We start from the raw sequence: 113,080 nt of genomic DNA, 5'->3' as shown, positions 1-113,080 counted from the left end.
GACCCTGAAGGAGCTGGATCTGCTGTGAGCGTCCACGAGACCCAACCCTCGGCACCGGCCGAGGCCCGACCCGCTCAGCGCCGGGTCGACGTCGGCCAGTTCGGCCTGGCCGCGTTCATGGTCGTCGTCGGGATCTACACGATCGTCGACGCCGCCGGCCTCGACGTCGGCTTCGCCGATCCCGTCGGCCCCCGCGTCTTCCCGTACGTCATCGGCACCGGCCTCGTCCTGGTCGGCGTGCTGCTGGCGGTCGCCACCGCCCGCGGCTCGCAGCCGGAGCCCGAGGAGGGCGAGGACGTCGACCTGAGCTCGTCGGCCGACTGGCTGACGGTCCTCAAGCTGGTCGCGGTGCTGCTGTTCACGGTCGCGACCGTGAACCTGCTCGGCTGGGCCATCTCCGGCGCGGTGCTGTTCGCCGGCGCCGCCTGGTCCCTCGGCAGCCGCACGCTGGTGCGCGACGTGATCGTCGGGCTCGTCCTGGCGATCGGCAGCTGGTACGCCTTCTACGTCGGTCTGGGCATCCCGCTCACCCCTGGCGTACTCGACGGGATCCTGTGAGGACTGACTGATGGAGAACTTCGAACTGCTCATGGGTGGACTCGAGTCCGCCCTGACCCCGATGAACCTGCTCTACGCCGCCATCGGCGTGCTGCTGGGCACCTTCGTTGGCGTGCTCCCCGGCATCGGGCCGGCGATGGCCATCGCGCTGCTGCTGCCCGTGACGTACCGGCTCGAGCCGACCAGCGCGTTCATCATGTTCGCCGGCCTCTACTACGGCGGCATGTACGGCGGCTCCACCACCTCGATCCTGCTGAACACACCGGGGGAGTCCGCCTCGGTGATGACGGCGCTGGAGGGCAACCGGATGGCCAGGGCGGGGCGTGGCGCGCAGGCGCTGGCGACCGCCGCGGTCGGCTCGTTCGTCGCCGGCACCATCGGCACCATCCTGGTGGCGTTCTTCTCGCCGGCCCTGGCCGACGTGGCCGTCGAGCTGGGGGCGCCGTCGTACTTCGCCCTGATGGTCCTGGCCCTGGTCATGACCACGACGGTGCTCGGCACCTCGGCCCTGCGTGGGTTCGCCGCGCTGTTCCTCGGCCTGACCATCGGCCTGGTCGGCCTCGACCTCAACACCGGTCAGCCGCGGCTGACGTTCGGCGTGACCCAGCTCGTCGACCGGCTCGACATCGTGGTCGTCGCGGTCGGCATCTTCGCCCTCGGCGAGGCCCTGTGGGTGGCCGCCCACCTGCGCCGGAAGCCGGCGCACGTGATCCCCGTCGGCCGTCCGTGGCTGTCGCGCGACGACTGGGGCCGCTCGTGGAAGCCGTGGCTGCGCGGCACCGCCTTCGGATTCCCGTTCGGGGCGCTCCCGGCCGGTGGCGCCGAGATCCCGACGTTCCTCTCCTACCTGACCGAGCGGAAGCTCTCCAAGCACAACGAGTTCGGCAAGGGCGCCATCGAGGGTGTCGCCGGTCCGGAGGCGGCCAACAACGCCTCGGCCGCCGGCATGTTCGTGCCGATGCTCGCGCTCGGGCTGCCGGTCACGGCCACCGCCGCGGTGATGCTCTCGGCGCTCCAGGGCTACGGCATCACCCCGGGTCCGCAGCTGATGACCGACCACGCCGACCTGGTGTGGACGCTGCTGGCCAGCCTGCTGATCGGCAACACCCTGCTGCTGGTGCTCAACCTGCCGCTGGCACCGCTGTGGGCCCGGCTGCTGCGGATCCCGCGTCCGCAGCTCTACGCGGGCATCCTGTTCTTCGCCTGCCTGGGTGCGTACGCCACCAACCTGGACCCGTTCGACATCGGGCTGCTGGTCGCGTTCGGTCTGCTCGGGCTGATGATGCGCCGCTTCGGCCTGCCGGTGCTGCCGCTCATCCTGGGCGTCATCCTCGGGCCGCTGATGGAGACCAAGCTGCGTGAGGCGCTGACGATCTCGGGTGGTGACTACGGTGGGTTGCTGAACGAGCCGCTGGCGGTGGTCGTCTACGTTCTGATCGCGTTGTTCATCCTGGGCCGGCCGTTCATCGCCCGGGTCCGGGCACGGGCCGACGAGTCGGCCACCGTCGAGGACGAGAAGGAGCTGGTGAACCGATGAGTGAGACTCCCGCAGGTGGCTGGGTGGTCGTGGCGTGGGCGCCCGACGTCTACGGTGCGGTCGCGCTGGACTGGGCATTGGCCGACGCCGAGCGCCGCGACCGTGGCGTCGTGGTCGTCAACGCCTCCCGGGGCGACGCCCTGGTCGACAACCGCTACGCCTTCGACGAGCAGCTCGCGGAGCTCGAGCGCCGGCTGTCCGAGTCCGGCCGACCGCACGAGATCCGGCAGTCCATCGACCCGGACGTCGGCGGTGCCGTCCTCGACGCCGCCGAGCAGCTCGACGCCCGGCTGATCGTGGTCGGGCTGCGGCGGCGTACACCGGTGGGCAAGCTGCTGATGGGCAGCGTCGCCCAGCGGATCCTGCTGGGCGCTTCCTGCCCGGTCCTGTCTGTGAAGCCGGGCTCCGTCCCGGACTGATCGACACCGCCGATCGACACGGGTCCGGCGCGAGGGTTCGGTGTCCGGGGCGTGTGCCCGTCATACTTCACGGTGATGAGCACTGCCACCGAACCCTCCGCCGAGACCGCCCCGACCGACCAGCAGGCCGACCAGAAGGTCGTCTCGGTCGCCATGGTCACCCTCGGGTGCACCCGCAACGAGGTGGACTCCGAGGAGCTCGCCGGACGGCTCACCGCCGGAGGGTTCCGGCTGGTCGCCGACCCGGACGAGGCCGACACGGTGGTCGTGAACACCTGCGGTTTCGTCGAGCAGGCGAAGAAGGACTCGGTCGACACGCTGCTCGAGGCCGCCGACCTCAAGGAGACGGGCAAGGCCCAGGCGGTCGTCGCGGTCGGCTGCATGGCCGAGCGCTACGGCAAGGACCTGGCCGCCGAGCTGCCCGAGGCCGACGCGGTGCTCGGGTTCGACGACTACCCCGACATCGCCGCCAAGCTCCGCTCCATCCTCAGCGGCGAGACCCACCACCCGCACACGCCCCAGGACCGGCGCCTGCTGCTCCCGATCTCCCCGGTCGAGCGCGACGCCTCCGCCATCTCGGTCCCCGGCATGGCGGCCGTCGACCAGGTGCCGGGTTTCGCGGGACGTACGCGGCTCGACGACGCCCCGTGGGCGCCGCTGAAGCTCGCCTCGGGCTGTGACCGCCGCTGCACCTTCTGCGCGATCCCGCAGTTCCGCGGCTCGTTCGTCTCCCGTCGCCCCTCCGACGTGCTCCACGAGGCCCAGTGGCTGGCCCAGCAGGGCGTCAAGGAGCTCTTCCTGGTCTCGGAGAACTCCACGTCCTACGGCAAGGACCTCGGCGACATCCGGCTGCTCGAGACGCTGCTGCCGGAGCTGGCCGGCATCGACGGCATCGAGCGCGTACGCGTCTCCTACCTGCAGCCCGCCGAGACCCGGCCCGACCTGCTCAAGGTCATCGCCACCACACCCGGTGTGACGCCCTACTTCGACCTGAGCTTCCAGCACGCCTCCAACGCCGTCCTGCGGCGGATGAAGCGGTTCGGCGACCCGGAGAGCTTCCTGGGCCTGCTCGAGCAGATCCGCGGCTACGCGCCCGGGGCCGGGGTGCGGTCCAACGTCATCGTCGGCTTCCCCGGCGAGACCGAGGAGGACCTCGAGATCCTCACCGACTTCCTGGTCGCCGCCCGCATGGACGTCACCGGCGTCTTCGGCTACTCCGACGAGGAGGGCACCGAGGCCGCCGGCTTCGACCCCTCGCTCAAGCTGGACGAGGACGAGATCCGCGCCCGCGTCGAGCACGTCAACGAGCTCGTCGAGGAGCTCACCGCCCAGCGGGCCGAGGAACGGATCGGGGAGCAGGTCGTCGTGCTCGTCGAGGAGACCTCGGACGGCGAGATCTGGGGCCGGGCCGCCCACCAGGGCCCCGAGGTCGACGGGATGACCTCGCTCGAGGGCGATGTCGACGGCGTACGTCCGGGTGATCTGGTGACCGCGACCGTCATCGCCTCCGAAGGCGTTGACCTGGTCGCTTCGGTGAACGGTTAGGGTGCAGCCCGTGAACGAGCAGCAGCCCCAGAACGCTGAGCCCGTCGTCACGACGAGCAACTGGAACATCCCCAACGCGCTGACCACGCTGCGGATCCTCGCCGTCCCGTTCTTCGCGTGGGCGCTGCTCGCCGACGGTGGCGACAACCCGACGCTGCGCTGGATCGCGTTCGTGATCTTCGCGCTGGCGATGATCACCGACAAGATCGACGGTGACCTGGCCCGCAAGCACAACCTGATCACCGACTTCGGCAAGATCGCCGACCCGATCGCCGACAAGGCGGTCACCGGGATGGCCTTCATCGGTCTCTCGATCGTCGGCGACATCTGGTGGTGGGTCACCGTCATCGTGCTGCTGCGCGAGTGGAGCGTCACGCTGCTGCGGCTCTCGGTGCTGAAGAAGATCGTGATCGCGGCCGACCAGCTCGGCAAGATCAAGACCACCGTCCAGGCGGTCGCGCTCGGCGGGCTGCTGCTGCCGCTGCCGCACGGATCGGCCCACGGCGGCGCCTTCGGCGACGCCCTGGTGTGGGAGCTGCTCTTCTACGCCTTCCAGATCTGTCTCGCGGTCGCGGTGGCGCTGACGATGTGGTCCGGTTTCCAGTTCTTCCAGGGCGTGTGGAAGCAGCGCGCGTCCCTCCGGTCCTCGTAGATCTCCAATTTCGGGTAGTTGTAACTCCGTTACCGGACGTTCATCGAAGATCCCCGCGAAGAAGGCGTACGCGGCGTTATTGTCGCGTTCCGGTCGGTGCTGAATCGGGCAGACCGCCCATCGCCTTCTACCTTCCACACGCGGGGAGTCATCCATGTTCTCAGCACGTCAGGTGCTCGGTTCGGTGGTCGGCCTGACGGCCGCCGTCGCCGGCATCGGCGCGGTCGCCATCCCGACCGCGCGCGCCACCACCACGGCCGAGGCCGTCGCGATCGCCGACATCCAGGGCACCGGCACCACCAGCCCGCTCGCCGGCCAGACCGTCACCACCAGCGGCATCGTCACCGCCGCCTACCCCTCGGGCGGGTTCTTCGGGTTCTACCTCCAGACCCCGGGCACGGGCGGCACGCTCGACCTCGGGTCCCACGACGCCTCCGACGCGGTCTTCGTCTACCAGCCCCGCTCGGCCGGTGCGGTCACCGTCAAGCCGGGCGACGCGGTGACGGTGACCGGTGAGGTGACCGAGTACGCCGGACTGACCGAGGTCTCGGTGCCCACCGCCGCCGGCATCGTCACCGACGGCACCGGCACCATCGAGCCGGTGGTCTCGCAGTGGCCGGCGACCGACGCGCAGAAGGAGTCGCTGGAGGGGATGCTCTTCGCGCCCCAGGGCGACATCACCGTGAGCAACACCTACGGCGTCGAGAACTTCGGCGAGCTCGGCCTCGCCCAGGGCGACCGCCCGCTGATCCAGCCGACCGAGGTGGCGCGTCCCGGCTCCGCCGAGGCCGCGGCCGTCGCCGCTGACAACGCCGCGCGCGGGATCGTGCTCGACGACGGCTCCTCGACCACGCTGCGCCCGCCGACCAGCCGCACCATCCCCTACGTCTCCAACACCTCGCCCGTCGTCGTCGGCGCCTCCGTCGACTTCCGCGGCCCGGTGATCCTCTCCCAGGGCGGCTCGCCCTCGGCGCCCACCTACCGCCTCCAGCCCACCCAGGTCGCCACCGCCGACCCGGCGTCGTGGCCGGCGGACTTCGGTGACGTACGCAGCGACGCCCCCGACGAGCGCAAGATCGGCCGCCGTGCCGACGTGAAGATCGCCTCCTTCAACGTGCTCAACTACTTCACCACGCTCGGCGATGCCGACGACGACAACGTTGGCGACGGCGGCTGCACCGCCTACAAGGACCGCGCCGGCGACGGCAACAGCGTCAGCGGCGGCTGCGACCAGCGCGGCGCCTGGGACCCGGCCGACTTCGGCCGCCAGCAGTCCAAGATCGTCGCCGCGATCAACGCGCTCGACGCCGACGTCGTCGGTCTGATGGAGATCGAGAACTCCGCGCGCCTCGGCGAGACCCCCGACGAGGCGACCAACTCGCTGGTCGCCGCGCTCAACGCGGCCGCCGGTCGCAAGGTCTGGACGGCCAACCCGTCCTCGGCCGAGCTGCCCGACGCCTCCGGCGCCGACGTGATCACCAACGCGATCATCTACAAGCGCTCGGCCGTACGCCGCATCGGTGAGGCCCGCGCGCTGGGCGACCAGAGCGGCGACGACCAGGCCTTCGGCAACGCGCGTGAGCCGATCGGTCAGATCTTCAAGCCCGCCGACGGCGGTGCGCCGTTCCTCTTCGTGGTCAACCACTTCAAGTCGAAGGGCTCGGCCGGCCCGTGGCCGGGCGACGCCGACACCGGCGACGGCCAGGGTGCCTCCAACGAGTCGCGGGTCCGCCAGGCCACCGCGCTGGTCTCGTGGGTCTCCTCGGTCCGATCCGAGACGGGGGTCACCGACGTCGCGCTCGCCGGTGACTTCAACTCCTACACCCAGGAGGACCCGATGCAGGTCCTCTACGAGGCCGGCTTCGCCGACTCCGAGACGCTCAGCGGCAACGAGGAGTACAGCTACTCCTTCTCGGGCCTGTCCGGCTCGCTCGACCACGTGCTGCTCAACCGGCACGCTCAGCGCCGCTTCACCGGCTCCGACATCTGGTCGATCAACTCAGGGGAGTCGCTGCTGCTGGAGTACAGCCGCTACAACTACACCGGCATCGACCTGCACACCGACTCGCCGTACCGCTCCTCCGACCACGACCCGGTCGTCGTCGGGCTGACGCGCAACGCCGGCTAGACGCTCACCGCTCGCGCGGCCCGGTCACCGTTGTGGTGACCGGGCCGCTACGTTTGCCCTATGGCAGCTGTCGATGACCTTCATGCCGCACTGCGGGACGCCGGCGCGACCCTGGCGACCGCCGAGTCGCTGACCGCCGGACGCCTGGCCGCGATGCTCACCGACCCGCCCGGGGCGTCGAAGACGTTCCGCGGGGGCTTCGTGACGTACGCGACGGAGCTGAAGCACCTCCTGCTGGGCGTCCCTGTCTCGGTGATCGAGACTGTCGGGGTGGTCTCCGCGGAGTGCGCGGCGGCGATGGCCGCGGGGGCGCGGGAGCGGTCGGGGTCGACGTACGGGCTCGCGACCACGGGTGTGGCGGGCCCCGAGGAGCAGGAGGGAAAGCCCGTGGGCACGGTCTTTCTGGGCGTTTCCGGTCCGCACGGCGAAACAACGGCGCAACTCGGGCTGTCGGGCTCGCGTGCGGAGATCCAGCGTGATACGTGTTTGTTCGCTGTTGATGAACTACTCGGACTACTTCGGCGGGAACATCGAAGGGTCAGGTAGCGTTGGGGCAGGACGTCACCCAGATGTCGGTGACTTGTGAACTGTAGGAGGCTGACCGCAATGGTGCTCTTCCGTCGACTTCTCGGCGAGGTGCTTCGTGCCCAGCGGCTCGAGCGCGGGATGACCCTGCGCGAGGTCTCCGCGGAGGCGCGAGTCAGCCTCGGCTACATCTCCGAGGTCGAGCGTGGCCAGAAGGAAGCCTCTTCCGAGCTCCTCGCCTCGCTCTGCAGCGCTCTCGACGTGGCTCTCTCCGATGTGCTCCGCGACGTCTCCGACGCGGTCGCCCTCGAAGAGGCCACCATTCTGCGGATGCCCGTTCGCGCCGCTGCCGACGCTGCCGCCGCCTGATCGTTCCCGATCGGGGAGATTTTTCCTTCGGCGTGTCTCAAAGCCGGCGCGCCCATCTCCTTGCTGACGTGGGCCCACCACGGGCCCGCGCATTCATGGGGAGATGGTGCGATGCGCATGGCAGTCGAGAACGAGCTTCCGGACCTGACGGTCCCGGGCCCGCGGGGCGAGGGCGACCCGGTTTCTCCCGACCTGCTCGAGGCTGAGCTCTTCGGGCTGGAGGAGACCCTGAACATCCTTCGCGAGGAGTTCACCTCCGTCGCTCCCGGTGAGCGTGCGCACGTCGCCCGCCACATGCGCGACACCCGGGTCCGGATCGCACAGATCCGGTTGCGCCTCCTGCACGGTCGCTAGGGCTGGCACCTCGCGCAGTAGTAGGCCGGGCGCTCCTTGCCGGGCGGGCCGACCTTGGCCACGGTCACGGTGCCGCCGCAGCGGCGACAGGCCCGGCGGCCGTAGACCCACATCTGGCGGGAGCGGGACCAGTCGGCCTGCATCAGGTCACGGGTGCGCTGGAGGATCCGGGGGAGCCGGTCGCCGGCCTCCGCGACCGTACGCAGCGGGTTGATCCCGGCGATGAAGCACGTCTCCGCGGCGTAGATCGTGCCGATCCCGGCGAGGTTGGTCTGGTCGCGCAGCGCCTCGAAGAGCGGCCGCTCCGGCTGGTCGCGGAGGCGCTGTAGGGCTGTGTCGGGGTCCCAGTCGTCGGCGAGGATGTCCGGGCCGAGATGGGCGACCAGCTGCTCCTCCTGGTCACGGGGGACCAGCTCGACGATGCCGAGCAGGAAGCCGACCGCCTCGGTGCGTTCGGTGCGGAGCACGACGCGCGCCTGGAAGCCGGGCTTGGGCCAGCGCCGGCCTGCCTCGAGGATCCGCCAGGACCCCTCCATCTTCAGGTGCGTGTGGAGCGTCCACTCGCCGGTGCGGTGGTCGATCCGGGTCAGCAGGTGCTTGCCGCGGGTCGCCGTGCCGAGGACGGTGCCGCCGGAGAGGTCGGCCGTGGCCAGCTGCGGGACCCGGAAGTCCGTACGCGTCAGCACCTGCCCCGCCAGCCCCTTGTCGAGGGAACGGGCGGTGCGGAGCACGGCGTCGCCTTCCGGCACGTCCTCACCTGCTCTGCGAGGTCAGGCGCAGGCCGCGCGGGGTGGCGATGAAGCCGGCGTACTGCAGCGCCTGGCGCAGGGGCGTCTCGCCGGAGCCGAGGAGCGGGGCACCGTCGGCCTTCTCGACGGTGAGGCGTCCCAGCGCGCCACGGCGGACGGCGTCGGCGAGGGCCTCGGCGGCGGGCTCGAGGAGGTTGGGGTCCTCGGACCAGGTCAGCAGCGTGCGGCCGCCGCGCTCGACGTACAGCGCCAGCTCGCCGTCGACCAGGACCACGATCGCGCCGGCCTTGCGGCCCGGTCGATGACCCTCCTCCGAGACCGGCCAGGGGAGCGCCGCGCCGTAGGGGTTGGCGGGGTCGGTCGCGGCGAGCGCGACGGCGACCGGCTTGTCGCTCGGCTCGACCCGGGAGAAGGTACGCAGCCGATCGACCGAGCCCGCGGTGCCGAACTGGGCGGCACCCAGGCCCTCGACGAAGTAGCCCCGCCGGGCCCGTCCGGACTCCTCGAAGGCGCTGAGCACCTTGTAGACCGCGGCGAAACCGCCGGGCGTGCGCTCGGACTGGACCGCACCGCGGGTGACCACGCCGTGACGGTCCAGCAGCCGCTCGGCCGCGGCATGGGCGCGCTTGGTCGGGTCGGGATCCGGCTCGGGCAGGATCGTCCAGCGTCCGGCGGTCTCCGGAAGGCTCGCTCGGGCCGGCATCCGCGCCCCGCCGGTGTAGCGGCCGCCGCGGGCCCGCGGCGGTGGGCGCCGGGAGCGGTGCGAGGGCGTGCCGGAACGTGTCAGCGCCCGCAGCGGCAGCAGGGTGTCGTTGCTGACCCGGCCCGACCAGACCAGTTCCCACAGCGCCGCGCTCAGGTCGGCGTCGCTCGGCGTCTTCTCGTCGCCGGCCGCCACGGTCCGGGCGAGCTGGTGGAAGAACCAGGCGCCGCCGGGCTCGAGGGCTTCGAGGAGCCGCTCGGCCAGCGGGCCCGGTGGCATCTCGGTCGGTGGCGGCAGGGTCAGCTCGGCGGTGTCGGCCGGGTGCAGCGAGACCCAGCCGTCGGTGCCGGGAAGGGTGCCGTGACCGGCCCAGAGCACCTCGCCGCCCGCGGTCAGCTCGTCGAGGACGGCGGGCTCGTAGTCGACCACCCGGGCGGGCAGGATCAGGGTCTCCAGCGCGCTGGCCGGGACCGGGCAGCCGGCGAGCTGGTCGACGACGCTCAACACGCCGTCGACCCCGCGCAGCGCACCCTTGCGTACGGACGTCTTCTGCCACGCCGGCAGGAACCTGCCCAGCGCCGCCGGCTCGACAGGCTCGACCTCCTTGCGCAGCCGGGCCAGCGAGCGCCGCCGCAGCATCCGCAGCACCTCGGCATCACACCACTCGAGGCCGCTGCCGCCCGGCCGGAACTCCCCGTCGAGCACCCGCCCGCGCGCCGAGAGCCGCGCCAGGGTGTGTCGCACGACCGCCTCGCCCAGCCCCAGCCTGGCTGCCACGTCGGCCGCGGTGAACGGCCCGTGCGACCGTGCGTAGCGCGAGACCAGGTCGCCGACGGGGTCCTCCACAGGCTCGGTGAACGCGGACGGTACGCCCGGAGGGACCGCCACCCCCAGCCCGTCCCTGAGCCTGGCCACGTCCTCGACCACCGCCCACCGGGCCTCCCCGGCCACCCGCACCTCGACCACCCGCCGAGCGGTGGCGAGATCCGCCAGCACGTCAGAGACCTCACTGCCCTCGCTGGTCGAGCCGGATTCGTGAGGAACGAGCGAATCCGCGTCGAGACCAACACGGTCCATGTCGGCGCTCGAATCGACTGTGCTGGTCTCGACACGCTCGCTGGCGCTCGCGGCTCGACCAGCGGAGTGTTCCGTGCGGGCGGTGATCTCCTCGAGGGTCAGTGGACCGATGGTGCGGATCAGGTCGGTGATGCCTTCGGCGCCCCGGGCCTGCCGCCCGGGAGCGAGGCGCTGGAGCTCGGACTCGACCTCGGCCAAGACCTCGGGGTCGAGGAGCTCGCGGAGCTCGGCACGGCCGAGGAGCTCGGCGAGAAGGCCCTGGTCGAGGGTGAGCGCGGCGGCGCGGCGCTCGGCGAGGGGGGAGTCGCCCTCGTAGAGGAACTGGGCGACGTAGCCGAACAGGAGCGACTGGGCGTAGGGCGACGGGGTGGGGGTGGCGACGTCGACGATGGAGATCTCGCGACGCTCGATCCGCTGGAGGAGGCCGACGAGAGAGGGCAGGTCGTAGACGTCGCGGAGGCACTCGCGGACGGCTTCGAGGATGATCGGGAAGCTCGGGTACTGCGAGGCGACCTCGAGCAGCGCGGCGGAGCGCTGGCGCTGCTGCCACAGGGGTGAGCGGCGGCCGGGGTCGCGGCGGGGGAGGAGCAGTGCTCGAGCCGCGCACTCGCGGAACCGGCTGGCGAAGAGCGCCGACCCGCCGACCTCGGTGGTGACCAGGTCCTCGATCTCGTCGGGCTCGAAGACGATGATCTCGCCGGTCGGTGCCTCGGCGTCGGTGTCGGGCAGCCGGATCACGATGCCGTCGTCGCTGTCGATCGCCTGCCCGTCGACCCCGTAGCGCTCCCGGATGCGGGCGTTGATCGCCAGCGCCCACGGAGCGTGGACAGGGCGGCCGTAAGGCGAGTGGACGACCAGCCGCCAGTCGCCCAGCTCGTCGCGGAACCGCTCCACGACGATGTTGCTGTCGGAGGGGAGGACGTTGGTCGCCTCGGCCTGCTCGTGCAGGTAGGTGACCAGGTTGGCGGCCGCGTAGGCGTCGAGGCCGTCCTCCTGCGCCCGGGCCTCTGCCTTCGCCCGCGGGAGCGCGCCGAGCTCACGGGTGTAGGCGCCGACCGCCTCGCCGAGCTCGGCGGGCCGGCCCAGCGAGTCGCCCTTCCAGAACGGGAGCCGTCCCGGGATCCCGGGCGCCGGGGTCACCAGCACCCGGTCGTGGGTGATGTCCTCGATCCGCCACGACGTCGCGCCCAGCGCGAAGACGTCACCGACCCGCGACTCGTAGACCATCTCCTCGTCGAGCTCGCCGACCCGGCGCCCGGCACCCTCGCCCGCGATGAACACGCCGAAGAGACCGCGGTCGGGGATGGTGCCGCCGCTGGTGACGGCCAGTCGCTGCGCTCCCGGACGGCCGGTCACGGTCCCGGCGACGCGGTCCCACACGATGCGCGGTCGCAGCTCGGCGAACTCCTCGCTCGGGTAGCGCCCGGCGAGCAGGTCGAGGGTCGCGTCGTAGGCGGAGCGGGGGAGGGTGGCGTACGACGCCGTCCTCCGGACCAGCGCGAACAGCTCCTCGACGTCCCAGGTGTCCAGGGCGGTGGCGGCGACGATCTGCTGGGCGAGCACGTCGAGCGGGTTGGCCGGCAGGCTCATCGACTCGATCAGACCCTGCCGCATCCGTTGCACGCTGACCGCGGTCTGCGCGAGGTCGCCGCGATGCTTCGGGAACAAGACCCCGCGGGAAACCTCCCCGACCTGGTGGCCGGCTCGCCCGACGCGCTGGAGCGCGGAGGCGACGCTCGGCGGCGACTCGATCTGGACGACGAGGTCGACCGCGCCCATGTCGATGCCGAGCTCGAGACTGGAGGTGGCCACCACCGCGGGCAGCCGTCCGGACTTGAGGTCGTCCTCGATCAGCGCCCGCTGCTCCTTGGACACGCTGCCGTGATGGGCCTTGGCGATCACCGGGGCCGCACCGTGGGACTGCCCCGACTGCGCCATCACCTGGGCAGGAGGCGGTCCGGTCTGGAAGACCCGGTCGGAGGCGATCTCGTTGAGCCGCGCGGTCAGCCGCTCCGCGATCCGGCGGGAGTTGGCGAAGACGATGGTCGAGCGATGGGCGGTGACCAGGTCGGCGACGTGCTCCTCGACGTGCGGCCAGATCGAGGAGGCCCGCTGCGGGTCGTCGTCCTCGTCGTCGCTGTAGGGGCTCGGCGCCGTCATGTCCTCGACCGGCACGACGACGCTGAGGTCCCACCGCTTCTCGGCCGGGGGCGCGACGATGTCGACGGGCTGGGCGCCACCGAGGTAGCGCGCGACCTCCTCCAGCGGCCGAACGGTCGCGGAGAGCCCGATCCGCTGCGCCGGCCTCTCCAGCAGAGCGTCGAGGCGCTCCAGGGTCAGCGCCAGGTGGGAGCCGCGCTTGGTCGCCGCGACCGCGTGGACCTCGTCGACGATCACCGTCTCGACGCTCCGCAGCGTCTCGCGGGCCTGGCTGGTCAGCATCAGGAACAGCGACTCGGGGGTGGTGATCAGGATGTCCGGGGGAGTGGTCGTCAGGCGCCGCCGGTCGGCCGCGGTCGTGTCGCCGGAGCGCACCCCGACGCGCACCTCGGGCGCCTCGACGCCCAGCCGCTCGGCGGTCTGCCGGATCCCGACCAGCGGGCTGCGCAGGTTGCGCTCGACATCCACGCCGAGCGCCTTGAGCGGCGAGATGTAGAGGACCCGGCAGCGCTCCTTCTTCTCCGGCACCGGCTCGGTCAGCAGCTTGTCGATCGACCACAGGAAGGCGCTCAGCGTCTTGCCCGACCCGGTGGGCGCCACCACCAGCGCGTTGCGTCCCGCCCCGATCGCCTCCCAGGCGCCGGCCTGCGCCGCGGTCGGCGCCGCGAAGGCAGCCGCGAACCACGTGCGGGTCGGGTCGCTGAACCGCGCCAACGCCGATGACGTGTCGCTCATGAGGACAAACCTAGTCGCGACCACCGACACTCAGCGGCCACACTGACCTCATGCACCTCATCAACCTCTTCGGCCCGCCGGCGGTCGGCAAGATGAGCGTGGGCAGGGAGATCGCGGCACGTACGCCGTACCGGCTCTTCCACAACCACGCCACGATCGAGCCCTTGCTGGAGGTCTTCGACTGGGAGATGCCGTCATTCGGGGTGCTCAAGTCGGAGTTTCGGCGACGGGTGATCGAGGAGGCGGTGGCCTCCGAGCTCCCGGGCCTGATCTTCACCTTCGTCTGGGCGCTCGACCTGCCCGAGGACACCCGGGCGGTCGAGACGCTGGTCGCCCCGGTGGCCGCGGCGGGTGGAAGGATCGACTTCGTCGAGCTGTACGCCGATCTGCCGACCCGCCTGGGCCGGGAGGGGACCCCGGAGCGGCTGGCCGCGAAGCCGTCCAAGCGCGACACCGAGTGGGCCAGAGCCAACGTGGTGGACTGGAACGAGCGCCACGAGCTCTCCACCGGCCCGGAGGTGTCCTTCCCGTTGGACCTCCCGCACACCGTGGTCGACAACACGCGCCTCTCCGCGGCCGAGACCGCCGAGGAGATCATCACCCGCCTCGGACTGCCCACCCGTCCCTGAGCTGCGCCCGGGGTCCGAAAACCATGGCGCGCCCGGCGCCCAGGTGTGGTCCAATCCCGCTGTGGATCTTGCGCTCGATCTGACGGACCGGTCGGTGAGGTCCGCATCGCTCTACCAGGCGCTGCGCGACGCGCTCGGCGACGGCAGGCTGAAGGCGGGGGACCGGCTCCCGCCGAGCCGGGCGCTGGCCAAGGACCTCGGCATCTCCCGCAACACGGTCGCCACGGTCTACGAGCGCCTTGTCGCCGAGGGGTTCCTGGAGTCGCGCGTGGGCGCGGGGACGTACGTCGCGGCCGCCGCCGGGACTCGCAGAGCCAGCGCCCCGGGATCCCTGATGCCGCGCCCGGGCTGGCGGTGGGCGCCGCGGCCGACGAGCGCGGAGGCGGTGGTCCCGGCGTACGACCTGCGGGTGGGGATCCCGGACGCCGAGCTCTTCCCGTTCGACACCTGGCGGCGGATCCTGGCGGCGGAGTCGCGGCTGCGCGGCCACAACCCGGGCACCTACGCCTCGCCGGCCGGGCTGCCGAGGCTGCGCGAGGCGCTGGCGCACACGGTGGCCTACCACCGCGGGGTGCGGGCCGACCCGGGGCAGATCGTGGTCACCAGCGGCACCCAGCAGGCGCTCGACCTCATCGCCCGCGTCCTGCTCGAGCCGGGCGACATCGTCGCCGTCGAGGACCCGGGCTACCCCTCCGCGCGCGACCTGTTCGCCTCCCACGGCGCCCGCGTGGTGCCGGTCCCGGTGGACGAGGAGGGGCTGGTCGTCGAGCAGCTCCCGGAGCAGGCACGGCTGGTCTATACGACCCCGAGCCATCAGTTCCCGCTCGGCGTACGCCTCTCCCTCCCACGCCGCCGAGCGCTCCTCGACTTCGCCAACACCCACGGCGCCGGCATCGTCGAGGACGACTACGACAGCGAGTTCCGGTTCACCGAGCGGCCCCTGGAGCCGCTGCACGCCCTCGACGACCAGGGCCGGGTGATCTACGTCGGCACCTTCTCCAAGTCGCTGCTGCCCAGTCTGCGCACCGGCTACCTGGTCGCCCCGGGCTCCCTCGTCGACAGCCTCCTGGCCGCCAAGCAGCTCGGCGACGGCTTCGGCCCCGTCCAGCCCCAGGCCGCCCTGGCCCGCTTCCTGGAGGAGGGCCTGCTCGCCCGTCACGTACGCAAGGCGTCCAAGGCGTACGCCGAGCGCCGCTCGATCCTCTTGCAGCATCTCGACACCTGGCCGGTCGAGGTGTTCCCCTCGGCCGCCGGCCTACACCTCTCCGCTCAGGCAGATCTCCCCGCCGACCTGGCCGAACGTGCCGCCGCCGAGGGGCTTGCCCTGGACACGATCGCCGCCCACCGCCTGCTGCCCGGCCCCGACGGGCTCTTCCTGGGCTACGGAGCCGTTCGGACCGACAGCCTCCCACGCGGGCTCGAGCTGCTGGCCACGCTGGCGGGCTGGGCGTGAGCGCACCAGCGACCAGGCCAGGCCGGCGCCCGCGCAGAGCAGCGGACCGAGCAGGTGGGCCCCGGTGAGCGCCAGCAGCACCAGCGCCGCGACCAGCGAGCAGACCGCGGCCCACCACGACCGCGTGCCGCGCGGCAGCAGCCGCAGCGCGGCGGCGGCCCCCACGACGTAGAGCAGCGAGAAGGTCCCCGAGGCCATCAGCAGGCCTATGTCCGTGGAGACCCGGGCGAGCCAGATCGCGGCGAGGGAACCGAGCGCGACCGCACAGATCGCGAGCAGCGAGCGGCGGGGGATGACCACGGCTGGGTCGGCGAGGAACCGGGGCAGCGAACCCTCGCGCGCCAACGAGGCCCCGAGGCGCGAGCCTCCGGCGAAGTAGGCGTTGATCGCGCCGATGGTCAACAGGACCGCGACGACCGCGGTCACCGGCCGGGCGCCCTCCCCGAAGCCGAGCACGAGCAGGTCCGACAGCGGTGCCGAGCTCGACGAGGACCCGATCGCCGCGACGGTCACGAACGCGATGCCGAGGTAGAGCACCGTCACCACCCCGAGCGCCAGGTACGTCGCCCGGCGGATGTCGCGCGCCGGGTCGCGGTACTCCGCCGAGAGCGAGGAGAGGATCTCCCAGCCTGCGAACGCCCACACCAGCATCGCCGCCGCGGTGCCGACCGAGCCCCACCCGTGCGGCGCGAACGGCGCCAGCCGCCCGAGCTCCGCGTGCGGCAGCGCCACCAGGACCGCCACCGCGAGCAGCACCGCGATCGCCCCGGCGATCGCCAGCTGCACGCCGCCGGACACCTTGATCCCGAACCAGTTCATGACCGTGACCAGCACGATGATCGCCGCCGTCGCGGCCAGCGACATGCTCTGGCCGCCGCCGAAGGCGTCGGCGACGTACGCCCCACCGAACCCGGCCGCGACCGGGGCCCCGATGCCGATCGTCAGGTAGAACGTCCAGCCCACCATCGTCGCCACGTGCTGGTTGAAGGCCAGCCGGGCGTACGTCGCCACCCCGCCGCCGTCCGGATGCCGCGCCCCCAGCGCGGCGAAGGTCGTCGCCAGCGGCACCGAGAGCACGATCAGGGCCAGCCAGGCCACGAGCGAGGCCGGTCCGGCCTCGCTCGCCGCGAGGGCGGGCAGGGAGATGACACCGGTGCCGAGCACCGCACCGAGGGTGAGAGCCGCGCCCTGGGGCACGGAGAGTCCGTCGTTGTTCACGCCTCCGACGCTAGTGAGCTCGGAGCCCTCCGCGCCCGGCCAATCGACCGCTCGTCTCCTGGGCCAATCCACCCCTACCGGACGTTGCGTCGCACCCGCTCCTCGTAGGCCGCCCGCGCCGCCGGGTCGACGCCGGCGAGCAGCTGCGAGGCGTTGGTGGTCCGGTCCACGAAGTCCTGGAACCGGCGCGGCATCGCCTGGGTGATCTTGGTCAGCGTCTGGGTCCAGTTGGGCACCCAGACCTCGGGCCGCGGCTCGCGGATGACCGACTCGATCGCCTCCGCGACGTCCTCGGCGGTGACCGGCTTCATCCCCTTCGCCGGCGGCACCCCGTCGGCCAGCTCGGTCTGCACCACCGTCGGCAGGATGAGGGACACGTCGACCCCCGCGGGTGCCAGCTCGAGACGCAGCGCCTCGGAGAAGCCGACCACGGCGAACTTCGAGGCCGAGTAGGTCGCCGCGTCCGGCACCGGCACCCGGCCGACGGCCGAGGCGACGTTGACGATGTGGCCCTGGCCGCGGTCGACCATGGCCGGAGCGACGGCCTTGATCCCGTTGATCGGGCCGTGCACGTTGACGTCGAAGATCGCCCGGGTGAGCGCGTCCTCCTCCTTGAGGACCGACCCGAGCGGCATGATCCCGGCGTTGTTGACCAGCACGTCCCAGGGCCCCAGCTCCGCGACCGTGTCGAGGAAGCTGCGCCAGGACGCGGGGTCGGTGACGTCGAGACGCGCGGCCATCACGCGCGGCCCGAACTCGCCGACCACGTCGGCGAGCAGGTCGGGGTCCAGGTCGCCCACGGCGACTTTCGCCCCGGCGCGCGCGAGCCGCTCGACGGTGGCGCGGCCGATGCCACGGGCGCCTCCGGTGACGATGACGGCGGATCCCTCGATCTGGCGTGTCATGACTCTCCTTCGCTGGTGCGGACCATGCTGCGTACGGCTTTCCTGTCGGTCTTGCCGACGCTGGTGACGGGCACGGCGTCGAGGATCCTGACCTCGCGGGGGTACTTGTGGGCGGCGAGCCGTGTCTTCGCGAACGCGATCAGCTCCTCCGGCGTGGTGCGCGCGCCGGGATGCAGCGCGACGACGGCGACCACCTCCTCGCCCCGCTGGGCGTCGGGGCGGCCGACGACCGCGGCGGCGGTGACCGCCTCGTGGGCGAGGAGGGCGTCCTCGACGTCGCGCGGGAAGACGTTGAACCCGCCGCGGATGATCAGGTCCTTGATCCGGTCGTCGACGTAGAGGTAGCCGTCGGCGTCGAAGTGGCCGATGTCGCCGGTGTGCAGCCAGCCGTCGACGACGGTGGCCGCGGTCTGCTCGGGATCGTTCCAGTAGCCCCGCATCACCCCGGGGCCGCGCACCCAGATCTCGCCCTCCTCGCCGGTCGCGACCGGTTCACCGGACGGCCCGGCGATGATCACCTCGGCGTGCGAGAGCGGCTTGCCGACGCTGCCGGGCCGCGACTCCTCCAGCGTCGAGGCGGCGATCACCGCGCTCGACTCGGTGCAGCCGTAGCCCTCCAGGATGGTCACGCCGAAGGCCTCCTCGGCCTTCTCGCGCAGCGCCGGCAGCAACGGCGCTCCGCCGCTGCCGAAGGAGCGCAGCGCGCTCAGGTCGTAGTCCTGATACGGCTGGTCGAGCAGCATCTGCAGCATCGACGGCACCACCGTGCTCGACTCCACCCGGTGCTCCTGGGCGAGCTCGAGCCACCCCTTGGCATCGAACCACCGCTGCAGCACCGAGCTCTGCGGGCGAGAGGAGTGCATGCCGCTGATGACCACGATCAGGCCGTACGCATGGGAGAGCGGCAGCGGCAGCAGCCACCGGGTCGTGCCCTGGCTCTCCCCGACCCGGTGGAGCGCGTGCCCGGACTCCCACAAGCCGCGGTGGCTGAGCATCACGCCCTTGGCCCGGCCGGTCGTGCCGCCGGTGTAGAGCAGCGCCGCGAGATCGTCGTCGCCACGAGGCGCGATGTCGATCGGGTCGGCGCTCTCCAGACTCTCGTACGCCACCACCCCCGCCCCCTCCTCGACGCCTCCGGCGACGATGACGGTGAGCTCGAGGCCCTCGGAGGCCGCCTGGATCAGCGGCAGCAGCTCGGGCGTGACGATGGCGGCCCTGGCGCCGGAGTCCTCCAGGATGTGGCGCAGCTCGGGCGGCGTCTGCAGGAAGATCACCGGCGTTACCACCGCGCCGGCGCGCCACAGGGCGCGGTAGCTGACGAAGACCTCCGGGGTGTTCATGGTGAGCACGACGACCCGGTCGCCGGGCTCGATCCCGAGCTCCCGCAGGCCGCCGGCGACCCGGGCGGACCGCTCGGCGATCTCTCTGGACGAGTGCCAGGTGCCCTCGAAGAAGACCATCGGATGGTCGCCGTGGCGGGCGTAGGACTCCTCGGCGAGCACCGCCAGGTTGTGCTTCCCCGGCGCGGTCGGCCCGCTCATCGTGCCCCCAGCTTCCTCAGGGCCTTGAGCTGTCCGTTGCCGAGCTGCACGAACTTCTCGACCGTCTGCCCCTTGAACGGCCCGATCGGGCCCATCCGCGAGACGGCGAGGGTCTGGGCGTCGGTGAACTTCCGGATCCCGTCCGCGCCGTGGCGGCGACCGAGCCCGCTCGAGCCCATGCCGCCCATCCCGGCCTCGATGCTGCCGGCCGCCAGGGCCGCGCCGTCGTTGATGTTGACCGCACCCGCACGGATCCGGCGGGCGATCATGTCGGCCTCGCGTACGTTCTTGCTGAACACGCTCGCGGAGAGCCCGGCCTCGCCCTGGTTGGCGATCCGGACCGCCTCCTCGTCGCTGTCGGCGCGGTAGAGCGCCACCACCGGGCCGAAGGTCTCGCCCAGGCAGAGATCCATCTCGGACGTGACCCCCTCCAGGACCGTCGGGGCGAAGGCGAACGGGCCCACCTCGGCGAGCGGCTCACCGCCGGCGAGCACCGTCGCGCCCTTGGCGACCGCGTCGGCGACGTGGGCGGTGACCTTGTCGAGCTGGGCCTGCGAGGCCAGCGAGCCGACGTCGGCCGAGTAGTCGAAGGTCTGCCCGACCACCTGGCCCTCCGTCTCGGCGACCAGCGCCTGGCGGAACGTGTCGTAGACGTCCGTGTGCACGACCACCCGCTCGATGTGGACGCACATCTGGCCGGTGTTGGCGAAGGCGGCCATCACCGTGCCGCGGGCGGCCTGGGCGAGGTCGGCGTCGCGGCGGACGATGAGCGGGTTCTTCCCGCCGAGCTCGAGAGAGGCGCCGATCAGCCGGCCGGCCGCGCGCTGGGCCACGATCCGCCCGGTGGCCGTCGAGCCCGTGAAGGCGATGTAGTCGACGTTGTCGATGACCGCCTCGCCGGTGGCGGCGCCCGGTCCGGTGACGACCTGCCAGACGTGCTCGGGCAGCCCCGCCTCGGCCATCAGCGCCCGCGCCCACAGCAGCGTCAAGGGCGCCTGCGGGTCGGCCTTGCTGATCACGGCAGACCCGGCGAGCAGGGCCGGGATCGCGTCGCCCACCCCGAGATAGAGCGGGTAGTTCCACGGCGAGATGATCCCGACGACCTGCTTCGCCACCCGCACCTCCTTCACCGAGGTGACGCCGGGGATGGCGCCGCGGACGCGCTTGTCGGCGAGGTAGGCGGGGGCACGCCTGGCGTAGTGGCGGGCGATGTTGCCGACCTGCAGGACCTCCTGCCAGGCGTGGAAGCGGGCCTTGCCCATCTCCCACTGGATCAGGTCGAGCACCTCGTCCTGGCGCTCGACCAGCAGGTCGTGGAACCGCAGCATGACCTCGGCACGGTCCCGGAGATCGAGCGTGGCCCAGTCGGGCTGGGCCGCCCGGGCGGCGGCCGCCGCCTCGGCGACGTCCGCGGCCGTCACCGACGGCACCGGGGCGGTCGGCAGGGCGTCGTACGGTGCGATCGCGGTCAGTGTGCCCTCGCCGCCCGAGACCGGAGCCGACACCCACCGGGTCCAGGAGGCGAGCCGTGACTCGTCGATCCAGCCGGGACGTACGCTCGCGGCCTCCGTTGTCTTCGTCGTCATCGGTCTCCTCAGATCCGGGTCAGGTGGATGGGGTTGCCGTCCTTCGGGAACGGCAGCGAGCTGTTGTCGAGGGGTGCGCGGTAGCCGGGGGAGACGCTCCACCGGTAGTCGCGCAGGAGCCGGTGCAGGATCGACTTGACCTCGAGGCCGGCGAAGTAGAGGCCGATGCACTTGTGCACGCCGCCGCCGAACGGCTCCCATGCCATCCGGTGGCTCTTGTCCTCGCGCCGGTGCGGCGCGAACCGCTCGGGGTCGAAGACGGTCGGGTTGGTCCAGTAGTCCTCCATCATGTGGCTGAACTGGACCCCGACCATCACCGCGGTGTCGGCGGGGATGCGGACGCCGAGGAGCCGGGTCTCCTTGACCGTACGCCGGATCAGCGCCGGCACCGGGGCCCGCAGCCGCAGCGCCTCCTTCATCACCAGGTCCAGGCTGGTGAGGCTCTCGATCTCGGCCATCGTGGGGGCAGGGCCGAGGGCGAGGGACTCCTCGCGGCAGCGCTGCTGCCACTGCGGATGCTGGCCCAGGTACTGCAGCATCGTCGAGGTGGTGATGGTCGAGGTGTCGTGGGCGGCCATCATCAGGAAGATCATGTGGTTGACGACGTCCTCGTCGCTGAACCGCTCGCCGTCGTCGGTCTCGATGTGGCACAGGACCGAGAAGATGTCGTCGGTCTGCTGCGCTCGCTTGGCCGGGAGGTAGTGGCGCAGGAAGCCCTCCAGCACCTTCCGCCCGCGGAACGCCCGGCCCCAGCGAGTGAACGGCACATCGGCACGTACGACGCCCGCAGCCGCCTGCACGCAGGCGATGAACGCCCGGTTGACCCGGTCCATCTCGGCGCGGCTGGTCTCGGCCGCGCCGCCCATGAAGATGTCCGCGGCGATGTCGAGGGTGAGCTGCTTGAGCCGCGGATAGGACTGGAACGCCGGGGCGTTGGCCCAGCCGCGGATGCCCTGCGCGATCGCCGGGTGCATCGCGGTCGTGTACGTCGCGAGCCGATCCCGGGTGAAGGCCTCCTGCATGATCCGGCGATGGACGTGGTGCTCCTCGAAGTCGAGCAGCATCAGGCCCCGGTCGAAGAAGGGGCCGACGATCTGCCCCCAGGCCGGCCCGTTGGCGTACGCCTTGTCCTTGTTGCGCAGCACCGCCTCGCAGGCGTCCGGGCCGAGCACGACCACGCCGGTCTCACCGGCCCGGAAGAACGGCGAGACCGGCCCGTACGTCTCCCACTGGTGCCGGTAGAAGCCGACCGGGTCGCGGGAGTAGTCCAGCAGCCGGCCCACCCAGGGGAGTCCGCGGTCGCCGGGGGCGAGTCGTGGGACCTCGCGGATCGTCTCGGCGGCTGTCATGGTGTCTGATCCATCGTGTCCGACCTCCCGATCCGAGTCTCAGTCGAGGGTAGTCAAGTAGAACGTGTTCCCGCAGCATTCCGTGGGTATGGAATTTATTCGGTGCGTTGTTGAGGTGTCTGTGGAGAGCTACGAGTCAGTGGTGATCGGTGCCGGCCAGGCCGGGTTGTCGGCGTCCTACCACCTCAGCCGGCTGGGCGTACGCCACGTGGTGCTCGACGCCGAGCGGCGCCCCGGCGGCGCCTGGCAGCACCGCTGGGACTCGCTGACCATGCACGACGTGCACGGCGTGGCCGACCTGCCGGACGGGCGGGCGCCGGGCGATTCCGGCGAGCGGGCCAACGTCGCGGTGCCGAGCTGGTTCGGGCTCTACGAGTCCCTGCACGACCTACCGGTGGAGCGTCCCGTCTCGGTGACGTCGGTGACCTCCGTCGGAGATCTGCTCGCGGTGCACTCGGCCGACGGGCGGACCTGGTTCACCAAGACCCTCGTCAACGCGACCGGCACCTGGACCCGGCCGTTCGTCCCGCACTACCCGGGCGCCTCGACGTTCCTGGGGGAGCAGGTGCACACCCACGACTATCCGGGTGCTGCTCACTTCGCCGGGAAGCGCGTCGCGGTGGTCGGCGGGGGAGCTTCGGCGGTGCAGTTCCTCGGCGAGCTCGCGCCGCTCACCCCGGTGCTCTGGATCACCCGCCGCGAGCCGGTCTGGCGCACGGACTTCGACGCCGATCGCGGGCGCGAGGCGGTGACACTGGTCGCCGAGCGGGTCGAGGCCGGCCTGCCGCCGGCCAGCGTCGTCAGCGTCACCGGCCTCTCGCTGCGTCCGCAGGAGCAGGAGGCCGCGCGCCTCGGGGTCTACGAGCGCCGGCTGCCGATGTTCTCCCGGATCGAGCCGTCCGGGCTGCGGTGGGAGTCGGGCGCGTTCGAGCCGGTCGACGCGATCTTGTGGGCCACCGGGTTCCGGCCGGCGATCACCCACCTCGCGCCGCTCCACCTGCGCAGCTCCCACGGTGGGATCCCGCTGCTGCGCGAGTCGGCCGACGTCCAGACCGCGGTCACCGCTGCGTACGACCCGCGTGTCCAGCTCGTCGGCTACGGGCCCTCGGCGAGCACCATCGGTGCCAGCCGCGCCGGGCGGGCTGCCGCGCGGGCCGTTCGCCGGCAGCTGGCCGACCCTCAGGTGGCGGCGGAGTCTCAGAAGGCGCCGAGGTCGGCCGAGAGCCAGTTCTCCGGCGAGAGCCGCACGGTCACCTCGGGCGGGAAGTTCGCCGCCTCCGCCAGGTAGGGCCCGACCGCCTCCGGCGGCAGATACCGTCGCGCCATCGCCTCCGACTCGCCCTCGGCGGCATCGGCGATCCGCACCGGACCCTCGACCGACACGTAGCGCACCGTCGGGTCCAGGCGCTCCACCATCAGCGTGCAGCGTCCCGCGGCCTTGATCAGCCGGGTCTTCAGCGAGTCCTTCCCGGTTACGAACCACACCTCGCCGCCGGGGGTGTAGTCGTACCAGATCGGCACCGTCAGGGGACCCTGACCGTTCTCTCGGCTCACCGAGAGGGCTGCGATGAGGGGCTGGGTCAGGAGCTCTTGGCGGTCTGCGAGTGGGATTCCCATGGTGTCGACCGTACGCCGGGGTCGGCACGAGTGGCCCGGCGTGTTGGCCGCCCGGGCAGACTGAGGGCATGCGACGGATCGGTGTGCTGGGCGGGATGAGCTGGGAGTCGACGGCGGAGTACTACCGCCTCCTCAACGAGATCACCGCGAAGCGGCTCGGTGGGCTGCACTCGGCCGACCTGCTCGTACGCTCGGTGGACTTCGCGGAGATCGAGGAGATGCAGGTCTCCGGCGAGTGGGAGCGGGCCGGGGCCCGGCTGGCCGAGGAGGCTGCCACGTTGAGCGGGGCCGGGGCGGAGGTGATCGTGCTGGCCACCAACACGATGCACAAGGTGGCCGGGGCGCTGGAGGAGACGTACGGGGATCGTTTCCTGCACCTGGGTGACACGACCGCGGCGGCGGTGCGCGCGGCCGGGGTCGGGCGCGTGGGACTGCTCGGCACCGGGTTCACGATGTCGCAGCCGTTCTACGCCGACCGGCTGCGTGGCCACGGCCTCGACGTCATCGTCCCCACCGAGCCGGACCAGGAGACCGTGCACCGGATCATCTACGAGGAGCTGTGCCTGGGGACGTTCCTGGACAGCTCGCGTCAGGCGTACCTCGAGGTCGTGGACCGGCTGGTCGCCGCGGGCTGCGAGGGCGTCATCCTCGGCTGCACCGAGATCGAGCTGCTGCTGCCGATGGAGACGTACGCAGGTGTGCCGCTGTTCCCGACGACCCGGCTGCACTGCGAGGCCGCGGTCGAGGCGGCCCTCAGCCTCTAGCGGCCCACTCCTCGGCCAGGATCGCGTAGGAGAGGCCGTCGAGCCAACCCCGGGTGCGGTGCAGGGAGTCCTTGACGGTGTGCGACTCGCGGCGCATCCCGAGGCGCTCCATGAGCCGCCAGGAGGCCACGTTGTCGGCGAAGCACTCGGCGATGACGCGACGCAGCCCGAGAGCGCCGAAGCAGACGTCCATCACCGCACGTACGGCCTCGGTCGCGTAGCCGTTGCCCTGGTGGGCGGGGTCGATCGTCCAGCCGAGCTCGGCCTGGGTGCCGTCGGCCTGGTTGCGCACCTCGGTCTGCGACCACGGGTCGGTGACCCGCAGCATGAGGTCGCCGACGATGACGCCGTCGCGCTCGATCACCAGGGCGGGCCCGAGGACGTCGGGTCGCTCGAAGATCCGACGGTAGGCGTCGATGTCCGCGAACGCACTCGTCACCCACTCGGAGACCTCGGGGAGGCCGCGGAAGGCCCAGGTCGGCTCGATGTCGGCGGGCGTCATCCGCCGGATCACGAGCCGTTCGGTACGCAGCGGCCACTCGGCCTTCACCAGCGGGTCAGGGCGGGTGTCGATCATGCGTCCACCTTCGCACCAACACTCTCCGGGATGCCACCCAGTTCTTCGGGAAGGCCGCCCTGGGTGAGCTCGGTGCGCACCACCAGGGACGTGACCGCGCGGGTGAGGCAGACGTAGAGGCGGCGCAGGCCGGTCTCGCGGTCGGGCTCGCCGGCCACGATCGCCGTCGGGTCGGAGACGACGACGTGGTCGAACTCGAGACCCTTCGCCAGCGAGGCGGGGACCAGGTCGAGATGGGCGTCGAACTCGGTCTCCGCGTCGGCCGCGCTGACCTCACCGAGGGCGATCTCGGCGAAGGCGAGCCCGGCCTCGGTCAGCTCGGCGCGCACCGCCGCCAGCGCGGCGTCGGGCACGATCAGTCCCACCGACCCGGCCCGGTCGAGCACGTCCGCCAGCGCCTCCACGACGGTCGCGGAGGTGAAGGTGAGGTCGCCGCGGGTGCGGCGCACCGCGACCGGCGGCTCCAGGTCGGGAGCGATGTGGGGGAGGAGGCGGGCGGCGTAGGCGATCACGTCGGCCGGCACCCGGAACCCGCGGGTGAGCTGCTCGACATGGCCCTCGGGCTTGCCGAGATGGGCCAGGGCATCGGCCCAGGACGACGAGGCCCACGGCGTGGTCGCCTGGGCGAGGTCGCCCAGGATCGTGAGCGAACCCGTCGTCGAGCGGCGGCCGAGGGCGCGCAGCATCATCGCGGAGAAATCCTGGGCCTCGTCGGCGACGATGTGGGCGACGGACGGCGTACGGTCGAGCAGGTCGGCGATCTCGTCGAGGAGCACCAGGTCGGCCAGCGACCAGCGGGCTGCGCCGGCCGAGCGGGGCGGCTTCTCCCACCGCAGCAGCGCCTGCTCTTCCTCCGAGAGCACCCCGTCGGCGATCTCCGCCAGCCATTCCGCGTCGGTGAGCAGCCGGAACAGCACCCGGGCCGGCTTGAGGTCCGGCCACAGCGCGGCCGCGTAGTCCTTGACCGGCTTCGTCCGCGCCACCGCGTCGTGCACCCGGTCGTCGGGGGAGTCGCCGGACCGCTCCATCTGCACCAGCACCCGGTGGGCCAGGGCCCGCGGGAGCAGAGCCCGGCCGGCTGCGTACCGGAGATCGTTGGCGCGCAGCCCCTCCACGGCCTCGCGCGCCTCCGAGGCCGGCACCCGCCAGCGTCGCGAACCGCGCGGGACCACCAGCGCCTCCTCGGGCTCGCCGATGTGGGACCAGACCGCCCGGCGGAGCACCTCGGCCATGCGTACGTCACCCTTCAGCGTCGCCACCGGAGCGGTGTCCTCCGCCCGGACGGTGCCGTGGCTCTGCCCGTTCTCGGCGACCAGCTCGGCGATCGTCGCCTGCTTGGCCTCGATCTCGCCGAGCGCGGGGAGCACGTCGCGGATGTAGCGCAGGAACGAGGCGTTGGGGCCGACGATCAGGACCCCGCGCCGGGTGAGCTGGTCGCGGTGCGCGTAGAGGAGGTACGCCGCCCGGTGCAGCCCCACGGCCGTCTTCCCGGTGCCCGGCGCACCCTGGACGACGATCGTCTGCGACAGGTCGGCCCGGACCAGGACGTCCTGCTCGGGCTGGATGGTGGCGACGATGTCGCGCATCGGCCCCACACGGGGCCGCTCGATCTCGGCCTCGAGGATCGCCGAGTGCTCCTGTGCGGGCCCGGCGTCGGTCAGCGACTCGTCCTCGAAGGCGGTCAGCTCGCCGTGGGAGAACCCGTAGCGGCGCCTGCGCGCCAGCCCCATCGGCTCGGTCCGTGAGGCCCGGTAGAACGGGACGCTGACCGGGGCGCGCCAGTCGACCACCATCGGGTCGCCGGCGCTGTCGGTGATGTGGCGGCGGCCGACGTGGAACGACTCGGCTCCCGCGGCGGCGGTCCGGTCGATCCGGCCGAAGAAGAGCGGCACCTCCGGGTCGTCCGCGAGCTGCTCGAGGCGGTGCGCGAGCGTCGCGTCGAGGATCTCGGCGCTGACCCAGTTGCCGGCGTCGGAGGAGTCCAGCGACTCGACCCTCCGGCGCATCCGGGCCAGGTCCTGACGGGAGGCGTCCAGATGGGCTCGTTCCGCGTCGAGCTCGCCGAGGTCGTCGTGGTTGGTTTTCTCGTCGAGTGTCCCGTCTATGGGCATGGCTGGTTCATCGCTTCTCCGTGGCGGCCGGGTGATCGATCGGGCGTGGGGTCAAAGGCTCCAAGATAGGCGAGCCCGGAGTGGCTGCCCAACAGGTTTATCGAGGCGCGCGTTGGGCACCGGGAGGCACAATAAAAGCGTGAGCCTGTTCGATCGATTTCGGCGCCGCGGGACGCGGATGAGCCGTCCCACCGGCGAGAGCTACACCGGATCCACCCGGGTACGCGCCTCGAACTCCACCGACCAGAAGCATCTCGAGCAGTTCATCGAGACCCGGCGAGGTGTCGAGGGGTTCGTCGAGCCGCGCACGGTCGTCAGCGAGGTGACCCTGCTGCTGGTCGCCCACGACGGCGAGTGGACCCGGCGGCGGGTGCCGTCGGCGCAGTGGGCGCACAAGTTCGCCAACAAGCACAAGGTTCCGTCCTACGACGCGGCCGTGGTCGGCGTACCGCAGCGGATGCGCGACTACAACCGGCGCCGGAAGCAGCAGGGCGGGTAGGCGCCGGCCGGAACTCGCTCGAAACTGTCGGTGCGCGCATCTAGTCTTTGCCGACGTGGGTGAAGACCTGATGATCTCGGCGCGTGGCCTGCGCAAGTCGTTCGGCGACTTCGAGGCGGTGCGCGGCATCGACGTCTCGGTGCGGCCCGGGGTGGCCTTCGGCTTCCTGGGTCCCAACGGTGCCGGCAAGTCCTCGACGATGCGGATGATCTGCTGCGTCTCGCCGCCGACCGGGGGAGAGCTGCGGGTCTTCGGGATGGACCCGGCCAGGGAGGGGCCGAAGATCAAGGCACGGCTCGGGGTGTGCCCGCAGGAGGACACCCTCGACGTCGAGCTCAACGTCTACGACAACCTCTACGTCTACGGCCGCTACTTCGGCCTGCCGCGAGCCGAGGTCAAGGGCCGGATCGAGGAGCTGCTCGACTTCGTCCAGCTCACCGAGAAGGCCAAGGCGAAGGTCGACGACCTCTCCGGCGGGATGAAGCGGCGGCTGACCATCGCCCGGAGCCTGATCAACCGGCCCGAGATCCTGGTGCTCGACGAGCCGACCACCGGCCTGGACCCGCAGGCGCGCCACGTCATCTGGGACCGGCTCTTCCGGCTCAAGCAGGCGGGCGTGACCCTGCTGCTGACCACCCACTACATGGACGAGGCCGAGCAGCTGTGCGATGAGCTCGTGGTGATGGACCAGGGCCGGATCGTGGCCCACGGCACGCCGCTGGGGCTGATCCAGGAGCACTCCACCCGCGAGGTCGCCGAGCTGCGCTTCGGCGTCGGCGAGCACGAGGCGCTGGCCGCCAAGGTCGAGGACCTGGCCGAGCGGGTCGAGGTGCTGCCCGACCGGCTGCTGCTCTACAGCGACGACGGCGAGGCGGTCATCGAGGCCGTCCACAGCCGCGACCTGGCCCCGGTGGCGACGCTGGTGCGGCGCTCCTCGCTCGAGGACGTCTTCCTGCACCTGACCGGCCGGACGCTGGTGGACTGATGACCGACTACGCCGACACGGGCCCGGCCACCGCGCCGACCGCGCCCTCGGGGCTGGTCGCCGGTGCGCTGCGGATGGGCGACTACTGGCTCACGGTCCTGGCGCGCACCTGGAAGGGCGGGGTGATCACCACCTTCGTGACCCCTTTCTTCTACGTGCTGGCGCTGGGCGTGCTGCTGGGCGGGTTCGTCGACGCCGACCCGGCCACGCTCGAGGGCGCGTCGACCTACCTGGCGTTCGTGGCTCCCGGCATGGTGGCCGCCCACGCGATGACGATCGCCTTCGCCGACCTCACCTATCCGGTGATGGGCATGCTCAAGTGGCAGCGGATCTACTACTCGATGATCGCCTCGCCGCTGGCGCCGTCCCACATCGTCCTGGCCCAGCTCGGCTGGGTGGTGCTGCGGGCGCTGTTCGCCTGCGGGGTGTTCCTGCTGGTCCTGGCTGCCTTCGGGGTGTTCGAGACGGTGTCGGGCGTGCTGGCGGCCTGGCTGGTGCAGGGGCTGGTGGCGCTGGCCTTCGCCACCCCCGTGATGCTGTTCTCGCTCTCGATCAAGGGCGAGGAGTCCTTCGCGCTGATCTTCCGGCTGGGGATGATCCCGCTGACGCTGTTCAGCGGCACGTTCTTCCCGATCGGCAACCTGGGTCCCGTGCTCGAGAAGATCGCGATGGCCTCACCGCTGTGGCACGGCGTCGACCTGACCCGGATGCTCACGGTCGGTGAGCTCGACTGGAGCATGGTCGCGATCCACGTCGCCTATCTCGGCATCCTGGCGGTGGTGTGCTGGTGGCTCGCGATCCGCAGGCTAGGCGAGAGGCTGGTCTCCTGAGATGGCGATCCTCAACGCTGCGGTGAGCACCGCCGTCGCCCGTCCGCTGCGGGGCGGCGAGGCCGCCCGGCTGCTGCTGTGGCGCAACATCCTCGTCTACCGGCGGGCCTGGCTGGTGTTCGTCACCGGCTTCCTGGAGCCGGTCTTCTACCTGTTCTCGATCGGCATCGGCGTCGGTGCGATCGTCACCGGGTTCACCTATGCCGGCGAGCCGATCGAGTATCGAGACTTCGTCGCGCCCGGGATGATCGCGGCCTCGGCGATGAACGGGTCGCTGCTGGACGCGACCTTCAACTTCTTCTTCAAGCTGAAGTACAACAAGCTCTACGACCAGATGCTGGCCACCCCGCTGCGCACGGTCGACATCGCGGTCGGCGAGATCCTCTGGAACCAGCTGCGCAGCGGCATCTACGTCGCGGCGTTCCTGGTGATCATGCTCGCGATGGACCTCGTGCACTCTTGGTGGGCGATCCTGGTCGTGCCGGCGGCGCTGCTGATCGGGTCGGCCTTCGGGGCCGTGGGCATGGCCCTGACGACCTACATGACCTCCTGGCAGGACTTCGAGAAGGTCACCCTCGCGATGATGCCGATGTTCCTGTTCAGCGCGACCTTCTTCCCGGTCACGGCCTACCCGGACTGGCTGCGCTGGGTCGTGGAGGTGACGCCGCTCTACCGCGGCGTCGTGCTCTGCCGCGAGCTGACCCTCGGGGTGCCCTCGTGGGGCTCGCTGGTCTCGGTGGTCTACCTGCTGGCCTTCGGCGCGATCGGGCTCGCCGTCGTGCGGCGCAGGCTCGACTCCCTACTCCTCACCTGAGCGGCAGCAACTCGCGTCTCACAGGCAGGATCTCTCTCGTGCCGACCGTGGCCGGCCGTCAAGATGGATCCATGACCTATGACGCGATCACGCCCGACACCAAGGACTGGACCTGGGTCCTCGACCGGCCCTGCCCGGAGTGCGGATTCGTCGCCGGTGCGGTGACCGCGGACCAGCTGCCCGAGATCGTCCGGGACAACGCGACCTACTGGGAGATCTACCTCACCGCCGACAACGCGCGCGACCGGCCGCGGCCGGGAGTGTGGTCGGCGCTGGAGTACGGCGCACACGTACGCGACGTCCACCGCGTCTTCGGGGAGCGGCTGCGGCTGATGCTGGCCGAGGACGAGCCCCGCTTCGCCAACTGGGACCAGGACGTGACCGCCCGCGAGGACGATTACGCGAGCCAGGACCCGGCGCTCGTGGCCGAGGAGCTGATGGACGCCGCGGACGCGGTGGCCACGATTTACGAGAAGGTCCCGCCGGATGCCTGGGGCCGCCGCGGCATCAGGTCCAACGGCGACGTGTTCAGCGTCGAGTCGCTGGGCCGCTACCACCTCCACGACGTCGTCCACCACCTGTGGGACGTACGCTCGGCCGCCAAGCAGGCGACCGTCGCCGCCTACGACGCCAGCGTCGCGACGTACGTCGAGGCCACCTCGTTCTCCGAGGAGAACCGTTCGATCCTCGACCGGTTCCTGGCCGAGCTCGAGCCCGGCGACCACGTGCTCGAGATCGGCACCGGCCCGGGGCACGACGCGAAGGCCCTGGAGGCCGGGGGAGTGCGGGTGCGGCGCACCGACATCAGCGAGGGGTTCGTGGCGCACCTGCGCAAGCAGGGGTACGCCGCGGCCTGCCTGGACCCGCTGACCGACGACCTGCGCGACCCGGTCCACCCCGACGTCCCCTACGCCGCGGTCTGGGCCTCGGCGACGCTGCTGCACGTGGCCCGCGACGACTTCGCGACGGTGCTGGGCCGGCTCGCCGAGGTCACCCGGCCCGGCGGAGCGCTGCACGTGTCGATGAAGCAGGGCGACGGCGAGGAGTGGACCAACCGCGGCGACGTCGAGGCGCCGCGGCTCTTCGTCTACTGGCGCGAGCCCGCGCTGCGGGCGGCGTTGGACGAGGCCGGCTGGGAGGTGCTCGAGGTCGGGCACGCCGATGGCCGGCTCGGCGACGTCTGGCTCGATGTGCTCGCCCGGCGGCGCGCCTGAGCACGGCTGAGTAGCATTCGGGGCGATGAGACACACGGAGTTCTGGTCGCGGATGGACGACGCGCTCGGCGAGGGCTACTCGCGAGCGTGGGCACGCCAGTTCGTGATGGGTGAGCTGGGCGGCCGCACCGCCCAGGAGGCACTCGACGACGGGGTCCCGCCGAAGGAGGTCTGGGCCGCCGTCTGGAAGGCCCTGGAGCTGCCGGCGCGTGAGCGGTGACCCTGGTCGTACCGGCCTCGGTGGCCGCGGTCCAGAAGCGCACCATCCTCACCCTGGTCGCCACCCAGGCGGTCGGCGCGATGGGAATCACCATCGGCATCGCGACCGCGTCCCTGCTGGCGCGCGACCTCTCCGGCTCGGAGTCGATGGCGGGCCTCTCGCAGACGACCCAGGTGCTCGGCGCGGCGGTGGCTGCGTACGTCCTGGGGCGGGTGATGGACGCTCGCGGACGCCGCTTCGGGCTGTTGGCGGGCTACCTGCTCGGGGCGACCGGCGGACTGCTGGCGGTCCTGGCCGGCGTGGTCGGCTCGATGACGCTGCTGCTGGTCGGCGCGCTCCTCCTCGGCGCGACCACCGCGGCGAACAACGGAGCGCGCTACGCGGCCACCGACCTGGCACCTGCGACGAGCCGGGCCCGGGCGCTCTCGGTCGTGGTCTGGGCGACCACGTTCGGAGCGGTGATCGGCCCCAACCTGACCGGTGTCGCCGAGGTCTTCTCCGACGCCGTCGGGATCCCGGTGCTCACCGGGCCGTTCGCGGTCGGGTCGATCGGGATGCTGGCGGCCGCGCTCGTGGTCGGGGTCTTCCTGCGCCCTGACCCGCTGCTCGTCGCCCGCGAGGCCGCACCGGTCGCCGAGTCCTCACCGGTCGCCGATCCTGTCGAGACCACCAGCTGGCGCCGGGCGCTGGCCGTGATCCGGGAGCGCCCCGCGCTCGCGGCTGCGGTGGCCGGACAGGCCGCGGCGCACGCCACGATGGTGGCGGTGATGGTGATGACCCCGCTCCACATGGAGCACGGCGGCGCCGGGCTCGAGATCATCGGGCTGGTGATCAGCGGGCACGTCCTGGGCATGTTCGCCTTCGCTCCGGTCGCCGGCTGGCTCGCCGACCGCGTCGGCCGGGCCGACGTGATGGCGCTCGGCGGCGGGGTGCTCCTGGTGGCCCTGGTCCTGTGCGCCGTGGCGCCGCAGGGGAGCTCGGGGCGGATCTTCGTGGGGCTCTTCCTGCTCGGTCTCGGCTGGTCGCTGGCCACGATCGCGGCCGCCACCTCCGTCGCCGACCACACTCCGCTCGAGGTCCGCGCCGACGTCCAGGGCAGCGCCGACCTGATCATGGGCGTCGCGGCGGCGGCCGCCGGGGCGGTCTCGGGCGTCGTCGTGGACGTGGCCGGATATCCGGCACTGGCGCTCGGCACGATCCTGCTGGTCGGGGTGCTGTTCGGGGCTGCGTACGTGGCTCGTCGGTCGGCCTGACCCGCGAGGGGCAGGGCCTGCCGCATGGGCAGGCCCCGCCCGCTGTCAGGACCTCAGCCGAGGATCTTCTCCATCGTGTCGATCTCGGTCGACTGGTTCTCGATGATGGTGCCGGCCAGGTCGACGGCAGGCTTGAACCGACCCTCGCCCTGCTCGGTCTCGGACATCTCGACCGCACCCTCGTGGTGCTCGATCATCATCTCGAGCCACATGTCCTGGAACTCGGCGTCGGAGGCGTTCTCCAGGGAGTCCATGTCCTCGGCCGACATCATCCCGGGCATGTCGGTGTCCATGCCCTCCATCGAGTCGGACATGCTGCTGTCCTCGTCGCCGTGGCCCTCGTGGCCTCCGTTGACGTGGTCGCGCATCGTCGAGGGCACCTCCTCGCCCCACTCCTGGAGCCAGGAGGACATGGTCTCGATCTCGGGGCTCTGGGCGGCCCGGATCGCGTCGGCCAGCTCCTGGACCTCGGGGTCGAGCGTGCGGTCCATGGTGAGGTCGACCATCGCCATCGCCTGGGCGTGATGCTGGATCATGTCGGTCGCGAAGGCGACGTCGGCCTTGTTGTGCTCGGTCTCCGAGAGCTCCTGCGGAGCCTTGGCCTCCTCGCTGCCGCCGCAGCCGGACAGGGTCAGGAGCACGGCCAGGCCGGCCGCGGCCCAGGTCGCGCGGATGAGGGGACGTTGCGTACGCATCTGTTGTTTTCTCCTTGTCATGTGCTGTTTGCGGGGCTCGCCGACCCACCTGCGGACCTCGGGATTCGCCGGGTCGCGGGTGGATCAGTGCCGCTCAGCACCTGATGACGGAGAACGCCCATTCCGGCGGCGGCCCGGTCGCCGCACGGGTGACGAAGGGCGCGGGCCCGGTCGCGCGGGACCGTCCGCGCGCCGGGGAGAACCACCAGGCAGGCGTACGCCGCCACAGCCCGCTCAGGAGCAGCACCCCGGCAGCGAGCAGGAACGCCGCGCACAGCACCATCGACGTGTGCTCCTCGCCGCCCGGCTGTCCGGCGTGGCCGGCGGCTCCGTGGTCGGCGTGCTCGAGGGCGTGCGTGTGCTCCACGTGGGCGGCGGGCAGGCGCAGCGCGGCATGCTCACCGTCGGTGCGGGTGCCGTGCAGACTCAGCGCATGCATGCCCAGCAGGCCGGCAACCGTGACCAGGACCGCCGCCAGCAGACCGGCGCGTACGGCCGGCCGGGTCGCCCGCTGTCGTCGTGCTGCCGTCCACACACCGCACACCCTAAGGACTCGTGTGCGGTTGGACAAAGCGGGCGTGCGGGCGGATATCGCTTGCGGGTACATACCCCCATGGGGTATGAATTGCTCCGTAGGCAGACGAACGATCGAGCAAGGGAGCGACATGAAGTCGCATGACGAGCACGTGCACGCCGGACATGAGCACTCGATGCACGAGGGCCACGAAGGTCATGAGGGTCACGGAGACCACTCCGGGCACTCGGCCCCTGACCATTCCGGGCACGGCGCCCACGGCGCCCATGGCGGGAGCGGCATCAACGCGATGGCCGCCAGCGCGACGCTGCACTGCCTCACCGGGTGCGCGATCGGCGAGATCGCCGGTCTGATGATCGGCACCGCGATCGGGCTCAGCACGGGCTGGACGATCGTCCTGGCCGTCGGCCTCGCGTTCCTCTTCGGCTACGCCCTCTCGACCCTCCCGCTGCTCAAGTCGGGCCTGGCCCTCGGCACGGCGCTCAGCGTCGTGCTCGCGGCCGACACGCTCTCGATCGCGACCATGGAGCTGGTCGACAACCTGGTCATGGCGCTCATCCCGGGGGCCATGGAGGCCGGACTGGTCAACGTCGTGTTCTGGGTCGGGATGATGATCGCGCTCACGGTCGCCTTCGTGGCCGCGTTCCCGGTCAACCGTTACCTGCTGCAGCGGGGGAAGGGGCATGCGCTGACCCACGAGTACCACGGGGCGGCCCCGGTCCGGCAGGGCTTCCGCCGCTACATCCCGGCGTTCTCGAGCGGCGCCCTCGCGGCGGCCATCTTCGCCTTCATGCTCGGCGGCCTCTCGGTCTCCATCGCCGACGAGCTCGGCGCCGACCCGGCCCCCGCCGAGCAGATGGAGATGCAGGGCCACTGAGGGTCCGGCGACCCCGACACGCCCGAACAGGTGTTCACATCGAACGCTTGTTCGGGCTAGTGTGGGTGGTAGGTGGAGCGTGGTTCGTGCTTTGCGAGGGGTCGTGAAACACCGTGCCGGAGGGTCCCGTTCAGAAACTGTCGGTGGTCCCGTCTAGCGTCTGCCTTGATGACGACGAAGACACGTGGACAAGCGGCAGGCAGGGGCAAGAAATCTGCTCCTCAGGAAGGAAAGAACATGGCGGCAGGTGATCGCGAGAAGGCATTGGATGCCGCTCTCGCCAACATCGAAAGGCAGTTCGGCAAGGGCTCGGTCATGCGACTGGGCGACGAGACCCGGGCGCCCCTCGAGGTGATCCCGACCGGCTCGATCGCGCTCGACGTGGCGCTGGGCCTGGGTGGTCTGCCTCGCGGCCGGGTCGTGGAGATCTACGGTCCGGAGTCGTCGGGTAAGACGACGGTGGCCCTCCACTCGGTCGCAAGCGCCCAGCGCGCCGGCGGCATCGTGGCCTTCATCGACGCCGAGCACGCCCTCGACCCGGAATACGCGAAGAACCTCGGCGTCGACACCGACGCCCTGCTGGTCTCCCAGCCCGACTCGGGTGAGCAGGCCCTGGAGATCGCCGACATGCTGATCCGCTCGGGCGCGCTCGACCTGATCGTCATCGACTCCGTCGCGGCGCTGGTGCCGCGGGCCGAGATCGAGGGCGAGATGGGCGACAGCCACGTCGGTCTGCAGGCGCGACTGATGAGCCAGGCGCTGCGGAAGATGACCTCGGCCCTGAACAACTCCGGCACGACGGCGATCTTCATCAACCAGCTGCGCGAGAAGATCGGCGTGATGTTCGGCTCGCCCGAGACCACGACCGGTGGTCGCGCGCTGAAGTTCTACTCCTCGGTGCGACTCGACGTGCGCCGGATCGAGACGCTCAAGGACGGCACCGACATGGTCGGCAACCGCACCCGCGTCAAGGTCGTGAAGAACAAGGTGGCTCCGCCGTTCAAGCAGGCCGAGTTCGACATCATGTACGGGAAGGGCATCTCCCGCGAGGGCGGCCTGATCGACGTCGGTGTCGAGGCGGGCCTGGTCCGCAAGGCCGGCGCTTGGTACACCTACGAGGGTGACCAGCTCGGCCAGGGCAAGGAGAACTCCCGCAACTTCCTCAAGGACAACCCCGACCTGGCCAACGAGCTGGAGAAGCGGATCCTGGAGAAGCTCGGTGTCGTTCCGACCGTCGAGGCAGAGGCCGCGCCCGCGGCCGAGCCTGCCGGTGTCGAGGACTTCTAGGTCCCTTTGATCCGTGGCTTCGTCCAAGCGTGACCGCTCGTCCACCCAGGATCCCTGGGTGGACGAGCGACCCGCGCCCGACTGGCTGGGGGACGTCTCCCTCGGTGTCGAGGCCTGGGCAGGCAAGGTCGACCCCACTCCGTCGGACGACCCGTCGGGCGCTGGATCGAGCCTGTCGAGATCACCAACACGGTCCCGCCGACGCCAGAGCCGCCCTGCGGACCCCGCGGACCCCGCGGACCCCAAGAACGATCCCGAGCCCGACCACGAGGCGATCGCCCGCAAGATCCTCCTCGACGCCCTGACGGGCCAGGCGCGCAGCCGCAAGGAGCTCGCCGACAAGCTCGAGAAGAAGGAGGTCCCGGCCGCCCTCGCGACACGGCTGCTGGACCGCTTCGAAGAGGTCGGCCTGATCGACGACGAGGCCTTCGCCAAGGCCTGGATCGCCAGCCGACAGCCCGGAAAGGGTCTGGCGCGCCGAGCCCTCGCCCAGGAGCTCCGCCGCAAGGGGATCGACGACGATGTCGCCCGTGAGGCGCTCGACGAGATCGACCCGGACGACGAGCGTGAGGCCGGCCGGCGGATGGTCCGGCGCAAGCTGCGCTCGCTCGAGCGCTTCGACGACCAGACCAAGACCCGCCGCCTGGTCGGGATGCTCGCCCGCAAGGGATACGGCGCCGGTGTGGCCTACGGCATCGTCCGCGAGGAGCTCGCCCTTGCCGATGAAGATGACCCTGGTGGTCTCGTGTCAGAATCCGATCTGTGAGTGAGCAGCAAGAGCGCGAGATCCTGACCTACGAACTCTTCGGCACCGCGGTGCGCGAGATCGCCCAGAAGGTCGTCGACAGCGGCTACGAGCCCGACATCGTGCTCTCCATCGCCCGCGGTGGCCTGGCCCTCGGGATGGGCCTGGGCTACGCCCTCGACGTGAAGAACCTGTCCGCCGTCAACGTGGAGTTCTACACCGGCGTCAACGAGCGTCTCGACGTCCCGATCATGCTGCCGCCCACTCCGGCCGCGGTCGACCTGACCGGCATGAAGGTGCTCATCGCCGACGACGTCGCCGACACCGGCAAGACCCTGGAGATCGTGCACGACTTCTGCGAGGGCCATGTCGCCGAGGCCCGCACCGCGGTGATCTTCGAGAAGCCGTGGACGGTGATCAACGCCGACTACGTCTACAAGAAGACCGACCGCTGGATCGACTTCCCGTGGTCCTCCCAGCCGCCGCTCGTCGACCGTCGTGGCGGCAAGGCCCACTGACCCCTCGGCGTTAGCCTGAGGTCATGTTCACACCGGTCGCCGTCCACACCGGGACACAGCGTCTCGGTGGCGTGACGCGCCCGGGGGAGAGCTGGGCATCGGCGGCGACGAGGATCGCCGGGCGGCCTGCGTACGCGGTGGACCTCTCGGGCGAGGTGAAGGAGTTCTCCTCCGACCCGATGCCGGTGGTGGCGCTGCGGCCGATGACCCGCGGCGACCTCCCGCACCTGGTCCGCTGGCTCAACGCGGAGCACGTGCACCGCTGGTACTCCGTCGACGGTGAGCCCACGCCCGAGTGGGTGGCCGAGAACTACGGGCCCGACATCGACGGCAAGACACCGGTGACCTTCTGGGTGATCGAGGTCAACGGTCGCTCGGTCGGCTTCTGCCAGGACTACCGGATCAGCGACGAGCCCGACTACGCCCTGCTCACGCCCGACCCGGACGCGATCGGCTTCGACTACGCGATCGGGGAGCCGGCCTTCGTCGGCCGTGGCATCGGGCCGCGGATGGCCTGGGTCTGGCTCACCTCGATCCCGCGCCGCTATCCCGGAGCGACGGCCTGCTTCGCCGCCCCCGACCACCGCAACGCCGCCTCCTTGCGGATGCTCGACAAGGTGGGCTTCGAGCAGGGCACCTGGTTCGACGAGCCGCAACCCGACGGCTCGACGACCACGATGGTCGGCTGCTCGCTGGATCTTCGGCGCGTACTCGGGTGAGCCGCTCCGCTCGCCCCCGTCGCGGGCCTATCGTCAGGGCATGAGCCTTCTCGACGAGCTGCGGCTGCCGGCCGGACCGGTGGACCTGCGGAAGTACGACACCAACTCCGCGCCCGGCGTCGGCGCCGACAAGGAGACCGGCAAGCAGGTGCTCGCCGAGCTCGGCCCGACGCTGATCGAGCTGCAGACCAAGCTGTTCGCCTCCCGGGAGAGCGACACCCCGAAGCGGGTGCTGCTCGTCCTGCAGGGGATGGACACCTCCGGCAAGGGTGGGGTGCTGAAACACACCGTCGGGCTGGTCGACCCGGTCGGCGTGAAGATCACCAGCTTCAAGGCGCCGACCGAGGAGGAACGGGCCCAGGACTTCCTGTGGCGCATCGAGAAGGCGGTGCCAGGGCCCGGCTACCTCGGTGTCTTCGACCGCTCCCACTACGAGGACGTGCTGATCGGACGTGTCCGCGGTCTCGCCGCCCCGGAGGAGATCGAGCGGCGCTACGCCGCGATCAACGACTTCGAGCAGCGGCTGGCCGACGACGGCACCGTCATCCTCAAGTGCATGCTGCACATCTCGCCGAAGGAGCAGAAGAAGCGGCTGCTGGCGCGGCTCGAGGACCCGACGAAGCACTGGAAGTACAGCCCCGGCGACGTCGACGAGCGCCAGCTGTGGGACAGCTACCAGGAGGCGTACGAGATTGCGCTGGAGCGCACCAACACCGAGTACGCTCCGTGGTACCTCGTGCCGAGCGACAAGAAGTGGTATCGCAACCTGGCCATCGGCGAGCTGCTCCTGGAGACCCTGGACCGGCTCGATCTCGACTGGCCCGCGCCCAGCTTCGACATCGCCGAGGAGAAGAGACGACTGGAAGAGGACACCATCTCGTGACTTTGGAGACGGTGCGGGTGACGCGGTACGTCACCCCGCTCCGGGAGGGCGGCAGCCTGCCCGGGATCGTGGAGGCCGACGACCTCGGCACCTATGTCTGCAAGTTCCGTGGCGCCGGGCAGGGGCTTCGGGTGCTGGTCGCGGAGGTGATCGTCACCGGCCTGTGCCGAGCGCTCGACATCCCGACCCCGGAACAGGTCGTGCTCGACCTCGATCCCGAGATCGCGCGCTACGAGGCCGACGAGGAGGTCCAGGACCTCCTCAACGTGAGCGCCGGCCTCAACCTCGGCATCGACTTCCTGGCGGGTGCGTTCGGCTACGACGCCGCCTACGCGCCCGAGCCGGCGCTGGCGGGGCGGATCCTGTGGATGGATGCGCTGATCGCCAACGTCGACCGCTCCTGGCGCAACCCCAACATGCTGCTCTGGAACGGCGCGCTCTACGTCATCGATCACGGCGCCTCCCTCTACTTCCACCACGTCTGGCCCGGCGGGGGCGGCGACCCGGCGCGCTACGCGGCGCAGCCCTTCGACACCTCGGAGCACATCCTGCGCGCCTTCGGTGCCGAGGCGCTCGCCCAGAACGACGACCTCGCCGCTCGCCTCGACGACGCGGTGCTGGAGAAGGTGCTCGCCGACGTACCCGACGAGTGGCTCGAGCCCGTCCCCGGCTACGACACCCCGGAGTCGCTGCGCGAGCGCTACGTCGCGTTCCTGCGTGCCCGCCTCGACGGCGGGCGGCCCTGGCTGCCCGCGGCCGAGCCCGCCCAGGGGGCGTGATGGACGCCTACCAGTACGTCGTGCTCCGCTGCGTACCCCGGCCCGAGCGTGAGGAGTTCCTCAACGTCGGAGTCGTCCTCTACTGCCCCGAGCAGAAGTTCCTCGCCGCCCGCTGGACGCTCGACGAGCAGCGCCTCGCCACCTTCGCCCCGCGTCTCGACCTCTCCCTGGTCCGGGCGGCTCTGGAGTCGGTCGACCTGATCTGCGCCGGCGCGGCCCACGCCGGCTTCGGCGCGGGCATCCGGGCCACGGCGTACGGAAACCGGGCCCTCTCCGACAACGAGTCGGCCCGCTTCGGCCTCCTCAAGGCCCCGAAGAGCACCGTCCTGCAGCCCGGACCCGTCCACGGCGGCGTGACCACCGACGCCGCCGCCGAGCTCGACCGCATCTTCGCCCACCAGATCGCCTGACCACCGACCCGCTGGTCGAGCCGCCGGAGCCGCTGGGCGGAGGCGTGTCGAGACCAACACAGTTCCTATCGAGCGCCGAGAGGACCGTGTTGGTCTCGACACGCTCGCTGGCGCTCGCGGCTCGACCAGCGGTGGCGGATCAGACGGGGACGAGCTCCACGGCGCCGACGGCGTAGCGGGCCAGGATGGTGCGGGCCACCTCGGGGTGGGCGCCCATCGGGTCGCTGACCGCGACGGCGCCGGCCTCGAGGGCGAGCTCCTTGGCCCGGTCGGGCAGCTGCCCGGGAGCCAGGAAGAGCATGCCGACGGCGATGTGGCGGCGGCCCTCGGCGCGGAAGGCGCGGACGGCCTCGCCGGTCGCGGGCGGAGCGGCCGAGGCGTACGCAGCTACGACCGGCAGCTTGTGGTGGGCACCCCAGATCCGGGCCAGCCGGGCCACGGACTGGTTGGCCAGCGAGTCCGAGGAGCCGGCGGCGGCCAGGACGAGGGCGTCGAGCTCGCGCACCCGGGCGGCCTTCAGCGACTCCCGCAGGCGCTCGTCGAGCACCTGCAGGAAGACGCTCTCGAGACCGAGGATGGCGCTGGTGTGGATCCGCAGGCCGGAGTGGCGGGCGGTGGCCTCGGCGATGACCGAGGGTACGTCGACGCGGGCGTGGAACGCCTCGGTCAGCAGCAGCGGCACGACGACGATCTCGTCGTGGCCGGCCTTGACCAGCTTGTCGATGACGGCCTGGAAACGCGGCCGGGAGTGGTCGAGGAAGGCGGCTTCGATGCGGAGGTCGGGGCGCAGGGCGCGTACCTCGGCCACGAGGGCGTTGATGGTCGCGGCGGACTGCGGATCGCGGCTGCCGTGAGCCAGGGCTACCAGAGCGGGAGCTGCCATTGTCTTCATCCTTCGGGTGTTGCGGGGAACGTCGGAAAGTCTGTGTCTGTTCGCGCCCTTCGGGCGGCGCGGCCGGTCAGGCGTGGATGCCGCACTCGGTCTTGCCGGTGCCGGCCCATCGCCCGCTGCGCGGGTCCTCGCCGGGAGCGACCCGGCGGGTGCACGGCGCGCAGCCGATCGAGGGATACCCGTCATAGACGAGCGGGTTCACGAGCACTCCGTTGTCCTCGATGTATCGCTCGACCTGCTCGTCGGACCATCGCGCCATCGGCGAGACCTTGACCTTCTGGCGCTTGGCGTCCCAGCCGATGACCGGGGCGATGACCCGGTTCTTCGTCTCCGCGCGGCGCAGGCCGGTGGCCCAGGCGTCGTAGGAGGCGAGCGAGTCGGCCAGGGGCTTGACCTTGCGCAGTGCGCAGCACAGGTCGGGGTCGGTCCGGTAGAGGTCCTTGCCGTACTCCGCGTCCTGCTCCGCGACGCTCTGCACAGGGGTGATCGTCAACAGGTTGACCGGCATCGTCGCCGCGACCGCGTCGCGGGTGCCGATCGTCTCGATGAAGTGGTAGCCGGTGTCGAGGAAGACCACGTCGATCCCGGGCACGACCTTGGAGGCGAGGTGTGCGAGGACCGCGTCACCCATCGAGGACGTGATCGCGAACCGCTCGCCGAAGGTGGCGGCGGCCCACTCGATGATCGTCTCGGCCGGGGCGAGCTCGAGCTCGGCTCCCCAGTGGGAGACGATCTCGCGCAGCTCCTCGGGCGTACGTCCCTCGGTGTCGACCGCGCGGTTGGCCCGGGCGGCTGCTGTGCTGACGCTCATGCTTGCGCCTCCTTCGTGACGGTCCGAGAGATCTGTCCCAACGACTTCAGCTGGAAGGCCCGCAGGCAGGCGCGGCACTCCCAGGACCCGTGCGTCGCCTCGTGCGGCCACAGGTCGGTCTCCCCGCAGAACGGGCAGTGGAACGGGGTGCCGGCGCGCTCGCTCATGCGGGCACCTCCGTGAGGGTCTTCTCGCCGCGCAGCAGCACCTCGTCGGCGCGTGCGGTCCAGGCCGAGAACGTCTCGCCCTCGGTCCGGTCGGCCAGGTAGTTGACCACCAGCGCGGAGATGTAGTCGTCGAGCCCGGCCGAGGTGACCTTGTGGGCCCGCAGCTTGCGCCCGAAGTTGGCGGTGAGACCGGTCGCGCCGCCCAGGTGCACCTGGAAGCCCTCGACCTGGTTGCCCTGGTCGTCGAGGACCAGCTGGCCCTTGAGGCCGATGTCGGCGACCTGGGTGCGGGCGCAGGCGTTGGGGCAGCCGTTGACGTTGACGGTGATCGAGGCGTCGAGCTCGGGGAAGCGGGACTCGAGCGAGGCGATCAGGTCACGGGCGCGGTCCTTGGTGTCCACGATCGCGAGCTTGCAGAACTCGATGCCGGTGCAGGCCATCGTGTTCTGCCGCCAGTTGGAGGGCCGGGCAGAGAAGCCGATGGCGTCCAGGTCGGTGACCAGGTCCTCGACGACCTCGGGGTCGACGCCGATGAGCACGATCTTCTGGTACGGCGTGAGCCGGGCGCCCTCGACGGCGAACTTCTCCATGACGCCGGCGAGCTCGACCAGGTGGGTGCCGGAGATGCGGCCGGCGATCGGGGCCAGCCCGACGTACTTCTTGCCGTCCTTCTGGTCGTGGATGCCGACGTGGTCGCGGTGGCCCAGCGGCGACTCGGGGGAGGGGTTGGAGATCAGCTCGCGGTCGAGGTACTCGTTCTCGAGGACCTCGCGGAACTTCTCCTTGCCCCAGTCGGCGACGAGGAACTTCAGCCGCGCCCGCGAGCGCAGCCGGCGGTAGCCGTAGTCGCGGAAGATGCCGGCGACGCCGGCCCACACGTCCGCGACCTCCTCGAGCGGCACCCACACGCCGAGCTTCTCGGCCAGGCGCGGGTTGGTGGACAGACCGCCGCCGACCCAGACGTCGAAGCCGGGCCCGTGCTCGGGGTGGACGGTGCCGACGAAGGCGATGTCGTTGATCTCCGGCGCCACGTCGTGGGAGGGGTGGCCGGTCAGCGCGGTCTTGAACTTGCGCGGGAAGTTCGAGAAGGCGGGGTCGCCCAGGTAGCGCGACTCGATCTCTCGCAGCGCCGAGGTGCCGTCGATGATCTCGTCGGCGGCGACGCCGGCGACCGGCGAGCCGAGGAACGGACGCGGCGAGTCACCGCACGCCTCGGTCGAGTGCAGGCCGACCTCCTCGAGGCGCGACCAGATCTCCGGGACGTTCTCGATCTCGATCCAGTGGTACTGGATGTTCTCGCGGTCGGTGATGTCGGCGGTGTCCCGGGCGAAGTCGACGCCGATCTGACCCAGGGTGCGCACCGCGGCGGAGGACAGCAGCTTGCCGTCGGAGCGGACCCGCATCATGAAGTAGCGGTCGTCGAGCTCCTCTTCCTCGAGGATCGCGGTCTTGCCGCCGTCGATCCCGGGCTTGCGCTGGGTGTAGAGACCGAACCAGCGGAAGCGGCCGCGCATGTCGGCCGGGTCGATCGAGTCGAACCCGCGCTTGGAGTAGGTGTAGAGGATCCGGTCGCGAACGTTGAGCGGGTCGTCGTTCTTCTTCGACTCCTCGTTCTTGTTCAGCGGCTCGGTGTAGCCGAGGGCCCACTGACCCTCGCCCTTCTTGGGCCGGGGGATCTCGGTCCGGGTGGCGCGCTTGGCCTGAAACCGGTTGTCGCTCATGTCAGAGAAACCTTTGCGTCGGTCGTGGACGCACGGCGGAGCAGGGACGTGCTCGCGGCGGGCGCCCGGGATGTCTGTCGGGCGGCGGGCCAGCGGCTCGACGCGGTGGGATGCGGAGCGCTGGGCGTCAGTGGCGCCAACAGATCGAGCTGCGGATGCGGCAATAGTCCACGTGGCGTCGAACCACGAGGTGCGCATGTGTTGCAGCAGTGACCATGTCAAGGAGTCTCAGGGAGCGGACGGGCTCCACGCAATCTGGAATCCCGATATATGAGACATTGGTCCGTTATGTGGGACGTTCCCGCTCGTTCAGGCGGGCGATGTGGCCGAGGTCACCATCTGGTCACGGTCTCTTAACCCCGTTGAGTGGCGTCCCATTCCCGCGAGCGGTGATAGGGGACGTACGCAACCCACCGGGCGACCACGATGCTGCTCTCGTCCGCGCGGCTGACTAGGCTGTGATCCATGAGCGATCTGTCCGCCTTGACGAGTTCTGCCTACAACCAAGCCCTCGAGGTCATCGCCTCCGTGGAGCCCCGCATCGCCGAGGCGACCAAGCAGGAGCTCGCCGACCAGCGAGCCAGCCTCAAGCTGATCGCGAGCGAGAACTACGCGAGCCCCGCCACGCTGATGACGATGGGCACCTGGTTCTCCGACAAGTACGCCGAGGGCACCGTCGGCCACCGCTTCTACGCGGGTTGCCAGAACGTCGACACCGTCGAGCAGATCGCCGCCGAGCACGCCAAGGAGCTCTTCGGTGCCGAGTACGCCTACGTGCAGCCGCACTCCGGCATCGACGCCAACCTGACGGCCTACTGGGCCATCCTCGCCCACCGGGTCGAGGGCCCGTGGCTGGAGAAGATGGCCGTCAAGAACATGAACGAGCTCTCCGAGGCCGACTGGGAGACGCTGCGTGCCGAGCTCGGCAACCAGCGCCTGCTGGGCATGTCGCTGGACGCCGGCGGCCACCTCACCCACGGCTTCCGCCCCAACATCTCCGGCAAGATGTTCCACCAGAACCAGTACGGCACCGACCCGGAGACCGGGCTGCTCGACTACGACTCGCTGCGCGCCAAGGCGAAGGAGTTCCAGCCACTGATCATCGTGGCCGGCTACTCCGCCTACCCGCGCCGGGTGAACTTCGCCAAGATGCGCGAGATCGCCGACGAGGTCGGCGCCACCCTGATGGTCGACATGGCCCACTTCGCCGGCCTCGTCGCCGGCAAGGTGTTCCAGGGCGAGGAGAACCCGGTTCCCTACGCCCACGTCGTCACGAGCACCTCCCACAAGTCGCTGCGCGGCCCGCGCGGCGGCTTCATCCTGGCCACCGAGGAGTACGCCCCGAGCGTCGACCGCGGCTGCCCGATGGTCCTCGGCGGCCCGCTGAGCCACGTCATGGCCGCGAAGGCCGTGGCCTTCGCCGAGGCGAAGCAGGAGAGCTTCCAGACCTACGCCCAGCAGGTCGCCGACAACGCCAAGTCGCTCGCCGAGGGCTTCCTCAAGCGTGGCGCCAAGCTCGTCACCGGCGGCACCGACAACCACCTCGTCCTGCTGGACGTGACCAGCTTCGGCCTCACCGGCCGTCAGGCCGAGTCGGCGCTGCTCGACTCCGGCGTGGTCACCAACCGCAACTCGGTCCCGGCCGACCCGAACGGCGCCTGGTACACCTCTGGCATCCGCCTCGGCACCCCGGCCCTGACCACCCGCGGCTTCGGCGCCGACGAGTTCGACCGTGTCGCCGAGCTCATCGTCGACGTGCTCTCCAAGACGACCCCCGGCACCACCAAGGCCGGTGGTCCGTCCAAGGCGTCCTACGCCATCGAGGACGGCGTCGCCGACAACACGAAGGCCGCCGCGGCGGAGCTGCTCGCGAAGTTCCCGCTGTACCCCGGTCTCGACCTGGCGTGACCTCATGAGCGAGCGTCAGCGAGCGACAACAGGCCTCAGGCCGCCGCGTCCGTATTACTGCGCTAGCGCTGAGGAGGTGGCCGCATGAGCGCCCCGAGAAGGCCGAGCTCGCTGCCCGGCGCCGGGACCCCTGCGAAGGTGGTCCCGACCGCGGAGGTGCGTGTCGTGGTCGAGGATGAGTGGTCGGCGCTCAAGCAGGTGCGCCTGGCGGCTCTGCAGGACACTCCTGAGGCCTACTGGGACTCCTACGAGGAGGTTGCCACCTGGCCCGACGAGCGCTGGCGGTTGTGGGCGGCGTCCGGCGCCGCCGTGATCGCCTGGGTCGGCGACAAGCCGTCCGGGCTCGCGGCCGGGATCATCCAGGACGACGAGCACCACATGATCTCGATGTGGCTGGCTCCCGATGCCCGTGGCCACGGCCTCGCCGAGGCGCTCGTCCACGGTGTCGCCGACTGGGCCCGCCGCGACGGTGCCACCGTCCTGACGCTGTGGGTCGTCGACGGCAACGAGTCCGGCCGTCGCCTCTACGAGCGGATCGGCTTCGAGCTCACCGGCGACGTCCAGCCCTTCCCCGAGGGCGACCCGCGCACCGAGTCGAAGATGGCGCTGCGCCTCACCTGACCCCGACGCCTCCGGGGAGATCGTAGGGTTGGCCTGTGAGTCATGAGGTCGATGTGAGTGCCCTGGCGATCAACGTCGCCATCCCCGAGGAGCTTCAGTGGACCGACACCCGCCGAGAGGTGACCTTCCTGCTCACCACCCTCAACGTCCGCCTGCTGCCTGACGGCCGGCTCGCCGCCAAGGCGTACGGACGCCCGGTCGACGGCGGCCGAGGCGCGTACACCTCGTTCCCGGTGCCCGACCGCCCCGAGCTCGCCGGGCTCATCGGCGAGGCGGCGAAGGTCGCCGCGGAGCGGTGGCAGGCGGCGTACGCTCCGGGAGCATGACGCCCGCCGAGGCTCGAGGCGCATCACAAGATCGAGGCGTACCTCGACCGCGCGGCCGGCGAAGCCGTCCGCGAGGCGATCCGGCTCGCCTGGGAGTTCCAGTGCTACTCGGGCTTGCGCCAGAGCGACACGTGACTGGTGGACTCGCTGGTGAACTCGGAGCCGTCCCAGCCGGCGTATCTGGCCACCGGGGTCATCCCGGCCAGCCTGGCCATCAGGTCGAGCTCGGAGGGCCAGACGAAGCGGAAGTTGTGCTGTCCATAGCGGAAGCGACCGTCGGCCTCGCGGGTGTAGTGATGTGAGATCGCCTGCTGGGTGACCAGGTCGTAGGTGTCGAACCCCAGGTGACCGGACGAGACGTCGAACGGGATCGCCGGGCTCCCCGGGGGAAGCCGCCGCAGCCCCGGCACCCCGACCTCGACCAGGAAGCGGCCGCCGGGAGCCAGGTGCCGAGCGGCGTTGGCGAAGCAGGCGACCTGCTCGTCCTGCGTACGCAGGTTCCCGATCGTGTTGAAGACCAGATAGACCAACGAGTACGTCCCGACCCCTGGCGCCTCGGCGGTGGCCATGTCGCCGACCACGACCGGGATCTCCTCCGCGGTGACCTTGCGCCGCAGGACGTCGACCATCGGCTGGGAGAGCTCGATGCCGGTGACCGGCACCCCCAGCTCCCGCAGAGGTACGCCGATCCGCCCCGTCCCGATGGCGAGCTCGAGCGCCGGGCCGCCGTCGGCGACCTCGGCGAGGAAGCGGGCGACGGGCCCGGTCACCTCGGGCGAGTTGACCCAGTCGTCGGGGTCGTCGTAGCGCTCGGCCGTCTCACGGTCCCACAGATCGCTGCTCGTCATGGGCGTCGACTCTGCCCGGCGATGGAGGCCGAACGCTAACCATTTTGCGCCGCCCGCCGCCTGCCGATCGAGGGTCCCGGGCGTGGGAGCCTGGCCGCGACCGGGGCAGAGGCGGGATAGTGAGCCAGATCACCCCCGCCGTCTCGAGGAGCCTGAACATGGCTGGAACAACCGCCGGTCCCGCACCGTCACCGAAGAAGGACCGCACCCACTATCTCTACATCGCGGTGATCGCCGCGGTGGTGCTCGGCATCTTGGTCGGGTTGATCGCCCCGTCGTTCGCGGTGGAGCTGAAGCCGATCGGCACCGCGTTCGTGAATCTGATCAAGATGATGATCCAGCCGATCATCTTCTGCACGCTGGTGATCGGCGTCGGCTCGGTCGCCAGCGCCGCGAAGGTCGGCAGGGTCGGCGGTCTCGCGCTGCTCTACTTCATCGTGATGTCCACGGTCGCCCTGGCGATCGGCGTGGTCGTCGGCAACATCATCGACCCGGGCAGCGGCCTCCAGCTCGACCCGGAGTCCTCCAAGGCCGGCCAGGACGCGGCCGCGGAGGGTCACGCCAGCACGACCGACTTCCTGCTCGGCATCATCCCGACGAGTCTGTTCTCGGCTCTGACCTCCGGCGAGGTGCTGCAGACGCTGCTCGTCGCGCTGCTCATCGGGTTCGCGCTGCAGCGGATGGGCGAGTCGGGCAAGCCGATCCTGAACGTCGTCGTGTGGGCCCAGAAGCTGATCTTCCGCGTGCTGGCGATGATCATGTGGGTGGCCCCGATCGGTGCCTTCGGTGCCATCGCCGGTGTCGTGGGCGAGACCGGTGTCGATGCGCTGAAGAGCCTCGCGGTGATCATGATCGCCTTCTACATCACCTGTGCGCTGTTCGTGTTCGTCGTGCTCGGTGCGCTGCTGAAGCTGGCCACGGGCGTCAACCTGTTCAAGCTCCTGCGCTACCTGGCGCGTGAGTTCCTGCTGATCCTCTCGACCTCCTCGAGCGAGTCGGCGCTGCCGCGCCTGATCGCGAAGATGGAGCACGCCGGAGTCGACCAGGCCACCGTCGGTGTCGTGGTCCCGACCGGCTACTCGTTCAACCTGGACGGCACCGCGATCTACCTGACGATGGCCTCTATCTTCATCGCCGACGCGATGGGCGACCCGCTGAGCATCGGCGAGCAGATCAGCCTGCTGCTGTTCATGATGATCGCCTCCAAGGGCGCCGCCGGTGTCACCGGTGCCGGCCTCGCCACCCTCGCCGGTGGGCTCCAGTCGCACCGCCCGGAGATGGTCGACGGCGTCGGTCTCATCGTCGGTATCGACCGGTTCATGTCCGAGGCCCGTGCGCTGACCAACTTCGCCGGCAACTCGGTCGCCACCGTGCTCGTGGGTCACTGGACCAAGACCGTGGACCGCGATCAGCTCGACCGCGTTCTGGCTGGTCAGGACCCGTTCGACGAGACCACGATGGTCGACGACCACGCCGCGCCACCGCCTCCGGCGGCGCCGGAGGGCGAGAAGACCCCGGTCTAGATCCAGGAGTAGCCGACCTCGGGCCGGCCGCCGCTGGGACCGTAACGGACCCCGCGCGCGGCCAGGCCCTTGTCGGCAAGATGCTCGAGGTAGCGACGCGCGGTCACGCGCGACGCCCCGACCACTGCGGCGACCTCGCTCGCGGACAGGTCGCGCTCGGCCTCGCGCAGCGCGGCCGTCACGGCGCGCAGCGTCTCCGCGCTCATGCCCTTGGGCAGGGGAGTGCTCCCGGTGGGGCGCAGCGACCCCAGCAGCTGGTCGACCTCGTCCTGGACGACCTCCTCGGGGGCCGCCTCGAGCCGAGCCCGGTAGTCGGCGTACTGCTCGAGCTTGGCCCGGAACGTCGCGAACGTGAACGGCTTGAGCAGGTAGAGCACCACGCCCTGCACGACGGCCTGCCGCACCACCTTCGTGTCCCGCGCCGCCGTCACCGCGATCACGTCGCACAGATGCCCGGCCGTACGCAGCCTGTTGAGCAGCCCGAGCCCGTGACCGTCGGGCAGGTTCATGTCGAGCAGGATCAGGTCGACCGGCGCACCGGCGTCGCGGGCCGCGTCGAGCGCCCGGACCGTCTCGCGCGCCGACCGCGCGATCCCGGCGAGGGCGAAGCCCGGGACCCTCCCGACGTACGCCGCATGGGCCTCGGCAGCCAGCGCCTCGTCCTCGACGACCAGGACCCGCACGCTCATACCGCCAACTCCGTCGCAAGGGTGACCGTGAACTCGGCACCGCCGAGGTGCGAGCGGCCCACGACGACCTCGCCGCCGTGGCGGCGCGCGACCTGGACGACCAGCGCGAGGCCGAGGCCGCGACCGGTGCCGGGCTCGGCCTTGGTCGTCCAGCCGCGGTCGAGCACGCGCGCCGAGGCGGCGTCGTCCAGGCCGGGACCGCTGTCGCCCACGAGCACCGTGAGGGTGTGGTCGTCACCGGTGAGGCGCACCTCGACCTGACGCGACTCCAGGCCGGAGACGGCGTCGAATGCGTTGTCGACCAGGTTGCCCAGCACCGTCACCAGGTCGCGGGGCGGGATGCCCGTGCCCGGCGGCAGCTCGCCGACGATACGGAAGTCGACACCCTGCTCGGCGGCCTCGGCCGACTTCCCGAGCAGGAGGGCCGCGACGACCGGGTCCTCGACCGCGCCGACGACCTGGTCGGTGAGGAGCTGGGCGACCTGCAGCTCCTCGGTGGCGAACTCCACCGCCTCCGAGGATCGGCCCATCTCGATGAGCGACACCACGGTGTGCAGCCGGTTGGCCGCCTCGTGGTTCTGCGACCGGAGGGACTCGGTGAGGCGGCGTACGACGTCGAGCTCACCGGTCACCGAACGCAGCTCGGTGTGGTCGCGCAGGGTCACCACGGAGCCGACGTCGCGGCCGTCCCACCGGGCCGGTGCCGCGGAGACGACGAGGATTCGCTCGCCGGCCAGGTAGAGGTCGTCGGACTCGGCGGTGCGGCCGCGGGCGGCGGCCACCAGGCCGGGTGCCAGGTCGAGATCCTCGATGCGGGTGCCGACCACGTCGTCGGGCAGCGCCAGCAGCCGGCGCGCCTCGTCGTTGACGAGCTGCACCCGTCCCTCGCCGTCGAGCAGGAGCAGGCCCTCGCGGACCGAGTGGAGGACGGCGGAGTAGTACTCGTACATCCGGGCCAGCTCGTGCTCGCCCAGGCCGTGGGTCAGCCGGTGCAGGCGCCGGCTCAGCAGCCAGGCGCCGGCCAGCCCGGCGACCAGGACGAGCCCGCCGCAGAGCAGCACGATCCCGACGTCGCGCTTGAGGCCGCGGTTGATGTCGCTGACCGTGATGCCGACGGAGACGAGCGCGACGATCTCCTCGCCGTCCTCGACCGGGACCACCGCCCGGACCGACGGGCCGAGCGTCCCGGTGTACTGCTGGGTGAAGACCTCGCCCTTGGGCGCACCGCCGAGGTCGCCCACGAACTTCCCGCCGATCTGGTCCGGGTCGGTGTGGGTGTAGCGGGTGCGGTCCAGGTCCATCACCACGACGAAGTCGGTGTCGGTGTCGTGGCGGACCTCCTCGGTCCAGGGCTGGAGGGTCGCCGTCGGGTCATCGCCGCGCAGCGCCGTACGCACGGTGGGGGAGTCGGCGACGGTCTGGGCCACGGCGACCGCGCGCTGGGTGGCTCGGCTGTAGGAGTCGCGGCGGGCGTCGTAGGAAGCCATCAGGATGCCGGTGACGACGAGCAGCAGCACCGTGCCGAACTGGAGGAGCAGCACCTGCTGAGCCACCGGACGATCGCGGATGGCGCGGGAGCGGAGCGGTCGGACACGGGGCACCACCTCATTCTCACCCACCCCGGTGGCGCCGATGTGATGGCGGCCACGAACACAACGAACACAACCGTGACGGTCGTCACTTTCTGCCGCAGAGTTGCCGAGGTTGCCCCAGAGGGGCGCGGACACATACCGGACCAGGAGGAACGATGAGTACGACCACCACAGGGACACCACCCACGAAGGACCGGACCCACTATCTCTACATCGCGGTGATCGCCGCGGTGGTGCTCGGCATCCTGGTCGGGTTGATCGCGCCCGGCTTCGCGGTCGAGCTGAAGCCGATCGGCACCGCGTTCGTGAACCTGATCAAGATGATGATCCAGCCGATCATCTTCTGCACCCTGGTGATCGGCGTCGGCTCGGTCGCCAACGCGGCCAAGGTCGGCAAGGTCGGTGGCCTGGCGCTGATCTACTTCATCGTGATGTCCACGGTCGCCCTGGCGATCGGTGTGGTCGTCGGCAACATCATCGACCCGGGCACCGGCCTCCAGCTCAGCTCGGACGCGTCCCAGGCCGGCCAGGACGCCGCCGCCGGTGGCCACGCGAGCACGACGGACTTCCTCCTCAGCATCATCCCGACCTCGCTCTTCGCCTCGCTCACCTCCGGTGTCGTGCTGCAGACCCTGCTCGTCGCGCTGCTGGTCGGCTTCGCGCTGCAGCGGATGGGGGAGTCGGGCAAGCCGATCCTCAACGCCATCACCTGGATCCAGAAGCTGATCTTCCGTGTGCTCGCGATGATCATGTGGGCCGCCCCGGTGGGTGCCTTCGGTGCCATCGCCGGTGTCGTGGGCGAGACCGGCGTCGACGCGCTGAAGAGCCTCGCGGTGATCATGATCGCCTTCTACATCACCTGCGCGATCTTCGTCTTCGTCATCCTGGGCGTGCTGCTGAAGCTGGCCACCGGGGTCAACCTGTTCAAGCTGCTCAAGTACCTCGCCCGCGAGTTCCTGCTCATCCTCTCCACCAGCTCCTCGGAGTCCGCCCTCCCGCGCCTGATCGCGAAGATGGAGCACGCCGGGGTCGAGAAGGCGACCGTCGGCGTGGTCGTCCCGACGGGCTACTCGTTCAACCTGGACGGCACCGCGATCTACCTGACGATGGCGTCGATCTTCATCGCCGACGCGATGGGTGACCCGCTGAGCATCGGTGAGCAGGTCGGCCTGTTGCTGTTCATGATGATCGCCTCGAAGGGTGCCGCCGGTGTCACCGGTGCTGGCCTCGCCACCCTGGCCGGTGGGCTCCAGTCGCACCGTCCGGAGATGGTCGACGGCGTGGGTCTGATCGTCGGTATCGACCGGTTCATGTCCGAGGCCCGTGCGCTGACCAACTTCGCCGGCAACTCGGTCGCCACCGTGCTGGTCGGTCACTGGACCAAGACCGTCGACTACGCCCAGCTGAACCGCGTCCTGGCTGGTCAGGACCCGTTCGACGAGACCACGATGGTCGACGACCACGCCACCACCCCGCCCGCGGCGGAGGGCGAGAAGGCGCTCGTCTAGACCCCACGAGACCAGGCCGTACGCAGCTCACCCGAGATGCTGCGTACGGCCTGTTGTCATCTGTTCCGGTAGAGGATGCGCGCCAGCTCGAACGGCGCGGTGCGCCAGGACCCGATCGGCTCGTCGTCGAGACTGATCCGGCCGAGCGCGGCGACGATCCAGGAGAACGCGAAGCAGCCGATGCCGGCGACGGTCCAGATCCCGACCGAACGCCACGTCAGTCCTCCGCCGAAGGTCCGGAAGATGCCGATCACGGCCGCGATCAGGGCGATCGCGCCGATCAGCCAGAAGAGGATCGAGCAGATGGCGGCGGCCAGCCGGCCGGCCACGGCCAACGGGTCGCGGGGAGGCTGGTGGTGGGGCCCCGGGGGCCCGTGCTGGGGAGAGCGGGGATAGTTCATTTGGGCGCTGATTCTGGCGTACCTCGGCCTCCGGAGCCACTCGCCGCTGGCGGGTCTCCGTGGCGACTGAGTGTCTGACAGGTATGGTCCTGCGCGTTCTCGGGTGAATGTTCGACAATTTGTCCGGGACATCGATGGACCGTAGCGACTAGTGTTACGGAGATCACATAACGAGGCGCTGCCTCGTGGACCCGACGCGGCCTGCGTGGCACGACTCCGTGGATCAAACGACGATGGAGGGTGCAATTCCAATGCACGTGCGCAAGTGGCAAATCGGAGCAGTAGCCGTAGGTCTGCTCGCCGTGACCGGCTGTGGTGTGCCGGGTGGCGGCGGCAGCAACGATGCCGGCGATACCGAAGAGGGCGACGGCAGCATCCAGATCCTCGGTGCCATCCCCGAGGGCGAGGCCGTGGGCCTCAATGCGGCGCTCAAGACCTTTACCGACGAGACGGGGATCAAGGTCACCTACACCCCGTCCACCGACTTCACGACCGAGATCCGCACCAAGGTCAACGGAAACGATGCCCCCGACATCGCGCTCTTCCCGCAGCCCGGTCTGGTGGGTGACCTGACCGAGTCGGGTGACACGCTTCCGCTCGACGACCTCATCGACGTCGACAAGCTCGACGACACGATGATCCCGGGCCTGATGGACTCGGTCGAGATCGATGACAAGACCTACGGCGTCCCGATCCGGGTCTCGATGAAGTCGCTGGTCTGGACCCCGAAGAACTTCGAGGAGTCCGGCTACAAGACCCCCACGACCTGGGACGAGCTGATGTCGCTCCAGGACGACATCATCGCCAAGGGCCAGACCCCGTGGTGTTTCGGTGCCGAGGCCGGTGCCGACACCGGCTGGGTCTACACCGACTGGGTCGAGGAGATCGTCCTGCGCCAGGAGGGCCCGGAGTTCTACGACGACTGGGTCAACCACGAGGTCCCGTTCAACGACCCGAAGATCGTCCAGGCGATCGAGACCATGGGCGACATCATCAACAAGCCGAAGAACGTACGCGGCGGGGCCGACGGCACGCTGAGCGAGCCCTTCGGTGACTCGCCCCTGCCGCTGTTCACCGACCCGCCGGGCTGCGAGATGCACCGCCAGGCCAACTTCATCACGACCTTCTTCCCGAAGGACGTCCAGCAGGACCTGGCCGGCAACGTCAGCGTCTTCGCGCTCCCGGGCAACATGGAGGGCGGCTTCGAGGGCACTCCGGTGCTCGGTGGCGGTGACATGGCGACCGCCTTCACCAACGACACCGACGTGGTCGAGCTGATGGAGTTCTTCGCGTCTCCCGACTTCGGTGCCGAGTGGGCCAAGGCCGGCGGCTGGCTCTCGCCGAGCACCGAGTTCGACAACTCCAACTACGCCGACCCGATGTTCGGGGAGATCGCGACCCTGCTGCAGGACGCCGACACCTTCCGCTTCGACGGGTCGGACCTGATGCCCGCGCAGGTCGGCGCCGGCACGTTCTGGAGCGAGATGAACGCCTACGTCGGAGGTGAGAAGAGCGCTCAGGAGGCTGCCGACGCGATCGAGGAGAGCTGGCGAGGATGAGCGATGATCCTTTCCTGAAGATCGTCAACGGCCTGGTCGCGATCGTCCTGGGGGTCGGCGGCATGGCCGCGATCTACTGGGTGCTCAACTTCCTGGTGGGGCTGCTCCCCGGCAAGTGGGACAGGCGGATCAAGCCGTACGTCTTCGTCGGCCCGGCCGTTCTGGTGGTCACGGTCTTCCTGATCTACCCGGCCCTGATGACGGTGATCTTCAGCTTCGCCGATGCCAACAGCATCAACTGGGTGGGCTTCCAGAACTACACCGACCTGTTCCAGGACAAGGAGTTCCTCGGCACGTTGTTCAACAACCTGCTGTGGATCCTCATCGTCCCGGCGGGCAGCGTCATCGTCGGCCTGCTCGTGGCGGTGCTGGCCGACCGGCTCAAGGCGCTGCCGGAGCGGATCGCGAAGTCGGTCATCTTCATGCCGATGGCGATCAGCTTCGTCGGGGCGAGCACGATCTGGGGCTTCGTCTACGCGACCCGGTTCGCGCAGGGGGACAAGCAGATCGGGCTACTCTCGGCGATCTCGACCAGCCTTGGTTTCGAGCCGGTCGCCTGGCTCCGGATCCAGACCGGCAGCCTCAACGACCTGCTCCTGATCGTCATCATGGTCTGGCTGCAGGCCGGGTTCGCGATGGTGCTGCTCTCCTCGGCGATCAAGGGGGTCCCCGACGACACGGTCGAGGCCGCCCGCATCGACGGGGCCAGCGAGGTCCAGATCTTCTTCAAGGTCGTCGTGCCGCAGATCTGGCCGACGGTGATCGTGGTCTTCGTGACCATCCTCATCCTGGTCCTGAAGGTCTTCGACATCGTCTACGTCATGACCGGTGGTCGGTCCGGCACCTCGGTGCTGGCCAACACCTTCTTCGTCGAGCTCTTCGAGTTCGGTGACGCCGGCCGGGCGGCGGCGGTCGTGGTCGTCCTGATGATCGCCGTGATCCCGGTGATGATCTACCAGATGCGCCAGTTCAAGAAGCAGGAGGCCCGCTGATGAGGCAGTTGACCATGGGCGGCCTCGCTGTCCGCGTCGCCATCATCCTGTTGTGCGTCCTCTGGTTCATCCCGACCCTCGGGCTGCTGGTCTCGTCGTTCCGCGACGAGGCCGACGTCAAGACGTCGGGGTGGTGGACGGTCGTCACCGACCCGTTCTCCCAGTGGACGCTGGACAGCTACTCCCAGGTCCTCGAGAGCGGGATGGCCAACGCCTTCGTGAACTCGATCGTCGTCTCCGTCCCCGCGACGGTGCTGCCGATCATGATCGCTGCGTTCGCTGCGTACGCGTTCACGTTCATGCGGTTCTGGGGACGCAACGTGCTGTTCATGCTGATCGTCGGGCTGTTGGTCGTGCCTCTGCAGGTGGCCTTCGTCCCGCTGCTCAACCTGTTCAGCGACTACGACCTCAACGGCACCTTCCTCGCGGTGTGGCTGGCCCACACCGGGTTCGGGATGCCGCTGGCGGTCTACATCCTGCGCAACTACATGTCGAGCCTGCCTCACGAGATCATCGAGTCGGCCGAGATCGACGGGGCGTCCCACTTCCAGACCTTCTGGAGGCTGATCGTCCCGATGTCGGTACCCGCGCTGGCGGCGTTCGCGATCTTCCAGTTCCTCTGGGTCTGGAACGACCTCCTCGTCGCGCTGATCTTCCTCGGAGCGGGTGACAACGAGGTCGTCACGATCACGCTGCGTGACCTGATCGGCGACAAGGGCCAGGAGTGGCACCTGCTCACCGCGGGTGCGTTCATCACCATGACGGTGCCGCTGCTCGTGTTCTTCTCGCTGCAGCGCTACTTCGTCCGTGGACTCACCGCTGGGTCCGTGAAGGGCTGAGCTCCGTCCGTGCACGGCGGGCGTCATGTCTCCCTCGGGGGCGTGGCGCCCGCCGCGCCGTTCGTCCAGGCGACGACGCGACCGCTATAGCGTCGGTGTCGCCCGCTGCACGACGGCCTTCTGGTCGCCGCCGGCGAGCATGCCGTACGTCCCGCCGTGCCCGGAGAGCCGGCTGGCGCAGAAGATGTCGGCGACCTCCTCGGGCCCGTACCGGACCAGGAGGCTTCCCTGGAGGAGCGCGGCCATGCTGCCGGCCAGGCGCCTCGCGGAGCGCTCCAGCTCCTCCGGGCTGCTCATGGACTCGCCCAGCAGGGCGAGAGTGGAGTCGACGGCGCGGTCGTAGCGCCGGTCGGCGCCCTTGGCGCTGCCCACCTCGGTGATCCAGGCGTCGAGGACCGAGGGCTCGCGCTGGATCGCGCGCAGGACGTCGAGGGCGTTGACGTTGCCGGAGCCCTCCCAGACCGAGTTGAGCGGGGATTCGCGGAAGAGCAGGGGCATCACCGACTCCTCGACGTAGCCGTTGCCGCCCAGGCACTCCAGCGCCTCCGCCACGTGGGCAGGGGTGCGCTTGCAGACCCAGAACTTCGCCAGCGGCAGGCCGATGCGGCGCAGGGCCTGCTCGTGCAGGTCGTCAGGACGGTCGACCGCCGCGGCCAGGCGCATCGCCAGCGCGGTGGCCGCCTCGGACTCGACGGCCAGGTCGGCGACCACGTTCTGCATCAGCGGCTTGTCAGCCAGCGTGCCGCCGAAGGCCGAGCGGTGGGCGACGTGCCAGCTCGCCTCGGCCACGGCGCGGCGCATCAGCGCGGCCGAGCCCAGCACGCAGTCGAGGCGGGTGGCGGCGACCATCTCGATGATGGTGCGTACGCCACGCCCCTCCGCGCCGAGCCGGTAGGCCGTCGTGCCGCGGAACTCGAGCTCCGCGCTGGCGTTGGAGCGGTTGCCGAGCTTGTCCTTGAGCCGCACCACGTCCAGGCGGTTGCGCTCGCCTCCGGGCAGGACCCGGGGGAGCAGGAAGCAGGTGAGGCCGTCGGGCGCCTGGGCCAGCACCAGGAAGACGTCGTTCATCGGGGCCGACGTGAACCACTTGTGCCCGTGCAGCTCGTAGACGTCGCCACCCAGAGGCCGGGCCTCGGTGACGTTCTGGCGTACGTCCGAGCCACCCTGCTTCTCGGTCATCCCTATGCCCGCCAGGGCGCCGAGCTTCTCCGCGGGGTCGCGCAGGCCGAAGTCGTAGATCGTGGAGGCGAGCCTGGGCACCCACTCCGCGGCGAGGGACTCGTCGGCGCGCAGCGCGGGGACCGCTGCGTACGTCATGGAGATGGGGCACAGGTGGCCCGGCTCGGTCTGGGACCAGGCCAGGAACCCGGCGGCGCGGCGTACGTGGGCGTGTCCAGCCCCATCGCTCGCACCCGCCGGCGCCCACGGCGCCGCGGCCAGTCCGTGGCCGACGGCCCTCTCCATCAGCCAGTGCCAGGAAGGGTGGAAGGAGACCTCGTCGATCCGGTTGCCGTAGCGGTCGTAGGGGACCAGCTCGGGGTGGAAGCGGTTGGCGAGGCGCCCGTGCTCCTGCGCCTCGGCGCTGCCGGCCTCGGCACCCAGCGAGACCAGCGAGTCGAGGGTCTGCTCGTCGGCGTGGCGCAGGACCGCCGCCGAGAGGGCGGCGTCGCCGGCGACCACGTTGTGACCGGCGAGCGGCGGAGCCTGGTTGGTGACACGACGGATGTCGGAGGCACTCATACGAGAGACGATAGAGGCTGGGCTATAGGGTCGGGACGTGTCCGAGACAAGCGCATACGCCCCCAGGTGGGCCGGGGTCGAGCAGGTCGCTCTTCCGGAGACGGTGCGGTCGCCGTGGTGGCAGCTCGGGCGCCGGCTGCTGGCCGCGATGGCGATCCTGGTCGGCACGGTCCTGCTGGTCTATCTCGACCGCGGCGCCTACGCCGACAACAACGATCCCACGGGCCGGATCAGCCTGATGGACGCGATCTACTACACGACCGTCACGCTGAGCACGACCGGCTACGGCGACATCGCGCCGGTCGCCGACCATGCCCGGATGATCAACGCGTTCATCATCACGCCGGCTCGCATCGCGTTCCTGGTGCTGCTGATCGGCACCACCCTCGAGGTCCTCACCAAGCAGGGCCGTGACCTCATCCGAGTCGCTCGCTGGAGGAAGAAGATGTCTCAGCACATCGTCGTCGTGGGCTACGGCACCAAGGGCCGCAGCGCGGTCGAGACGCTGCTCAGCAACGGTGCCGACCCCGAGGAGTTCGTCGTCGTCGACCCCGACCCGGTGGCCCGCTCGGACGCCCACTCGGACGGGATCGCGGTCGTCACCGGCGACGCGACGCGCCGCGAGGTGCTGATGCGGGCCGGGGTCAAGGACGCGGAGCAGGTCATCATCACCACCAACCGCGACGACTCCAACGTGCTCACCATCCTGACGGTGCGGCAGATCAACCCCCAGGCCTGGATCGTCGCCGCGGCGCGGGAGCGCGAGAACGCGCCGCTGATGAAGCAGTCGGGCGCCGACTCGGTGATCACCTCCGCCGACGCGGTCGGCCGGCTGATGGGTCTGTCCACCATCTCTCCGACCCTCGGCTCGGTCATGGAGGACCTGCTCAACTCCGGTATCGGGCTGGAGGTCGCCGAGCGTGACCTGCTGGTCAACGAGGTCGGCAAGCAGCCGCAGCAGCTCGCCGACCAGGTGATCGCGGTCGTACGCGACGAGAAGGTCTTCCGCTACTTCGACCCGGTCGTCGGCACCCTGTCGCGAGGGGACCGGCTCGTCGTCGTGCGGGCCGCGAAGGAGCTGCCCTGGGCGCCGCGGCCGGGCACGCACGGCGAGGACACGGCCGAGGCGTAGTCGCCCGCAGAAGACCCGGCAAAACAGAAGTCAGCCGCTGGCGTCTCGGGTCACCAGCGGCTGACATGGAAAACATTAGCCGACGATCTGGCGTGCATCAAAGAGTTGATCTGCAGTTTTATGAAGATAGCCCGGATGGGCTATGCCCCGTAGTTAGTAGGCAGCGCGTCCGAGGCGGTGGCGCGTGGCGGTTTTCGACGGTGGCCGGCGAGCCTGGGATGATGGACGCATGACCGAGGCGCCCCACAGCCCCGGGTCTGCCGATGAGCAGCCGGGCCTGTCCGAGAACGAGAAGCGACTGCTCGACTTCGAGCGCTCCTGGTGGTCGGCAGGCACCGGCCGCGACGAGGCCGTCCGGGAGCAGCTGGGGATGAGCGCTGCCGACTACCACCGTGCCGTCAACGATCTGATCGACAAGCCCGAGGCGCTCGCCTACGACGGCGTCCTGGTGCGCCGCCTGCGCCGCCAGCGGGACGCGCGACGTACGCAGCGCTCGAAGAACCCGCGTCAGTAGCCTTGCCGGACTACTTTCCATGGTCCGTCGGAATCATTTGCACACTTTTGCATTGCAGGTGCTTGCATAGCCGCGGATCTGTCGGCTAACGTTCTTCTTGTCAGCCGCTGGTGACCCGAGACGCCAGCGGCTGACTTCTATTTCGGGCCATCTCCTGGCCCGCCGTGGCAGGCGACCGCCTCCGGCTCGACGCACGAAACTGACGCATCCGACATGTGCCCATGGGTATTCATATGTTGTCGTAAATGCGACTCGCTGCAGTGCGCGATCGTGAGGCAGCAAGCGCATTGACCGGCTCCGCGGCCGATCGCCAGTGTCCACTGGTCAACATCGGCTGCTCCGCCTCGGCGGGGCCGGCTCAAGGAGAGTCTGCGTGAACAACAGACGCGTAGCGCAGGGCCTGACCATGGCCCTCATCTCGGCAGTGGCCGCCATCAGCATGCCCACAGGCGTGCAGGCGGCCAGCGACCCCAAGCCCGCGAAGGGCACCGTCACATCCCAGGAGACCGACGACGGCCGCGCGGTCGTCAGCGGCAAGCAGGCGAAGAGCAGGGCGGAGAGGTCGGCCGCCGCCTTCGTCGCCGCCGATCCCGAGGTGCTGAAGCTCGGCGCCGCCGACGAGGCGGTCAGGCTGACGACGTACCAGTCCTCCGGGCTGCAGTACGTCTCCTACGACCGCACCCACCGGGGCCTGCGCGTCGTCGGCGGAGACTTCGTGGTCGCCGCCGACGCCGAGGGCAACCTGCTGGGCACCTCGGTCGCCCAGGACGCACCGGTCAAGGTGTCGACCACGACGCCGGCCATCACCGAGGCGAAGGCACGGACGGTCGCCAAGAGCCAGGTGACCAAGCCGGCTGTCGAGTCCACCGAGCTGGTCATCGTCCAGGGCGATGCCGGGTCGGACCTGGCGTACGAGACGATCGTGACCGGCACCCGCGCGGGCGAGCCCTCGCGGCTGTCCGTCTTCGTCGACGCCGCCACCGGCAAGGTGCTCTCCACCAAGGAGCACGTCGTCGAGGGCACCGGCAGCTCGGGCTACTCCGGGACCGTCTCGATCCAGACGCAGCTCTCCGGCTCCACCTACTCCCTGACCGACCCGTCGGCCACCACCCTCAAGTGCCAGAACTCCTCCGGCAACGTGACCTACACCGGCACCGACGACTCCTGGGGCAACGGCGACCCGACCAACCGGGAGACCGGCTGTGTCGACGCCTTCTACGCAGCCCAGCAGGAGAAGGGCATGCTCACCTCGTGGCTGGGCCGCTCGGGCATGGACGGCTCGGGTGGCTGGCTGCCGGTCCGCGTCGGCCTCAACGACGTGAACGCCTACTACGACGGCACCCAGGTGCAGATCGGCCACTCGCAGTCCGGCTCGCGCTGGATCGGCTCGCTCGACGTCGTCGCGCACGAGTTCGGCCACGGCATCGACGACCACACCCCGGGTGGGATCTCGGGTGGCAACACCCAGGAGTTCGTCGCGGACACCTTCGGTGCGGCGACCGAGTGGTACGACAACCAGACCGCCAACGACACCCCCGACTACCTCGTCGGCGAGGAGATCGACCTGGTGGGCAACGGACCGATCCGCAACATGTACAACCCCTCGCTGGCCGGTGACGACAACTGCTACTCGTCCTCGACGCCCAACGACGAGGTCCACGCCGCGGCCGGACCGGGCAACCACTGGTTCTACCTGCTCGCCGAGGGGTCCAACCCGACCAACGGCCAGCCGGCCTCGCCGACCTGCAACGGGTCCACCGTCACCGGTGTCGGGATCCAGAAGGCGATGAAGATCATGTACAACGCGATGCTGCTCAAGACCTCGTCGTCGTCGTACCTGAAGTACCGCACCTGGACGCTCACCGCGGCCAAGAACCTGTACGGCACCACGACCTGCACCGAGTTCAACGCGGTCAAGGCGGCCTGGAACGCCGTCTCGGTGCCGGCCCAGACCGGTGACCCGACCTGCACGCCCGGTGGCGGCACCGGCTCGGTCACGGTGACCTCGCCGGGCTCCAAGACCGGAACGGTCGGCACCGCGATCTCGTCCTTCGCGGTCTCGGCCTCCGGCGGCACCTCGCCCTACACCTACACCGCGACCGGTCTTCCCGCCGGAGTCTCGATCTCGTCCTCGGGCACCGTCTCGGGTACGCCGACCACGGCCGGCACCTATACGCCGACCGTCACCGCGACCGACTCGACCGGTGCGACCGGCTCGGTGCAGTTCACCTTCACCGTCTCCGGGACCGGTGGCGGCACCTGCTCGGGCCAGAAGCTGACCAACCCGGGCTTCGAGTCCGGCACGACCGGCTGGACCGCCTCCTCGGGCGTGATCGACAGCTCGACGGGCGCGCCGGCGCACTCGGGGTCGTACAAGGCCTGGCTGAACGGCTACGGCAGCACCCACACGGACTCGCTCTCGCAGTCGGTCACCATCCCGGCGGGGTGTGCGGCGACGCTGACGTTCTGGCTCTACGTCGACTCCGATGAGACGACCACGACCTCGGCGTACGACAAGCTGACGGTCAAGGCCGGGTCCACCACCCTGGCCACCTACTCCAACCTGAACAAGGGTTCGGGCTATGTCCAGAAGTCGCTGAGCCTCAACGGCCAGGCGGGGTCGACGGTCACCCTCACCTTCACCGGTACGGAGGACTCCTCCCTCGGGACGAGCTTCCTGATCGACGACACGGCGGTGAACCTGTCGTAGGCGTCAACGCACGGCGCCCCGCTCCCGATCGGGAGCGGGGCGCCGTCGCGTGCGTCGTGGATCAGTCGCTCTCGCGCGCGGTGAGGATGAGCGGCCCGTCCTCGGTGATCGCGACGGTGTGCTCCATGTGGGCGCCGCGGGAGCCGTCGGCGCTGCGCAGGGTCCAGCCGTCGGGGTCGGTGAAGATCTCGTCGGTGGTGTGCAGGAACCACGGCTCGATCGCGATCACGAGACCGGGCTGCAGCTTGAAGCCGCGGCCGGGGCGGCCGTCGTTGGCGATGTGCGGGTCGCCGTGCATCGTGCGGCCGACGCCGTGGCCGCCGAACTGGGTGTTGATCTTGAGGCCCTTGGCGCGCGCGACGCTGGCGATCGCGTGGGAGATGTCGCCGACCTTGTTGCCGACGCGGGCGGCGTCGATGCCTGCGGCGAGCGCCTGCGTGGTGGTCTCGATCAGGTCGAGGTCCTCCTGGCGGGGCGTGCCGACGACGACGGAGAGGGCCGAGTCGGCGACCCAGCCGTCGACGCTCGCGGCGAAGTCGACGCTGAGCAGGTCGCCGTCCTGCAGCTTGTAGTCGAAGGGCAGGCCGTGGAGCACGCCGTCGTTGACCGAGGTGCAGAGCACCTTGCCGAACGGCATCGCGCCGAAGCTCGGGTGGTAGTCGATGTAGCACGACTCCGCGCCGCGGTCCTTGATCATCTTGTGCGCCAGCTCGTCGAGCTCGAGCAGGTTCACACCCACGGCGGCGTGCTCGCGGAGTGCGGTCAGGACATCGGCCACGAATCGGCCGGCAGGCTTCATCTGCTCGATCTGGGTCGGCGTGCGCAGTTCGATCACAGGCACAGCGTAGCCTGAGAACGGTTCTCAGTAGAACTCAGCAGGGCCTCGCTTCCGCCTCAGCAGCGAGCATCGCGCAGCGCGGCCGCCTTCGACGTCAGGAAGCGGCGCTCGGCGAGGTTGGTGGCGCGCACCGACGCCAGCTCGTACGCAGCCGCAGCACCGTCCAGGTCGCCGGCGAGCTCGAGCAGATGAGCGCGCACGGCGGGCACCCGCGGATGGTCGGCGAAGCCGGCGTCCCCGTTCTCGGCACAGCTGCGCAGGAGGTCGTCGAGGAGCGCCAGCGCGGGGCCCGGACCGTCGGCGTAGCCGACCGCGACGGCCTTGTTGAGGGTCACGATCGGTCCGGGCGCGACCTTCTCCAGCAGCCCGTAGAGCGCACTGATCTGCAGCCAGTCGGTCTCCTCCGCGGAGGCCGCCCGGTTGTGGAGCGCGGCGATGGCGGCCTGGATCTGGTAGGTCCCCGGTCGGCCGGTGCCGATGACGGCGTCGACCAGGGCGACGCCCTCGCGGGTGGCCTCGGGCCGCCACCGGCTCCGGTCCTGGTCGGCCAGCGGGACCACGGCGCCGTGGGCGTCGACCCGGGCCGGGCGACGCGCGTCGAGCAGCAGCATCAGCGCGAGCAGCCCACCGAGCTCGCCGTGGCCGGTCCCGGTCATCCGGGTGAGCGCGGTGCGGGCGAGCCGGGTGAGCCGGATGGCCTCGGCACACAGGTCGACCCGCTGCAGGCGGTCGCCCTCGGTCGCGACGTACCCCTCGTTGAAGAGCAGGTAGAGCACCTTCAGCATCGCCGGGATCCGCGCGGCGAGGTCGGCGGTGCCGTCGATCCCGAGCGACCGGCCCTTGATCGTGGCCTTCGCCCGGGAGATCCGCTGCGCCATCGTCTTCTCCGGGACGAGGTAGGCGTGCGCGATCTCCCGGGTGGTGAGCCCGCCGACCGCCCGCAGGGTCAGCGCCACCGCCGAGGCCGGGGTGAGGCTGGGATGGCAGCAGAGCAGGAGTACGTCCAGGGAGTCGTCGACCGCCGACGACGTCTCCTGCCACTCGGGCTCGGCGAGGTGGTCGGCATGCTCGCGGTCACGTCGGCGCGACTCGCTGCGCTTGGCGTCGACGAGACGGCGCATCGCGGTGGTGACCAGCCAGCCCCGCGGCTGCTCGGGCACGCCGCGCTCCGGCCAGGTGCGTACGGCCTCGATCAACGCCTCCTGGACGGCGTCCTCGGCGGCGTCGAAGTCGCCCGAGCGCCGGGTCACGATGGCGACGACCTGCGGCGTGAGGTCACGCAGCAGGTCCTGCGGAATCGCCTCGGTCACTCGATGTTCGCCTCGCCGAAGGCGATGGTGTCGTCGACCGAGGAGCCGTCGGTGCCGTGGTACATCCGGCGCACCTGGATCGGCTGCTCGATCGGCCGCCCGCCCGGGCCCGGAGCGGCGGAGTAGAGACCGGCGATCTCCAGCGCACGCTCCTGGGTCTCGGCGTCGATGATCATGTAGCCGGCGACCCACTCCTTGAACTCCTGGAACGGCCCGTCGGTGACGGTCCTGTCGGCGCCGTCGGAGGTCACCACGAACGCCTGGTCGGGCGGTGTCAGCGCCTCGACGTGCACCAGCTCGCCGGACTCGGTCAGCGCCTTGTTGAGGGCTTCGTAGTAGCTCATGTGACCCTGCACCTCCTCCGGCTTCCACCCGGCCATCCCGCCGGGAGTCTCGTCGGTGCCGGCTTGGTAGTCGAGGATCATCAGGTAGCGAGGCATGTCCTCACCCTTCCACTTCGGGCGCTCCTTGTAAGCGCCATTCACGAGGGGAACGGAGCCGGCCGCCGGATAACTACATGCTTCGGCGAATCCTTTCGGCGTAGGTTTCTCGCCGTGCTGAAGGCCTATGACGAACAGTTGCGAACCGATGCCGAGACTCCCGGGGCGGTGTCGGTGACCCGGCACGGGCCGCTGCGGCTGATCACCTTCGACGCGGGCCGCGGGTTCATCTCCTACCAGGACCTCGGCGGGGCCGACGAGGCCGGGATCGAGGCGCTGGTCGCGGCGGCGGTCGCGCACTTCGAGGCCGACCCGACGATCGAGGAGGTCGAGTGGAAGACCCGCGGCCACGATGTCGCTCCGGGGCTGCACGAGACCCTGCTCCGGCACGGCTTCGAGCCGGAGGAGCCGGAGTCGATCATGATCGGCGAGGCCCGGCTGCTCGCCGTCGACGTGCCGCTGCCCGACGGGATCGTCCTGCGCCCGATCACGAGTGCGGAGGACGTACGCGCCGCCGGCATCATGCAGGACGGCGTCTTCGGGTCACCGACCTCCGCGGGACGGTTGGACGACGTGGTGCGTCGGATCGCGGCGGGGGAGTGCGAGATGTGGGTCGCCGAGGCGGACGGCGAGATCGTCAGCGCCGGCCGGATCGACCCGGTCCCGAACACCGAGTTCGCCGGCATCTGGGGCGGCGCGACGCTGCCGGAGTGGCGGGGCCGTGGCATCTACCGCGCCCTGACCGCCGCCCGCGCCCGCACCGCCATCGCCCGGGGCAAGCGCTACATCCACAGCGACTCGACCGAGTTCTCCCGGCCGATCCTCGAGCGCTCGGGGCTGGTGAAGGTCGGCACCACCACGCCGTACGTGCGGCGCTTCGGCTGATCGGGCTGCTCAAGCGCCCTTCGGGGGCAGCCGGCGGATCGGGTCGCCGGCCAGCCAGGCGGCGATGTCCTCGACGGCGCCACCGTAGAAGCGGCGGTAGTTGTCCTCGGTGACGTAGCCGAGGTGCGGGGTGGCGACCACGTTCGGGAGCTGCCGCAGCACGTCGTCGGCGGGCAGCGGCTCCACGTCGTAGACGTCCAGGCCGGCGCCGGCGATCGTGCCGGAGCGGAGATGGGCGACCAGCGCCTCGGTGTCGACCAGCCCGGCCCGGGAGGTGTTCACCAGGTAGGCGGTCGGCTTCATCGAGGCCAGGTCGGCGTGCCCGACGATGTGCCGGGTGGCCTCGGAGAGGACGAGGTGGAGCGAGACCACGTCGCTGGTCTCGAAGAGCGTGTGTTTCTCGACGGCCCGCACCCCGAGCGGCTCGGCCCGCTCGGCGGTGAGGTGAGGGCTCCAGGCGACCACGTCCATCCCGAACGCCTGCCCCACGGCCGCGACCCGGGAGCCGATCTTGCCGAGCCCGAGCAGCCCGAGGGTGCGGCCGTGGAGGTCGCTCCCGACGGTCCGCTGCCAGGTGTGGCCGGTCGCCTCGGTCACGAGGTGGCGGGTCAGCGCGTGGATGAGCGCCCAGGTCAGCTCGACCGGAGGATGAGGGCTCGACGGCGTGCCGCACACGGCGATGCCCAGCCGGGCCGCGGCGGCCAGGTCGATCGAGGCGTTGCGCAGCCCGGTCGTGACCAGCAGCCTCAGGGCCGGCAGCCGCTCCAGGACACCGGCCGGGAACGGCGTACGCTCCCGCATCGCCACCACGATCTCGACCCCGTCGAGCGCCCGGACCAGGGCGTCCGGTGCGAGGTGCTCGGTCACGGAGGTGACCTCGACGCCGTCTAGGGAGTCCCACGCGGCGTACGTCTGGGCCACGTCCTGATAGTCGTCGAGAATCACGCAGCGCACGACCGCAACCTATCGGGTGGGTGGGCTTCTGCTGTGGGCAGATCTGCCTGCGGCGGATTCGCTTTCGCACGGCCCCGGGGTCGGTCAGAGTCGAGGACATGACCCAGACACCCATCACCGCCGGGCCGCTCGACGAGCAGCTGACGGCGCGGCTGCAGAACCAGCGGATCATCGTGCTCGGCCAGGAGGTGGACGACGCGATCGCCAACCGGATCTGCGCCCAGCTGCTCCTGCTCAGCGCCGAGGACCCGCACCGCGACATCTCCCTCTACATCAACTCGCCCGGCGGCTCGGTGACGGCCGGGATGGCGATCTACGACGTGATGCACCTGATCCCCAACGACGTCTCCACGCTCGGGATGGGGATGGCGGCGAGCATGGGCCAGTTCCTGCTGACCGCGGGCACCCCGGGGAAGCGCTACGTGCTGCCGCACACCGAGGTGCTGCTGCACAAGGGCTCCGCCGGGATCGGCGGCTCCGCGGCCGACATCGAGGTGCAGGCCGCGCGGCTGGCGCGGATGACCCAGCAGATGCTCGAGATCACCGCCGCCCACACCGGCCAGAGCGTCGAGCAGATCGACCAGGACTCGCTGCGCGACCGCTGGTTCACCGCCGAGGAGGCGCGTGACTACGGCTTCGTCGACGAGGTGCTCAACGACGTGCAGTCGGTGACGCCGGTGCAGCAGCGGTCGGTCGCCTTCGGCCTGTCGGCGGCCGGGGGTGCGCGATGAGCTCCTACACGATCCCGTCGGTCGTCGAGAAGACCCCGCGTGGCGAGCGGGCGCTCGACGTCTACAGCCGCCTGCTCTCGGACCGGATCGTCTATCTCGGTACGCCGATCGACGACGGTGTCGCCAACGTGGTGATCGCCCAGCTCATCCACCTGGAGTCGGATGCGCCGGACACGCAGATCGAGCTCTATCTCAACTCCCCGGGCGGCGACCCGACCGCGATGTTCGGCATCTACGACACGATGCAGTTCCTGCGCTCGCCGGTCGCGACCACGTGCGTGGGCCAGGCGGCGGGTTCGGCCGCGGTGCTGCTGGCCGCGGGGGACCCGGGGCGGCGTACGGTCCTCCCGCACGCGCGGGTCGTGCTGCAGCAGCCGGGCCAGGACGGTCAGCGGGGCGATGTCACCGACCTGCAGGTCGCGGCGAAGGAGATCGGCCGGCTGCGGGCCGAGATGGACACGCTGCTGGCGCGCCACAGCGGCCGCAGCGCCGAGGAGATCCACGCCGACACCGAGCGCGATCTCGTCCTCGGGGCCGAGGAGGCGGTGGCGTACGGGCTGGCCGATGCCGTGCTGGAGAGCCGCAAGCTCACCTCGGTCTGAGAGGTGGCCAGGTAGGTCGGGTCAGGCGGCGAGGGCCATCGGACCGGTCGGGCGGGCGCCCGCGCGCAGCGTGCGGGTGACCCGCTCGGTCAGGTCGACGAGACCCAGGCCGAGCGCACCACCGACGGCCTCGAGCACCTCGGAGCTGGGCTCCTTGCGGCCGCGCTCGATCTCGGAGAGATACTGCGTCGAGACACCGGCATCGCCGGCGACGTCGGCGAGCGTACGTTCCTGGCGGGATCGCTCCTCGCGGATCACCTGACCGGCGGCCTCGCGCCACAACGGCGCCGGTTTGTCGTCGTCCGGCAGCGCATGGCCGGGAAACCTGATCACTTCGCCCATGACAACACCCTAGCGCTGCGTACGAGGCCCGAGCGGGCCGTTCGCGCCGGGCGAACACGCCCCTTACCAGGGGTTATATCGGTCGAACGATAGATGACGGGGACTTGCCAGCGAGCTCCGACACCCCGATAGTGGTCGCACAGTTTCGATCTTTGTGGGTCTACTGTGCACGACCAGAGAACTTGTCGAGTCGTTGGTATCACGGGGGAATCGTGTTGCATCGCAAGCAGATCGCCTTGGCCGGAATGGCAACGGGACTGGCCATGACGAGCATCGGGATCGGTGGCCTGATCGTCGGCAACGCCGGAGCCGAGGAGCCGGGCCACAGCTACGCCGCGGGGGAGGAGTCCGGGGTCGACCTGATCTCGCCGGTCTCCCCGGTCGCGCCGCTGGAGAAGAAGCCGACCACGCCGACGGAGAGCGAGCCGCGCAGCTCGGCTCCGGGAAGCGAGGCGCCCGAGGCCACCGAGACGACGGTCCCGGCGAGCCCGCGCTCGGTCGAGGAGTCCACCGGGGAGTCGACGTCGCCGCTTCCGGCGCGGCCCACGCAGATTCCGTCGGAGGTGCGGCCCTCCAGCCGTCCGAGCCCGACGGCGTCGCCGAGCGAGTCCCCGAGCGAGTCGCCGAGCCAGAGCCCCAGCGAGACGCCGAGCGACACCGCCTCGCCGTCGCCGAGCGAGCCGGCGACCGAGGAGCCGGACCCCTCGGACACGCCCACCGACTGATCCCGGCTCCCGACTGTCGGTCGGCGATGCCCCGGGGAGGGTAACGCCCGAGGCATCACTGCCCTACGCTGTGCGCCACACCATGCGCGGGGCGGGTACAGGGAGTCGAGTTGCAGAGCAAGCAGGTCGCCGTGGCAGGCATCCTGACCGGCGCGGTCATGACCGGCCTCGGGGTGGTCGTGCTCCTCGCCGGGCTGGCGGAGGCCGAACGGCCCGACCGTGACCCGGTCACCGGCTACGAGGACGTCGGGAACGCCTATCCCGACGTCGACCCGTTGCCGCCGATGCCTTCCGCCGGCCTGTCTCAGCGCCCCTCGGCGGGCACCTCGGCCGGTCCTGGCGCCGTGGGGCACGGTGACGGCGAGTCGGTCGGGCCGAGGAGGCCCGGACCGACCGTGACCGAGGACCCGCGCGTCCCGACGGTGCCCCGCGAGCCGGAGGAGCCGATCGAGACCGGAGGTTCGACGCCCACCTCCGGCCCCACGGGTTCGGCCGAGCCGGAGCCGACCGCCGAGCCGACCGAGTCCGCCGACCCGACGGCGGAGCCGACGCCCACGGAGACGGCGACCCCGACCACGGAGCCGTAGCCGCTCGTCCCGGTCACCAGCCCCTCTCGCGCCACTCGGCGAGATGGGGGCGCTCGGCGCCGAGGGTGGAGTCGTCGCCGTGGCCCGGGTAGAACCAGGTGTCGTCGGGGAGGGTGGCGAAGATGCGCTGCTCGACGTCGTCGAGCAGCTGGGTGAAACGTACGGGATCCTGCTGGGTGTTTCCGACGCCGCCGGGGAAGAGGCTGTCGCCCGTCCACAGATGGGGCGTGCCCTCCGGGTCGCGGTAGAGCAACGCGACCGAGCCTGGGGTGTGCCCGCGAAGCGCGATCACCTCGAGGGTGCAGTCGCCGACGGCGACGGTGTCGCCGTGGGAGAGCGTGCGAGCGATGGGTACGCCGGTGGCCTCCGTGATCGCGGCCGCGTCGGGCTCCCCGGCGAGAGTCGCCGCGCCGGTCGCTTCGACGACGTCCGCGAGGGCGCGATGGTGGTCCCAGTGCTGGTGGGTGGTGACGACGGTGGCCAGGTTCTCGCCGACGAGGGGGAGCAGGGTCTCCGGCTCGGCGGCAGCGTCGACGAGCAGCTGCTCGCCGGTGGATCGGCACCGCAGCAGGTAGCAGTTGTTGGACATCTGCGCGTCGACGGCAACCTTGGTGAGGGTCAGTCCGCCGAGCTCGCGCACGTCGGCCGGGCCGCCCGGTTTCACCGCGCCTGTATAAGTGGTAGGGGCATCGCTCATGCGCCTATGCAAGCACGTCGGACACGGTCAGAAGTAAAATGTCGGTGCTCCGTGAGAGGGTGCCGTCTGGGAGTCTTCCCAGCGTCGTATGATGCGAACATCTGTTCGACGCGGTAGCGCGATGCGATAGCACTGGACGAGGAAAGAACGTGGCGGAGCAGCAGCTGATCATCCGGGGAGCCCGGGAGCACAACCTGAAGGATGTCTCCCTCGACCTGCCTCGGGACTCGATGATCGTGTTCACCGGCCTGTCCGGAAGTGGGAAGTCGAGCCTCGCGTTCGACACCATCTTCGCGGAGGGCCAGCGTCGCTACGTCGAGTCGCTCTCTGCGTACGCTCGCCAGTTCCTGGGTCAGATGGACAAGCCCGACGTCGACTTCATCGAGGGGCTCTCCCCGGCGGTGTCGATCGACCAGAAGTCGACCTCGAAGAACCCGCGCTCGACGGTCGGCACCATCACCGAGGTCTACGACTACCTGCGTCTCCTCTACGCCCGTGCCGGACGTCCGCACTGCCCGACCTGTGGTGCGCCGATCGAGCGGCAGACGCCGCAGCAGATCGTCGACCACGTGCTCACCCTCGAGGAGGGACGCCGCTTCCAGGTGCTCAGCCCGGTGATCCGGGCGCGCAAGGGAGAGTACGTCGAGCTCTTCAGCCAGCTCCAGCAGCAGGGCTACTCGCGAGTGCGCGTGGACGGCGAGATCCACCAGCTCGACGCGCCGCCCAAGCTGGAGAAGCAGAAGAAGCACACCATCGAGGTGGTCATCGACCGGCTCCAGGTCAAGGAGTCCTCCAAGCGGCGGCTGACCGACTCGGTCGAGACCGCGCTGGAGCTGGCCGGCGGCCTGGTCGTCTTCGACTTCGTCGACACCGGCGAGCAGATGAAGTTCTCCGAGCGGATGTCGTGCCCCAACGACCACCTGCTCGACACCGACGAGCTCGAGCCGCGGTCGTTCTCCTTCAACTCGCCCTTCGGTGCCTGCCCCGCCTGCACCGGTCTCGGCACCCGGATGGAGGTCGACCCCGAGCTGGTCGTGCCCAACCCGGCCGCCACGCTGGCCGAGGGCGCGCTGCAGCCCTGGTCACAGGCCCACGTCGCCGAATACTTCCTCCGTCTCCTGGAGGCGCTCGGCGGTGAGCTCGGCTTCGATCTCGACACCCCGTGGGACGCGATCCCGGCCGCCGGGCAGAAGGCGATCCTCGACGGTCACGGACGCAAGGTGCACGTGGTCTCGGTCAACCGCTACGGCCGCCGCCGCTCCTACGACGCCGAGTTCGAGGGCGTACGCCGCTGGGTCGAGCGCCGCCACAAGGAGGCCGAGTCCGACACGACCCGGGAGCGCTTCGAGGGCTACATGCGGCAGGTGCCGTGCCCGACCTGCAAGGGCACCCGGCTCAAGCCCGTCTCCACGTCGGTGACCCTGGGCGAGCGGAGCGAGGGCGGCCTCAACATCGCCGAGCTCTGCGCGCTGCCGATCAACGAGGCCGCCGAGTGGCTCGACCGGGTCGAGCTCACCGGCCGGGAGCGGCAGATCGCCGAGCAGGTGCTCAAGGAGATCCAGGCGCGGCTGCGCTTCCTCCTCGACGTCGGTCTCGACTACCTCTCCTTGGAGCGCCCCTCGGGCTCGCTCTCCGGCGGTGAGGCCCAGCGGATCCGGCTGGCCACCCAGATCGGCTCCGGGCTGGTCGGCGTCCTCTACGTGCTGGACGAGCCGTCCATCGGCCTGCACCAGCGCGACAACCACCGCCTGATCGAGACCCTCGAGCGGCTCAAGCGCCTGGGTAACACGCTCATCGTCGTCGAGCACGACGAGGACACCATCAAGGTCGCCGACTGGGTCGTCGACATCGGTCCCGGTGCGGGTGAGCACGGCGGTCAGGTGATCCACTCCGGCACGGTGAAGGAGCTGCTCGCCAACGAGCAGTCGGTGACCGGCCAGTATCTGGCGGGCCGCCGCGAGATCGCCGTCCCGGCCGTGCGCCGTCCGCGCACCGCAGGGCGCGAGCTGACCGTCCACGGGGCCCGCGAGAACAACCTCAAGGACATCGACGTCACCTTCCCGCTGGGCCTCTTCCTCGCGGTCACCGGCGTCTCCGGCTCGGGCAAGTCGACGCTCGTCAACGACATCCTCTACACCGCGCTGGCCAAGGAGTTCTACCGCGCCCGCACCGTCCCGGGCCGGCACACCAAGATCTCCGGCCTGGACACCGTCGACAAGGTGATCCACGTCGACCAGTCCCCGATCGGGCGTACGCCGCGGTCCAACCCGGCCACCTACACCGGCGTCTTCGACCACATCCGCAAGCTCTTCGCCTCCACCCCGGAGGCCAAGATGCGCGGCTACCTGCAGGGCCGGTTCTCGTTCAACGTCAAGGGCGGCCGCTGCGAGGCCTGCTCGGGTGACGGCACGATCAAGATCGAGATGAACTTCCTGCCCGACGTCTACGTGCCCTGCGAGGTCTGCCACGGGGCGCGCTACAACCGCGAGACGCTCGAGGTGCACTACAAGGGCAAGTCGATCGCCGAGGTGCTCGACATGCCGATCGAGGAGGCGGTCGAGTTCTTCGCCGCCGTCCCCGCGATCGCGCGTCACATGAAGACCCTGGTCGAGGTCGGCCTGGGCTACGTGCGCCTCGGCCAGCCGGCGACCACCCTGTCCGGTGGTGAGGCGCAGCGGGTCAAGCTCTCCGCCGAGCTGCAGAAGCGCTCGACCGGCAAGACGCTCTACGTCCTCGACGAGCCGACCACGGGTCTCCACTTCGAGGACATCCGCAAGCTCATCGGCGTGCTCTCCTCGCTCGTCGACAAGGGCAACACCGTGCTGGTGATCGAGCACAACCTCGACGTCATCAAGACCGCCGACTGGATCATCGACATGGGCCCGGAGGGCGGCAACCGAGGCGGCACCGTGATCGCCGAGGGCACCCCCGAGACCGTCGCGGCGACCCCCGGCAGCCACACCGGCAGCTTCCTCGCGCCGCTGCTGGACGGTAGGGCCGCCGAGCAGCCACCGGCCAAGCCGGTGAAGGCGAAGGCTGCTCCGGCCAAGAAGACGGCGGCCAAGAAGAAGCCGGCGGCCCGGAAGAAGGTCAGCGCGTCCTGACCCCGAGTCCGAGATTTGCCTGAAGGTTTGCGCTCGGCGAGCGACGTCGCTCTGCGGGGTGCCTATTCTGGGCGGCATGAGTGAATCTCGAATCACCCGCCGGAAGGTCGTAGGCGGGGCCGCGGTCACGGTCGTCGGTGTCCCGCTCCTCGCAGCGTGCGGCGGCAGCGACTCCGGCGGCTCCGGCAGTGGCGGCGGGTCCGGGTCCAAGGAAGGCGGCCCGCTCGTCGCGACGAGCGAGGTCCCGGTCGGCGGGGGAGTGATCGTCGCCGACCGCAACCTGGTGGCCACCCAGCCGACCGAGGGCACGTTCAAGGTCTTCTCCGCGATCTGCACCCACCGCAGCTGCCCGGTCACGAAGGTCGCCGGCGGCACCATCGACTGCCCCTGCCACGGCAGCCGCTTCTCGATCGAGGACGGCTCGGTGGCACAGGGTCCCGCGGAGAGCCCGCTGGAGGAGGTCGCCTTCGAGGTGATCGACGGAGAGATCGTCCCCAGCTGAGAGGTCGCCCGCGCGGAGGCTCCTCGAAGGATCAGGTCCGGGCGAGCGCTTGTGCACGCCACAGCTCGTCGCGCGGCGAGCGCCGGCGGTCCAGGCGCGCATCGAGGAGCACCCGGGCCTCGTCCCAGCGGTCGGCGCGGAGCAGCGCAGCGATGCGGGCCTCCTCGATGATCTCCCGCTGCGCGTCCGAACCGCCGAGCCGGCGGATCGAGGGCGCGAGGAGGGCGAGCCGGTCGGCGGCGGCCGAGTTCTCGTCGCGGGCCATCAGCCCCAGCGCCTCGGCGAGCGGGGAGACGACGGTGGCCATGGTCGGGTGTACGTGCCCGGCGGCCCACGACCTCAGCTCGTCGAGCGCACCGGCGTCGCCGGTGGCGAGGTGGGTGACCGCGGTGTGCATGGCCAGGAACGGGGTGGCGGGCCGGGTCATCGTCTCGCGGCCGGTGACACGTACGACCTCGGCGATGTCGGGGACGTCGTGCGCGCCCGGCGTGAGGGCCCAACGGAACAGCAGCGACCCGGAGTCGACCAGCGCCCGGCAGCCCAGCGCGTGGCCGGGCTGGAGCTGGGTCTCGTAGCGGCGGCGTACGGCCTCCAGGTCGCCGAGCGAGAGCTCATGGAGCGCGGCGTGCCAGGAGAAGTGGGAGAGGGAGTCGATCTCGGCGCCGTCGCCGAGGACCCACGACGACATCCAGGACAGACCCGCCTCGTGGTCGCCGGTCTCGTAGTGTGCGTGCGCGCGGGCGTGGGCGGAGTGGCCGGCGCCGGGCTCCACCGCCAGCGATGCGCAGGAGAGCGACATCGCGTCCTCGAAGCGGCGCTGCTCCTGACGTACGAACGCGAGCAGGCCGGTGAACCACCAGTCGTCGCCGTAGGCGGGCGCGGCGCGCTCTACGATCGCCCACGCCTCCTCCGGCACCTCGGTGGCGCCCGCGAAGGCGATGGTCGGCACCGCGGTCGACAGGAGCAGAGCGTCGCGCGGGAAGGCTGCCAGATGGTCGATCAGCGGCCGCGGGTTGCCACCGATGTGTGCGTCGATCGCGTGGACGTGGCTGCGCTCCCGCTCGGTCGCCCGCTGGGCGTGGAGCCGGGCCTGACGCAGGCGCGCGGCGACGTCGACGGGAGCGCACATCTCGTGTCCGAGCAGGGCGAGCGCGGCGTGGCCGAGCGCGAAGGTCGGGTCGAGGACGATCGAGGCCGCGAACGAGGACAGCGCGCCGTCACGCAGGCGAAGCACGTCGAGCAGCCCCTGGGAGTAGGCGAGGGCGGCTTCGTCACTGGTGGTCAGTGCGTATCCATAGCGGTCACGACAAGGCACATAACCATACTAGACCACTAGACTTTAAAACCCAGTGTGGCACGGCCAGATTTCCCCCAGAGTGTGGATGTCAGCTGGGCACCGCGAAGGCGTGCGTCATCCAGGACCTGTGGGTGGGGTCTGGCGGCGTCTCGTCGGTGAGGGGAGGCGTCGTTCCCTGGATGCCGCCGGTGTGGCCGGAGAGGTACTCGGCCTTGACGTAGGCATAAAGGCGGTCGCACCCCGCCACCCGGCTCACCTTCGTGTAGAGCGGGATGGCCTTGTGGTGCGTCTGATCGTTCACCGCCACGTCGGTCCGCGCGATCGGCGCCGACGCGCATACGGTGCTCCCGTTCATCAGGCGTACGGACAGGGTGAACCGGGCCACCGAGGTGTCCGAGGATTCGCAGTCCGGCTCCTGGTTCCCATCGGCGTCGTCGGGCCAGCATGACTGGAACTCCGTGTCTGCGATGACGGCGACCTCGGTGTAGTCGGTCGGCAGCGTGCGGTCGAGCTTGGAGACGTAGAGCTCTTTCGTCAGCGTCGTCGGCGGACCGGCCGGTTCAGCGACCTGGATCGGTTGGCCCGAGGCATCCTCCTTGATGTCTGTCCCGGCGAACCTCAGCTCGCCACTCACCGTCATCGAGGACACGTTGGGGCTCAGGGAGATGGTCCTCAGATAGATGCTGCAGGTCATCGTGCCGCTGCTGGTCGCCTGGACCAGGAGCCGGGTGATGATCGAGATGGACTGCCGGTCCTCGAGCCCGGTCGGCGGGTCGATGTTCTCGCCCATCACGGCGCTTCCCGAACCTGCGCCGGAGCAGATGACCTCGTTGTCCACCAGGTTGACGTGTGCGGAGTCGTACGCATTCAGCTTGGAGTAGAGATAGGCGGTCTGCCCTGCCGTTACCTGCTCAGTGACGGTCTCCAGCCGGACCACCTTCTGATAGACCGTCTGCCCAGGCCGAGGTGCCGCCGGGATCCCGGTGATTACCCGCGGCGCGAACGTGACGGCTTGGGCTGCCGGCGCCACCAGGACCAAGGAGCCCGCGAACGTTGCTACAAAGACGACGATTGCGAGCAACCGATGCCTTCCCGAGACCATCTTAATCGGTGCCACTCCTCATCGAGATCGGGACAGGCGCGAACTGCGGCAACCCGCGCAGGGCGTGTTCACCGAGAACCTAGGAGCGGCGAGATTTCGCCGTCAAGGGAAATTCAGCCCCTCGGCGGGTGGGCGTCAGTGGGCCTTGGGCGTAGCTCGCCGGAGCCGCGAGGGATCAGCCGAGCGCCGATGGTGACCGTCTGTGGCGGGCCGGCGGTGTCGCCGGCGATGCGCTGGAAGAGCAGCCGTGCGGCGGCCGCGCCCATGGCGCCGGGGTCCTGGGCGATGACGGTGAGGCCGGGCTGGAGGAGGTCGCCGAGCTCGACGTCGTCGAATCCGACGAGCGCCAGTCGGGTCGAGCGCCGGGCGAGCTCGCGCAGCACGCTGACGGTGGTGCGGCTGTTGCCGCAGAGCAGCGCGGTCGCCGGTGACGGCCCGGCGAGCAGTCGGTCCAGTGCGGCAGCGGTCGAGTCTGGCGACGGCCGTGCCTGGGTGACGAGCTCGTCGGCGAAGGGGACCCCGGCGGACTCCAGTGCCTCGCGGTAGCCGCGAAGCCGCTCGCCGGCGGTGTAGATCTCGGGCGCGTCGCCGATGAAGCCGATACGGCGATGCCCGTGGGAGAGGAGGTGCTCCACTCCGCGCCGGCTGCCGCCGAGGTTGTCGGTGAGGACCATGTCGGCCTCGATGTCGCCGGGCGGGCGGTCGACGAACACGACCGGGATGCCGGCCCGCATCTCGGGGAGGAGATAGGAGTGGCTCGTCCCCGCCGGCACGATGATCAGACCGTCGACGCGCCGCTCGCAGAAGGCGAGCGCGAGCTCGCGCTCCCGGTCGGCATCCTCCGCCGAGGATCCGGCGAAGACCATCGTCCCGTGCTCCCGGGCGACGTCCTCGACCGCGCGGGACAGGATCGAGTAGAAGGGGTCGGCGACGTCTTCGAGCAGCAACCCGACGGTGCCCGACCGTCCTTGCCGGAGGTCGCGGGCGCTGGCATTGCGCCGGAACCCGAGCTGCGCGATCGACTCGAGCACCGATGCCCGGAGGTCGTCGTTGACGTTGGACTCGCCGTTGACCACCCGTGAGACGGTCTTCAGGCTCACCCCGGCCGCCGCCGCGACATCCTTCATGGTCGGGCGGCGCTGTTGACGGGTCTGGTCGGACGGGGGTGATGCCACGTGCTCAGCGTAGACGCAGATCCGAGCGTGACAACGATGTCGCGATTCTTCTCGCATATCGGTCCAAATCACGGGGTGATCCGAGATCGTCCGCGTAAATCCTGCACAAACGCGTTGACAACGTTGTCATGACCCGGTTCCATCTGGGATGGCCCCCATGTGAAGGAGATCACACCGATGCACCGTTGGGACGCACCACCCAGAACCCGAGGCCGGGCTGCCCGCCTGGCCGCGATGATCGCCGCGACGGCGGCACTGATGGTCGGGATGAGCGGCACCGCACCCGCGCTCGCGACCCCTGAGTCACCCGAGCCGTCCGCTCCGAAGAGCGACACCGCCGACCCCCAGCAGGCCGCGGAAGGCGGTGACTGGACGACCTCGTTCGAGGAGGACGACCCCCAGCCGACCTGGGCCGATCTCGTCGACACCGACGAGGACGGCACCCCGCGCACCGCGAACGTCGCCGGACCCGACGCCTTCGGCATCCCGGGCGACATCTCCGAGCACATCACCGGCGTCACCGCGAGCGGGGAGAACACCGGCTCCGGTGAGGGTGCCGCCGAGCTCGTCGACGGTGACATCAACACCAAGTGGCTCACCTTCGCGACCACCGGCTGGGTGCAGATCAAGCTCGACCAGCCCGTCAACGTCGTCAGGTACGCCCTCACCTCGGCCAACGACGCGGCCGAGCGTGACCCCAAGGACTGGGTGATCCAGGGGTCCACCGACGGCCAGACCTGGACGACCGTCGACACCCGCACCGGCCAGTCCTGGAACGAGCGCTTCCAGACGCGAGAGTTCGAGATCGCCTCGCCGCAGGCCTACGCCCACTACCGCATCGACATCTCCGCCAACCAGAGCGGTGGCATCATCCAGCTCGCCGAGTGGCAGCTCTCCGACGGCTCCGAGCCCCCGCCACCGCTGAAGAACATGACCAGCCACCCCGACGACGGCCCCGCCTCGGCGTACGCCGCGAAGTCGAAGGTCGGCTTCACCGGGGTGCACGCCTTCGAGTACGCCGGCAAGATCACGGCCGACAAGGGCCACTCCTACAACCGCGTCTTCGACGTCGACATCCCGGTCGGCAAGGAGACCGAGCTGTCCTACCTGGTCTTCCCGGAGTTCATCGAGGGCGACCTGAGCTACCCGAGCACCTACACGGCGGTGGACCTGGCCTTCACCGACGGCACCCTGCTCTCCGAGCTGGGCGCGCTCGACGCGCAGGGCTACGTACTGTCGCCGAAGGGTCAGGGCGAGTCGAAGTCGCTCTACACCAACCAGTGGAACAAGAAGACCTCCGTCATCGGCGAGGTCGCGGCGGGCAGGACGATCGACCGCATCCTGGTCGCCGTCGACGCCCCGAGCGGCCCGACGAAGTTCCGTGGCTGGTACGACGACATCGCGATCACGGCTGCCCCGGACGAACCGCAGCCCACCAGCCGCGTCGACTACGCCGTCACGACCCGTGGCACCCAGTCCAGCGGCAGCTTCTCGCGCGGCAACAACATCCCGGCCACCGCGGTCCCGCACGGCTTCAACTTCTGGGCGCCGATGACCAACGCCGGCTCGCTGTCCTGGTTCTACCGCTACCACCAGGACAACGACGCCCAGAACCGGACCAGCCTGCAGGCGCTGACCCTGAGCCACGAGACCAGCCCGTGGATGGGGGACCGGCAGACCTTCCAGGTGATGCCGTCGTCCGCCGAGGGCGTCCCCGACCCGGGGCGTAGGGCCCGTGCGCTCACCTTCGAGCACGACAACGAGACCGCCCGGCCCTACTACTACAAGGTCGGCTTCGACAACGGCCAGAGCGCCGAGATCGCACCGACCGACCATGCCGCCGTGTTCCGGTTCACCTACCCCGGCGACGATGCGAGCCTGGTGTTCGACAACGTCAACAACGACGGCGGCCTGACCCTCGACCCGGCCGCGGGCACCCTGCAGGGCTTCACCGACACCCGCAGCGGCCTGTCCAACGGCGCCACCCGGATGTACGTCTACGCGACCTTCGACCAGCCCGTCACCGGCGGCGGCAAGTACGCCGGCGGCGAGCGCCCCAACGTACAGGGCCACCTCGAGTTCGACGCCGGTACGGACCGGACCGTGACGATGCGCATCGCCACCAGCCTGATCGGCATCGACCAGGCGAAGAGGAACCTCGAGCTCGAGGTCGCCGACGACTCCTTCGACACGGTGAAGGAGAAGGCGAAGGCGCTGTGGCAGGACAAGCTCGACGTCCTCGACATCCAGGGCGCGACCAAGGAGCAGAGGACCACCGTCTACTCCAACCTCGCCCGGCTGTTCCTCTACCCCAACTCGGGCCACGAGAACACCGGCACCGAGGACGCGCCGGTGTGGAAGCACGCCGTGCAGTCCACCTCCGGTGACACCAACCCGCCGGGCACCACGCCCACCCACACCGGGGCCGAGATCAAGGACGGCAAGGTCTATGTGAACAACGGCTTCTGGGACACCTACCGCACCACCTGGGCGGCGTACTCGCTCCTGGAGCCGAGCCAGGCCGCCGAGATGGTCAACGGCTTCGTGCAGCAGTACAAGGACAACGGCTGGATCTCGCGCTGGTCCTCCCCGGGCTACGCCAACCTGATGACCGGGACCAGCTCGGACGTCTCCTTCGCTGATGCGTACGTCAAGGGCGTCGAGGGCATCGACGCGGAGGCCGCCTACGCGGCCGCCGTGAAGAACGCCACGGTCCGTCCGCCGGGCTCGGCGACCAACTCCAACGTCGGCCGCAAGGGCATGCAGACCTCGGTGTTCCTCGGCTACACGCCCGCGGCGGTGAGCGAGGGCGTCTCCTGGGGTCTCGAGGGCTACATCAACGACTACGGCATCGGGAACATGGCCGCGAAGCTGGCGGCACGCGACGGGATCTCCGGCGCCGAGAGGAAGCGGCTGAAGGAGGAGTCGGAGTACTTCCTCAACCGCGCCCGCAACTACGTCAACACCTTCGACACCAAGGTGGGCTTCTTCCAGGGCCGCAACGCCGACGGCACCTTCAAGAAGTCACCGGCGGACTACAACCCGCTGGTGTGGGGCAGCGACCACGACTACACCGAGACCAACGGGTGGAACTTCGCGTTCCACACCCCGCAGGACGGCCAGGGCCTGGCCAACCTCTACGGCGGTCGCGGCGGGCTCGCGAAGAAGCTGGACACCTTCTTCGCAACCCCGGAGACGGGGGAGTACCCGGGCTCCTACGGCGGCATCATCCACGAGATCCGCGAGGCCCGTGACGTACGCATGGGGCAGTGGGGCTTCTCCAACCAGGTCAGCCACCACATCCCGTGGATGTACAGCTACACCGGCCAGCCGTGGAAGACTCAGGAGATCGTCCGCGAGACCCTGCGCCGGATGTACACCGGCTCCGAGATCGGGCAGGGCTACGCCGGTGACGAGGACAACGGCGAGACCTCCGCCTGGCACCTCTTCGCCTCCCTCGGCCTCTACCCGCTCCAGATGGGCAGCGAGAACCTCGTGCTCGGCTCGCCGCTGTTCACCAAGGCCACCCTCCACCTGGAGGGCGGCAAGGACCTGGTGATCAAGGCACCGAAGAACAGCAACAAGAACATCTACGTCCAGGGCGTCACCATCGACGGCAAGACGTGGGACAAGACGTACGTCTCCCACAAGGAGCTTGCCGACGGCGGCACCATCGAGTTCGACATGGGCCCGAGGCCGTCGCGCTGGGGCACCTCGCCGAGCGCCGTGCCGCCGTCGCTGACCACCGGCTCCGAGCCGGCCCGGCCGATCGCCGACAGGTCGGGTGCGGGCAAGGGCACGGTGACGGCCAGCGGGAACGACGGCGAGACGCTGGTCGACAACGACTCCGGGACGCAGACGACCGTGGCCGGCGACGGCTGGGTGGAGTACCGGTTCTCCGGGACCAAGGTGCCGGTGTCCTTCTACACCCTCACCAACGGCGCCGACGGCCGCTCGCCGAGCGGCTGGGTCGTCAAGGGATCCAACGACGGCACCGACTGGAAGGTCCTCGACCGGCGCTCGGGTGAGAAGTTCGACCTGCAGCAGGCCACCCGTCCGTTCAAGCTCGAGTCGGAGTCGAGGTTCAACCGGATCCGGATCGAGTTCACCGGTCCGGCCGGTGAGCCGATCACGCTCTCGGAGGTGGAGCTGCTGGGCTGACCGCGTCCGCTGACCAACAGCGACGGCGTCCGGCCGGGATCCCCATCCCGGCCGGACGCCGTTCGTGTGCGCGGGCAGGCGCGTCACTCGGTAGCGGCGCGGCGCCTGCGCCGGCTGCGGGCCACCTTCTCGGGATCGACGGACTCGTGGGACCACTCGGCGGCGAGGGCGACTGACTCGGAGCGGCCGGAGGAGATGTGGGCGAAGGCGCTGGCGGCGGCCGCGGATGCGTTGCCGGAGGCGATCAGGTTGAAGATCGCCTCGTGCTCGGCGCATTGGACGTGTGGGTCACGGGATGCGGTGAGCCGGAAGAGCCACTCGACCCGCGAAGCGAGCGGCCCCATGATCGAGCTGAGCAAGGGATTGCCGGCCAGGGCGACAACCTCTGCGTGGAATGCGGCGTTGGCTGCGGCGATGCCCTGGGTGTCGTCGGAGGCGATGGCTGCGCGCGACTGCTCCAAGCAGTCGTTGAGCGGTTTGATCCTCTCCGCGGTGGCGCGGGTGGCAGCGAGCTGCGCGGCGAGGGACTCGAGCACCTCGCGTACGTCGAAGAGATGGGTGACGTCCTCGGGCCCGAACGGGGCCACCAGGGCGCCCTTGCCGGGGATCAGGAGGACCAGTCCCTCGGCCGCGAGCATCCGGAGCGCCTCCCTTAGTGGTATACGGGAAACCGAAAGCTCGGCAGCGAGCTCACGCTCGACCAAGCGCTGGCCGGGCTTGAGATCGACGGTCATGATCCGCTCGCGGATGGCATTTCTGGCGTAGTCGCGCAGTGATTCGCCTTTGCTCACGCCTGCCAGCCTACTCCCGGGCGGCCGAACACGGGCGGTCCCGCCACCCGGTTTTCGACAATGATACGTCGCTGGCATGCAGCCGAAATATTGGCGAGGTTTGGTTAGTGGTATACCGAAAACGGAGGAGCCATGACCCCAGCCCTTGAGCTCAAAGACATTGCGAAGCGGTTCGGATCCGTCCAGGCGCTCGTCGATGTCGACGTGGTCGTACAGGCCGGTGAGGTGCACTGCATCCTCGGTGAGAACGGGGCCGGGAAGTCCACCCTCTGCAACCTGATCTACGGCTCGACCCGCGCTGACCGCGGCGAGATGCGGTTGTTCGGCGAGAGCTACGACCCCCGTCGGCCTGTCGACGCACTGCGGGCGGGAGTGGCAATGGTCCACCAGCACTTCAGCCTTGTCCCCACACTCACGGTTGCCGAGAACCTCCTTCTCGGCGCGGGACGGCGCCTGCGCCTGCCGCGCCGCGAGCTGGCGGCGGGGGTCGCCCGGATCGAGGCCGACTACGGCTTGGCCATCGACCTCGATGCGCTGGCCTCGGATCTCACCGTCGGTGAGCGACAGGCGGTGGAGATCGTCAAGGCGCTGCTGCGCGAACCGCGGCTGGTGATCCTCGACGAGCCGACAGCCGTGCTCGGCCCCGATGAGCTCCAGGCGCTGCTGTCCACCACCCGCCGGATCGCGGCGGACGGCCGCGCGGTCGTCCTGGTGACGCACAAGCTCGCCGAGATCGAGGCCGTCGGCGACAACGCCACCGTGCTGCGCGGCGGCAGCGTCGCCGGCGTCGGGGCGATCGCCGACCTCGGCCGCGAGCGGTTGGTCTCGATGATGATCGGTCGCCCGATCGCCGAGCTCGGCGCCTTGGCCGGCGCCTCCCTGGACGTACCGGACCAGGCGGACGGGCACGATCCGGTCGCCCATGTCGGGCCTCTCCGAGCCCTCCGTCAAGAGCCTCGCGTGCGGATCGAGAACCTTCACGTCCCCGCCCATGCCGGCGCCACCGTGCTCGAGGGGGTGGACCTCGACCTGAACGCCGGGGAGATCGTCGGGATCGCCGGCGTCGAGGGCAACGGACAGAGCGAGCTCGTCGCGGCCCTGAGCGGAGCCCGCCCTGCGACCGGCCGGTTCACCGTCGGCGGGGTCGATCTGCTCGACCAGCCGCCCGCGGTTCGTACGGCGGCCGGTGTCGGTGTGATCCCCGAGGACCGCCATCTCGAGGGATGTATCCCGGCGATGTCGGTGGCGGAGAACCTCTTTCTCGGTCGGCTGGGTGACTTCACCACGCGAGGCCTGCTACGTCGTGGGGCGCAGAACCGGGCGGCGGGTGATGTGATCGCCGCGCACGGGATCCGTGCAGCCGGTCCCGATGCGGCGATGAGCACCCTGTCGGGAGGCAATCAGCAGAAGGTCGTGCTCGCGCGCGAGCTCGGGCTCGATCCCTTGCGGTTCCTGGTGGCCGCTCAACCGACTCGCGGTCTCGACGTCGGCGCCGTCGACGCGGTGCTGAGCCAGATCAGAGAAGCCGCGGTGAACGGTGCCGCGGTGTTGGTCGTCTCCAGCGAGCTTCCCGAGCTGCTCGCCCTGTGTGACCGGATCCTCGTCGCCTTCCGAGGCCGCTTGGTCGGCCCCGTGCACCCGGCCTCGCCCACGGCGCGCACCGAGATCGGCAATCTGATGATCGGAGCCGCTGCATGATCGCCCGGATCGCCGCTTCGCCGGCCCTGGCCTGGCTGCTCGCGGTCACCGCCGCGGCGGCGGTCGCCGCGGCGCTGATCGCTGGAAGCGGCACATCCGTCCTGGACGGGACGGCCGTGCTCTGGGACGGCATGGTCGGGTCTCCGTACGCCATCGGCAACGCGCTGAACATCGCCGCGGTCCTGATGTTGATCGCGATCGGGTTCACCGTTGCCTACCGGGCGGGGCTGGTCAACGTCGGCGGCGAAGGGCAGTTGGCGGCAGGCGGGATCTCGGCGACCGTCGTCGGCACGACGGTCCCGGAGAACCTTCCGGCTGTGCTCGGGGTCGCCCTCGTGCTGCTCGCCGGGTTCGCAGGCGGTGCGCTCTGGGCTCTGCTTCCCGCCTGGTTGCGGGCGGTACGTGGCACCAACGAGGTGATCACCACCCTGTTGATGAACTTCGTCGGGCTCGGCCTGGTCACACTCTGCGTCCACGAGGAGGCATTGCTGCGGCAGCCGGTCACCTCGGCCGACACGCTGCCGCAGTCCTCGCCGCTGGCGACCCCGGCGCGACTGCCTCTGGTCGGGCCGGTCGAAGCCCAGGCCACCGTCGCGATCGTCGTCGGCGCGCTCGTCCTGGCGATGACGTGGGTCGTGGTCAACCTCACCCCGACCGGGACGCGGCTGACCGCCGTCGGAGAGTCCACGCCCGCCGCACACCGCCTCGGCCTCCGGGTCATGAGGTTGCAGATCAGCAGTCTGTGCGTCGCCGGGGGACTGGCCGGCCTGGCCGGCGCCACTCTGGTCGGCACCGTGCCGTTCGTGCTCAAGGAGGGCTTCACCGCGGGCTTCGGGTTCGCCGGGCTCGTGGTCGGGCTGCTGGCGGGCCGATCGATCGTGGCCGTCGCCGCAGTCGCGGTCGCCTTCGGTTTCCTCGCCTCGGGAGGGATCAACCTCCAGGTCGCCGCCGGAGTCCCGGCGTCGTCGGTCCAGATCATCCAGAGCGTGTTGATCCTCGTCGTCGCGGGCGCAGCGATCCTCCGGAAGCGAGCCACAGCATGAGTGCCTTTCCCGAACTCCTCGACGGCGGTGTCCGGCTGGCGGTCCCGCTCCTCGTCGCCTCGACGGGGGAGTTGATCAGCCAGCGAGCCGGCGTCCTCAACCTCAGTGTCGAGGGGATGATGCTGACCGGTGCGTTCGCCGGCGCGGTCGGCGCCGCCCAGAGCGGCGATCCGGTCGTCGGGGTCGTCTGCGCCCTGGTGGCCGCCATGGTGGTCGCCGTCCTTCAGGCCGTCCTGAGCGTGCACCTGCGAGCGGACCAGCTCGTCACCGGCATCGCGATCAACGCGCTCGCCCTCGGCCTGACCACGTACGCCGCGCGGCTGGTGTTCTCGGAAGGTCGCGGCGTCCCGGGCTTCGGCGAGGTAGGTCTGCCCGGGGTGAGCAGCATCCCGGTCCTCGGCCCGGCGCTCTTCGAGCAGAGTGGCCTGGCCTTTGCCGGACTTCTGCTCGCCGGCGTACTGGCCTATCTGTTCGGACGTCGAACCGGCCTCGGCCTCGCGCTCATGGCGATCGGTGAGGACGCGGTCTCGGCCGACCGCGCGGGACTCGGTGTCAGGGCGACCCGCTTCGGAGCCGTCATCCTGACCGGCTTCATGTCCGGGCTCGCCGGCGCCCAGCTGGTACTGGCCGACATCCACGCCTTCACCGACAACATCACGGCCGGCGCCGGCTACCTGGCAGTCGTCGCGGTGATCGCGGGCAGGTGGCGAGCCTGGCCCACGGCACTGGCCTGCCTCTTCTTCGGAATCGCCCAGGCGCTCCAGTTCGCGGCTCCGGCCCTCGGCATCGACCTCCCGACCGCAGTGCTCTTCATGCTCCCGTACCTGCTTGCGCTGCTCGCCGTCAGCGGCCTGGCCGGGACCAGTCGGTCACCCACCTCCCTCGCCATCCCCTTCACCCGAGAGGCGCGTGCCTGATGCTCATCCTCACTCGCAGCGACGTCGAGAAGCTGATCGACTACCCCTCGATCATCGAAGCCGTACGCAGCGCTCACATCGCCCTGGCACGCGGGCGAGCAGTCGTCCCGGTGGCGCCGTCGATGCAGCGGCCCGGGAGCGACGGCGCCTTCGTCGGGATGGCAGCGGTCTCCGAGCCGGACCGGCTCGCGACCGTCAAGCTCCTCGCCGACCTGCCCGGCAACCGCGCCCGGAGCCTGCCCACCCAGCGTTCCGCCGTGCTCGCGGTGTCGGCCGAGGACGGCACCCCCGAGGCGCTGGTCGACGGCGCGATCCTGACCCGGGTACGCACCGCCGCCACGTCCGCGGTCGCGACCGCCGCCCTGGCCCGCCCCGACAGCCGGGTGCTCGGTCTGGTCGGCGCCGGTGAGCTCGCCCACGCCCATGTCGAGGCGATGCGCCACGTCCACGACTTCGACCGGGTCGTCGTGTGGAGCCGAACCGGCGAGAGGGCACGATCGCTGGCGGCGGCGTACGACGCCGAGGTGATGCCCGCCGCGGAGGACGTCTTCGTCGCCGCCGACGTGGTGTGCACCCTCACCCCGTCGCGTGAGGCGTACATCCGCGGCGACTGGTTCCGCCCGGGTCAGCACATCAACGCCGTCGGTGCCCCGCCACGACCCGACCACCGTGAGATCGACACTGCCGGGATCCGACGGGCACGGGTCGTGGTCGACACCCGCGCCACCTCCTGGCACGACTCCGGCGACGTGATGATCCCGCTCGCCGAGCGTGCGGTCGACCGCGACCACGTCGCTGACGAGCTGGGCTCCGTTCTCGCCGGGACAGTGCCCGGCCGAAGCGGCGAGGACACGATCACACTCTTCAACTCCGTCGGGGTGGGCCTGCAGGACCTCGCCGGGGTACGCCTGCTCATCGACCGCGCACGCGCGGCGGGCGTCGGTCTCGAGGTGGAGCTCGCCCGATGACCCTCCGTCTTCGCAACGCCGGGATCGCCGGCGAGCTGCGCGACCTGCACCTCGCCGGCGGCCGCATCGTCGAGCCGCGACCGTGCCGGACCGAGATCGACCTCGACGGTCGCCTCGTCGTACCCGGCTTCGTCGATGCCCACTGTCATCTCGACAAGACCCTCTGGTCAGGGCCGTGGGTTCCCAACACCGCCGGCAGCGGCCTCGAGGAGAAGATCGCCTACACCCGTGAGGGCCGTGCCCGCTGGGGTGTGCCGTCGGCGCGTCGGATCACCGAGCTGCTCCGGACGATGGTGGCCGCCGGCACCACCCGGGTGCGCACCCACACCGATGTCTCGCCGGAGTTCGGCCTCGACGGATTCGAAGCCGTCGCCGAGGCGAGCGCGTCGCTCAGCGGGCTGGTCGATGTCGAGCAGGTCGCGTTCCCGCAGTACGGCCTGCTCACGAACCCGGGCACCCTCGCTCTGGTCGACCTCGCACTCTCAGAAGGGCTGGCCCAGGTGGTCGGCGGGATCGACCCGGTCGGGGTCGACGGTGACGCAGATCGGCATCTCGAGACCGTCTTCGAGCTGGCGCTCCGCCACGGCGTACCGGTCGACATCCATCTCCACGACCACGATGAGGTCGGCCGCCGCGAGCTCGACATGATCATCGACCGCACCCTGCGGGCCGGGCTGCAGGGACGGGTCACGGTCAGCCACTGCTACGCCTTGGCCGAGGCCGACGGCCCCGAGCAGAACGAGCAGATCGCGCGGCTGGCGAGCGCCGACATCGCGTTGACCACCTGCGTCGCTCACAACGACCCGCTCGCTCCCGTGCTGGCGCTGGCCTCGGCAGGCGTACGTCTCGGGTTGGGCAGCGACGGCATCCGTGACCTGTGGTCGCCGTGGGGCAACGGCGACCTCCTCGACCGCGCCCACCAGCTGGCGTACCGCAACGCCTTCGATGCGGACCCGGACATCGCCCACGCACTCGACCTCGCCACCACAGGTGGCGCGGCCGTGCTCGGCGTGGACGACCACGGAACCGAGGTCGGCGACGTGGCCGACCTCGTCGTACTCGACTCACGTTCCGAGGCGGAGGCAGTCGTCACGCGCGCCTCCCGACACCTCGTGTTCAAGCGTGGCGTGCTCATGGCGCGCGACGGCGTCCTCACCTCCGACATCACCGCCACACCTGCCATCGACGCCCTCGTCGACGACTGACTCCAAGGAGATTCCCATGCGTACCGTCCTCCTCTCCGCGCTGCTCGCAGCCGGACTCGCCATCAGCACCACCGCCTGCAGCTCGAGCGAAGCAGATTCGCCCGACGGGCTTCGCGTCGGTGTCATGTTCCCCGGCAACCTCTCCGACGACGGGTTCATGGAGTCGGGCTACGGCGGCTACCAGCGCATCGAGAAGGAGCTCGGCGACCAGGTCGAGCTCAGCAAGGCCGAGCAGGTTCCTGAGACCGACTACCAGCAGGTCCTCACCCGTCTGGCCAGCAGTTCTGACCTCGTCGTCTCCTACGGTGGCCAGACCGATGCCGTCGTACGCCAGGTCGCACCGAGCTTCCCCGACGTGAAGTTCGTCGAGATCGGCGGCCCCGCCGACGCAGAGCCGCTCGACAACCTCGCCTACTACGACCCACGGCAGGCAGAAGGCGGCTATCTGGCCGGCGCGCTGGCCGCCCTGTCCAGCAAGACCGGGAAAGTGGCCTTCGTCGGCGGCCTGGAGTTGCCCGCGATCGTCCAGACCGCCGAGGCGTTCGAGGCCGGCGCCACGAAGGCCGTCCCCTCGATCGAGGTGCTCGAGCCTCAGTACGTCGGCGACTTCAATGACGTCGCGAAGGCCAAGCAGGCCGGCCTGGCAGACTTCGCCGCCGGTGCCGACGTACTCGGCCAGCAGCTCAACCTCGGCCACCAGGGCCTCGCTCAGGCCGCTGCCGAGAGAGGCGCGAGCATGGTCGGCGGCCCGCTGCCGAAGGAGTGCGGCAGCGAGGAAGGTGTCATCGGCTACGTCAAGGAGGACACCGGCTACGCCCTCGAGTACGCCGTCAACGCTGTACTGAACGACACCTTCGAGGCGGCCCAGGTGCCCTTCGGCGTCCAGGACGAGGCCGCCACCGACCTCATCGTCTGCACCGAGGACGACGGCGTCGTCTCCGCGATCGACAAGATCAAGGCCGACCTCGTCTCCGGTGCCGTCCAGCCCTGACCCGGCGAGCTTCGGGCGCCCGTGATGCGGGCGCCCGAAGCAGGGTGCATCTGCCTGGTGACGAGGCTGGGCGTGCCGTCGCGACCGGTCCGACCGGTTCTGTCCGTGGTCACGACTAGGGTTTGAGTCGTGCCTGATCCGCAGAGCTATCGCCCGAAAGCTGGGAGCATCCCGACCCAGCCCGGGGTCTACCGGTTCCGCGACCCCAAGGGGCGGGTGATCTACGTCGGCAAGGCGATCAACCTGCGCCAGCGGCTCGCGAACTACTTCCAGCCGATCCCCAGCCTCCACCCGCGTACGGCGACGATGGTCACCACCGCGGCCAGCGTCGAGTGGACGACGGTCAACAACGACATCGAGGCGCTCCAGCTCGAATACACCTGGATCAAGGAGTTCGACCCGCGGTTCAACGTCAAGTACCGCGACGACAAGTCCTACCCGTGGCTCGCGGTCACCGTCTCCGAGGAGTTCCCGCGGGTGATGGTCGGCCGCGGCGCCAAGCGCAAGGGCACCCGCTACTTCGGCCCCTACGGCCACGCCTGGGCGATCCGCGAGACCGTCGACATCCTGCTGCGCGTCTTCCCGATGCGCTCGTGCAGCAACGGCGTCTTCAAGCGCTCCCAGCAGATCGGCCGCCCCTGCCTGCTCGGCTACATCGACAAGTGCACCGCGCCCTGCGTCGGCAACATCTCGCCCGAGGAGCACCGCGAGATCGTCGACGACTTCTGCGACTTCATGGCCGGCCACACCACGACCTTCACGAAGCGGATCGAGAAGGAGATGTACGCAGCCTCCGAGGCCCTCGACTTCGAGAAGGCCGCGCGGCTGCGTGACGACCTGGCCGCGATGCAGCGCGCGCTGGAGAAGCAGGCCGTGGTGCTCGGCGACGGCGCCGACGCCGACGTGATCGCCCTGGCCGAGGACCCGCTCGAGGTCGGCGTACAGATCTTCTACGTACGCGGCGGCCGCATCAAGGGTCAGCGCGGCTGGGTCGCCGACCGGATGGACGACGCCGACACCGCCGGCCTGGTCGAGCACTTCCTGCTCCAGCTCTACGCGGGCGAGGACGCTGAGGCGATCCCGCGCGAGATCCTGGTCCCGGCGCTGCCGCCCGACCACGAGACCCTCGAGGAGCTCCTCTCCGACGTCCGCAAGGCGAAGGTGCGGATCCGGGTCCCGCAGCGCGGTGACAAGAAGACCCTGCAGGAGACGGTGGCGAAGAACGCCGAGCAGGCCCTCGCGCTCCACAAGACCAAGCGGGCCAGCGACCTGACCACCCGCAATCGGGCGCTGGAGGAGATCCAGGAGGCGCTCGAGCTCGACGAGGTGCCGCTGCGGATCGAGTGCTACGACATCTCCCACCTGCAGGGCACCGAGATCGTGGCCAGCATGGTGGTCTTCGAGGACGGTCTGGCCCGTAAGTCGGAGTATCGGCGCTTCATCATCAAGGGCCAGGACGGCTCCGACGACGTCCGGGCGATGCACGAGGTGATCACCCGGCGGTTCAAGCGGCTCCTCGACGAGCAGTCGACGTCGATCGTGTCGACGGACGTCGAGGGGGCCAACGGCCCGATGCTCGTCGATCCCGAGACCGGTAGGCCCCGCAAGTTCGCCTACGCCCCGGGCCTGGTCGTCGTCGACGGTGGCGCGCCCCAGGTGGCCGCCGCCCAGCGGGCCCTGGCCGAGCTCGGCATCGACGACATCCCGGTCGTAGGTCTGGCCAAGCGCCTCGAGGAGGTCTGGGTGCCGGACGAGGAGGACCCGGTCATCCTGCCGCGGTCCTCGGAAGGGCTCTACCTGCTGCAGCGGGTCCGCGACGAGGCGCACCGGTTCGCGATCACCCACCACCGTGGCCGGCGGTCGAAGTCGATGGTGGAGAGCCTGCTGGACGACGTACCCGGGCTCGGGGAGGTGCGCCGCAAGACGCTGATGAAGCACTTCGGCTCGCTGAAGAAGCTCCGCGCCGCGACCGCCGAGGAGATCGCCCTGGTGCCCGGCATCGGCCCCGCCACTGCGACAGCGATCAAGACCGCTGTGGAGCAGACGGCCAAGAATGGCAAGGTTAGCGGCATCAACGTCACCACCGGCGAGATCATCGAGGAGTAGGTCATGCACAAGGGGGAGGTCGTCGTCATCACCGGCATGACCGGTGCCGGGCGGAGCACCGCCGCCAAGGAGCTGGAGGATCTCGGCTACTACGTCGTCGACAACCTGCCGCCGAGCCTGTTGCCGCAGGTCGTCGAGCGGGTCGACGCGGCCCGGGGCCCGGAGCAGCCAGTGGCGGTCGTGACCGACGTACGTTCCGGCTCGTTCTTCGCCGAGCTCGAGGAGATCGTGGCCAAGAAGGCCACCGGGCGGCGTACGACGCTGGTCTTCCTCGACGCCGCCGACGACACGCTCGTGCGGCGTCAGGAGGCCGCCCGGCGGCCCCACCCGATGCAGCGGGGCAACGAGCGGCTGCTGGACGCGCTCGAGCGCGAGCGGGTGGTGCTGGCCAGCCTGCGTGGCGCCGCCGACCTGGTCATCGACACGACCCAGCTCAACGTGCACCAGCTGACCGCCCGGATCGCCGAGGCGTTCGGCACCCCGGAGCGGACGACCCTGAAGGTGTCGGTGGTGAGCTTCGGGTTCAAGTACGGGATCCCGGTCGACGCCGACTTCATGGCCGACATGCGGTTCCTGCCGAACCCTCACTGGGTTCCGGAGCTGAAGGACGGCAACGGACGCGACAACCCCGACGTCGCCGCCTACGTCTACTCACGTCCTGGTGCGGAGGAGTTCCTGAGCGGGTATGTTCCGGTGCTCATCGGAGTGACCAAGGGCTATCTCCACGAAGGAAAGAGGTTCATGCGCGTGGCAATCGGGTGCACGGGTGGCAAGCACCGCAGCGTGGCGATGGCGGAGGAGATCTCCAGGCGGCTCCGAGATGCCGGCCTGGATGCGAAGGCGATCCACCGAGACCTCGGGCGGGAGTGAGAGTGGCCGGGGCCGACCGACCCGGGGCAGATGCCCAGGCTGTCGTCGCCCTGGGGGGAGGGCACGGACTTCACGCGTCGCTGAGCGCGCTGCGACTGCTGGTCGACGACCTGACCGTCGACCAGCTCACCGCGATCGTCACGGTCGCCGACAACGGTGGCTCGAGCGGCCGGCTGCGCCGCGAGTTCGGGGTGCTGCCTCCCGGTGATCTGCGGATGGCGCTCGCCGCCCTGTGCGGCGCCGACCGCTGGGACGACACCTGGGCGCAGGTGCTGCAGCACCGTTTCGCAGGCGAGGGCGAGATGCGCGGCCACAACCTCGGCAACCTGCTGATCGTCGGCCTGTGGGAGCAGCTCGGTGACCACGTCGAGGCGCTCGACTGGGTGGGCCGCCTGCTGGGCGCCAAGGGCCGGGTCCTGCCGATGGCGCTGGTGCCGATGGACATCGTCGCCGACGTACGCGGCCTGGTGCCCGGATCTCCTGATGCCCTCACCTCGGTGCAGGGCCAGGTCGAGGTCGCCAGCACCGACGGGATGATCGAGTCGATCCGGCTCATCCCCGACAACCCGCCCGCCGCCCCCGACGCGGTGGCGGCCATCCGCGAGGCGGAGTGGGTGTTCCTGGGGCCCGGCTCCTGGTTCACCTCCGTGCTGCCGCACCTGATGGTCCGCGCCCTGCGCGAGGCCCTGGTCGCCACCTCCGCCAAGATCGTGGTGGTGCTCAACCTCGGCGAGCAGCCAGGGGAGACGACCGGCTTCGGCCCGGCTGAGCACCTCTCGGTCCTCCTCGAGCACGCCCCCGACCTCCGCATCCACACCGTCCTCGTCGACTCCTCCCTCGACGGCCTCGACGAGCTGTCGCGGGTCGCCGAGAAGTGCGGTGCGCAGGTCGAGGTCGCCGACGTCGCCGTCGGCGACGGGACCCCTCGCCACGACCCGGAGCGGCTCGCCGCTGCGTACGCGAGGGTGATCGGGGCGGGCTAGCGGGGCCCCGGACGTGGAACCGATTCGAGGGTCGTTGACATCAATGAAAGACTCTCCGGCATGGCGATGACGGGACAGGTGAAGGCCGAGCTGGCCTCCACTCAGATCACCAAGACATGCTGCCGCAAGGCAGAGGTTGCCTCGACGTTGAGGTTCGCTGGGGGGATCCACATCGTGGCCGGCAGGATCGTGGTCGAGGCTGAGCTCGACACCGGTCTGGCGGCACGGAGGCTGAAGCGAGACATCGCCGACGTCTTCGGTCACGAGGCAGAGGTGGCTCTCATCCAGGCGAGCGGGCTTCGTAAGGGCAGCCGCTACATCGTGCGCGTGGTCAAGGACGGTGAGGCGCTCGCGCGCCAGACCGGCCTTCTCGACCAGCGTGGGCGACCGGTGCGGGGCCTTCCGCCTGCCGTCGTCTCGGGCGGGGCCTGCGACGCCGTCGCCGCCTGGCGCGGGGCGTTCCTGGCCCACGGCTCGCTCACCGAGCCGGGCCGCTCCTCCTCGATGGAGGTGACCTGCCCGGGTTCGGAGTCGGCTCTGGCCCTCGTCGGCGTCGCCCGCCGTATCGGCATCTCCGCCAAGCCCCGCGAGGTGCGCGGCGTGGACCGCGTCGTGATCCGCGACGGCGACGCGATCGGCCAGCTGCTGACCCGGCTGGGCGCCCACGAGTCGCTGATGGCCTGGGAGGAGCGCCGGATGCGCCGCGAGGTGCGCGCCACCGCCAACCGGCTGGCCAACTTCGACGACGCCAACCTGCGCCGTTCGGCGCGTGCCGCCGTCGCCGCCGGGGCTCGCGTCGAGCGCGCCCTGGAGATCCTCGGTGACGACATCCCCGACCACCTGCGCCAGGCCGGCAAGCTCCGACTGGAGCACAAGCAGGCCTCTCTGGAGGAGCTCGGCCAGCTGCACGACCCGGTGCTGACCAAGGATGCCATCGCGGGCCGGATCCGCCGGCTGCTGGCGATGGCCGACAAGCGCGCCGAGGAGCTCGGGATCCCCGACACCGAGGCGTCGCTGACCGCGGAGATGCTCGCCGAGGACGCCTGAGAGCACCATTCACGACCTGAAACCGGCCCGAGCCCCTCGACTGATCGAGGGGCTCGGGCCGTTTGCTACTCGTCCGTCTTTTGGAACGATCCAACCCAGTCTCCCGCTGTTCAGAGGGGCTGGGTAGTGTCGGCGTCAGCGGGTGATCCCGCGCACAATCTTTTCGACGCGAACCAGGAGTCCACGTGACAGTTCGAGTAGGCATCAACGGGTTCGGCCGGATCGGCCGCAACTTCTTCCGCGCGGTGCGCGCCTCCGACCTCGACATCGAGATCGTCGGGGTCAACGACCTCAGCGACAACGCAACCCTCGCGACGCTGCTGAAGTTCGACTCGATCCTCGGCCCGCTCGGCGCCGACGTGTCCGCCACCGAGGACGCGATCGTCGTCGACGGCAAGGAGATCAAGGCGTACGCAGAGCGTGACCCGGCCAACCTCAAGTGGGCCGACCTCGGCGTCGACGTCGTGATCGAGTCCACCGGCTTCTTCACCGACGCGACCAAGGCCCGCGCCCACGTCGACAACGGCGGCGCGAAGAAGGTCATCATCTCCGCCCCGGCGAAGAACGAGGACGCCACCATCGTCCTCGGCGTCAACGAGAACATCTACGACCCCGAGGCCCACACGGTCATCTCCAACGCGTCCTGCACCACCAACTGCCTGGCGCCGCTGGCGAAGGCGCTGCACGAGGGCATCGGCATCAACCAGGGCCTGATGACCACGGTGCACGCCTACACCGCCGACCAGAACCTGCAGGACAACATCCACAAGGACCTGCGTCGTGCGCGCGCCGCCGCGCTCAACGTGGTGCCCACCTCGACCGGTGCCGCCAAGGCGATCGGCCTGGTGCTCCCGGAGCTGAAGGGCAAGCTCGACGGCTACGCGCTGCGCGTGCCGGTGCCGACCGGCTCGATCGTCGACCTCTCCTTCGAGGCCTCGCGCGAGACCTCGGTCGAGGAGATCAACTCGATCATGGAGAAGGCCGCCGACGGGAAGTACCTGGTCTACTCGACCGACCCGATCGTCTCCTCCGACATCGTCACCAACCCGGCGTCCTCGATCTTCGACGCTCCGCTGACCAAGGTGATCGGCAACCAGGTGAAGGTCGCGGCGTGGTACGACAACGAGTGGGGCTACTCCAACAGGCTCGGTGACCTGGTGGCGTACGTTGGCGCGAGCCTGTGACCCAGCGGCGCTCGCCACAGGTTAGTGTCTAGCCCGTTATGTCTCTGAATCTCACGCAGCTCATCGAGCAGGGAGTCGCGGGCAAGCGAGTCCTCGTGCGCTCCGACCTCAACGTCCCGCTGGAAGGCACCACGATCACCGACGACGGTCGGATCCGTGCGTCGGTGCCCACGATCAAGGCGCTGGCCGACGCCGGCGCCAAGGTCGTCGTGGTCGCCCACCTCGGGCGTCCGAAGGGTGAGCCGGACCCGGCCTACTCCCTGGCGCCGGTGGCGACCCGCCTCGGCGAGCTGCTCGGTGCCGAGGTCGCCTTCGCGACCGACACCGTCGGCGACTCCGCCAGCTCGGTCGTCGGCGGCCTCGCCGACGGCCAGGTGGCCCTGCTGGAGAACGTACGCTTCAACGCCGGTGAGACCAGCAAGGACGACATCGAGCGGGCGACCTTCGCCGCCGAGCTCGCCGCCCTGGCCGACGCCTTCGTCTCCGACGGCTTCGGCGTGGTCCACCGCAAGCAGGCCTCGGTCTACGACGTGGCCAAGCTGCTCCCGAGCGCGCAGGGCGACCTGGTGGCCACCGAGATCGAGGTGCTCAAGCGGCTCACCGAGACCCCGGAGCGTCCCTACGTGGTCGTCCTCGGCGGCTCGAAGGTCTCCGACAAGCTCGGCGTGATCGACAACCTGCTCGGCAAGGCCGACAAGCTGCTCATCGGCGGCGGCATGGTCTTCACCTTCCTCAAGGCGCAGGGCTACGAGGTCGGTCAGTCGCTGCTCGAGGAGGACCAGATCCTCACCGTGCTCGGCTATCTCGAGCGCGCCGAGGAGATCGGCGTCGAGATCCTGCTGCCGACCGACATCGTGGTCGCCGACTCCTTCGGCGACGAGGCCTCGGCCCGCGTCGTCGCGGCCAACGCGATCCCGGCCGAGTCCCTCGGGCTCGACATCGGTCCGGAGTCCGCCCAGACCTACGCGGCCGCCCTCGACGGCGCCAAGACGGTCTTCTGGAACGGTCCGATGGGCGTCTTCGAGCAGGCCGCGTTCGCTGAGGGCACCCGTGCGGTCGCCCAGGCGCTCACCACGGTCGACGGGCTCTCGGTCGTCGGGGGCGGTGACTCCGCCGCGGCGATCCGCCAGCTCGGCTTCGCCGACGAGCAGTTCGGCCACATCTCGACCGGTGGTGGCGCCTCGCTCGAATACCTGGAGGGCAAGACCCTGCCGGGCATCGCGGTGCTCGAGGAGTCGACCGTCGTCGGAGGTCTCGGCTGATGGCGGCCAAGAAGGCGGCCGCGGGCCGCACGCCGCTCATCGCGGGCAACTGGAAGATGAACCTCAACCACCAGGAAGCGGTGGTCCTGGTCCAGAAGCTGGCCTGGACGCTCTCCGACAAGCGTCACGACTTCGGGGCCGTGGAGGTGGCGGTCTTCCCGCCGTTCACCGACATCCGCTCGGTGCAGACGCTCGTCGACGGCGACAAGATGCGGATCACCTACGGCGCCCAGAACGTCTCGACCCACGAGTCCGGCGCCTACACCGGCGAGGTCTCGGCCTCGATGCTGGCCAAGCTCGGCTGCTCCTACGTGATCGTGGGCCACTCCGAGCGTCGTGAGCACTACGGCGAGACCGACGAGATCGTCGCGCAGAAGGCCAAGATCGCGCTCAAGCACAAGATCACCCCGATCGTCTGCGTCGGCGAGGGCCTCGAGATCCGTCAGGCCGGAAACCACCTCGACCACTGCACCGGCCAGGCCGAGGCCTCCCTGGCCGGTCTGACCGACGCCGAGGTCGCCGAGGTGGTGATCGCCTACGAGCCGGTCTGGGCGATCGGCACGGGGGAGACCGCCACCGCGCAGGACGCGCAGGAGGTCTGCGCCGGCATCCGGGAGCGCCTGGAGAAGCTCTACGGCGCAGAGATCGCCGGCGGCGTACGCATCCTCTACGGCGGCTCCGTGAAGCCCAACAACGTGGCCGCCCTGATGCAGGAGAGCGACGTCGACGGCGCGCTCGTCGGCGGTGCGAGCCTCTCGGTGGAGGACTTCGCCGCCATCTCGCGCTACTACGACCTACCGGTGCTGTAGGTTTCAGGGCCTCTAGATAGGATTTCAGACGTGGAACTTCTCTTCACCATCATCCTGGTCATCGCGAGCGCGCTGATGATCCTGCTCGTGCTGCTCCACAAGGGCCGCGGTGGCGGACTCTCCGACATGTTCGGCGGTGGCGTCTCGAGCTCGCTGGGTGGATCCTCGGTCGTCGAGCGCAACCTCGACCGGCTGACCATCGGTATCGGCGTGATCTGGTTCGCCTGTGTGATCGCGCTCGGCCTGCTGATGGCCTACTGAAACATTCCCCTTCAGCGCACGCGCGATAGCGTCTAAACTCATCGACGCTGGACGGAGATTTTGCCGTCCGATCCCCCAAAGTGGCCTCTCGGGGCTGCGAACTTTAAGTTGAGAGAGGACACCGCAGCACCATGGCAGGTGGAGGGAACGCGATTCGGGGCTCCCGGGTCGGTGCTGGGCCGATGGGTGAGGCGGAGCGCGGCGAAGCTGCGCCACGAAAGGCCGTCACCTACTTCTGCGCCAACGCACATCGCTCGGTCATCACCTTCGCCGTCGAGGCGACGCCGCCGGACTCCTGGGACTGCCCCAAGTGCGGGCTGCCCGCGGGTCTCGACGAGGAGAATGCGCCCCCGGCGCCGAAGATCGAGCCTTACAAGACGCACCTCGCCTACGTGAAGGAGCGCCGCTCCGACGCCGAGGCCGAGGACATCCTGGAGGAGGCCATCGCCCTGCTCCGCTCCCGTCGCAAGTCCGGCGAGATCATCTTCTGAAACACCCGCCGAGTCGGCGCATCTGCTCCAAGCAGAGGCGCCGACTCGGCGCATTTGTCCCGCTGCAGACGCGTGAGTCGGCTCGTCTGTCCCGTCTGAAGCGAACGAGTCGGCGCAACTGTCCCGTTCAGCTCGCCAGCCGTCCACCGCGTCGGCGGAGCGCCCGATGGTGCAGTTGCCGGATGCGTACGTCTGCGTCTCCGGTACGTGTGAAGAGATCGTTCTTCGTGAACGCCTCGACCAGCCATCCTTCGCGGTATACCTCCAGGCGCCGTTCCCGGTCGCGTAGCTGCTGGCCGGGGGAGGAGTGCCACTCCGCGCCGTCGTACTCGACGGCGGCGAGAAGGTCCTCGTTGCCCAGATCGAGACGGGCGACGAACTCCCCGGTCGCGGTGGAGACCTCGACCTGCGGCGTCATGGGAAACCGCGCTCGATGGCAGCGCAGACCCAGCACCGCTTCGGGCGGCGACTCGAACCTGCCGTCCGCCAGCGGGCCGATCTCTCGAAGTGTCGTGACCCACCGCTGACCGCGGAACTGTTCGATCCCCTCGATGAACTCCTCAGGATCGTACGCACCGAGCCGATGCATCATCGAGACTCCGGCGATCGCCTCGTCAGGCCAGCGGACGCGCCCGAGATCCCAGGCCGTACGCAGCGCACTGGTCACCCTCAGGCCACCGATCTCGACGGTCTCGCTGTCCGCCACGGTGCGCTCGCCGCTGCTCGCGATGTCGTTGCGGAGACGGCCGCGGCCGGCCGGGCGGAAGAACGAGAGCGGGCGAAGGCTGATGTGCTCGCCGGGGGCGAGGATCATCTCGGCGCCGAGGAGCCAGCCGGCATGTCGGTCGACGACGATGCAGTCGGCGGGCGCGACCAGTCTCAAGCATGCGGCGCGGACGGCCAGGGAGTCGCCCGCCTCGGTGGCCAGATATACGCCCTTGATGGGGCGGCGTACGAGGCCCGTCTCGAGAAGCGTGCCGAGCCGCCTCCGCGAGATCCCGGCTTCGCGGGCCATCTTGAAGGTGAACGGCTCGGTCGCCGGCAACGGGAAGGTGCTCCCGAGGCTTCCGTTGAACAGCATCTCGTAGATGTCCATGCCGGAGAGTCTGGGAGCCCGTCGCCGGCGCCGCCACCGCACATCGGCGGGCTGTGGAAAAGTCTGTGGACAACGTGGGGCTGACGCGCCGACTCGCGTCGTTCGAGCGGGACTGATGCGCCGAGTCGGCGCTTCTGCGTGGGACAGACGGGCCGACTCGGCGGGGCGGGTCAGCAGGTGGCGCCGAAGATGGACTCGGCGTACTCCGGGTGGTCGATGAACGGGTTCCGGTTGTGCTGGTAGGTCGAGTAGATCTTGTTGTTGCGCGCCTGCTCGGCGGTGGTGACGGGGTCAGCGCTGTGCCAGGCCAGGAGGACGCAGACCTTGCCGAGGTAGCTGGTCGCGCCGTTGACTGAGTTGTTGACCTCCAGGTCGGCGAAGCCGTCGTCGCCGTTGTAGCGAACGGCCATGTAGAGGATGCCGCGGGCCAGGTCGCCCTTCACGCTGTCGCGGGGCTCGAAGGAGTCGGCGTCGGTCCAGCAGTCGCTGCACTCCGCGACGGCCGAGCCGCCGAGATCGAAGTCCTTGTTCCCCCGGGTGGAGTTGACGGTGACGTCCTCGGGTCGCAGGTGGTGCACGTCGGTGCCGGGGCCGTTGCTGGTGCCGAAGTCACCGTGGCTCTGCGGCCAGGTGTGCTCGCGGTTCCAGTTGTTCGCGTCGCCGCCGTTGTTGGTCTTCGGGGTGGAGACCCCGGAGTAGAACTCGATCACGTTCGCGGAGTTGTTCGGGTCCTGGTCGAGCACCTTCAGCGCCTCCCACACCGCGCTGTAGGTCATCGTGGTGTGCCCGTCGATGATGTTGTGCAGCGCCGACTTCAGCGCCGAGCCGGACAGGCCCGCGGCGGAGTCGTAGTAGCCCGCCGGGATGTTCGGGTCCGGGGTGGGGCTGGTGGTCGGGGTGGGCGTCGGGGTCGGCGTGGACCCGGCGAACGCGAAGGCGGTGGCGTTCTTGTGCCCGGGGTGGGAGAAGTACGCCGTCAGGGTGCCGGTGACATCGATCTGGCGGCCCTTCAGGGTCGGGTTGGACCGCAGGCCCCACGAGCTGCGGAAGGCGTCGGGGATCTGCACGTAGAGCATCCTCGACGTGCTGGTCTCCGCGGCCGAGTCGGCGATCGCGAGGGCGTAGTCGTTGGGATAGTTGCTGGTCACGACGGTGTTGGTCGCGGTGGGCTGGCCGACGACGTAGCCGCGCACCGTGGCCGTCGAGCCGTTCTGGGTCGCGATCGCCGTGGATACGGTGATCGTGGCCGCCTGGGCCGGGGCGGTCGTGATGACGACCGCCATGAAGCTCGCCAGGGCGAGGGCAACGAGGCTGGCCAGGGTGAGGCGCAGCCGCCGAGAGGCGCTGAAGGACATGCTCGGATGGTGGCAGTCGGCAGGTGGTCGGGGAACCCGCTGCGGGAAAGATTTACCTGCCGTTAGCAACCTGGGTAACGGAGTTCCCGAGACATTTGCGCCGACTCGGCGCTTCCGGGTGGGACAGTCGCGCCGAGTCGGGAGGGGGTCAGAGCTTGGACGCGGCCGCGCGGTCCAAGAACCAGATCGTCTCGTTGGTGCCGATGACTCCGGTGGCGGGGATCTCGCTGATCGGGGCGCCGGCGTGGGCCTTGGCCACCGCCTCGGCCTTGCCTTCGCCGCTGACCAGGAACCAGACGGTCGAGGACCGTCGCAGGGCCTCGAAGGTGAAGGTGATCCGCTCCGGCGGGGGCTTGGGCGAGCCGGTCACGCCGACGGCGATCGCGTCCTTCGCCTCGAGCTGCGGGAAGCCGGGGAAGAGGGAGGCGATGTGGCCGTCGGGGCCGACGCCGAGCATCAGGATGTCGAAGCCGCCCGAGCCGTGGCTGCGTACGTCCTCGGAGAACTGCGCCGCAGCCTCGTCGACGCTCAGGCCGGAGTCGGTGGCGGGCATCTCGTGGATGCGGTGGTCCGGGACCCCGACCTCGGTCAGGAACGCGGCGCGAGCCTGGCCGGCGTTGCGGTCGGGGGAGTCGGCGGCGACGTAGCGCTCGTCGCCGAAGAAGAACTCGACCGCGCCCCAGTCGACGCCCGACTCGGGAGCCAGACGCGCGATCTCACGGTGGATGGCCTCGGCGATGGTGCCGCCGGTGAGGCCGATGGTGGGTACGTCGCCGGCGGCCTGCAGGTCGGCCAGGCGACTGAGGAACTCCCCGGCCACCGCCGAGGCCAGCGCCTCGGCGGTGTCGTGGACCTCGATGAGTGACTCGGGATGACCGTCGCGGGTCGTCACGCTCGCTTCTCTCTGTAGTAGGCGATGAGGGACTGGGTGGAGGTGTCCTGCTGCTCGGCGGTCTTCGTGTCACCGGAGACGGCCGGGCTGATCTGCAGGGCGAGCTGCTTGCCGAGCTCGACTCCCCACTGGTCGAAGGAGTCGATGCCCCACACCACACCCTGGGTGAAGGTGATGTGCTCGTAGAGGGCGATCAGCTGACCCAGCACACCGGGGGTCAGCGACGGAGCCATGATCGAGGTGGTCGGCCGGTTTCCGGAGAAGACCCGCGCGTTGACGATGCTCTCCGCCGTGCCCTCGGCGCGCACCTGCTCGGCCGTCTTGCCGAAGGCCAGCGCCTGGGTCTGGGCGAAGAAGTTGGCCAGGAACAGCTCGTGCACGTCGATGTCGCCGTCCGCGAGGGGATAGGCGGGGTTGGCGAACGCGATGAAGTCGGCCGGGATGACCCGGGTGCCCTGGTGGATCAGCTGGTAGAACGCGTGCTGGCCGTTGGTGCCGGGCTCGCCCCAGAAGACCTCACCGGTCGCGGAGGTCACCGCGGTGCCGTCCCAGCGCACCGACTTGCCGTTGGACTCCATCGTCAGCTGCTGCAGGTACGCAGGGAACCGGTGCAGCAGCTGGGAGTAGGGCAGCACGGCATGGGTCTGGGCGTCGAAGAAGTTGACGTACCAGACGTTCAGGAGACCCATCAGCGCCGGCACGTTCCGCTCGAGCGGAGCCGTGCGGAAGTGCTCGTCGATCGCGTGGAACCCACCGAGGAACTCGGCGAAGGCCTCCGGCCCGACGGCGATCGCCAGTGAGGTGCCGATGGCGGAGTCGACGGAGTAGCGGCCGCCGACCCAGTCCCAGAAGCCGAAGGCGTTCTCCGGGTCGATCCCGAAGTTCGCGACCTTGTCCAGCGCCGTGGAGACGGCGACGAAGTGCTTCTTCACCGCGTCGGCGGCGTCCACGTCGTCGCCGAGAGCGTCGAGCAGCCACGAGCGCGCCAGGCGGGCGTTGGTGAGCGTCTCCAGTGTCGAGAAGGTCTTCGAGGAGACGATGAACAGCGTCGTCTCCGGATCGAGCCCCTTGAGCTTCATGCCCGCGTCGGTGGGGTCGATGTTGGAGATGAACCGGCACTCGATCTCCGGGTGGCGGAACGGCTCCAGCGCCTCGTAGGCCATCACCGGGCCGAGGTCGGAGCCGCCGATGCCGATGTTGACGACCGTGCGGATCCGCTCGCCGGTGACGCCCTTCCACTCCCCGGACCGGACCCGGTCGGCGAAGGCGTAGACCTTCTTCAGGGTCTCGTGGACCGCAGGCACCACGTCGGTGCCGTCGACGGTCAGGGACGCGTCGGCGGGAAGCCGCAGGGCGGTGTGGAGCACCGCGCGGTCCTCGGTGACGTTGATGTGCTCGCCGGCGAGCATCGCGTCACGCCGCGCCTCCAGGCCGACCTGCTCGGCCAGCGCCAGCAGGTCGGCCAGGAGTTCGTCGGTGAGGAGGTTCTTGGAGAGGTCGACGTGGAGGTCGGCCGCCTCGAAGGTGAAGCGTGAGGCCCGGCCGGGATCGTCGGCGAACCACGAGCGCAGGTCGGGCTCGAAGCCGGTCCGTCTCTCGGTGAGTGCCTTCCAAGCGTCCGTCGTCGTGGCGTCGACCGGGCCTCCGCTCACTACTTCACCGCCTCGATCTGGCCCTTCACGGTGTCGACGAGCTCGACCCAGGAGGCCTTGAACTTGTCCACGCCCTCGGTCTCCAGCACCTCGAAGACGTCGTCGAGGTCGACCCCGACCGAACGCAGCGACTCGAAGACCGCGGCGGCCTCGTCGCCCTTGCCGGTGACGACGTCGCCCTTGACCTCACCATGGTCGGCGAAGGCCTCCATGGTCTTCTCCGGCATGGTGTTGACCGTGTCGGCGACGACCAGGTCGGTGACGTAGAGCGTGTCCGGGTAGTCCGGGTTCTTGACGCCGGTCGAGGCCCACAGCGGCCGCTGGGCGTTGGCGCCTGCGTCGGCCAGCGCGGTCCAGCGCTCGCTCTGGTGGACCTCCTCGAAGGCTGCGTACGCAGCGATGGCGTTGGCCACCGCGGCCTTGCCCAGCAGCGCGCTGGCCTCGGGCGTGCCGAGGGCCTCGAGCCGCTTGTCGATCTCGCTGTCCACGCGGGAGACGAAGAACGAGGCGACGCTGCGGATCGTGGACAGGTCCTTGCCGGCCGCCTTGGCCTGCTCCAGACCGGTCAGGTAGGCGTCCATCACCGCGCGGTAGCGCTCGACCGAGAAGATCAGGGTCACGTTGACCGAGATGCCCTCGGCGATCACCGCGGTGATCGCCGGGAGGCCCTCGAGGGTCGCCGGGATCTTGATCAGCGCGTTCGGGCGGTCGACCTCGGCCCACAGCGCCTTCGCGGAGGCGATGGTCGCGTCGGTGTCGTTGGCCAGCGTCGGCTCGACCTCGATCGAGACCCGGCCGTCGTCCTTGGTCGCCTCGGCGACCGGGGCGAGGATGTCGCAGGCGTTGCGTACGTCCCGGGTGGTGAGGCCGAAGATGATCTCGTCGACGTTCTTGCCCTCGGCCACGAGCGAGCGGAGCTGCTCGTCGTAGCGCTCGCCGTTGGCGATCGCGGCGGCGAAGATGGTCGGGTTGGTGGTCACCCCGACGACGGACTTCTCCTTGACGAGCTCGGCGAGGTTGCCGGTCTCGATGCGCTCACGGGAGAGGTCGTCGAGCCAGATGGATACGCCGGCCTCGGCCAGCGCCTTGAGACGGTCAGACATATTTCATGCTCCCTTGTTGATGGCGGCGAGGCTCTCCTTGGCGGCCGTGACGACCGCCTCGGGGGTGAAGCCGTACTCCTTGAACAGCAGCGACCCGGACGCCGAGGCACCGAAGTGCTCCAGCGAGACGATCCGGCCGGCGTCGCCGACGTACTCCCGCCAGCCCTGCTTCACGCCCGCCTCGACGCTGACGCGCGCCTTGACGTCGGGCGGGATCACCGAGTCGCGGTAGTCCTGGTCCTGGGCGTCGAACCACTCCAGGCAGGGCAGCGAGACCACGCGGGCGCCGATGCCCTCCTTCGCCAGCTCCTCGCGGGCGGCGACGGCGTACTGCACCTCGGAGCCGGTGCCGAGCAGCACGACGTCGACGGTCCCGGTGGGGGAGTCGATGAGTACGTAGCCACCCTTCGCCACACCCTCGGTGGTCGCGTAGCCATCGACCCCGCGCGGGAACGTCGGCAGCGCCTGACGGGTCAGGATGAGCGCCGAGGGGCGGTCGTGGTGCTTGAGCACCTCGAGCCACGCGGCGGCGGTCTCGTTGGCGTCGGCGGGACGGACCACGTCGAGGCCCGGGATGGCCCGGACCGCGGCGAGGTGCTCGACCGGCTGGTGGGTCGGGCCGTCCTCGCCCAGGCCGATGGAGTCGTGGGTCCAGACGTGGATCACCGGCAGCTTGGACAGCGCCCCGACGCGTACGGCGCCGCGCATGTAGTCGGAGAACTGGAAGAACGTGCCGCCGAAGGCCTTGGTGGGCGAGTGAGCCACGATGCCGTTGAGGATCGCGCCCATGGCGTGCTCGCGGATGCCGAAGTGGAGCACGCGGCCGGCGTAGGGGTCGCCCTTCCACTCGTGGGTGGAACGGTCCTCGGGCACGAAGCTGGGCGCGCCGGAGATCGTGGTGTTGTTGGAGCCGGCGAGGTCGGCCGAGCCGCCCCACAGCTCGGGCAGCACCGGCGCGAGGGCGTTGATCACCTTGCCGGAGGCAGCACGGGTGGCGATGCCCTTGGCGTCGGCCTCGAAGAACGGCAGCGCGTCGGCGATGCCGTCGGGGAGCTCCCCGGCCTGCAGCCGCTCGAGCAGCTTCGCGCGCTCCGGGTTGGCCTCGGCCCAGGCGGCCTCCTCGGCACGCCAGGCCTCCTCGGCCTTCTCGCCGCGCTCGATGAGCTTGCGGGTGTGGGCGAGGACCTCGGGGTCGACGTCGAAGGTCTTGTCCGGGTCGAAGCCCAGCACCTTCTTGGTCGCGGCGACCTCCTCGACGCCGAGCGCCGAGCCGTGCGCGGCCTCGGTGTTCTGCGCGTTGGGAGCCGGCCAGGCGATGATCGTACGCAGCACGATCAGCGACGGCTGGTCGGTGACCTCGCCGGCGGCGTTGATCGCGTCGAAGAGCGCCGGGACGTCCTCGGAGTAGCCGGTGCCGTCGTGGGTCCAGTCGACCTCCTGGACGTGCCAGCCGTAGGCCCGGTAGCGGGCGGCGACGTCCTCGGTGAACGCGACGTTGGTGTCGCCCTCGATCGAGATCCGGTTGGCGTCGTAGATCATCGTCAGGTTGCCGAGCTTCTGCGTGCCGGCGATCGAGCTGGCCTCGCCGCTCACGCCCTCCTGCAGGTCGCCGTCACCGGCCAGGACGTAGGTCTTGTGGTCGAACGGGCTGGGCTGGTCGACCGGGGTGTCCGGGTCGAGCAGGCCTCTCAGCCGGCGCTGGGCCATCGCGATGCCGACGGCGTTGGCGACACCCTGGCCGAGCGGGCCGGTGGTCACCTCCACGCCGCGGGTGTGGCCGCGCTCGGGGTGGCCCGGCGTGAGGGAGCCCCAGGTGCGCAGGCTCTCCAGGTCGCCGAGCTCGAGGCCGAAGCCGCCGAGGTAGAGCTGGATGTAGAGAGTGATGCTGGAGTGGCCGACGGAGAGCACGAACCGGTCACGGCCGAGCCAGTCGGTGTCGGCGGGGTTGTGCTTCATCACCTTCTGGAAGAGCAGGTACGCCGCCGGTGCCAGGCTCATCGCGGTGCCAGGGTGGCCGTTGCCGACCTTCTGCACGGAGTCCATGGCGAGAACGCGGACGGTGTCCACGGCCTTGCTGTCCAGATCGGTCCACTCGAGTACAGGTTTGGTGCTCACGAGGTGCCTTTTCAAATCGGTGGAGTCCACATGGGAAGTTCTTGGGCTGGCCGTGGGGGGCTGCCGAATCCGAGCCTACTCACGCCCCGGGTTAGACTGCGAGCCGCATGCTGTGAACTGCTTGTATGAGCCGCATGTGACGCCTCAACCCGATCGAGAAGGATCTTCTCAGTGACGCACGTCGAACAGCCGGTCCCCGACCTCGACCAGCGTAGCGACCGCGCGTCAATGCGCGATGTCATCTCGGCGTACGTCTCCCTGACGAAGCCCCGGGTGATCGAGCTGCTGCTGCTGACCACGGTGCCGGTGATGTTCTTCGCCGCCCAGGGTGTCCCGGGCGTCGGCCTGGTCGCGGCCACTGTCGTCGGCGGGATCTTCTCGGCCGGTTCGGCATCGGTCTTCAACTGCGTCTACGACCGCGACATCGACGAGCAGATGAGGCGTACGCGGCGCCGGGCCCTGCCGCGGCACGTGGTCACCCCGCGGGCGGCCCTGATCTTCGGCTCCGTCCTGGCCGTGCTGTCGGTGCTGGTGCTCGGGTTCTTCGTGAACTGGCTCTCCGCCGGCCTGTCGCTGGCCGCCAACGCCTTCTACGTCTTCGTCTACACGATGCTGCTCAAGCGGCGCACCACGCAGAACATCGTCTGGGGCGGCATCGCGGGCTGCTTCCCGACCCTGATCGGCTGGACCGCGGTCACCAACTCGGTGAGCTGGGAGCCGCTGATCCTGTTCATGGTCGTCTTCTTCTGGACCCCGCCGCACACCTGGGCCCTCGCGCTGCGCTACCGCGAGGACTACGCGCAGGTCGACGTGCCGATGCTGCCGGTGGTCCGGTCCGCGCGCCACGTCGGCGGCCAGATCGTGGCGTACTCCTGGATCATGGTCGCCACCTCGCTGCTGCTGTGGCCCGTCGCCTCCACCGGCTGGCTCTACCCGGTCGCCGCCATCGGCCTCGGCGCCGTCTTCCTCGTCCAGGCCCACCAGCTGCACGCGCGTGCCAAGGGCACCGAGGACCTCACCAAGATCCGCCCCATGCAGCTCTTCCACTCGAGCAACCTCTACCTGTCGCTCCTCTTCGTCGCTCTGGCCGTAGACCCGCTCCTGCGCTGACGGTTTCCCGCTGGTCGAGCCGCCGGAGCCGCTAGGCGGAGGCGTGTCGAGACCAACACAGTCCCCTCATGCGCATGAGGGGACTGTGTTGGTCTCGACACCGCTCGCTTGCGCTCGCGGGCTCGACCAGCGGGGGCGATCAGGAGGAGTGCGCGCGGGTGGAGACCAGGACGCGGGCGAGGCCGGCGGAGATCAGGGCGGCGCCGAGCATGTGGAAGCCGACCAGGACGACCGGGAGGTCGGTGAGGTACTGCACCCAGCCGATCAGGCCCTGGGCGAGCTCGATGACCAGCAGGACGATCGTGACCTGACGGACGTACGCATGCCTGCGGCCGAGCCACAGGGTGACCAGGGTCGCGGCGATGAGCGCGTAGACGGCGTAGGCGTGGATGTGGGACATCAGCGCCGGGTCGAGGCCGGTGCGGCGCGAGTCGAGGTCGCCGGAGTGGGGGCCGGAGCCGGTCACGACGGTGCCGAGCCAGAGCGAGAGCCAGCCGACGACGAAGGTGACGAGCGAGGCGATGCGGACGCTGCGAGGCGCCGCCTCACGCTCGGGGGAGCGGAGCTCGTCGAGGAGCCAGACGCACAGGCCGACCATCGCCATCGAGGCGAGCAGGTGGAGCGCGACGACGTAGGGATTGAGCTCGGTGAGCACCGTGATGCCGCCGATGACCCCTTGGAGCGGTACGCCGCAGGCGACGACGATCGCCAGGTTGCGGATGACCCCTCGGCGGTTCCAGACGGCGACGACGACGGTGATGGCGATCGCGGCCAGGACGTAGGTCAGCAGCCGGTTGCCGAACTCGATGACCCCGTTGATCCCGAGCGCCTCGTGAGCCACGTAGGACTCCTCGGTGCACTTGGGCCAGGTCGGACAGCCGAGGCCGGAGCCGGTCAGCCGGACCACCGCGCCGGTCACGACGATCCCGATGTTGGCGACCAGGTTGGCGACGGCCAGACCGAACGCGTGGGCGCGGAGCCAGGCGAGGACCTTGTCCTTGGCCGAGGGAGCCGGGCCGGTGGCGGGTTCGGTGGATGTCATTCCCACTTGAAGGTCCTAGCTGTGAGGGTTGAGCCGAGAACGGCCCAGATCAGAAGTACGCCGAGGTCCCGCCAGGCTGGGACGCCGTCGAGGAAGGCGGTGCGTACCGCCTCTCCCAGCGCGCCCGAGGGCAGCCAGCGGGCGACGTCTCCGTAGGCGCCGTAGGCGGTCAGCGGCAGCACCACGGCGCCGCCGGCGAGGAGGAGCAGGTAGATGAGGTTGGCCGCGGCCAGGGTCGCCTCCGCGCGCAGAACGCCGGCGACGAAGAGCCCGAGCGAGGCGAAGGCCAGGGTGCCCGTCGCGATGGCCAGGAAGAAGGCGAGGACGGTGCCGAAGCCCGCGGCCGGGGTCCAGCCGAGGATCTGGCCGACGCCGCCGATGACGAAGAGCTGCACGAGCTGTACGCACCCCAGCGCGAGCACCTTGCCGGCGAGCAGGCCGATCCGGGGGAGCGGTGAGGCGCCGAGCCGCTTGATCACGCCGTAGCGCCGCTCGAACCCGGTCGCGATCGCCAGGCTGGTGAAGCTCGTGGACATGATCGCCAGCGCGAGGACGCCCGGGGTCAGGATGTCGACCAGGGCACGGTCGGTGCCGAGGTCGAGGTCGATCGCGTTGCCGGCGGTGACGCCGCCGATCAGCACCATCACCGGGATCACGACGGCCAGGAGGAGCTGCTCGCCGTTGCGGAGCATCAGCTTCGCTTCCATCAGCGCCTGCGCGACCACCTGCCGGGTGATCGGGGCGCCGCCCGGCTTCGGGATGAAGACGCCTGCCTCAGACATGTTCGACCCCGTCCGTGAGATGGAGCTCTCCGGTGAGATCGAGGAAGACATCTTCCAGGGAGCGCCGACCGAGGGTCAGCGACTCCGGGAGGACGTCGTTCTCCTCGCACCAGCGGCTCACCTTGGCGAGCGTGGTCGGGTCGGCCTTGCCGGTGACCCGCATCGAACGCTCGTCGAGCAGGACGACCTCGGTGTCCTCGCCGAGCGCCTTGCGCAGGGACTCACGGGCACCGGGCGGGAACGGCTTGGTCACGACCAGCCGCACGGTCGCGGTCGCGCCGCCGCGGGTGAGCTCCAGCGGGGTCCCCGAGGCGATCATCCGGCCGCGATCGATGATGTGCACCTGGTCGGCCAGCTCCTCGGCCTCCTCCAGGTAGTGGGTGGTCAGCACGACGGTGACGCCGTCGGCGCGCAGCTCGCGCAGCAGCTCCCAGGTCGTACGCCGCCCCTGCGGGTCCATCCCCGCGGTCGGCTCGTCCACGAAGACCAGCTCCGGGCGGCCCACCAGCGCCATCGCCAGGCCGAGCCGCTGCTGCTGTCCGCCGGAGAGCCGCCGGTAGGGGGTGCGACCGCACTCGCCCAGGCCGAGCCGCTCCGCCAGGTAGTCGACGTCGAGCGGGTGCGCGTGCAGCCGGGCGATGTGCTTGAGCATCTCCATGGCGCGTACGCCGCTCCAGGCGCCCTGCCCCTGCAGCATCACCCCGATCCGGGGGAGCAGCTGCTTGCGGTCGGCGATCGGGTCGAGCCCGAGCACGCGCACCGTGCCCTGCTGGGGCTTGCGATAGCCCTCGCACGTCTCCAGGGTGGTCGTCTTCCCGGCTCCGTTCGGGCCGAGCACGGCCGTGATCGAGCCCTCCGCGACGCTCAGCGTGAGTCCGTCGACGGCCGTCTTGTCGCCGTAGCTCATGCGCAGGTCGCGGACCTCGACAGCAGGCCGGGCGACGGAAGATTCCACGGCGGCAGTCTAAGAAGGCGCACGCCAGCGGCCCAATCGCGTGGCTGCGATCCGGTGGATTCTTAGCTGTCTGTCAGGACGTTGGCCGCCCAACTCCCACCGAAGGACGGCCAACGCGGGGATGAGACGCGATGCCCCCGGGGCCATGACGCGGTGTCTCAGAAACAATTTCTGCTCAGAAGAGCAACAACCAAGCCGGTCAGGAATCGAGAAGCCCGGTCGGCCCCGGGATTCCTAGGGTCAAGGCATGTTCACTCTTCAGACCATCACCCTCGACGCCACCGACACCACGGACGCCCGCGCGTTCTACGAGAAGGCCTTCGGCCTGACCGACCAGATCTCCGTACGCCAGGGCCCCGGCACCGGCCCCGGCCGGCCGTTCACCATCTCGCTGGTCGTCAGTCAGCCCTCGACGGTCGACAGCCTCGTCGACTCGGCGCTCGCCGCCGGTGCCACCTCGCTCAAGCCGGTCGAGAAGTCCTTCTGGGGCTACGGCGGCATCGTCCAGGCCCCCGACGGCTCGATCTGGAAGGTCGCGACCTCCGCCAAGAAGGACCGCGGCCCGGCCACCCGGGAGATCGACGACATCGTCCTGCTCCTCGGGGTCGCCGACGTCAAGGCGAGCAAGAGGTTCTACGCCGAGCGCGGGCTAGGTGTGAAGCGGAGCTTCGGCGGCAAGTACGCCGAGTTCGAGGCCGCCCCCGGAGCCGTCCAGCTCGCGATCTACCCCCGGCACGCCCTGGAGAAGGAGACCGGTGTCGCGCTCGACCCGGACGCTGCGTACGGCATCGTCCTGGGCGGCGGCAGCGAGGCCTTCACCGACCCGGACGGGTTCACCTGGCAGGCTGGGGACCATGGCACGCACGATCGCGACGAACACGACCGTTGATCTCGAGGGGCTCCTGGAGTTCGTACGTCCCCGCCACCAGATGATCCTGGTGACCAGCCGAGCCGACGGGTCCCCGCAGCTCTCCCCGGTCACCGGGGGCGTCGACGACGACGGCCGGATCGTCATCGCGACCTACCCCGAGCGGGCCAAGACCCGCAACGCCCGCAGACGTCCGCAGGTCAGCGTCATGGTCCTCTCCGAGGAGTGGGACGGCGCCTGGGTCCAGGTCGACGGCGAGGCCGAGGTCCTCGACGCGAGCTCGGGCGACGACGCCCTGGACGCCTTCGTCACCTACTTCCGCAACATCTCCGGCGAGCACTCCGACTGGGACGAGTACCGCCAGGCCATGGTCGACCAGGGCAAGTCCCTCCTCCGGATCACCCCGAAGCGCTGGGGTCCCGTCGCCACCGGCGGCTTTCCGGCGCGTCTGGCCTGAGCGGGTTCAGCGGCGCTGCCAGATCCCGAGGCGGTGGCTCCACGGCAGCCGCGGGTTCAGCCGACGCGGCTCGGAGAGGTGGACCAGGTCGAAGCCGGGGCCGAGGGCGCGGGTCATGTCCTCGGCGACGTAGGTCCAGGGCGGGCCTGCCTCCTCGCTCGGGCGGTCGACGGGGAAGACCCCCGAGGCCACTCGCCCGCCGGGGCGCACGACCGCGCGGGCCAGGTCACCGACGCGGCCGCGCCAGGCGGGCGGCAGCGCGCAGAAGAAGGTGTGGTCCCACATCAGGTCGACCGGCCCGCCGGTCGCCTCCAGGACGACGTCGATGTCGAGGGCGTCGCCGACCACGTAGGTGAGGTCCGGGTAGTGCTCTGCTGCGTAGGCGGCCGCCGTGGGGGAGAGGTCGACGACCGTCGTACGCCATCCGGCAGCCGCCAGCCCCGCCGCATCGTGCCCGCGACCGGCGCCGGGCGCGAAGGCGGTGCCGGGCTCGCCGAACAGCGCCGCGTCCTCCTCGATGTAGGCCAGGGGAGCGCCGAGGTCCCAGGCTGTCGTGCC

General features: G+C 70.1%; 106 protein-coding genes and 1 pseudogene (2 of these 107 running past the window's edge). 65 read left to right on the top strand and 42 right to left on the bottom strand.

The genetic code is table 11. The features are described 5' to 3' along the window. The 10 genes from ACWZJV_RS03595 to ACWZJV_RS03550 all read left to right on the top strand — a co-directional run. A protein-coding gene (locus ACWZJV_RS03595) for a Bug family tripartite tricarboxylate transporter substrate binding protein (RefSeq protein ID WP_307785572.1) crosses the window boundary here: on the top strand, positions 1-28 show its 3' portion. The gene continues 920 nt to the left of window position 1, outside the view; 28 of the gene's 948 nt are visible here — the last part of the coding sequence; the start codon falls outside the window, past its left edge; it ends in the stop codon at positions 26-28. Next, positions 25-558 carry a tripartite tricarboxylate transporter TctB family protein gene (locus tag ACWZJV_RS03590; RefSeq protein ID WP_457180246.1) on the top strand — a complete coding sequence of 178 codons (534 nt, stop codon included), beginning with the start codon at positions 25-27 and terminating at the stop codon, positions 556-558. The genes ACWZJV_RS03595 and ACWZJV_RS03590 overlap by 4 nt, the downstream gene beginning before the upstream one ends. 10 nt (positions 559-568) lie before the next feature. Further along, the gene (locus ACWZJV_RS03585) at positions 569-2,095 is read left to right on the top strand and encodes a tripartite tricarboxylate transporter permease (protein ID WP_008357311.1); all 1,527 of its coding nucleotides are present in this window, start codon (positions 569-571) and stop codon (positions 2,093-2,095) included. Further along, complete coding sequence (locus ACWZJV_RS03580; RefSeq protein WP_040754989.1) at positions 2,092-2,514, top strand: universal stress protein; 423 nt, start codon at positions 2,092-2,094, stop codon at positions 2,512-2,514. The genes ACWZJV_RS03585 and ACWZJV_RS03580 overlap by 4 nt, the downstream gene beginning before the upstream one ends. A 153-nt stretch (positions 2,515-2,667) precedes the next feature. Next, on the top strand, positions 2,668-4,059 hold the full coding sequence (rimO, locus tag ACWZJV_RS03575) for a 30S ribosomal protein S12 methylthiotransferase RimO (RefSeq protein ID WP_457182015.1): 1,392 nt from the start codon (positions 2,668-2,670) through the stop codon (positions 4,057-4,059). A 10-nt stretch (positions 4,060-4,069) separates the two neighbouring features. Further along, on the top strand, positions 4,070-4,711 hold the full coding sequence (gene pgsA / locus ACWZJV_RS03570; protein ID WP_457180245.1) for a CDP-diacylglycerol--glycerol-3-phosphate 3-phosphatidyltransferase: 642 nt from the start codon (positions 4,070-4,072) through the stop codon (positions 4,709-4,711). Between the two features lie 154 nt (positions 4,712-4,865). Beyond that, positions 4,866-6,839, top strand: coding sequence for an ExeM/NucH family extracellular endonuclease (locus tag ACWZJV_RS03565; RefSeq protein ID WP_008357301.1), 1,974 nt, complete (start codon positions 4,866-4,868; stop codon positions 6,837-6,839). Between the two features lie 60 nt (positions 6,840-6,899). Beyond that, positions 6,900-7,385: a CinA family protein gene (locus ACWZJV_RS03560; protein ID WP_008357299.1), complete on the top strand. Its 486-nt coding sequence runs from the start codon at positions 6,900-6,902 to the stop codon at positions 7,383-7,385. A 60-nt stretch (positions 7,386-7,445) separates the two neighbouring features. Beyond that, positions 7,446-7,733, top strand: coding sequence for a helix-turn-helix domain-containing protein (locus ACWZJV_RS03555; protein WP_040754988.1), 288 nt, complete (start codon positions 7,446-7,448; stop codon positions 7,731-7,733). A 117-nt stretch (positions 7,734-7,850) separates the two neighbouring features. Continuing rightward, the gene (locus ACWZJV_RS03550) at positions 7,851-8,087 is read left to right on the top strand and encodes a hypothetical protein (protein ID WP_008357295.1); all 237 of its coding nucleotides are present in this window, start codon (positions 7,851-7,853) and stop codon (positions 8,085-8,087) included. Here ACWZJV_RS03550 and ACWZJV_RS03545 read toward each other — a convergent pair. Beyond that, the gene (locus ACWZJV_RS03545) at positions 8,084-8,836 is read right to left on the bottom strand and encodes a DNA-formamidopyrimidine glycosylase family protein (RefSeq protein WP_457180244.1); all 753 of its coding nucleotides are present in this window, start codon (positions 8,834-8,836) and stop codon (positions 8,084-8,086) included. The genes ACWZJV_RS03550 and ACWZJV_RS03545 overlap by 4 nt on opposite strands. Positions 8,837-8,840: 4 nt before the next feature. Further along, positions 8,841-13,511: an Lhr family ATP-dependent helicase gene (locus ACWZJV_RS03540; protein WP_457180243.1), complete on the bottom strand. Its 4,671-nt coding sequence runs from the start codon at positions 13,509-13,511 to the stop codon at positions 8,841-8,843. 50 nt (positions 13,512-13,561) lie between these two features. On the opposite strand from ACWZJV_RS03540, the gene ACWZJV_RS03535 reads away from it, so the two are divergent. Further along, a complete protein-coding gene (locus tag ACWZJV_RS03535) occupies positions 13,562-14,140 on the top strand; it encodes an AAA family ATPase (protein WP_457180242.1) in 579 nt (192 codons plus the stop codon). 43 nt (positions 14,141-14,183) lie between these two features. Next, a pseudogene (gene pdxR, locus ACWZJV_RS03530) lies at positions 14,184-15,509 on the top strand (MocR-like pyridoxine biosynthesis transcription factor PdxR); the annotation flags it as partial. On the opposite strand, the gene ACWZJV_RS03525 reads toward pdxR, so the two are convergent. The 5 genes from ACWZJV_RS03525 to ACWZJV_RS03505 all read right to left on the bottom strand — a co-directional run bounded on the left by ACWZJV_RS03525 (position 15,396) and on the right by ACWZJV_RS03505 (position 22,192). After that, positions 15,396-16,811, bottom strand: a complete 1,416-nt coding sequence (locus tag ACWZJV_RS03525) for an APC family permease (RefSeq protein ID WP_457180241.1) — start codon at positions 16,809-16,811, stop codon at positions 15,396-15,398. The pseudogene pdxR and the gene ACWZJV_RS03525 overlap by 114 nt on opposite strands. A 74-nt stretch (positions 16,812-16,885) precedes the next feature. Next, complete coding sequence (locus ACWZJV_RS03520) at positions 16,886-17,716, bottom strand: SDR family oxidoreductase (protein WP_008357283.1); 831 nt, start codon at positions 17,714-17,716, stop codon at positions 16,886-16,888. Beyond that, positions 17,713-19,257, bottom strand: a complete 1,545-nt coding sequence (locus ACWZJV_RS03515) for a class I adenylate-forming enzyme family protein (protein WP_457180240.1) — start codon at positions 19,255-19,257, stop codon at positions 17,713-17,715. The genes ACWZJV_RS03520 and ACWZJV_RS03515 overlap by 4 nt, the downstream gene beginning before the upstream one ends. After that, entirely contained in the window at positions 19,254-20,843 is a 1,590-nt protein-coding gene (locus tag ACWZJV_RS03510) for a succinic semialdehyde dehydrogenase (protein ID WP_457180239.1), read from the bottom strand. The genes ACWZJV_RS03515 and ACWZJV_RS03510 overlap by 4 nt, the downstream gene beginning before the upstream one ends. An 8-nt stretch (positions 20,844-20,851) precedes the next feature. Then, on the bottom strand, positions 20,852-22,192 hold the full coding sequence (locus ACWZJV_RS03505; protein WP_008357280.1) for a cytochrome P450: 1,341 nt from the start codon (positions 22,190-22,192) through the stop codon (positions 20,852-20,854). A 121-nt stretch (positions 22,193-22,313) separates the two neighbouring features. Between ACWZJV_RS03505 and ACWZJV_RS03500 the strand changes: the two genes are divergently transcribed. Continuing rightward, positions 22,314-23,480 carry an NAD(P)-binding domain-containing protein gene (locus tag ACWZJV_RS03500; protein ID WP_457182014.1) on the top strand — a complete coding sequence of 389 codons (1,167 nt, stop codon included), beginning with the start codon at positions 22,314-22,316 and terminating at the stop codon, positions 23,478-23,480. Here the strand turns inward: ACWZJV_RS03500 and ACWZJV_RS03495 are convergent. Beyond that, entirely contained in the window at positions 23,390-23,809 is a 420-nt protein-coding gene (locus ACWZJV_RS03495) for a pyridoxamine 5'-phosphate oxidase family protein (RefSeq protein WP_008357276.1), read from the bottom strand. The genes ACWZJV_RS03500 and ACWZJV_RS03495 overlap by 91 nt on opposite strands. A gap of 68 nt (positions 23,810-23,877) precedes the next feature. On the opposite strand from ACWZJV_RS03495, the gene ACWZJV_RS03490 reads away from it, so the two are divergent. Next, positions 23,878-24,573: an aspartate/glutamate racemase family protein gene (locus ACWZJV_RS03490; protein ID WP_008357272.1), complete on the top strand. Its 696-nt coding sequence runs from the start codon at positions 23,878-23,880 to the stop codon at positions 24,571-24,573. Here ACWZJV_RS03490 and ACWZJV_RS03485 read toward each other — a convergent pair. Beyond that, entirely contained in the window at positions 24,563-25,150 is a 588-nt protein-coding gene (locus ACWZJV_RS03485; RefSeq protein WP_008357271.1) for a GNAT family N-acetyltransferase, read from the bottom strand. The two genes, ACWZJV_RS03490 and ACWZJV_RS03485, sit on opposite strands and share 11 nt — an antisense overlap. Further along, positions 25,147-27,261: a HelD family protein gene (locus tag ACWZJV_RS03480; protein ID WP_457180238.1), complete on the bottom strand. Its 2,115-nt coding sequence runs from the start codon at positions 27,259-27,261 to the stop codon at positions 25,147-25,149. The genes ACWZJV_RS03485 and ACWZJV_RS03480 overlap by 4 nt, the downstream gene beginning before the upstream one ends. Before the next feature lie 139 nt (positions 27,262-27,400). Here ACWZJV_RS03480 and ACWZJV_RS03475 point away from each other — a divergent pair, with 139 nt between their 5' ends. From ACWZJV_RS03475 to ACWZJV_RS03445, 7 genes are all read left to right on the top strand, one after another. Beyond that, positions 27,401-27,760: a hypothetical protein gene (locus ACWZJV_RS03475; protein ID WP_457180237.1), complete on the top strand. Its 360-nt coding sequence runs from the start codon at positions 27,401-27,403 to the stop codon at positions 27,758-27,760. Positions 27,761-27,815: 55 nt separating this feature from the next. Beyond that, entirely contained in the window at positions 27,816-28,745 is a 930-nt protein-coding gene (locus ACWZJV_RS03470) for an ABC transporter ATP-binding protein (protein WP_307785576.1), read from the top strand. Beyond that, the gene (locus ACWZJV_RS03465; RefSeq protein WP_457180236.1) at positions 28,745-29,575 is read left to right on the top strand and encodes an ABC transporter permease; all 831 of its coding nucleotides are present in this window, start codon (positions 28,745-28,747) and stop codon (positions 29,573-29,575) included. The genes ACWZJV_RS03470 and ACWZJV_RS03465 overlap by 1 nt, the downstream gene beginning before the upstream one ends. A gap of 1 nt (position 29,576) precedes the next feature. After that, complete coding sequence (locus ACWZJV_RS03460) at positions 29,577-30,389, top strand: ABC transporter permease (RefSeq protein ID WP_457180235.1); 813 nt, start codon at positions 29,577-29,579, stop codon at positions 30,387-30,389. Between the two features lie 71 nt (positions 30,390-30,460). Further along, entirely contained in the window at positions 30,461-31,603 is a 1,143-nt protein-coding gene (locus ACWZJV_RS03455) for a methyltransferase domain-containing protein (RefSeq protein WP_457180234.1), read from the top strand. 25 nt (positions 31,604-31,628) lie between these two features. Then, positions 31,629-31,823, top strand: a complete 195-nt coding sequence (locus ACWZJV_RS03450; RefSeq protein ID WP_008357264.1) for a DUF3046 domain-containing protein — start codon at positions 31,629-31,631, stop codon at positions 31,821-31,823. Next, a complete protein-coding gene (locus tag ACWZJV_RS03445) occupies positions 31,820-33,076 on the top strand; it encodes an MFS transporter (protein WP_457180233.1) in 1,257 nt (418 codons plus the stop codon). Before ACWZJV_RS03450 ends, ACWZJV_RS03445 begins: the two co-directional genes overlap by 4 nt. 53 nt (positions 33,077-33,129) lie before the next feature. Here ACWZJV_RS03445 and ACWZJV_RS03440 read toward each other — a convergent pair whose 3' ends face one another. Together ACWZJV_RS03440 and ACWZJV_RS03435 are read right to left on the bottom strand one after the other, a co-directional pair. Continuing rightward, entirely contained in the window at positions 33,130-33,771 is a 642-nt protein-coding gene (locus ACWZJV_RS03440; protein WP_196873715.1) for a DUF305 domain-containing protein, read from the bottom strand. Between the two features lie 94 nt (positions 33,772-33,865). Further along, on the bottom strand, positions 33,866-34,306 hold the full coding sequence (locus ACWZJV_RS03435; protein WP_457180232.1) for a DUF6153 family protein: 441 nt from the start codon (positions 34,304-34,306) through the stop codon (positions 33,866-33,868). Positions 34,307-34,436: 130 nt separating this feature from the next. Between ACWZJV_RS03435 and ACWZJV_RS03430 the strand changes: the two genes are divergently transcribed. The 8 genes from ACWZJV_RS03430 (at position 34,437) to ACWZJV_RS03395 (ending at position 40,524) form a co-directional block, all read left to right on the top strand. Next, entirely contained in the window at positions 34,437-35,183 is a 747-nt protein-coding gene (locus tag ACWZJV_RS03430; protein ID WP_457180231.1) for a DUF4396 domain-containing protein, read from the top strand. A 237-nt stretch (positions 35,184-35,420) separates the two neighbouring features. After that, positions 35,421-36,470 carry a recombinase RecA gene (gene recA / locus ACWZJV_RS03425; protein WP_008357256.1) on the top strand — a complete coding sequence of 350 codons (1,050 nt, stop codon included), beginning with the start codon at positions 35,421-35,423 and terminating at the stop codon, positions 36,468-36,470. Positions 36,471-36,528: 58 nt separating this feature from the next. Then, the gene (locus tag ACWZJV_RS03420; protein ID WP_457180230.1) at positions 36,529-37,236 is read left to right on the top strand and encodes a regulatory protein RecX; all 708 of its coding nucleotides are present in this window, start codon (positions 36,529-36,531) and stop codon (positions 37,234-37,236) included. After that, entirely contained in the window at positions 37,233-37,733 is a 501-nt protein-coding gene (locus tag ACWZJV_RS03415; RefSeq protein WP_008357251.1) for a phosphoribosyltransferase, read from the top strand. The genes ACWZJV_RS03420 and ACWZJV_RS03415 overlap by 4 nt, the downstream gene beginning before the upstream one ends. 23 nt (positions 37,734-37,756) lie before the next feature. Then, a complete protein-coding gene (locus ACWZJV_RS03410) occupies positions 37,757-38,452 on the top strand; it encodes a GNAT family N-acetyltransferase (protein WP_457180229.1) in 696 nt (231 codons plus the stop codon). A 40-nt stretch (positions 38,453-38,492) separates the two neighbouring features. Next, positions 38,493-39,335, top strand: a complete 843-nt coding sequence (locus ACWZJV_RS03405) for a PPK2 family polyphosphate kinase (RefSeq protein WP_008357247.1) — start codon at positions 38,493-38,495, stop codon at positions 39,333-39,335. Next, positions 39,332-40,114, top strand: coding sequence for a HipA family kinase (locus tag ACWZJV_RS03400; RefSeq protein WP_457180228.1), 783 nt, complete (start codon positions 39,332-39,334; stop codon positions 40,112-40,114). Before ACWZJV_RS03405 ends, ACWZJV_RS03400 begins: the two co-directional genes overlap by 4 nt. Then, positions 40,114-40,524, top strand: a complete 411-nt coding sequence (locus tag ACWZJV_RS03395; protein ID WP_457180227.1) for a DUF3037 domain-containing protein — start codon at positions 40,114-40,116, stop codon at positions 40,522-40,524. The genes ACWZJV_RS03400 and ACWZJV_RS03395 overlap by 1 nt, the downstream gene beginning before the upstream one ends. Positions 40,525-40,663: 139 nt before the next feature. Here ACWZJV_RS03395 and ACWZJV_RS03390 read toward each other — a convergent pair whose 3' ends face one another. From ACWZJV_RS03390 to ACWZJV_RS03375, 4 genes are all read right to left on the bottom strand, one after another. Continuing rightward, the gene (locus ACWZJV_RS03390; protein ID WP_008357242.1) at positions 40,664-41,407 is read right to left on the bottom strand and encodes a sirohydrochlorin chelatase; all 744 of its coding nucleotides are present in this window, start codon (positions 41,405-41,407) and stop codon (positions 40,664-40,666) included. 76 nt (positions 41,408-41,483) lie between these two features. Further along, complete coding sequence (locus tag ACWZJV_RS03385; protein ID WP_008357240.1) at positions 41,484-42,227, bottom strand: phosphoadenylyl-sulfate reductase; 744 nt, start codon at positions 42,225-42,227, stop codon at positions 41,484-41,486. Further along, positions 42,224-42,394 (bottom strand): hypothetical protein, encoded by a 171-nt coding sequence (locus tag ACWZJV_RS03380; RefSeq protein WP_008357238.1) that lies wholly within the window; start codon positions 42,392-42,394, stop codon positions 42,224-42,226. The genes ACWZJV_RS03385 and ACWZJV_RS03380 overlap by 4 nt, the downstream gene beginning before the upstream one ends. Then, the gene (locus tag ACWZJV_RS03375; protein ID WP_196873718.1) at positions 42,391-44,115 is read right to left on the bottom strand and encodes a nitrite/sulfite reductase; all 1,725 of its coding nucleotides are present in this window, start codon (positions 44,113-44,115) and stop codon (positions 42,391-42,393) included. The genes ACWZJV_RS03380 and ACWZJV_RS03375 overlap by 4 nt, the downstream gene beginning before the upstream one ends. Before the next feature lie 465 nt (positions 44,116-44,580). Here ACWZJV_RS03375 and ACWZJV_RS03370 point away from each other — a divergent pair, with 465 nt between their 5' ends. The 3 genes from ACWZJV_RS03370 to ACWZJV_RS03360 all read left to right on the top strand — a co-directional run bounded on the left by ACWZJV_RS03370 (position 44,581) and on the right by ACWZJV_RS03360 (position 46,970). Beyond that, positions 44,581-46,023: a glycine hydroxymethyltransferase gene (locus ACWZJV_RS03370; RefSeq protein ID WP_457180226.1), complete on the top strand. Its 1,443-nt coding sequence runs from the start codon at positions 44,581-44,583 to the stop codon at positions 46,021-46,023. Between the two features lie 84 nt (positions 46,024-46,107). Further along, positions 46,108-46,644 carry a GNAT family N-acetyltransferase gene (locus ACWZJV_RS03365; protein WP_457180225.1) on the top strand — a complete coding sequence of 179 codons (537 nt, stop codon included), beginning with the start codon at positions 46,108-46,110 and terminating at the stop codon, positions 46,642-46,644. A 35-nt stretch (positions 46,645-46,679) separates the two neighbouring features. Beyond that, positions 46,680-46,970: a hypothetical protein gene (locus ACWZJV_RS03360; RefSeq protein WP_457180224.1), complete on the top strand. Its 291-nt coding sequence runs from the start codon at positions 46,680-46,682 to the stop codon at positions 46,968-46,970. A 104-nt stretch (positions 46,971-47,074) separates the two neighbouring features. On the opposite strand, the gene ACWZJV_RS03355 is transcribed toward ACWZJV_RS03360, so the two are convergent. Then, positions 47,075-47,818 (bottom strand): class I SAM-dependent DNA methyltransferase, encoded by a 744-nt coding sequence (locus tag ACWZJV_RS03355; RefSeq protein WP_457180223.1) that lies wholly within the window; start codon positions 47,816-47,818, stop codon positions 47,075-47,077. Between the two features lie 158 nt (positions 47,819-47,976). Here ACWZJV_RS03355 and ACWZJV_RS03350 point away from each other — a divergent pair, with 158 nt between their 5' ends. Next, positions 47,977-49,341 carry a cation:dicarboxylate symporter family transporter gene (locus ACWZJV_RS03350; protein WP_457180222.1) on the top strand — a complete coding sequence of 455 codons (1,365 nt, stop codon included), beginning with the start codon at positions 47,977-47,979 and terminating at the stop codon, positions 49,339-49,341. Here the strand turns inward: ACWZJV_RS03350 and ACWZJV_RS03345 are convergent. After that, complete coding sequence (locus tag ACWZJV_RS03345) at positions 49,338-50,030, bottom strand: response regulator (RefSeq protein ID WP_008357223.1); 693 nt, start codon at positions 50,028-50,030, stop codon at positions 49,338-49,340. The genes ACWZJV_RS03350 and ACWZJV_RS03345 overlap by 4 nt on opposite strands. Beyond that, a complete protein-coding gene (locus tag ACWZJV_RS03340; RefSeq protein WP_457180221.1) occupies positions 50,027-51,631 on the bottom strand; it encodes a sensor histidine kinase in 1,605 nt (534 codons plus the stop codon). Before ACWZJV_RS03340 ends, ACWZJV_RS03345 begins: the two co-directional genes overlap by 4 nt. 146 nt (positions 51,632-51,777) lie before the next feature. On the opposite strand from ACWZJV_RS03340, the gene ACWZJV_RS03335 reads away from it, so the two are divergent. Continuing rightward, a complete protein-coding gene (locus tag ACWZJV_RS03335; RefSeq protein ID WP_457180220.1) occupies positions 51,778-53,130 on the top strand; it encodes a cation:dicarboxylate symporter family transporter in 1,353 nt (450 codons plus the stop codon). 56 nt (positions 53,131-53,186) lie between these two features. Here ACWZJV_RS03335 and ACWZJV_RS03330 read toward each other — a convergent pair whose 3' ends face one another. Next, entirely contained in the window at positions 53,187-53,531 is a 345-nt protein-coding gene (locus tag ACWZJV_RS03330) for a hypothetical protein (RefSeq protein ID WP_457180219.1), read from the bottom strand. Between the two features lie 257 nt (positions 53,532-53,788). On the opposite strand from ACWZJV_RS03330, the gene ACWZJV_RS03325 reads away from it, so the two are divergent. The 3 genes from ACWZJV_RS03325 to ACWZJV_RS03315 are packed head-to-tail and all read left to right on the top strand — an operon-like array spanning position 53,789 to position 56,921. Continuing rightward, the gene (locus tag ACWZJV_RS03325; protein ID WP_457180218.1) at positions 53,789-55,090 is read left to right on the top strand and encodes an ABC transporter substrate-binding protein; all 1,302 of its coding nucleotides are present in this window, start codon (positions 53,789-53,791) and stop codon (positions 55,088-55,090) included. Beyond that, entirely contained in the window at positions 55,087-56,082 is a 996-nt protein-coding gene (locus tag ACWZJV_RS03320; RefSeq protein WP_008357214.1) for a carbohydrate ABC transporter permease, read from the top strand. Before ACWZJV_RS03325 ends, ACWZJV_RS03320 begins: the two co-directional genes overlap by 4 nt. Further along, complete coding sequence (locus tag ACWZJV_RS03315) at positions 56,082-56,921, top strand: carbohydrate ABC transporter permease (RefSeq protein ID WP_008357212.1); 840 nt, start codon at positions 56,082-56,084, stop codon at positions 56,919-56,921. The genes ACWZJV_RS03320 and ACWZJV_RS03315 overlap by 1 nt, the downstream gene beginning before the upstream one ends. Positions 56,922-57,005: 84 nt before the next feature. Here the strand turns inward: ACWZJV_RS03315 and ACWZJV_RS03310 are convergent, their stop codons facing one another. Then, positions 57,006-58,661 (bottom strand): acyl-CoA dehydrogenase family protein, encoded by a 1,656-nt coding sequence (locus ACWZJV_RS03310; protein WP_457180217.1) that lies wholly within the window; start codon positions 58,659-58,661, stop codon positions 57,006-57,008. Between the two features lie 37 nt (positions 58,662-58,698). Here ACWZJV_RS03310 and ACWZJV_RS03305 point away from each other — a divergent pair, with 37 nt between their 5' ends. The 3 genes from ACWZJV_RS03305 to ACWZJV_RS03295 all read left to right on the top strand — a co-directional run bounded on the left by ACWZJV_RS03305 (position 58,699) and on the right by ACWZJV_RS03295 (position 63,017). Further along, complete coding sequence (locus ACWZJV_RS03305) at positions 58,699-59,793, top strand: potassium channel family protein (protein WP_008357208.1); 1,095 nt, start codon at positions 58,699-58,701, stop codon at positions 59,791-59,793. A 229-nt stretch (positions 59,794-60,022) separates the two neighbouring features. Further along, on the top strand, positions 60,023-60,307 hold the full coding sequence (locus ACWZJV_RS03300; RefSeq protein ID WP_008357206.1) for a DUF3263 domain-containing protein: 285 nt from the start codon (positions 60,023-60,025) through the stop codon (positions 60,305-60,307). Positions 60,308-60,680: 373 nt separating this feature from the next. After that, entirely contained in the window at positions 60,681-63,017 is a 2,337-nt protein-coding gene (locus tag ACWZJV_RS03295; protein WP_457180216.1) for a M4 family metallopeptidase, read from the top strand. Positions 63,018-63,078: 61 nt separating this feature from the next. On the opposite strand, the gene map is transcribed toward ACWZJV_RS03295, so the two are convergent. From map to ACWZJV_RS03280, 3 genes are read right to left on the bottom strand one after another with little or no spacing between them, the layout of a single operon-like run. Next, entirely contained in the window at positions 63,079-63,852 is a 774-nt protein-coding gene (map, locus tag ACWZJV_RS03290; protein WP_008357203.1) for a type I methionyl aminopeptidase, read from the bottom strand. A 59-nt stretch (positions 63,853-63,911) separates the two neighbouring features. Then, a complete protein-coding gene (locus ACWZJV_RS03285; protein WP_457180215.1) occupies positions 63,912-65,165 on the bottom strand; it encodes an RNA polymerase sigma factor in 1,254 nt (417 codons plus the stop codon). After that, positions 65,162-65,605, bottom strand: a complete 444-nt coding sequence (locus tag ACWZJV_RS03280) for a YciI family protein (RefSeq protein ID WP_040754983.1) — start codon at positions 65,603-65,605, stop codon at positions 65,162-65,164. Before ACWZJV_RS03280 ends, ACWZJV_RS03285 begins: the two co-directional genes overlap by 4 nt. 114 nt (positions 65,606-65,719) lie before the next feature. Between ACWZJV_RS03280 and ACWZJV_RS03275 the strand changes: the two genes are divergently transcribed. Beyond that, the gene (locus ACWZJV_RS03275) at positions 65,720-66,490 is read left to right on the top strand and encodes a GNAT family N-acetyltransferase (protein ID WP_457180214.1); all 771 of its coding nucleotides are present in this window, start codon (positions 65,720-65,722) and stop codon (positions 66,488-66,490) included. A gap of 9 nt (positions 66,491-66,499) precedes the next feature. Here ACWZJV_RS03275 and ACWZJV_RS03270 read toward each other — a convergent pair whose 3' ends face one another. After that, complete coding sequence (locus ACWZJV_RS03270; protein WP_457180213.1) at positions 66,500-67,444, bottom strand: D-2-hydroxyacid dehydrogenase family protein; 945 nt, start codon at positions 67,442-67,444, stop codon at positions 66,500-66,502. Between the two features lie 98 nt (positions 67,445-67,542). Here ACWZJV_RS03270 and ACWZJV_RS03265 point away from each other — a divergent pair, with 98 nt between their 5' ends. After that, on the top strand, positions 67,543-68,175 hold the full coding sequence (locus ACWZJV_RS03265) for a ClpP family protease (protein WP_008357196.1): 633 nt from the start codon (positions 67,543-67,545) through the stop codon (positions 68,173-68,175). Continuing rightward, positions 68,172-68,777 carry a ClpP family protease gene (locus tag ACWZJV_RS03260; protein WP_196873732.1) on the top strand — a complete coding sequence of 202 codons (606 nt, stop codon included), beginning with the start codon at positions 68,172-68,174 and terminating at the stop codon, positions 68,775-68,777. Before ACWZJV_RS03265 ends, ACWZJV_RS03260 begins: the two co-directional genes overlap by 4 nt. 21 nt (positions 68,778-68,798) lie before the next feature. On the opposite strand, the gene ACWZJV_RS03255 is transcribed toward ACWZJV_RS03260, so the two are convergent. Together ACWZJV_RS03255 and ACWZJV_RS03250 are read right to left on the bottom strand one after the other, a co-directional pair. Further along, positions 68,799-69,119: a helix-turn-helix domain-containing protein gene (locus ACWZJV_RS03255; RefSeq protein WP_008357191.1), complete on the bottom strand. Its 321-nt coding sequence runs from the start codon at positions 69,117-69,119 to the stop codon at positions 68,799-68,801. A 328-nt stretch (positions 69,120-69,447) separates the two neighbouring features. Then, entirely contained in the window at positions 69,448-69,837 is a 390-nt protein-coding gene (locus ACWZJV_RS03250) for a hypothetical protein (RefSeq protein ID WP_457180212.1), read from the bottom strand. Positions 69,838-69,954: 117 nt separating this feature from the next. Here ACWZJV_RS03250 and ACWZJV_RS03245 point away from each other — a divergent pair, with 117 nt between their 5' ends. After that, a complete protein-coding gene (locus ACWZJV_RS03245) occupies positions 69,955-70,431 on the top strand; it encodes a hypothetical protein (RefSeq protein ID WP_457180211.1) in 477 nt (158 codons plus the stop codon). Between the two features lie 13 nt (positions 70,432-70,444). On the opposite strand, the gene ACWZJV_RS03240 is transcribed toward ACWZJV_RS03245, so the two are convergent. Then, positions 70,445-71,128, bottom strand: coding sequence for an MBL fold metallo-hydrolase (locus ACWZJV_RS03240; protein ID WP_457180210.1), 684 nt, complete (start codon positions 71,126-71,128; stop codon positions 70,445-70,447). A 149-nt stretch (positions 71,129-71,277) separates the two neighbouring features. On the opposite strand from ACWZJV_RS03240, the gene uvrA reads away from it, so the two are divergent. Further along, positions 71,278-74,232 carry an excinuclease ABC subunit UvrA gene (gene uvrA, locus ACWZJV_RS03235; protein WP_457180209.1) on the top strand — a complete coding sequence of 985 codons (2,955 nt, stop codon included), beginning with the start codon at positions 71,278-71,280 and terminating at the stop codon, positions 74,230-74,232. 76 nt (positions 74,233-74,308) lie between these two features. Next, positions 74,309-74,734 carry a Rieske (2Fe-2S) protein gene (locus tag ACWZJV_RS03230; RefSeq protein WP_457180208.1) on the top strand — a complete coding sequence of 142 codons (426 nt, stop codon included), beginning with the start codon at positions 74,309-74,311 and terminating at the stop codon, positions 74,732-74,734. Positions 74,735-74,765: 31 nt separating this feature from the next. Here ACWZJV_RS03230 and ACWZJV_RS03225 read toward each other — a convergent pair whose 3' ends face one another. The 3 genes from ACWZJV_RS03225 to ACWZJV_RS03215 form a co-directional block, all read right to left on the bottom strand. Beyond that, complete coding sequence (locus ACWZJV_RS03225) at positions 74,766-76,049, bottom strand: pyridine nucleotide-disulfide oxidoreductase (RefSeq protein ID WP_457180207.1); 1,284 nt, start codon at positions 76,047-76,049, stop codon at positions 74,766-74,768. Between the two features lie 70 nt (positions 76,050-76,119). Further along, positions 76,120-77,112 carry a hypothetical protein gene (locus tag ACWZJV_RS03220; protein WP_457180206.1) on the bottom strand — a complete coding sequence of 331 codons (993 nt, stop codon included), beginning with the start codon at positions 77,110-77,112 and terminating at the stop codon, positions 76,120-76,122. Positions 77,113-77,246: 134 nt separating this feature from the next. Further along, positions 77,247-78,308 (bottom strand): LacI family DNA-binding transcriptional regulator, encoded by a 1,062-nt coding sequence (locus ACWZJV_RS03215; RefSeq protein ID WP_457180205.1) that lies wholly within the window; start codon positions 78,306-78,308, stop codon positions 77,247-77,249. Between the two features lie 177 nt (positions 78,309-78,485). On the opposite strand from ACWZJV_RS03215, the gene ACWZJV_RS03210 reads away from it, so the two are divergent. Continuing rightward, positions 78,486-82,469 carry a GH92 family glycosyl hydrolase gene (locus ACWZJV_RS03210; protein ID WP_457180204.1) on the top strand — a complete coding sequence of 1,328 codons (3,984 nt, stop codon included), beginning with the start codon at positions 78,486-78,488 and terminating at the stop codon, positions 82,467-82,469. 83 nt (positions 82,470-82,552) lie between these two features. On the opposite strand, the gene ACWZJV_RS03205 is transcribed toward ACWZJV_RS03210, so the two are convergent. Then, the gene (locus ACWZJV_RS03205) at positions 82,553-83,260 is read right to left on the bottom strand and encodes a GntR family transcriptional regulator (RefSeq protein WP_457180203.1); all 708 of its coding nucleotides are present in this window, start codon (positions 83,258-83,260) and stop codon (positions 82,553-82,555) included. 132 nt (positions 83,261-83,392) lie between these two features. Between ACWZJV_RS03205 and ACWZJV_RS03200 the strand changes: the two genes are divergently transcribed. From ACWZJV_RS03200 to ACWZJV_RS03130, 15 genes are all read left to right on the top strand, one after another. Continuing rightward, a complete protein-coding gene (locus ACWZJV_RS03200) occupies positions 83,393-84,958 on the top strand; it encodes an ABC transporter ATP-binding protein (RefSeq protein WP_457180202.1) in 1,566 nt (521 codons plus the stop codon). Beyond that, entirely contained in the window at positions 84,955-86,001 is a 1,047-nt protein-coding gene (locus ACWZJV_RS03195; RefSeq protein WP_457180201.1) for an ABC transporter permease, read from the top strand. Before ACWZJV_RS03200 ends, ACWZJV_RS03195 begins: the two co-directional genes overlap by 4 nt. Continuing rightward, positions 85,998-86,918 (top strand): ABC transporter permease, encoded by a 921-nt coding sequence (locus ACWZJV_RS03190; protein ID WP_457180200.1) that lies wholly within the window; start codon positions 85,998-86,000, stop codon positions 86,916-86,918. Before ACWZJV_RS03195 ends, ACWZJV_RS03190 begins: the two co-directional genes overlap by 4 nt. Further along, positions 86,918-87,886, top strand: a complete 969-nt coding sequence (locus ACWZJV_RS03185; protein ID WP_457180199.1) for an ornithine cyclodeaminase family protein — start codon at positions 86,918-86,920, stop codon at positions 87,884-87,886. Before ACWZJV_RS03190 ends, ACWZJV_RS03185 begins: the two co-directional genes overlap by 1 nt. Continuing rightward, on the top strand, positions 87,883-89,091 hold the full coding sequence (locus ACWZJV_RS03180) for an amidohydrolase (protein ID WP_457180198.1): 1,209 nt from the start codon (positions 87,883-87,885) through the stop codon (positions 89,089-89,091). Before ACWZJV_RS03185 ends, ACWZJV_RS03180 begins: the two co-directional genes overlap by 4 nt. 16 nt (positions 89,092-89,107) lie before the next feature. After that, positions 89,108-90,082 (top strand): BMP family protein, encoded by a 975-nt coding sequence (locus ACWZJV_RS03175; RefSeq protein WP_457180197.1) that lies wholly within the window; start codon positions 89,108-89,110, stop codon positions 90,080-90,082. 129 nt (positions 90,083-90,211) lie between these two features. Beyond that, the gene (uvrC, locus tag ACWZJV_RS03170; RefSeq protein WP_040755109.1) at positions 90,212-92,188 is read left to right on the top strand and encodes an excinuclease ABC subunit UvrC; all 1,977 of its coding nucleotides are present in this window, start codon (positions 90,212-90,214) and stop codon (positions 92,186-92,188) included. 3 nt (positions 92,189-92,191) lie between these two features. Next, positions 92,192-93,058, top strand: coding sequence for an RNase adapter RapZ (gene rapZ / locus ACWZJV_RS03165; RefSeq protein WP_008357169.1), 867 nt, complete (start codon positions 92,192-92,194; stop codon positions 93,056-93,058). A 2-nt stretch (positions 93,059-93,060) separates the two neighbouring features. Beyond that, a complete protein-coding gene (locus tag ACWZJV_RS03160) occupies positions 93,061-94,041 on the top strand; it encodes a gluconeogenesis factor YvcK family protein (RefSeq protein ID WP_008357167.1) in 981 nt (326 codons plus the stop codon). 60 nt (positions 94,042-94,101) lie between these two features. Then, on the top strand, positions 94,102-95,088 hold the full coding sequence (whiA, locus tag ACWZJV_RS03155; RefSeq protein WP_008357163.1) for a DNA-binding protein WhiA: 987 nt from the start codon (positions 94,102-94,104) through the stop codon (positions 95,086-95,088). Between the two features lie 185 nt (positions 95,089-95,273). Beyond that, positions 95,274-96,272 carry a type I glyceraldehyde-3-phosphate dehydrogenase gene (gene gap / locus ACWZJV_RS03150; RefSeq protein WP_008357161.1) on the top strand — a complete coding sequence of 333 codons (999 nt, stop codon included), beginning with the start codon at positions 95,274-95,276 and terminating at the stop codon, positions 96,270-96,272. A gap of 38 nt (positions 96,273-96,310) precedes the next feature. Continuing rightward, positions 96,311-97,534, top strand: a complete 1,224-nt coding sequence (locus ACWZJV_RS03145) for a phosphoglycerate kinase (protein WP_196873755.1) — start codon at positions 96,311-96,313, stop codon at positions 97,532-97,534. Next, entirely contained in the window at positions 97,534-98,343 is an 810-nt protein-coding gene (tpiA, locus tag ACWZJV_RS03140; protein ID WP_008357157.1) for a triose-phosphate isomerase, read from the top strand. Before ACWZJV_RS03145 ends, tpiA begins: the two co-directional genes overlap by 1 nt. A gap of 30 nt (positions 98,344-98,373) precedes the next feature. After that, a complete protein-coding gene (gene secG, locus ACWZJV_RS03135) occupies positions 98,374-98,604 on the top strand; it encodes a preprotein translocase subunit SecG (protein WP_008357155.1) in 231 nt (76 codons plus the stop codon). Positions 98,605-98,735: 131 nt separating this feature from the next. Further along, positions 98,736-99,095 carry an RNA polymerase-binding protein RbpA gene (locus tag ACWZJV_RS03130; protein WP_008357153.1) on the top strand — a complete coding sequence of 120 codons (360 nt, stop codon included), beginning with the start codon at positions 98,736-98,738 and terminating at the stop codon, positions 99,093-99,095. A gap of 127 nt (positions 99,096-99,222) precedes the next feature. Here the strand turns inward: ACWZJV_RS03130 and ACWZJV_RS03125 are convergent, their stop codons facing one another. The 6 genes from ACWZJV_RS03125 to tkt all read right to left on the bottom strand — a co-directional run bounded on the left by ACWZJV_RS03125 (position 99,223) and on the right by tkt (position 107,308). Further along, positions 99,223-100,191, bottom strand: a complete 969-nt coding sequence (locus ACWZJV_RS03125) for a type IV toxin-antitoxin system AbiEi family antitoxin domain-containing protein (RefSeq protein WP_457180196.1) — start codon at positions 100,189-100,191, stop codon at positions 99,223-99,225. A gap of 170 nt (positions 100,192-100,361) precedes the next feature. Continuing rightward, a complete protein-coding gene (locus tag ACWZJV_RS03120) occupies positions 100,362-101,546 on the bottom strand; it encodes an endonuclease (protein ID WP_457180195.1) in 1,185 nt (394 codons plus the stop codon). 148 nt (positions 101,547-101,694) lie between these two features. After that, positions 101,695-102,438, bottom strand: a complete 744-nt coding sequence (gene pgl, locus ACWZJV_RS03115) for a 6-phosphogluconolactonase (protein WP_008357147.1) — start codon at positions 102,436-102,438, stop codon at positions 101,695-101,697. Continuing rightward, the gene (gene pgi / locus ACWZJV_RS03110; RefSeq protein ID WP_457180194.1) at positions 102,435-104,090 is read right to left on the bottom strand and encodes a glucose-6-phosphate isomerase; all 1,656 of its coding nucleotides are present in this window, start codon (positions 104,088-104,090) and stop codon (positions 102,435-102,437) included. The genes pgl and pgi overlap by 4 nt, the downstream gene beginning before the upstream one ends. Continuing rightward, positions 104,090-105,193: a transaldolase gene (gene tal, locus ACWZJV_RS03105; RefSeq protein ID WP_008357144.1), complete on the bottom strand. Its 1,104-nt coding sequence runs from the start codon at positions 105,191-105,193 to the stop codon at positions 104,090-104,092. The genes pgi and tal overlap by 1 nt, the downstream gene beginning before the upstream one ends. Positions 105,194-105,196: 3 nt before the next feature. After that, on the bottom strand, positions 105,197-107,308 hold the full coding sequence (tkt, locus tag ACWZJV_RS03100; RefSeq protein WP_196873759.1) for a transketolase: 2,112 nt from the start codon (positions 107,306-107,308) through the stop codon (positions 105,197-105,199). A 171-nt stretch (positions 107,309-107,479) separates the two neighbouring features. Between tkt and ACWZJV_RS03095 the strand changes: the two genes are divergently transcribed. Then, positions 107,480-108,418 (top strand): heme o synthase, encoded by a 939-nt coding sequence (locus ACWZJV_RS03095; RefSeq protein ID WP_457180193.1) that lies wholly within the window; start codon positions 107,480-107,482, stop codon positions 108,416-108,418. 139 nt (positions 108,419-108,557) lie between these two features. Here the strand turns inward: ACWZJV_RS03095 and ACWZJV_RS03090 are convergent, their stop codons facing one another. Genes ACWZJV_RS03090 through ACWZJV_RS03080 form a run of 3 tightly spaced genes read right to left on the bottom strand, consistent with a single transcriptional unit; the run spans position 108,558 to position 111,197 of the window. Continuing rightward, positions 108,558-109,460: a COX15/CtaA family protein gene (locus ACWZJV_RS03090; protein WP_457180192.1), complete on the bottom strand. Its 903-nt coding sequence runs from the start codon at positions 109,458-109,460 to the stop codon at positions 108,558-108,560. Then, a complete protein-coding gene (locus ACWZJV_RS03085; protein WP_196873761.1) occupies positions 109,457-110,242 on the bottom strand; it encodes an ABC transporter permease in 786 nt (261 codons plus the stop codon). The genes ACWZJV_RS03090 and ACWZJV_RS03085 overlap by 4 nt, the downstream gene beginning before the upstream one ends. Next, complete coding sequence (locus ACWZJV_RS03080; RefSeq protein ID WP_008357136.1) at positions 110,235-111,197, bottom strand: ABC transporter ATP-binding protein; 963 nt, start codon at positions 111,195-111,197, stop codon at positions 110,235-110,237. Before ACWZJV_RS03080 ends, ACWZJV_RS03085 begins: the two co-directional genes overlap by 8 nt. Positions 111,198-111,444: 247 nt before the next feature. Here ACWZJV_RS03080 and ACWZJV_RS03075 point away from each other — a divergent pair, with 247 nt between their 5' ends. Both ACWZJV_RS03075 and ACWZJV_RS03070 read left to right on the top strand, forming a co-directional pair. Next, on the top strand, positions 111,445-112,086 hold the full coding sequence (locus ACWZJV_RS03075; protein ID WP_457180191.1) for a glyoxalase: 642 nt from the start codon (positions 111,445-111,447) through the stop codon (positions 112,084-112,086). Beyond that, positions 112,052-112,522, top strand: coding sequence for a PPOX class F420-dependent oxidoreductase (locus ACWZJV_RS03070; RefSeq protein WP_457180190.1), 471 nt, complete (start codon positions 112,052-112,054; stop codon positions 112,520-112,522). The genes ACWZJV_RS03075 and ACWZJV_RS03070 overlap by 35 nt, the downstream gene beginning before the upstream one ends. 6 nt (positions 112,523-112,528) lie before the next feature. Here ACWZJV_RS03070 and ACWZJV_RS03065 read toward each other — a convergent pair whose 3' ends face one another. Next, positions 112,529-113,080, bottom strand: partial view of a methyltransferase domain-containing protein gene (locus tag ACWZJV_RS03065; protein ID WP_457180189.1) — the 3' portion only. 45 nt of this gene lie beyond the right edge of the window; 552 of the gene's 597 nt are visible here — the last part of the coding sequence; the start codon falls outside the window, past its right edge; it ends in the stop codon at positions 112,529-112,531.

It is taken from the genome of Nocardioides sp. WG-D5 (genome assembly GCF_054031175.1).
This window is presented reverse-complemented; position numbering and strand designations above follow the sequence as displayed.

Coding starts and splice junctions, on each gene's coding strand:
- ACWZJV_RS03585 (WP_008357311.1), top strand. CDS start 569: ATGGAGAACTTCGAACTGCTCATGGGTGGACTCGAGTCCGCCCTGACC.
- ACWZJV_RS03580 (WP_040754989.1), top strand. CDS start 2,092: ATGAGTGAGACTCCCGCAGGTGGCTGGGTGGTCGTGGCGTGGGCGCCC.
- rimO (WP_457182015.1), top strand. CDS start 2,668: ATGGTCACCCTCGGGTGCACCCGCAACGAGGTGGACTCCGAGGAGCTC.
- ACWZJV_RS03565 (WP_008357301.1), top strand. CDS start 4,866: ATGTTCTCAGCACGTCAGGTGCTCGGTTCGGTGGTCGGCCTGACGGCC.
- ACWZJV_RS03560 (WP_008357299.1), top strand. CDS start 6,900: ATGGCAGCTGTCGATGACCTTCATGCCGCACTGCGGGACGCCGGCGCG.
- ACWZJV_RS03555 (WP_040754988.1), top strand. CDS start 7,446: ATGGTGCTCTTCCGTCGACTTCTCGGCGAGGTGCTTCGTGCCCAGCGG.
- ACWZJV_RS03550 (WP_008357295.1), top strand. CDS start 7,851: ATGGCAGTCGAGAACGAGCTTCCGGACCTGACGGTCCCGGGCCCGCGG.
- ACWZJV_RS03540 (WP_457180243.1), bottom strand. CDS start 13,511: ATGAGCGACACGTCATCGGCGTTGGCGCGGTTCAGCGACCCGACCCGC.
- ACWZJV_RS03535 (WP_457180242.1), top strand. CDS start 13,562: ATGCACCTCATCAACCTCTTCGGCCCGCCGGCGGTCGGCAAGATGAGC.
- ACWZJV_RS03520 (WP_008357283.1), bottom strand. CDS start 17,716: ATGACACGCCAGATCGAGGGATCCGCCGTCATCGTCACCGGAGGCGCC.
- ACWZJV_RS03515 (WP_457180240.1), bottom strand. CDS start 19,257: ATGAGCGGGCCGACCGCGCCGGGGAAGCACAACCTGGCGGTGCTCGCC.
- ACWZJV_RS03510 (WP_457180239.1), bottom strand. CDS start 20,843: ATGACGACGAAGACAACGGAGGCCGCGAGCGTACGTCCCGGCTGGATC.
- ACWZJV_RS03505 (WP_008357280.1), bottom strand. CDS start 22,192: ATGACAGCCGCCGAGACGATCCGCGAGGTCCCACGACTCGCCCCCGGC.
- ACWZJV_RS03495 (WP_008357276.1), bottom strand. CDS start 23,809: ATGGGAATCCCACTCGCAGACCGCCAAGAGCTCCTGACCCAGCCCCTC.
- ACWZJV_RS03490 (WP_008357272.1), top strand. CDS start 23,878: ATGCGACGGATCGGTGTGCTGGGCGGGATGAGCTGGGAGTCGACGGCG.
- ACWZJV_RS03485 (WP_008357271.1), bottom strand. CDS start 25,150: ATGATCGACACCCGCCCTGACCCGCTGGTGAAGGCCGAGTGGCCGCTG.
- ACWZJV_RS03480 (WP_457180238.1), bottom strand. CDS start 27,261: ATGCCCATAGACGGGACACTCGACGAGAAAACCAACCACGACGACCTC.
- ACWZJV_RS03465 (WP_457180236.1), top strand. CDS start 28,745: ATGACCGACTACGCCGACACGGGCCCGGCCACCGCGCCGACCGCGCCC.
- ACWZJV_RS03460 (WP_457180235.1), top strand. CDS start 29,577: ATGGCGATCCTCAACGCTGCGGTGAGCACCGCCGTCGCCCGTCCGCTG.
- ACWZJV_RS03455 (WP_457180234.1), top strand. CDS start 30,461: ATGACCTATGACGCGATCACGCCCGACACCAAGGACTGGACCTGGGTC.
- ACWZJV_RS03450 (WP_008357264.1), top strand. CDS start 31,629: ATGAGACACACGGAGTTCTGGTCGCGGATGGACGACGCGCTCGGCGAG.
- ACWZJV_RS03440 (WP_196873715.1), bottom strand. CDS start 33,771: ATGCGTACGCAACGTCCCCTCATCCGCGCGACCTGGGCCGCGGCCGGC.
- ACWZJV_RS03430 (WP_457180231.1), top strand. CDS start 34,437: ATGAAGTCGCATGACGAGCACGTGCACGCCGGACATGAGCACTCGATG.
- recA (WP_008357256.1), top strand. CDS start 35,421: ATGGCGGCAGGTGATCGCGAGAAGGCATTGGATGCCGCTCTCGCCAAC.
- ACWZJV_RS03410 (WP_457180229.1), top strand. CDS start 37,757: ATGTTCACACCGGTCGCCGTCCACACCGGGACACAGCGTCTCGGTGGC.
- ACWZJV_RS03405 (WP_008357247.1), top strand. CDS start 38,493: ATGAGCCTTCTCGACGAGCTGCGGCTGCCGGCCGGACCGGTGGACCTG.
- ACWZJV_RS03395 (WP_457180227.1), top strand. CDS start 40,114: ATGGACGCCTACCAGTACGTCGTGCTCCGCTGCGTACCCCGGCCCGAG.
- ACWZJV_RS03390 (WP_008357242.1), bottom strand. CDS start 41,407: ATGGCAGCTCCCGCTCTGGTAGCCCTGGCTCACGGCAGCCGCGATCCG.
- ACWZJV_RS03385 (WP_008357240.1), bottom strand. CDS start 42,227: ATGAGCGTCAGCACAGCAGCCGCCCGGGCCAACCGCGCGGTCGACACC.
- ACWZJV_RS03380 (WP_008357238.1), bottom strand. CDS start 42,394: ATGAGCGAGCGCGCCGGCACCCCGTTCCACTGCCCGTTCTGCGGGGAG.
- ACWZJV_RS03375 (WP_196873718.1), bottom strand. CDS start 44,115: ATGAGCGACAACCGGTTTCAGGCCAAGCGCGCCACCCGGACCGAGATC.
- ACWZJV_RS03370 (WP_457180226.1), top strand. CDS start 44,581: ATGAGCGATCTGTCCGCCTTGACGAGTTCTGCCTACAACCAAGCCCTC.
- ACWZJV_RS03365 (WP_457180225.1), top strand. CDS start 46,108: ATGAGCGCCCCGAGAAGGCCGAGCTCGCTGCCCGGCGCCGGGACCCCT.
- ACWZJV_RS03355 (WP_457180223.1), bottom strand. CDS start 47,818: ATGACGAGCAGCGATCTGTGGGACCGTGAGACGGCCGAGCGCTACGAC.
- ACWZJV_RS03350 (WP_457180222.1), top strand. CDS start 47,977: ATGGCTGGAACAACCGCCGGTCCCGCACCGTCACCGAAGAAGGACCGC.
- ACWZJV_RS03345 (WP_008357223.1), bottom strand. CDS start 50,030: ATGAGCGTGCGGGTCCTGGTCGTCGAGGACGAGGCGCTGGCTGCCGAG.
- ACWZJV_RS03335 (WP_457180220.1), top strand. CDS start 51,778: ATGAGTACGACCACCACAGGGACACCACCCACGAAGGACCGGACCCAC.
- ACWZJV_RS03330 (WP_457180219.1), bottom strand. CDS start 53,531: ATGAACTATCCCCGCTCTCCCCAGCACGGGCCCCCGGGGCCCCACCAC.
- ACWZJV_RS03320 (WP_008357214.1), top strand. CDS start 55,087: ATGAGCGATGATCCTTTCCTGAAGATCGTCAACGGCCTGGTCGCGATC.
- ACWZJV_RS03315 (WP_008357212.1), top strand. CDS start 56,082: ATGAGGCAGTTGACCATGGGCGGCCTCGCTGTCCGCGTCGCCATCATC.
- ACWZJV_RS03310 (WP_457180217.1), bottom strand. CDS start 58,661: ATGAGTGCCTCCGACATCCGTCGTGTCACCAACCAGGCTCCGCCGCTC.
- ACWZJV_RS03300 (WP_008357206.1), top strand. CDS start 60,023: ATGACCGAGGCGCCCCACAGCCCCGGGTCTGCCGATGAGCAGCCGGGC.
- ACWZJV_RS03280 (WP_040754983.1), bottom strand. CDS start 65,605: ATGCCTCGCTACCTGATGATCCTCGACTACCAAGCCGGCACCGACGAG.
- ACWZJV_RS03265 (WP_008357196.1), top strand. CDS start 67,543: ATGACCCAGACACCCATCACCGCCGGGCCGCTCGACGAGCAGCTGACG.
- ACWZJV_RS03260 (WP_196873732.1), top strand. CDS start 68,172: ATGAGCTCCTACACGATCCCGTCGGTCGTCGAGAAGACCCCGCGTGGC.
- ACWZJV_RS03255 (WP_008357191.1), bottom strand. CDS start 69,119: ATGGGCGAAGTGATCAGGTTTCCCGGCCATGCGCTGCCGGACGACGAC.
- ACWZJV_RS03240 (WP_457180210.1), bottom strand. CDS start 71,128: ATGAGCGATGCCCCTACCACTTATACAGGCGCGGTGAAACCGGGCGGC.
- ACWZJV_RS03230 (WP_457180208.1), top strand. CDS start 74,309: ATGAGTGAATCTCGAATCACCCGCCGGAAGGTCGTAGGCGGGGCCGCG.
- ACWZJV_RS03210 (WP_457180204.1), top strand. CDS start 78,486: ATGCACCGTTGGGACGCACCACCCAGAACCCGAGGCCGGGCTGCCCGC.
- ACWZJV_RS03200 (WP_457180202.1), top strand. CDS start 83,393: ATGACCCCAGCCCTTGAGCTCAAAGACATTGCGAAGCGGTTCGGATCC.
- ACWZJV_RS03195 (WP_457180201.1), top strand. CDS start 84,955: ATGATCGCCCGGATCGCCGCTTCGCCGGCCCTGGCCTGGCTGCTCGCG.
- ACWZJV_RS03190 (WP_457180200.1), top strand. CDS start 85,998: ATGAGTGCCTTTCCCGAACTCCTCGACGGCGGTGTCCGGCTGGCGGTC.
- ACWZJV_RS03185 (WP_457180199.1), top strand. CDS start 86,918: ATGCTCATCCTCACTCGCAGCGACGTCGAGAAGCTGATCGACTACCCC.
- ACWZJV_RS03180 (WP_457180198.1), top strand. CDS start 87,883: ATGACCCTCCGTCTTCGCAACGCCGGGATCGCCGGCGAGCTGCGCGAC.
- ACWZJV_RS03175 (WP_457180197.1), top strand. CDS start 89,108: ATGCGTACCGTCCTCCTCTCCGCGCTGCTCGCAGCCGGACTCGCCATC.
- rapZ (WP_008357169.1), top strand. CDS start 92,192: ATGCACAAGGGGGAGGTCGTCGTCATCACCGGCATGACCGGTGCCGGG.
- whiA (WP_008357163.1), top strand. CDS start 94,102: ATGGCGATGACGGGACAGGTGAAGGCCGAGCTGGCCTCCACTCAGATC.
- ACWZJV_RS03145 (WP_196873755.1), top strand. CDS start 96,311: ATGTCTCTGAATCTCACGCAGCTCATCGAGCAGGGAGTCGCGGGCAAG.
- tpiA (WP_008357157.1), top strand. CDS start 97,534: ATGGCGGCCAAGAAGGCGGCCGCGGGCCGCACGCCGCTCATCGCGGGC.
- ACWZJV_RS03130 (WP_008357153.1), top strand. CDS start 98,736: ATGGCAGGTGGAGGGAACGCGATTCGGGGCTCCCGGGTCGGTGCTGGG.
- ACWZJV_RS03125 (WP_457180196.1), bottom strand. CDS start 100,191: ATGGACATCTACGAGATGCTGTTCAACGGAAGCCTCGGGAGCACCTTC.
- ACWZJV_RS03120 (WP_457180195.1), bottom strand. CDS start 101,546: ATGTCCTTCAGCGCCTCTCGGCGGCTGCGCCTCACCCTGGCCAGCCTC.
- tal (WP_008357144.1), bottom strand. CDS start 105,193: ATGTCTGACCGTCTCAAGGCGCTGGCCGAGGCCGGCGTATCCATCTGG.
- ACWZJV_RS03090 (WP_457180192.1), bottom strand. CDS start 109,460: ATGACATCCACCGAACCCGCCACCGGCCCGGCTCCCTCGGCCAAGGAC.
- ACWZJV_RS03085 (WP_196873761.1), bottom strand. CDS start 110,242: ATGTCTGAGGCAGGCGTCTTCATCCCGAAGCCGGGCGGCGCCCCGATC.
- ACWZJV_RS03075 (WP_457180191.1), top strand. CDS start 111,445: ATGTTCACTCTTCAGACCATCACCCTCGACGCCACCGACACCACGGAC.
- ACWZJV_RS03070 (WP_457180190.1), top strand. CDS start 112,052: ATGGCACGCACGATCGCGACGAACACGACCGTTGATCTCGAGGGGCTC.